The sequence below is a fragment of the Achromobacter animicus genome (assembly GCF_040775605.1).
GTDB lineage: Bacteria > Pseudomonadota > Gammaproteobacteria > Burkholderiales > Burkholderiaceae_B > Achromobacter > Achromobacter animicus.
Map to the genome: position 1 here is coordinate 965,211 of NZ_JAYGJK010000001.1, position 115,343 is coordinate 1,080,553.

General features: G+C 67.0%; 92 protein-coding genes and 1 tRNA gene (2 of these 93 cut by a window edge). 44 read left to right on the forward strand and 49 right to left on the reverse strand.

The annotated features are described in order from the left end of the window. Both AB3147_RS04350 and AB3147_RS04355 read right to left on the reverse strand, forming a co-directional pair. On the reverse strand, positions 1-105 hold the 5' portion of the coding sequence (locus AB3147_RS04350) for a PAAR domain-containing protein (RefSeq protein ID WP_105237403.1). The gene continues 165 nt to the left of window position 1, outside the view; only the first 105 of its 270 coding nucleotides appear in the window; its start codon is at positions 103-105; the stop codon falls past the left edge of the window. 20 nt (positions 106-125) lie between these two features. Beyond that, positions 126-380 (reverse strand): hypothetical protein, encoded by a 255-nt coding sequence (locus AB3147_RS04355; RefSeq protein WP_239215195.1) that lies wholly within the window; start codon positions 378-380, stop codon positions 126-128. 133 nt (positions 381-513) lie between these two features. Here AB3147_RS04355 and tssA point away from each other — a divergent pair, with 133 nt between their 5' ends. Further along, positions 514-1,641: a type VI secretion system protein TssA gene (tssA, locus tag AB3147_RS04360; protein ID WP_286939770.1), complete on the forward strand. Its 1,128-nt coding sequence runs from the start codon at positions 514-516 to the stop codon at positions 1,639-1,641. A gap of 21 nt (positions 1,642-1,662) precedes the next feature. Here the strand turns inward: tssA and AB3147_RS04365 are convergent, their stop codons facing one another. From AB3147_RS04365 to AB3147_RS04385, 5 genes are all read right to left on the reverse strand, one after another. Continuing rightward, positions 1,663-2,457 (reverse strand): OmpA family protein, encoded by a 795-nt coding sequence (locus AB3147_RS04365; protein ID WP_175125528.1) that lies wholly within the window; start codon positions 2,455-2,457, stop codon positions 1,663-1,665. Between the two features lie 3 nt (positions 2,458-2,460). Next, entirely contained in the window at positions 2,461-3,444 is a 984-nt protein-coding gene (gene tagF, locus AB3147_RS04370) for a type VI secretion system-associated protein TagF (RefSeq protein WP_218345002.1), read from the reverse strand. Next, complete coding sequence (gene tssM, locus AB3147_RS04375) at positions 3,441-7,205, reverse strand: type VI secretion system membrane subunit TssM (protein WP_255596227.1); 3,765 nt, start codon at positions 7,203-7,205, stop codon at positions 3,441-3,443. Before tssM ends, tagF begins: the two co-directional genes overlap by 4 nt. Before the next feature lie 63 nt (positions 7,206-7,268). Continuing rightward, the gene (locus tag AB3147_RS04380; RefSeq protein WP_367351453.1) at positions 7,269-8,630 is read right to left on the reverse strand and encodes a hypothetical protein; all 1,362 of its coding nucleotides are present in this window, start codon (positions 8,628-8,630) and stop codon (positions 7,269-7,271) included. Then, complete coding sequence (locus AB3147_RS04385) at positions 8,627-9,481, reverse strand: M15 family metallopeptidase (protein ID WP_105237410.1); 855 nt, start codon at positions 9,479-9,481, stop codon at positions 8,627-8,629. The genes AB3147_RS04380 and AB3147_RS04385 overlap by 4 nt, the downstream gene beginning before the upstream one ends. A 45-nt stretch (positions 9,482-9,526) precedes the next feature. On the opposite strand from AB3147_RS04385, the gene AB3147_RS04390 reads away from it, so the two are divergent. The 6 genes from AB3147_RS04390 to AB3147_RS04415 are packed head-to-tail and all read left to right on the forward strand — an operon-like array spanning position 9,527 to position 18,416. Then, complete coding sequence (locus AB3147_RS04390) at positions 9,527-10,624, forward strand: hypothetical protein (RefSeq protein WP_367351454.1); 1,098 nt, start codon at positions 9,527-9,529, stop codon at positions 10,622-10,624. 57 nt (positions 10,625-10,681) lie between these two features. Continuing rightward, positions 10,682-13,555: a type VI secretion system Vgr family protein gene (locus tag AB3147_RS04395; protein WP_367351455.1), complete on the forward strand. Its 2,874-nt coding sequence runs from the start codon at positions 10,682-10,684 to the stop codon at positions 13,553-13,555. After that, on the forward strand, positions 13,552-14,532 hold the full coding sequence (locus tag AB3147_RS04400) for a DUF4123 domain-containing protein (RefSeq protein ID WP_367351456.1): 981 nt from the start codon (positions 13,552-13,554) through the stop codon (positions 14,530-14,532). Before AB3147_RS04395 ends, AB3147_RS04400 begins: the two co-directional genes overlap by 4 nt. Further along, the gene (locus tag AB3147_RS04405; RefSeq protein ID WP_367351457.1) at positions 14,525-15,337 is read left to right on the forward strand and encodes a hypothetical protein; all 813 of its coding nucleotides are present in this window, start codon (positions 14,525-14,527) and stop codon (positions 15,335-15,337) included. Before AB3147_RS04400 ends, AB3147_RS04405 begins: the two co-directional genes overlap by 8 nt. Next, positions 15,338-16,120 carry a hypothetical protein gene (locus tag AB3147_RS04410; RefSeq protein WP_367351458.1) on the forward strand — a complete coding sequence of 261 codons (783 nt, stop codon included), beginning with the start codon at positions 15,338-15,340 and terminating at the stop codon, positions 16,118-16,120. Further along, positions 16,110-18,416, forward strand: a complete 2,307-nt coding sequence (locus AB3147_RS04415) for a DUF2235 domain-containing protein (protein ID WP_367351459.1) — start codon at positions 16,110-16,112, stop codon at positions 18,414-18,416. The genes AB3147_RS04410 and AB3147_RS04415 overlap by 11 nt, the downstream gene beginning before the upstream one ends. Before the next feature lie 11 nt (positions 18,417-18,427). Here AB3147_RS04415 and AB3147_RS04420 read toward each other — a convergent pair whose 3' ends face one another. From AB3147_RS04420 to tssJ, 5 genes are all read right to left on the reverse strand, one after another. Then, entirely contained in the window at positions 18,428-18,931 is a 504-nt protein-coding gene (locus tag AB3147_RS04420) for a hypothetical protein (RefSeq protein ID WP_175185955.1), read from the reverse strand. A gap of 44 nt (positions 18,932-18,975) precedes the next feature. Further along, the gene (gene tssI / locus AB3147_RS04425) at positions 18,976-27,582 is read right to left on the reverse strand and encodes a type VI secretion system tip protein TssI/VgrG (protein ID WP_367351460.1); all 8,607 of its coding nucleotides are present in this window, start codon (positions 27,580-27,582) and stop codon (positions 18,976-18,978) included. Between the two features lie 101 nt (positions 27,583-27,683). Further along, positions 27,684-28,463 (reverse strand): DotU family type IV/VI secretion system protein, encoded by a 780-nt coding sequence (locus AB3147_RS04430; protein ID WP_175123334.1) that lies wholly within the window; start codon positions 28,461-28,463, stop codon positions 27,684-27,686. 16 nt (positions 28,464-28,479) lie between these two features. Then, the gene (gene tssK, locus AB3147_RS04435; RefSeq protein WP_175123333.1) at positions 28,480-29,826 is read right to left on the reverse strand and encodes a type VI secretion system baseplate subunit TssK; all 1,347 of its coding nucleotides are present in this window, start codon (positions 29,824-29,826) and stop codon (positions 28,480-28,482) included. A gap of 84 nt (positions 29,827-29,910) precedes the next feature. Continuing rightward, positions 29,911-30,528 carry a type VI secretion system lipoprotein TssJ gene (gene tssJ, locus AB3147_RS04440; RefSeq protein WP_312998920.1) on the reverse strand — a complete coding sequence of 206 codons (618 nt, stop codon included), beginning with the start codon at positions 30,526-30,528 and terminating at the stop codon, positions 29,911-29,913. 156 nt (positions 30,529-30,684) lie between these two features. Between tssJ and AB3147_RS04445 the strand changes: the two genes are divergently transcribed. From AB3147_RS04445 to AB3147_RS04500, 12 genes are all read left to right on the forward strand, one after another. Beyond that, positions 30,685-31,401 carry a tetratricopeptide repeat protein gene (locus AB3147_RS04445; protein WP_367351461.1) on the forward strand — a complete coding sequence of 239 codons (717 nt, stop codon included), beginning with the start codon at positions 30,685-30,687 and terminating at the stop codon, positions 31,399-31,401. Between the two features lie 70 nt (positions 31,402-31,471). Further along, positions 31,472-31,987 (forward strand): type VI secretion system contractile sheath small subunit, encoded by a 516-nt coding sequence (gene tssB, locus AB3147_RS04450; RefSeq protein WP_008168611.1) that lies wholly within the window; start codon positions 31,472-31,474, stop codon positions 31,985-31,987. Next, complete coding sequence (gene tssC / locus AB3147_RS04455) at positions 31,980-33,473, forward strand: type VI secretion system contractile sheath large subunit (protein ID WP_175123331.1); 1,494 nt, start codon at positions 31,980-31,982, stop codon at positions 33,471-33,473. Before tssB ends, tssC begins: the two co-directional genes overlap by 8 nt. 48 nt (positions 33,474-33,521) lie before the next feature. Beyond that, complete coding sequence (locus AB3147_RS04460; RefSeq protein WP_105237422.1) at positions 33,522-34,025, forward strand: Hcp family type VI secretion system effector; 504 nt, start codon at positions 33,522-33,524, stop codon at positions 34,023-34,025. 64 nt (positions 34,026-34,089) lie between these two features. Further along, complete coding sequence (gene tssE, locus AB3147_RS04465) at positions 34,090-34,575, forward strand: type VI secretion system baseplate subunit TssE (RefSeq protein ID WP_105237423.1); 486 nt, start codon at positions 34,090-34,092, stop codon at positions 34,573-34,575. Positions 34,576-34,626: 51 nt separating this feature from the next. After that, positions 34,627-36,465 carry a type VI secretion system baseplate subunit TssF gene (tssF, locus tag AB3147_RS04470; protein WP_367351462.1) on the forward strand — a complete coding sequence of 613 codons (1,839 nt, stop codon included), beginning with the start codon at positions 34,627-34,629 and terminating at the stop codon, positions 36,463-36,465. Beyond that, on the forward strand, positions 36,429-37,520 hold the full coding sequence (gene tssG / locus AB3147_RS04475; RefSeq protein WP_367351463.1) for a type VI secretion system baseplate subunit TssG: 1,092 nt from the start codon (positions 36,429-36,431) through the stop codon (positions 37,518-37,520). The genes tssF and tssG overlap by 37 nt, the downstream gene beginning before the upstream one ends. Before the next feature lie 22 nt (positions 37,521-37,542). Beyond that, entirely contained in the window at positions 37,543-40,254 is a 2,712-nt protein-coding gene (gene tssH / locus AB3147_RS04480; RefSeq protein WP_279975744.1) for a type VI secretion system ATPase TssH, read from the forward strand. A 16-nt stretch (positions 40,255-40,270) separates the two neighbouring features. Then, the gene (locus tag AB3147_RS04485; RefSeq protein WP_367351464.1) at positions 40,271-42,985 is read left to right on the forward strand and encodes a type VI secretion system Vgr family protein; all 2,715 of its coding nucleotides are present in this window, start codon (positions 40,271-40,273) and stop codon (positions 42,983-42,985) included. Then, complete coding sequence (locus AB3147_RS04490) at positions 42,982-43,965, forward strand: hypothetical protein (protein WP_367351465.1); 984 nt, start codon at positions 42,982-42,984, stop codon at positions 43,963-43,965. Before AB3147_RS04485 ends, AB3147_RS04490 begins: the two co-directional genes overlap by 4 nt. Further along, on the forward strand, positions 43,962-47,105 hold the full coding sequence (locus tag AB3147_RS04495) for a T6SS effector BTH_I2691 family protein (protein WP_367351466.1): 3,144 nt from the start codon (positions 43,962-43,964) through the stop codon (positions 47,103-47,105). The genes AB3147_RS04490 and AB3147_RS04495 overlap by 4 nt, the downstream gene beginning before the upstream one ends. A 12-nt stretch (positions 47,106-47,117) precedes the next feature. Next, on the forward strand, positions 47,118-47,726 hold the full coding sequence (locus AB3147_RS04500; protein WP_367351467.1) for a hypothetical protein: 609 nt from the start codon (positions 47,118-47,120) through the stop codon (positions 47,724-47,726). 31 nt (positions 47,727-47,757) lie between these two features. Here AB3147_RS04500 and AB3147_RS04505 read toward each other — a convergent pair whose 3' ends face one another. Continuing rightward, positions 47,758-48,123 carry a hypothetical protein gene (locus tag AB3147_RS04505; RefSeq protein WP_367351468.1) on the reverse strand — a complete coding sequence of 122 codons (366 nt, stop codon included), beginning with the start codon at positions 48,121-48,123 and terminating at the stop codon, positions 47,758-47,760. Between the two features lie 133 nt (positions 48,124-48,256). On the opposite strand from AB3147_RS04505, the gene AB3147_RS04510 reads away from it, so the two are divergent. Both AB3147_RS04510 and AB3147_RS04515 read left to right on the forward strand, forming a co-directional pair. Further along, positions 48,257-48,904 (forward strand): OmpA family protein, encoded by a 648-nt coding sequence (locus AB3147_RS04510; protein ID WP_175138879.1) that lies wholly within the window; start codon positions 48,257-48,259, stop codon positions 48,902-48,904. A gap of 69 nt (positions 48,905-48,973) precedes the next feature. Further along, a complete protein-coding gene (locus tag AB3147_RS04515) occupies positions 48,974-49,300 on the forward strand; it encodes a 4a-hydroxytetrahydrobiopterin dehydratase (RefSeq protein WP_175123322.1) in 327 nt (108 codons plus the stop codon). Between the two features lie 18 nt (positions 49,301-49,318). Here the strand turns inward: AB3147_RS04515 and AB3147_RS04520 are convergent, their stop codons facing one another. The 6 genes from AB3147_RS04520 to AB3147_RS04545 form a co-directional block, all read right to left on the reverse strand. Further along, a complete protein-coding gene (locus AB3147_RS04520; protein ID WP_218344988.1) occupies positions 49,319-49,774 on the reverse strand; it encodes a MarR family winged helix-turn-helix transcriptional regulator in 456 nt (151 codons plus the stop codon). Then, the gene (locus AB3147_RS04525; RefSeq protein ID WP_175123320.1) at positions 49,771-50,013 is read right to left on the reverse strand and encodes a hypothetical protein; all 243 of its coding nucleotides are present in this window, start codon (positions 50,011-50,013) and stop codon (positions 49,771-49,773) included. Before AB3147_RS04525 ends, AB3147_RS04520 begins: the two co-directional genes overlap by 4 nt. Further along, positions 50,010-51,635 (reverse strand): FAD-dependent oxidoreductase, encoded by a 1,626-nt coding sequence (locus AB3147_RS04530; RefSeq protein ID WP_367351469.1) that lies wholly within the window; start codon positions 51,633-51,635, stop codon positions 50,010-50,012. The genes AB3147_RS04525 and AB3147_RS04530 overlap by 4 nt, the downstream gene beginning before the upstream one ends. 162 nt (positions 51,636-51,797) lie before the next feature. Further along, entirely contained in the window at positions 51,798-52,496 is a 699-nt protein-coding gene (locus AB3147_RS04535) for a DUF6776 family protein (protein WP_175123318.1), read from the reverse strand. A gap of 159 nt (positions 52,497-52,655) precedes the next feature. Beyond that, positions 52,656-53,342 (reverse strand): N-acetylmuramate alpha-1-phosphate uridylyltransferase MurU, encoded by a 687-nt coding sequence (murU, locus tag AB3147_RS04540; protein ID WP_367351470.1) that lies wholly within the window; start codon positions 53,340-53,342, stop codon positions 52,656-52,658. Continuing rightward, positions 53,342-54,382 carry an aminoglycoside phosphotransferase family protein gene (locus AB3147_RS04545; RefSeq protein WP_367351471.1) on the reverse strand — a complete coding sequence of 347 codons (1,041 nt, stop codon included), beginning with the start codon at positions 54,380-54,382 and terminating at the stop codon, positions 53,342-53,344. The genes murU and AB3147_RS04545 overlap by 1 nt, the downstream gene beginning before the upstream one ends. 168 nt (positions 54,383-54,550) lie before the next feature. Between AB3147_RS04545 and AB3147_RS04550 the strand changes: the two genes are divergently transcribed. The 3 genes from AB3147_RS04550 to rsmA are packed head-to-tail and all read left to right on the forward strand — an operon-like array spanning position 54,551 to position 59,331. Continuing rightward, complete coding sequence (locus AB3147_RS04550; RefSeq protein WP_367351472.1) at positions 54,551-56,932, forward strand: LPS-assembly protein LptD; 2,382 nt, start codon at positions 54,551-54,553, stop codon at positions 56,930-56,932. Then, positions 56,929-58,521: a peptidylprolyl isomerase gene (locus tag AB3147_RS04555; RefSeq protein WP_175123314.1), complete on the forward strand. Its 1,593-nt coding sequence runs from the start codon at positions 56,929-56,931 to the stop codon at positions 58,519-58,521. The genes AB3147_RS04550 and AB3147_RS04555 overlap by 4 nt, the downstream gene beginning before the upstream one ends. Positions 58,522-58,539: 18 nt before the next feature. Further along, a complete protein-coding gene (rsmA, locus tag AB3147_RS04560) occupies positions 58,540-59,331 on the forward strand; it encodes a 16S rRNA (adenine(1518)-N(6)/adenine(1519)-N(6))-dimethyltransferase RsmA (protein WP_175123313.1) in 792 nt (263 codons plus the stop codon). A gap of 118 nt (positions 59,332-59,449) precedes the next feature. On the opposite strand, the gene AB3147_RS04565 is transcribed toward rsmA, so the two are convergent. Continuing rightward, positions 59,450-60,592, reverse strand: coding sequence for a glycerate kinase (locus AB3147_RS04565; RefSeq protein ID WP_367351473.1), 1,143 nt, complete (start codon positions 60,590-60,592; stop codon positions 59,450-59,452). Positions 60,593-60,698: 106 nt separating this feature from the next. Here AB3147_RS04565 and pyk point away from each other — a divergent pair, with 106 nt between their 5' ends. Then, positions 60,699-62,141 (forward strand): pyruvate kinase, encoded by a 1,443-nt coding sequence (gene pyk, locus AB3147_RS04570; RefSeq protein WP_175123311.1) that lies wholly within the window; start codon positions 60,699-60,701, stop codon positions 62,139-62,141. Positions 62,142-62,196: 55 nt separating this feature from the next. Here pyk and AB3147_RS04575 read toward each other — a convergent pair whose 3' ends face one another. Beyond that, positions 62,197-63,426 carry a nucleoside recognition domain-containing protein gene (locus AB3147_RS04575; protein ID WP_175123310.1) on the reverse strand — a complete coding sequence of 410 codons (1,230 nt, stop codon included), beginning with the start codon at positions 63,424-63,426 and terminating at the stop codon, positions 62,197-62,199. 143 nt (positions 63,427-63,569) lie between these two features. On the opposite strand from AB3147_RS04575, the gene AB3147_RS04580 reads away from it, so the two are divergent. After that, a complete protein-coding gene (locus tag AB3147_RS04580; protein WP_367351474.1) occupies positions 63,570-66,035 on the forward strand; it encodes an acyl-CoA dehydrogenase in 2,466 nt (821 codons plus the stop codon). Here the strand turns inward: AB3147_RS04580 and def are convergent. Genes def through glyQ form a run of 8 tightly spaced genes read right to left on the reverse strand, consistent with a single transcriptional unit; the run spans position 66,032 to position 73,507 of the window. Next, positions 66,032-66,565, reverse strand: a complete 534-nt coding sequence (gene def, locus AB3147_RS04585; RefSeq protein WP_152383492.1) for a peptide deformylase — start codon at positions 66,563-66,565, stop codon at positions 66,032-66,034. The two genes, AB3147_RS04580 and def, sit on opposite strands and share 4 nt — an antisense overlap. 14 nt (positions 66,566-66,579) lie before the next feature. Continuing rightward, positions 66,580-66,975, reverse strand: coding sequence for a lactoylglutathione lyase (gene gloA / locus AB3147_RS04590; RefSeq protein WP_063955180.1), 396 nt, complete (start codon positions 66,973-66,975; stop codon positions 66,580-66,582). 11 nt (positions 66,976-66,986) lie between these two features. Further along, positions 66,987-68,129, reverse strand: a complete 1,143-nt coding sequence (locus AB3147_RS04595; protein WP_367351475.1) for a 2-aminoethylphosphonate--pyruvate transaminase — start codon at positions 68,127-68,129, stop codon at positions 66,987-66,989. 46 nt (positions 68,130-68,175) lie between these two features. Further along, the gene (locus AB3147_RS04600; RefSeq protein WP_367351476.1) at positions 68,176-69,201 is read right to left on the reverse strand and encodes a YgjP-like metallopeptidase domain-containing protein; all 1,026 of its coding nucleotides are present in this window, start codon (positions 69,199-69,201) and stop codon (positions 68,176-68,178) included. Beyond that, entirely contained in the window at positions 69,188-69,916 is a 729-nt protein-coding gene (locus AB3147_RS04605) for a lysophospholipid acyltransferase family protein (RefSeq protein WP_175138872.1), read from the reverse strand. The genes AB3147_RS04600 and AB3147_RS04605 overlap by 14 nt, the downstream gene beginning before the upstream one ends. 4 nt (positions 69,917-69,920) lie before the next feature. Next, positions 69,921-70,460: a D-glycero-beta-D-manno-heptose 1,7-bisphosphate 7-phosphatase gene (gene gmhB / locus AB3147_RS04610; RefSeq protein WP_175123306.1), complete on the reverse strand. Its 540-nt coding sequence runs from the start codon at positions 70,458-70,460 to the stop codon at positions 69,921-69,923. Then, positions 70,457-72,595 carry a glycine--tRNA ligase subunit beta gene (glyS, locus tag AB3147_RS04615; RefSeq protein WP_367351477.1) on the reverse strand — a complete coding sequence of 713 codons (2,139 nt, stop codon included), beginning with the start codon at positions 72,593-72,595 and terminating at the stop codon, positions 70,457-70,459. Before glyS ends, gmhB begins: the two co-directional genes overlap by 4 nt. Then, on the reverse strand, positions 72,596-73,507 hold the full coding sequence (gene glyQ / locus AB3147_RS04620; protein ID WP_062683440.1) for a glycine--tRNA ligase subunit alpha: 912 nt from the start codon (positions 73,505-73,507) through the stop codon (positions 72,596-72,598). Between the two features lie 268 nt (positions 73,508-73,775). On the opposite strand from glyQ, the gene AB3147_RS04625 reads away from it, so the two are divergent. From AB3147_RS04625 to AB3147_RS04640, 4 genes are all read left to right on the forward strand, one after another. Then, complete coding sequence (locus AB3147_RS04625) at positions 73,776-74,543, forward strand: crotonase/enoyl-CoA hydratase family protein (protein WP_056569111.1); 768 nt, start codon at positions 73,776-73,778, stop codon at positions 74,541-74,543. Positions 74,544-74,619: 76 nt separating this feature from the next. Then, entirely contained in the window at positions 74,620-76,143 is a 1,524-nt protein-coding gene (locus tag AB3147_RS04630; protein ID WP_175138870.1) for a fumarate hydratase, read from the forward strand. A 112-nt stretch (positions 76,144-76,255) separates the two neighbouring features. Continuing rightward, positions 76,256-76,327, forward strand: a tRNA-Trp gene (locus AB3147_RS04635). A 27-nt stretch (positions 76,328-76,354) separates the two neighbouring features. After that, complete coding sequence (locus AB3147_RS04640; protein WP_367351478.1) at positions 76,355-78,652, forward strand: hypothetical protein; 2,298 nt, start codon at positions 76,355-76,357, stop codon at positions 78,650-78,652. A 60-nt stretch (positions 78,653-78,712) separates the two neighbouring features. Here the strand turns inward: AB3147_RS04640 and AB3147_RS04645 are convergent, their stop codons facing one another. Genes AB3147_RS04645 through AB3147_RS04655 form a run of 3 tightly spaced genes read right to left on the reverse strand, consistent with a single transcriptional unit; the run spans position 78,713 to position 81,711 of the window. Continuing rightward, a complete protein-coding gene (locus AB3147_RS04645) occupies positions 78,713-79,930 on the reverse strand; it encodes a CaiB/BaiF CoA transferase family protein (RefSeq protein WP_367351479.1) in 1,218 nt (405 codons plus the stop codon). Continuing rightward, positions 79,927-80,787: a MaoC/PaaZ C-terminal domain-containing protein gene (locus AB3147_RS04650; protein WP_175123289.1), complete on the reverse strand. Its 861-nt coding sequence runs from the start codon at positions 80,785-80,787 to the stop codon at positions 79,927-79,929. The genes AB3147_RS04645 and AB3147_RS04650 overlap by 4 nt, the downstream gene beginning before the upstream one ends. 9 nt (positions 80,788-80,796) lie before the next feature. Further along, positions 80,797-81,711 (reverse strand): SDR family NAD(P)-dependent oxidoreductase, encoded by a 915-nt coding sequence (locus tag AB3147_RS04655; RefSeq protein WP_175138867.1) that lies wholly within the window; start codon positions 81,709-81,711, stop codon positions 80,797-80,799. 152 nt (positions 81,712-81,863) lie between these two features. On the opposite strand from AB3147_RS04655, the gene AB3147_RS04660 reads away from it, so the two are divergent. Next, positions 81,864-82,763 carry a LysR substrate-binding domain-containing protein gene (locus AB3147_RS04660; protein WP_056569094.1) on the forward strand — a complete coding sequence of 300 codons (900 nt, stop codon included), beginning with the start codon at positions 81,864-81,866 and terminating at the stop codon, positions 82,761-82,763. A 316-nt stretch (positions 82,764-83,079) separates the two neighbouring features. Next, positions 83,080-84,102, forward strand: coding sequence for a tripartite tricarboxylate transporter substrate-binding protein (locus AB3147_RS04665; RefSeq protein ID WP_438860964.1), 1,023 nt, complete (start codon positions 83,080-83,082; stop codon positions 84,100-84,102). Between the two features lie 119 nt (positions 84,103-84,221). Here AB3147_RS04665 and AB3147_RS04670 read toward each other — a convergent pair whose 3' ends face one another. The 6 genes from AB3147_RS04670 to AB3147_RS04695 all read right to left on the reverse strand — a co-directional run bounded on the left by AB3147_RS04670 (position 84,222) and on the right by AB3147_RS04695 (position 90,774). Next, entirely contained in the window at positions 84,222-84,893 is a 672-nt protein-coding gene (locus AB3147_RS04670; protein WP_367351481.1) for a lysozyme inhibitor LprI family protein, read from the reverse strand. Positions 84,894-85,648: 755 nt separating this feature from the next. Then, positions 85,649-86,614, reverse strand: a complete 966-nt coding sequence (locus AB3147_RS04675; protein WP_367351482.1) for an NAD(P)H-dependent flavin oxidoreductase — start codon at positions 86,612-86,614, stop codon at positions 85,649-85,651. Between the two features lie 19 nt (positions 86,615-86,633). After that, positions 86,634-87,608, reverse strand: a complete 975-nt coding sequence (locus AB3147_RS04680; protein WP_367351483.1) for a Bug family tripartite tricarboxylate transporter substrate binding protein — start codon at positions 87,606-87,608, stop codon at positions 86,634-86,636. Positions 87,609-87,665: 57 nt separating this feature from the next. Then, complete coding sequence (locus AB3147_RS04685) at positions 87,666-89,183, reverse strand: class I adenylate-forming enzyme family protein (protein WP_239215650.1); 1,518 nt, start codon at positions 89,181-89,183, stop codon at positions 87,666-87,668. 17 nt (positions 89,184-89,200) lie between these two features. Continuing rightward, complete coding sequence (locus tag AB3147_RS04690) at positions 89,201-90,373, reverse strand: thiolase (protein WP_175123282.1); 1,173 nt, start codon at positions 90,371-90,373, stop codon at positions 89,201-89,203. Continuing rightward, positions 90,370-90,774, reverse strand: coding sequence for a Zn-ribbon domain-containing OB-fold protein (locus tag AB3147_RS04695; RefSeq protein ID WP_239215648.1), 405 nt, complete (start codon positions 90,772-90,774; stop codon positions 90,370-90,372). Before AB3147_RS04695 ends, AB3147_RS04690 begins: the two co-directional genes overlap by 4 nt. Positions 90,775-90,989: 215 nt before the next feature. Here AB3147_RS04695 and AB3147_RS04700 point away from each other — a divergent pair, with 215 nt between their 5' ends. Genes AB3147_RS04700 through paaG form a run of 3 tightly spaced genes read left to right on the forward strand, consistent with a single transcriptional unit; the run spans position 90,990 to position 94,129 of the window. Next, on the forward strand, positions 90,990-92,180 hold the full coding sequence (locus tag AB3147_RS04700; protein WP_239215647.1) for an acyl-CoA dehydrogenase family protein: 1,191 nt from the start codon (positions 90,990-90,992) through the stop codon (positions 92,178-92,180). 33 nt (positions 92,181-92,213) lie between these two features. Beyond that, complete coding sequence (locus AB3147_RS04705; RefSeq protein WP_367351484.1) at positions 92,214-93,326, forward strand: acyl-CoA dehydrogenase family protein; 1,113 nt, start codon at positions 92,214-92,216, stop codon at positions 93,324-93,326. Then, entirely contained in the window at positions 93,323-94,129 is an 807-nt protein-coding gene (gene paaG / locus AB3147_RS04710; RefSeq protein WP_286900358.1) for a 2-(1,2-epoxy-1,2-dihydrophenyl)acetyl-CoA isomerase PaaG, read from the forward strand. The genes AB3147_RS04705 and paaG overlap by 4 nt, the downstream gene beginning before the upstream one ends. 12 nt (positions 94,130-94,141) lie before the next feature. On the opposite strand, the gene AB3147_RS04715 is transcribed toward paaG, so the two are convergent. Further along, a complete protein-coding gene (locus AB3147_RS04715) occupies positions 94,142-95,035 on the reverse strand; it encodes a LysR substrate-binding domain-containing protein (protein ID WP_367353516.1) in 894 nt (297 codons plus the stop codon). Positions 95,036-95,178: 143 nt separating this feature from the next. Between AB3147_RS04715 and AB3147_RS04720 the strand changes: the two genes are divergently transcribed. The 4 genes from AB3147_RS04720 (at position 95,179) to AB3147_RS04735 (ending at position 98,997) form a co-directional block, all read left to right on the forward strand. Beyond that, positions 95,179-96,009 (forward strand): FAS1-like dehydratase domain-containing protein, encoded by an 831-nt coding sequence (locus AB3147_RS04720; protein ID WP_367351485.1) that lies wholly within the window; start codon positions 95,179-95,181, stop codon positions 96,007-96,009. After that, positions 96,006-97,199: a CaiB/BaiF CoA transferase family protein gene (locus tag AB3147_RS04725; protein ID WP_343737119.1), complete on the forward strand. Its 1,194-nt coding sequence runs from the start codon at positions 96,006-96,008 to the stop codon at positions 97,197-97,199. Before AB3147_RS04720 ends, AB3147_RS04725 begins: the two co-directional genes overlap by 4 nt. Continuing rightward, positions 97,196-98,029, forward strand: a complete 834-nt coding sequence (locus AB3147_RS04730; RefSeq protein WP_367351486.1) for an HpcH/HpaI aldolase/citrate lyase family protein — start codon at positions 97,196-97,198, stop codon at positions 98,027-98,029. Before AB3147_RS04725 ends, AB3147_RS04730 begins: the two co-directional genes overlap by 4 nt. Before the next feature lie 71 nt (positions 98,030-98,100). Then, a complete protein-coding gene (locus tag AB3147_RS04735; RefSeq protein ID WP_367351487.1) occupies positions 98,101-98,997 on the forward strand; it encodes a sugar kinase in 897 nt (298 codons plus the stop codon). A gap of 145 nt (positions 98,998-99,142) precedes the next feature. On the opposite strand, the gene AB3147_RS04740 is transcribed toward AB3147_RS04735, so the two are convergent. The 4 genes from AB3147_RS04740 to hda are packed head-to-tail and all read right to left on the reverse strand — an operon-like array spanning position 99,143 to position 102,406. Beyond that, positions 99,143-99,631, reverse strand: coding sequence for a 2-amino-4-hydroxy-6-hydroxymethyldihydropteridine diphosphokinase (locus tag AB3147_RS04740; protein WP_367351488.1), 489 nt, complete (start codon positions 99,629-99,631; stop codon positions 99,143-99,145). Between the two features lie 4 nt (positions 99,632-99,635). Further along, on the reverse strand, positions 99,636-101,009 hold the full coding sequence (pcnB, locus tag AB3147_RS04745; protein ID WP_175138851.1) for a polynucleotide adenylyltransferase PcnB: 1,374 nt from the start codon (positions 101,007-101,009) through the stop codon (positions 99,636-99,638). Then, positions 101,010-101,708: an HAD family hydrolase gene (locus AB3147_RS04750; RefSeq protein ID WP_175123270.1), complete on the reverse strand. Its 699-nt coding sequence runs from the start codon at positions 101,706-101,708 to the stop codon at positions 101,010-101,012. It abuts the gene before it with no gap. Further along, positions 101,705-102,406 (reverse strand): DnaA regulatory inactivator Hda, encoded by a 702-nt coding sequence (hda, locus tag AB3147_RS04755; RefSeq protein WP_105237474.1) that lies wholly within the window; start codon positions 102,404-102,406, stop codon positions 101,705-101,707. The genes AB3147_RS04750 and hda overlap by 4 nt, the downstream gene beginning before the upstream one ends. 340 nt (positions 102,407-102,746) lie before the next feature. Here hda and purM point away from each other — a divergent pair, with 340 nt between their 5' ends. Further along, positions 102,747-103,796 carry a phosphoribosylformylglycinamidine cyclo-ligase gene (gene purM / locus AB3147_RS04760; RefSeq protein ID WP_056320991.1) on the forward strand — a complete coding sequence of 350 codons (1,050 nt, stop codon included), beginning with the start codon at positions 102,747-102,749 and terminating at the stop codon, positions 103,794-103,796. Positions 103,797-103,994: 198 nt separating this feature from the next. Here the strand turns inward: purM and miaA are convergent, their stop codons facing one another. Beyond that, the gene (gene miaA, locus AB3147_RS04765) at positions 103,995-104,954 is read right to left on the reverse strand and encodes a tRNA (adenosine(37)-N6)-dimethylallyltransferase MiaA (RefSeq protein ID WP_367351489.1); all 960 of its coding nucleotides are present in this window, start codon (positions 104,952-104,954) and stop codon (positions 103,995-103,997) included. Between the two features lies 1 nt (position 104,955). Beyond that, positions 104,956-106,998: a DNA mismatch repair endonuclease MutL gene (gene mutL / locus AB3147_RS04770; protein WP_367351490.1), complete on the reverse strand. Its 2,043-nt coding sequence runs from the start codon at positions 106,996-106,998 to the stop codon at positions 104,956-104,958. A 99-nt stretch (positions 106,999-107,097) separates the two neighbouring features. Here mutL and AB3147_RS04775 point away from each other — a divergent pair, with 99 nt between their 5' ends. Further along, positions 107,098-107,736: a VTT domain-containing protein gene (locus AB3147_RS04775; RefSeq protein ID WP_175123266.1), complete on the forward strand. Its 639-nt coding sequence runs from the start codon at positions 107,098-107,100 to the stop codon at positions 107,734-107,736. Positions 107,737-107,833: 97 nt separating this feature from the next. On the opposite strand, the gene AB3147_RS04780 is transcribed toward AB3147_RS04775, so the two are convergent. Beyond that, positions 107,834-109,216, reverse strand: coding sequence for an N-acetylmuramoyl-L-alanine amidase (locus AB3147_RS04780; RefSeq protein ID WP_175138848.1), 1,383 nt, complete (start codon positions 109,214-109,216; stop codon positions 107,834-107,836). After that, on the reverse strand, positions 109,144-109,683 hold the full coding sequence (gene tsaE / locus AB3147_RS04785) for a tRNA (adenosine(37)-N6)-threonylcarbamoyltransferase complex ATPase subunit type 1 TsaE (protein ID WP_175123264.1): 540 nt from the start codon (positions 109,681-109,683) through the stop codon (positions 109,144-109,146). The genes AB3147_RS04780 and tsaE overlap by 73 nt, the downstream gene beginning before the upstream one ends. A 162-nt stretch (positions 109,684-109,845) precedes the next feature. Here tsaE and fumC point away from each other — a divergent pair, with 162 nt between their 5' ends. Then, complete coding sequence (gene fumC / locus AB3147_RS04790; RefSeq protein ID WP_175123263.1) at positions 109,846-111,243, forward strand: class II fumarate hydratase; 1,398 nt, start codon at positions 109,846-109,848, stop codon at positions 111,241-111,243. Between the two features lie 79 nt (positions 111,244-111,322). On the opposite strand, the gene AB3147_RS04795 is transcribed toward fumC, so the two are convergent. Then, positions 111,323-112,219, reverse strand: coding sequence for an AEC family transporter (locus AB3147_RS04795; protein WP_313067424.1), 897 nt, complete (start codon positions 112,217-112,219; stop codon positions 111,323-111,325). Between the two features lie 242 nt (positions 112,220-112,461). Here AB3147_RS04795 and AB3147_RS04800 point away from each other — a divergent pair, with 242 nt between their 5' ends. Next, entirely contained in the window at positions 112,462-113,454 is a 993-nt protein-coding gene (locus tag AB3147_RS04800) for a tripartite tricarboxylate transporter substrate binding protein BugE (protein ID WP_218344954.1), read from the forward strand. 111 nt (positions 113,455-113,565) lie between these two features. On the opposite strand, the gene AB3147_RS04805 is transcribed toward AB3147_RS04800, so the two are convergent. After that, positions 113,566-114,486 (reverse strand): LysR family transcriptional regulator, encoded by a 921-nt coding sequence (locus AB3147_RS04805; protein WP_218344953.1) that lies wholly within the window; start codon positions 114,484-114,486, stop codon positions 113,566-113,568. A gap of 198 nt (positions 114,487-114,684) precedes the next feature. Between AB3147_RS04805 and ggt the strand changes: the two genes are divergently transcribed. Beyond that, positions 114,685-115,343: the 5' end (the start) of a gamma-glutamyltransferase gene (gene ggt / locus AB3147_RS04810; protein WP_367351491.1), read on the forward strand. It continues 1,105 nt past the right edge of the window; 659 of the gene's 1,764 nt are visible here — the first part of the coding sequence; it begins with the start codon at positions 114,685-114,687; its stop codon lies beyond the right edge, outside the window.

Consider the following 115,343-nt stretch of genomic DNA (forward strand, 5'->3'; position numbering starts at 1 on the left):
GCGGGCCATCGGCTGCCCGAAGATGACGACGGTTTCGTCGCCGGTCACGACGACGCCGCCGTGCGACGTTTTATCGCCCTTGCGGATGACGGAGCGTTGGGACATGTTGCGCGCCAGGTATGGGTTTACAGATACGTGCCGTCCGGCGCCAGCCGTGCCGGGCCCACCACGAAGGTGCCATCCGGCGCCATGCGCACGGGACCGCCGCCGCCTTTGTAGCTGCCGTCGGGGGCGCGTTGCGGCGTGCCGGCCACGTAGGTGCCGTCCGGGGCGCGGGTGATCGGACCTTCTCCACCGACGATGGTGCCGTCGGGCGCGCGGCGCGGGGTGCCGGCGATGAAGTGCCCGTCGGGCAACATGCGGATCGATTTCGTCGTCATGAGTGCTCCTTGATCGGAGCGCAAATCATAGCGAAGCATCGTGACGCGCTTTGTAATAGGACGTGTCATCTTTGAACGTCCTGCGTAAACGGTTGTGGGATGATTTGCGCCTACTTACATATGCTCTGCGCCCATGACCGACATCAACGCCCTGTTGCTTCCGATCCCCGGCGACGCGCCTTGCGGCGTCGACCTGGTGTTTTCGCCCGAGTTCGACGCGATCCGCGAGGCGCGCCGGCATGACGATCCCCAACTCGACCAAGGCGATTGGGTCATCGACCTGAAAGAGGCCGACTGGCCCGAGGTGGCGCGCATCTGCTCCACGGTGCTGCGCGAGCGCAGCAAGGACATCCGCATCGCGTCATGGCTGGCGGAAGCCTGGGCCAAGACGCGCGGGTTTGCGGGGCTGCGTGACGGCTATCTGCTCATCGACGGGCTGTGCCGCGATTATTGGGAAGGGCTGCATCCCGTGCCGGAAGACGGCGACGTGCAGCAGCGCGTGGGCAATCTGGCGTGGCTGCTGTCGCGATCGCAGCAGCTGATCGGCGAGATTCCGCTGACCCAGGCCGATGGCGCGCGCTACGGCGCGGTGCTGTGGGAGGCGGCGAGCCAACTCGCCAATGCCGTCAAGCGTACGCCGGACAACGCCAATGAATTGACGCGCGGCAAGCTGACGCTGGACCGCTTCGATGCCGCGCGGCGCGATACGCCGCCGTCGTTCTATTCCGAGCTGGACACGCAGCTCGAAGGTTGCTCGCAGGCGCTGGCGCAACTGGAGCGCACGCTGGACGAGCGGCTGGGCGACGAAAGCCCGGCGTTCTCCCGTGTGCGCGAGTCGCTGCGCAATGTCACGGAACTGGTGCACCGCTTTGCGCGCGACGCGGGCCTGCTGGTCCGTGCCGACCTGGCGGCCGCGCCGCCGCCCGCGGCGTCCACACCCGCCGTTCCCGTTCGAGTGGAGCCCACCTTGCCCCCCGCCGATCACTTTCCCGCAGTCGATACGCCCGCGCATGGCGCGCCGCCGGCCGCCGTGCGCGGTCCGATCCAGAGCCGCGAACAGGCGCTGGCGCAACTGCGCGAGGTGGCCGATTTCTTTCGCCGCACCGAGCCGCACAGTCCGGTCGCCTACCTGGCCGACAAGGCCGCAAGCTGGGGCGAGATGTCGTTGCACCTGTGGCTGCGCACGGTGGTCAAGAACGACGAGACCCTCTCGGGCCTGGAAGAACTGCTTGGCATCAAGAAGGCCGGCGAGGGCAGCTGAGGCGGCCCTCGGCGCGCGGCCTCAGCGCGCCGCGCGGAACTCAATACGGCGGTTCTTGGCGCGGCCTTCGGGCGTGGCGTTCGTGGCCACCGGCTGATCCGGGCCGGCGCCCATCGCCTCAAAGCGCGATGCCGGCAAACCCTTATCGACCAGATAGTCCCGCACCGCGTCCGCGCGCGCCTGGCTGAGCGCCAGGTTGGTGCTGCGGCTGCCTGAACTGTCGGTGTGACCGATGATCTGGATCTTGTCGGCACGCAGCTTCGGCACGGCATCGGCCACCCGGTCCAGCAGCTCTCGGCCGCGTGCGGTCAGGCGCGTGCTGCCCGTCTCGAACTCCACCACGCGATTGCTGAGCAGGTTGTCCAGCACGTCCTGCTCGTCCTTGTCCGCCGACACGCGCAGGCCGTTGACGATCTTGTAGGTGGGATTGAGCGAGGTGGCGAAGGTGCTGGCGATCTGCTGGCGCGAGGCTTCGTTGTCCACCTCGCCGCGGAGCCGGATCTGCGTGCCGTCGATTTCCAGCTGTCCGCGGTTGATCTGCTTGAGCGGACTGTCCAGCAGCTTGCCCACGTGTTGCGACCAGTTCGGCGGGGCGACGACGCCGCCTACGTCGATGCGGTCGATCACATTGCCCACGCCATACACCTTTTGCAGCCGTTGCAGCACGTCGGCCTTGGTGGCTTCGTCAGGCACCGCGCCGCTGGCGACCACCTGGCCGGGTTGGGGGATGACGTTGGCGGGAACGACCGTCGCCGCGTCCTGGGCATGCGCCGCCCAGGAGCAGGCCGCGGCCAGGACCAGAGTGAGTGTGCGCATGTCCTAGGCTCCGATGAAGACTTCGCGGTAGGTCTCCAGCGCCTGGCGCAGGGACAGCCGCTGTTGATCCAGATAGCTCGACAGCTTGGCCAGGCCGTGGCTGGCGCTGACGTGGTCGCGCACCCAGGGGGCGGCGTCCAGCATGATGTAGTGCTGCGACAGCGTCTGCGGCGTCGACAGCAGGGTGGCCAGCGTCTGCGGTGACGCGCCGCGAAACCCCACCACCAGCCGGTGCTTGCCCGCGATATGGCCGATGAACATGGCGATCTCGAAGTCGGCGCGGTTCAGGAAGGGCGCGATCAGCGTCATCCAGTACGTTGCCACCAGATTGATGTAGAGCGGGTCGTCGGGCAGCGGCAGCGCCAGTCCGGTGTCCAGCTGCGACGAGCCGCTGGACATGACCGGCGTGAGCAGGATGCCCAGCGCCAGCACGATGTCGTGCATGTTGGCGGCGTGGCCGTTGCTGCGCAGCATCGCTTCCACACGCTCGAGCGTCTGCAGGTCGATGAATGCGTCAAAGCCGTCGTCGGCTGCGGTGCGGATTTCGCCTTCCAGGCCGTTCAGGGTCTGCAACGCATCGGCGGGGTCGCCTTCCTGCATGAGCTGCGACGCGGCAGCCCCCATGCGGTTCCACATCCGGCTGAAGGCCAGCGGACTGCGCGCAATGAAGTCCAGCGGGCGCGATACCTCGACCGAGGTCGCGCTGATGAACGGGAAGCGCCGTCCGGACAGGTCGCGGCTGGGCTGCAGATGGCCCGCGATGGCCAGCTTGCCGCGCGAACCCAGCACCGCGAAGGGCACCGGCTGCGCCTCGTCGTACAGCGTCTTCCAGTGCGGATCCTGCGCCAGGATCTCCATGGTGTTGGCGACCCAGGCGTCCAGCGTCGCCATCAGCTGCGGGTGCGACGTGTTCTTGACGAAGTCGCCACGCGACGGAATCTTGCCGAAGTAGGCCGTGCGGAAAATGGGGGACTGCGGATTGCTCATTGCTGCACTCCGGCAGCCGTCGAGGCGACGGAAGGTTGAGGGGAGGAGCCCGCGACCGTGGCGGGCAGACGCAGGTTGCGCAGGCCCTGGCTGCCGGGCTCGGCGCCGCCTGCGCTGGCCGCCTGGGTATTGCTGATGATGCGCAGGCGGACTGGCACGGTGATGTTGGACTTGGTCCAGCTCATCTCGAAGCTGCCGTCCTGGTTGGGCTTGCGCTGGGCGCCCGAGATCAGGCGTTCCAGGCCGAAGCGGCCGGGCTCGTTCACGATCTCGACCACCGTGCCGTCAAAGGCGGTGGCGGTGATGCGCGCGCCGGGCGCGCCCTGCGCGTTGGGCCACACGAAGTTGACCCATTGCGGCGGCGTGTTGCGGTAGCGCAGTTGCTGGCCATCGATCTCGATCGTGTACTCGGTGACGCCGCCCGCGGGCTTGGGCTGGATCTGGAACAGCGTCTGCGGCTGGCTGGCCGCGCCTGATCCGGCCGCGCCGCCCGACAGCGGCGCCACCCATTGCGCGAAGTTCGCGGTGAACGACGGCTGCAGGTCGATGCCCATGTCGCCCCACGTGCGGGCCGTGAGGATGTCGCCGCGGCGCACGGTGAGCGGGCCCAAGGTCTCATTGACGTACTTGGCGATGCTGCCCTGCGGACCGAAGACCTGCGCGATCTCTTCGCTGCTGGCCTCGATGCCGGCCTTGGTCGAGAACGGATACTTGTCGGCCAGGTTCTGCGTGAAGCCCTGATAGACCTGCGCGTTCCAGACCTTGTTCAGCTCGGTCTGCGCGGGCTGCATGGCAACGGCGTAGCCCTGGATCAGCGGCCGCACCAGCAGCGGGCGCAGCGTCTCGCGCTGTGCCGGCGTCAGACCGGCAAGCATCTGCTCGTCCACCAGCTTGAGCGCGTCCGCCAGTTCGGAGTCCTTGCCTTCCAGCGTCTGGCGCATCAGCAGCAGGGCGCCCGGGCCGGGATCGCCCTGGTTGTTGATCAGGTTGAAGCGCGTCCGGATCTTGGACAGGGCGTTCATGTAATTGCCCAGCAGCGACTGGTTGTCGCGTTGGACCACCAGGCGCGCCACGTCGGAGAATTCGCGGCCCACCGGGCCCATCGGGATCTGTTCGCCGCCGGGCGCCGCCTCGGCCGGCTTGGGCTGGCCCTGGCGCAGGATCACGCGCTTGAACCAGGCGACGACGCCCGTCTGCGCCTGCGTGATGCCGGTGTTGATCAGCGACGGGTTGTCCCACGAGGTCTGTTCGTACGTGGTGTTGATGAGCTTGACCAGCGGCGAGTTCTGCGGATCGCCCAGGCGGTTCATGCCTTGCACCGCCTGATCGAAGCTGGTGAAGGGCTTGATGGTGACCCCGCGCAGCATCTTCTGCCATTCCTGCGCGTACTCGGTCTTGTACATCGTGGCCAGGCTCTTCTGGATCTGCTCGGGGCTGCCTTCCAGCGTGAGATCGTCGCGCGCGTTCACGCCCAGCACCCAGTCGCTGGTCTGCACCTCGCGGCGCGCGGCTTCGCCGATGGCCGGCTCGATGTATTGCTCCCAGGCCTCGCGCGTGAACGTGCCCGGCACGGCGTAGCTGCCCGCCACGACCGCGGCATCGGCCTCGCCCATGATGCGGGCGACGGTCATCGCGGGGAAGCGCGTGGCGGCGCGCGCCTTCAGCGTGGCATAGGCGCGCTCGCGCGCCGGCATGCCCTGCATCACGCTGCGCAGGTTGCCGCGCGTGCGTTCCACCATGGCCAGATTGGTTTCAATCTGCGGCCAGTCCGCATCGGCGGCTCGCGCCACGTAGAACGAGATCAGGCGCTCAGCGCTGCGGATCAACTGGTCGCGCGGCATCGCGCCCCGGTTGGTTTCCAGCCATCCGCGCCAGAATCGGGTGATCTGGTCGGACAGATGCGTGGGATCCACGTGTTCGCGGTTCGCCATCATCAGGTACGTCTTGAGCGCGTTGTAGGCGTCGTCGACGTTGGTGGGCGAGGCGTCCTGGAACAGCGTGTTGCCGGCATTGGCGCTCACCGGCTGAGCCTGCGGCGGCGCCGTACGCGGCGCGCCGCCCGCGGCCGCCTGCGACACGTCCACGCGGCCCAGATAGTCTTCCAGGCTGGCCTTGACCGGCACCAGCATGAACTGGCGCAGACCGTTGTAGTACTCGGCCAGCAGGCGCTGCTTGAGCACGTCGCCCTGGTACAGACCCAGCCCCAGCGACAGCGGCCGGCTTGTTGAATAGCGGTCCAGCTGCTCGATGCGATCCTGCAGGATCTCCATGGCTTCCAGGCGGCTCTGCAGATCGGTGCGTTCGCTTTGCAGGCGCACCACCTTGTCCAGATCCGCCTGCACATTGCTCGCCAGTTGCCGGTTGCCCAGATACGACCAGCTCCAGCCGCCCAGCACCAATCCCAGCGCCAGCACCAGGCCGAAGAAGGTCAGGTAGCGCATGCGGACCTTGTTGGGGCTGGCGTGCTGGCGCACCAGTTTCTTGTCGGCAAAGATGACGTTGGAGAACAGGTCGCGCAGGAAGAATCCGTTGTGCGACGTCACGCTGCGCGCCGCTTCGCGCGAGGCCGGCCGCAAGCCGAAGCGCGCCGCGAGCTTGTCGGTGGAGGTGCTGCGCGACGCGCCTTCCTGCAATGCGCTGGTGAAGTAGAAGCCGCGGAACACCGGCTTGTACTGGAACGGGTTCGTCTCGAACAGCGTGGACAGGAAGGTGCGCAGCGCCGGCTTGATGCCCGCGAATTCCAGCGGGAAGGTCAATAGCCCCGGCGGCAGGGCCGCATTGCGGCGCAGCGAGATCTGGGCCGTGCCCATTTCCTTCAGGCCTTCATACAGCTCATCGAAGCGCTCGTCGAACAGCGTCAGCACGTCGCGGCTTTCGTCCGCGCCGTACGGCAGCGTCGCGCCCCAGACGCGGTCGCGCTCGCGCGCGTCGGCATCGGCGAAGAATTCGGAAAAGCCCGCGATCAGGTCAGCCTTCGTGAAGATCACATAGACCGGCGCAAACACTTCCAGCCGGTCGGTCAGTTCCTGCACGCGCTGGCGCAGGTTCTTGGCCAGGTTGATGGCAAATTCGGGGCCCGCGTCCGTCAGCTCGCTGATGCTTGCCGCCACGATGATGCCGTTGATCGGCGCCTTGGGGCGATGGCGCTTGAGCAGGTCCAGAAAGCTCATCCACTCGTTGCGGTCTTCTTCGTGCACCGAGTAGCGGCCGGCGGTGTCCAGCAGGATGCCTTCGGTGGTGAAGAACCAGTCGCAGTTGCGGGTGCCGCCCACGCCGCGCACGGCGGCGCCGTTCTTGTCGGCAAACGGAAACTGCAGTCCCGAATTGATGACGGCGCTGCTCTTGCCCGCCGCGGGGTTGCCGATGACGATGTACCAGGGCAGTTCGTACAGCGCCTCGTTGCCGGAGGTCTGGCCGATCTTGGAGGTCTTGATGGTGCGGACCGCCTGCGTCAGCCGGGTGCGCAGCGCCTCGATTTCGCTGCGGTTGGCGGCAGGGCTGGCGGCCGCGCCCGTCTGCACCTGCTGTTCCAGCATGTCGCCCAACTGCTGGTTGGCCCGCCGCGTGCGGCGCCGGCGCCAGAGATAGACGCAGAGCCACAGAAGCAGCAGCACGCCCAGCGCCGCGCCGGCCCAGGTCATGGCGATCTGCATCGTGTCGGCGAACAGGAACAGGAAGACGATCAGCGCGATCAGGCCGATGAGCATGAAGGTGCGTGGGTTGGCGAATACGCGTCCACTCCAATAGCGCACGTCGCTCATGGCGCTGGAAAATCGAGAAAGCAATCCTGATGGGCTACGCATGGTTTTCGCTTTTGTTTTGGGTCAGGCGGTGGCGCTGGCGGCCGGTCGTGAGACCAGCGCGGCGGCGCGCAATGCGGGGTCTTGCAGGGTAAGGGTCAGCACGGGCTGGTCGAATTGCAGGCACGTTTCGCAGGCCACGGCCAGCGTCAGCAGCGACGCCGCCGCGCCCGTGTGGCCGCAAGTCATGCCGACGGCCTGGCAGTCCTTTGCGGCATCCAGATGGTCGAACACCTGCGATGCCACGTTCAGCGGCTCAAGCGGACGGGCGCCGCGGTGATCACCATCGCTGACGATGTGGCCGACGGCCCCGGGCTCCACGGCGGCGGCTTGCAGCAGGTCGCGCGCCAGGTCCGCCAGCGGCGCTTCGGCCAGGGCGCCGCGCGCGTCGGCTGATTTCTGCCGTTGCAGCATCGGCGACAGCGTGACGTGGAATTCGGCCTGCGCATCGGGCGGCGCCAGCAGCAGGCCGGCGGCGGCTTCGCCCGGGACACGGCCCTGCGGATTGGCGTGCGTCAGCAACGTGGCCAGGCCGTCCCAATGGGCGACCTGCTCGGCGTCGATATAACCATCCCCGGCCAGCACGATGCGCCATTGCGGTTCGGCGCGGGCACTAGCTGACTCGGCGGCAATCTGGCGCAGCAGGTGGTCGGTGGCCATGCCGTCGCGTGCGGGATGTTCGGTGGTGTGGATGCGCGCATCGGGCCAGGCCCCCGCAGCCGACCGCACTGCCGCGAGCGCGCGGTGGCGCGCCGCTTCGGACCACGCCGCCGGCACGACCACGTCGAGGTGCAGGCGGGGCCAGTCCGCTTCGCGCGCGGGAACGTCCAACTCGGTTGCGCGCGCGTGCGCCTCATGCGTCAGCACCTGTGCGACATCGGCCAGCATGGCCGTCACACGCAACGTGGCGGCGGCCAAGGCGTCAGCGGGCGCGCCCCGGTCCCGCGCGGCGGCATACAGCGCCATGTCGTCCATGCCGGCCACGCGCGCGGCGAAAATCGGATAGCCCTGCGGCGTCTTCAGTTCCGCATCGAGTTCGGGCCGCTTCTGCTCGGCCAGCGCTTCGGCGATCGCCGCGACATTCTCGCCTGGCGCGGCGCGCGCGGCGGCCGCGATCAGCCGTAGCGCAGCGGGCCGGGCCGGCGCGTCGGATTGCGCTTCCGTCTGCGCCTGTGCGGGCGCCGCCTTGGGCGCGCGGGCAGCACGCACCATGCGCGCCCCGATCCAGATCGCGGCCAGGATGACCAGCGGCAACGCAAACAGGTACAGCCCGATGTCGACGCCGGTGGGCAGCGTGCGCGACTCCTGCCACCAGATGATGACGGCCAGCCACACCACGGCGAACAGGGCCAGGACAAGCCCGCCTTTCTTCAGCACGCGAATCATTGTTTCGCGGCCTCCCGTGCGCGTTGCATGACGCCGGGGCGGCGCAGCTCCACGTGGCCGAAGTCCATCATCTTCCAGCGTCCGCCCCAGGTCAGGCCGACGAGCTCGGCTGTCTCGCCGAACAGCTCATAGCCGCGCATGGCCCAGGGGTCTTTTTCCGAAATCACGATCTTGCCGTCGCGATAGAACGCGCTGTCCGCGGCCAGACCGAACTGGTGATAGCTCTGGAAGGCGCCGGCGTTCGTCACGTGCGACCCCATGCCTGCCAGTTCATCCTGCCGCTCGGGACTGCGGTAGCCCTCGATCAGGGTCATTTCATAGCCGTGCTGTTCGCGCATGATGCGATAGGCCAGCAACAGCCGCTGGCGGAAATCGGCATCCAGCAGATCCCAGTTGCGGCTTGCGCCGCCCAGCTTCGGACGCACCTGTTCGACTTCGCGGGTGGTGAATGCTTCAGGGGGCAGGGCGGCGGGCGGAACCAGTCTTTCGCCCTCGAGCAATGCCTGGATTCGGCGGTCCGGACCGCTGGTTGAGGCGCTGTAAACGAATGTGTGATTGTGTCGCATCAAGAAAGCAAACAGTGACGGAAGCAATACAACTGTCAGCCCGATCGCGACCTGCCACCGATACCTTCCGACCCACTCGAACGAGGCGCCGAACCCTTTTCTTATCGCGCCGGCCGTGCCGCCCACGGCGCCGCCGGCCTGGTTCGCGCCACGCGTCGCGCCCCGTGCCACGCCCGCTACGCAGGCGCGCATCCCCCGCACGGCGCCTTGGCGCAGTGCGGGAAAAAACAGGAGAGCGGAGACGCCCACCGCCAGCAAGAAATACAGGGGCAGAAGCAGCAACAAGGCAGGTCCCTCATGTGAAGGCGTAATCTTTTGTTTTATCCGCGCATGAGGCAAGCGATCCGGCGTTGCAAACCGCGTCGGAGGCTTAGAAATCGTAACAAGAATCGGTGTCTGAAAGGGGGCGATCAGGTATTCTCGGCGGGCTTGGTTACAGGGGGGCTGCACACGCCTCCTGCTGACACGGGAACCCGCATGGCAGAAGAGAAAGAACAAGCTCGCCCTACGATGACCGCGCCGAGTCTGCTGATGACCTCGACTGCCGCGCGTGGCGAGGCCGACTCGCCGCGAATCCTGGCCGCATTGGAAGGACGCGCGCCGGAAGCCGAGGTCAAACACATGGCAACGCCGCGACGTTCGCGCGCGCGGCGCTGGACCACGCTGTTACTGGTGCTGTTGTTGTTGGCGGGCGGTATCGTCTGGGTGACACATGAGGACGACGCTGCGCCGATGATGGCGCGGGCACCGGCGCAGGCGCCTGCCGCCGCGCCTGCGCTTGCGAACGCGTCTGTAAACGCGCCGGTGCCCGCGCCAGCAACCCCGCAGCAAGCCGCACTGTCGCCGTCGCCGGATTCGGGCAGCAACCCGCTCGGCACTTTGGAAAAAACACCCGACGTCGCCACGATCATTGATGAGTCGCCGCCTGCGCGCGACGCAGACCTGGGCCGCGGCGAGCCGGAACCGCTTGGCGAGCCGGCCAATCCCTTGTCCATGCTGGCGATGACGCCATCATCGGCGCCCGCCGCCACGTCTTCGCTCGCAACCGCGGCGGCGCCGGGTCCCACGCGGCAGGCCGCGGAGCGGCTAGCGCAACGCGACGGTGCGTCGGGCGCTGCTGCGCCACGCGCGGAGAAGTCCGCGCCCGCCGCTCCGCGCAAAAGCGCCAAGACCGCCGATAAGGATGCCGCGCTGTTGTCGGCGCTGATGGACTACGGGTTGCCGCCTGCATCACCGCCCGGCACGCGTGTCTACAAGTCCGACGGCGTGTTCATCCGCGAGATGCCGGGTTCGCCGTTATCCGAGCGGTTGAAGGAATGCCGCCGTTTGAGCTTCATCGCAGGCGAACAATGCCGCCTGCGCGTATGCGCGGGTCAATGGGGTACCGCACCGGAATGCCCGACCCCGCAGGCCAATATCGAACCTTGAATTCTTGCCGGCTCGACGATGCCGGCGCCGCCCACGTTCCCATGAGGTTTTTCTTCCATGGCTGTCAACGCTAGCAACGGCAGTTTCAGCGCCGAGTCCCGTCTTTTCCGGCTTTATGGCGAGGGCGCGATGTCGTCCCTGCAGGTCGAAGGCTGGGTCGCGCGCGAAGGCCTGTCCACGCTGAGCGAAATGCGCGTGGTGGCCCTGGCCGAAGATGCCGCGCTGGATCTGAACGACATGGTGTCGCGGCCCGCCACGCTGTGGACCACGCGCGCCGACGGCACCGAGGCCGGCCGCAGCGGCGTGGTGCGCGCCGCCGAGATGCTGGGCGGCAATGCGGGCATGGCCCGGTATCGCCTGACGCTCGCACCCTGGCTGTGGCTTGCCACGCAGCGGCGCGACAGCCGCATCTACGAGAACCAGCCGGTGCTGGACATCGTGCGCCATGTGCTGGACAGCTACGAGGGCTACACCTACAAGGTGGCTTCCGATGTGGAAGATCACCTGGCCGGCCTGCCGGCGCGGCCCTACACCACGCAGTACCGTGAAACCGATTACGCCTTTCTGTCGCGCCTGCTCGCGGAAGCCGGCCTGGGTTGGACCACGGTCGAAGACGACAGCGCACCGTCGCGCCACGCGGTGCTGATCTTCGCCGACAGCCGCAGTCTGGCCGAAGACGCGGAGTCGGCGGGTGCGGGCGTGCGGTTCCAGCGCGCTCATGCGAGCGAATCGCGCGACGGCGTGCAGGCCATCGCGCGCCGCATGCGCCGCACCGTGGAGAAAGTGACGGTGCTGGCCTGGCATGAAAGCGGCAAGCACGCCATCACCGGGCAGGCCTTGGCCGGTCCCGCCGATGACGCCGGGGACGAACGGGCGCTGGAATGGTTCGAGCCGCTGGGACACGGCGGGTTGCTGAACCAGGCGCACGCCCAATTTCAAGCGAATCTGCTGATGCAGGCCGCGCAGGCCAGCGCAGAGACCTTTGTCGGCCGCGGCACGGTGCGCACCTTCCGCTCGGGCACGCGTTTCACGTTGCAGCAGATGTCGCCGCTGGGGCCTTCTGGCGAGGCCGGGTTTGAGCCGAACTTCGCACTGGATCGCGTGGAGCACGCGGGGGTGAACAATCTTCCTGGACAGAACGACGCCAGCCTGGCGGACAGGCTGGGTGCCCTGGACGATTTCCTGTGCTTTGAAGACGAGGCCGAGGACGACGGCCATGCGGTGCACGGCGATGCCGATATCGGCGTGGGGCGCCCCGAGGCGGCCGTGATGGCGCGCGCGCACGAGGTCGGCTACGCCAACCGGTTCTGCGCGGTGCGCTGCGACCGGCCGTGGCGCGCCTTGCCCGCTGCGGCGCGCGGCGCCAGGCTGGCGGGGGCGCCGTCCGCCGTCGGCGTCCATACGGCCATTGTCACCAGCGCCGACGGCGCGACCGAGGCCAGCGGTGAAGACGAAATCCATCGCAACGCGCGCGGCGACGTGCGTGTGCGCTTCCATTGGCAAACCGACGGCGAGGGCCTGGCGAAAAGCCGATGGGCACGCGTGGCGCAGCGCCAGGCAGGCGCGGGCATGGGCATGAGCTTCGTGCCGCGCATCGGGCAGGAAGTGCTGGTGCGATTCCTGGACGAAGACATCGATCAGCCTCTGGTCGTGGGCGCGCTCTACAACGGGCGCGGCGAGGGCGGCATTCCGTCCACGCCCGGCGGCAAGGCGGGCGAGCCGATGAACACCGAGGTGTACGCGGCGGCCATCGACGGCAAGCCCAGCGCGCAAGCCAACCTGGCCAGCGGCAACGCGCCGGCGTGGCACGGCGCGGCGGGCGGCGACAACCAGCACCGCAACGCAGCCGCGTTGAGCGGCTTCAAGAGCAAGGAATTCGGCGGCGACGGCTACAACCAGATCGTGTTCGATGACAGCGATGGCCAGTTGCGCATGCAGATCAAATCCTCGCTGGCGGCCAGCGAATTGAATCTTGGCCATCTGATCCACCAAAGCGGTAACTATCGCGGCAACGTGCGCGGCGTGGGCGCGGAACTGCGTACCGACGCGTTTGGCGCGGTGCGCGGCGGGAGCGGCGTGCTGCTGACCACCTACACCGCCGCCGGCAGCGAGCCCGCAGGCGACTCGGCGGGGCCGCTGGCGCTGGCCGGGCAGGCTGACATCATGGCGCAGTCGTTCGACGGCGTGATCGGCGCCCATCAGGGCGTGCGGCTGGCCTCGGCGCGCGGCACGGCCTCGGCGGGCGCGAGCCGGCTGGACGGCGAACGCGCGCCGCTGGCCGCCATGACGCACGCGGTGTCGGGCACCGTCGCGGGCGAGGCCGTGGGCGGCGCGGCCGGCGACGCGTCGGCCAAGCACACCGAAGTCGTCGACGGCAAGGTGCCGCACCTGACCGATCCGCTGGTGCTGATGGCGGGGCGCGCGGGGCTGACGCAGGCGGCGGGGCGCAACGTCCAGGTGGCGGCCGGCGAACTCGTGCATTGGTCGTCGGGACAGGACCACAACCTGGCCGTCATCGGTTCGCTGCGTGTGCATACCGGCCAGGCGCTGGGCATCGTGGCCGGCGTGCAGACAGGCGGCGCGGAATCCGGCCTGGACCTGATCGCGGGCACCGGCGAGGTCGATGTCATTTCTCAGCACGACACGCTGACGGTGCAGGCGCAACAGGACCTGCGCATGGTCAGCGCCAACGCGGGCATCGAGTACGCGTCGCCGCAGCGCATCCGCATCGCCAATGCGGCGGGCGCCAGCATCGTGATCGAAGGCGGCAACATCACCGTGACGGCGCCGGGGCGCATCGACGTCAAGACTGGCAACAAGCAGTTCGCCGGCCCGACGCAGATGCCGTATCCGTTCCCGCAATTCACCGTCTGCAAGACCTGCATTCTTGACGCTCAGGAAAGCGTGCAGTCCATCACCGACAAGGCATGACGGCGATGCAATATTCCTGGCAGGACGCGCTGCTGTCCACGTTCGCCGAATTGCCCCATCACCGCGGCCCGTATGGCGAGGCCGCGCGCGCCTATGTGATCGTCGACTTCCGCGGCCATCCGGACCTGCTGGCGCGGCTGACGGCCACCGAAGACCTGAGTTTCGGGTCGGTGTGGGCGCAGACCGGATTGGACATCTACGGCGACGTGGCGCCGCTGCTGATCGAAGTGGACGGCGCGTCGCAAGGCGTACTGCGCGGGCCGCGCCATGGGGACTTCAGCACCGTGCTGGTGCGCGTGCTGGAAGCCCTGCATGAACGTTCCGGCGGCCGCTACGCGATGATGAGCTTCGCGTCGGCCGTGCCGCTGGAGAAGCTGATCGCGCACTTCGGGCCGTTCTGCGACTACGCCTTGCCCGACGCCAGCGAGTTCTTCCTGCATTGGTACGACAGCCGCATCCTCGCGCGCGTGTTGCAGGTCTGGACGCCAGAGCAGCGCGCGCGATTCGCCGGGCCGTTCGTCACGCTGCGCTACGCGCTGCGCGATGGCACGCTGGCTGAATTGCCTGGCGCGGGCAGGCTGCCCGCCGCACGGCCGGAAGGTATCGAAAGATTCTCGCCTGAACAGCACCAGATGCTGTTCGACCTGGACTACCCCGACAAACTGGCGGTGCAGTTGCGCCGGCTTTATCCAGACATGCTGCCCGGCAATCCCGATCAGGACACGCTGGTGCCCCGCGTGCAGAAGCAGTTGGAACGTGCCCGCGCGCACGGCGTGGCGGGGGATAAGGACACATTCGACTACGTTGCCTGGGGCGTGGCGATCTCGCCGCGCTTCGATGAGCACCCCTTGATCGCCGATGGGCTGCGCGCCTATCGGCCTGGCGCAGAGGGCGGGCTGGCGAAAGCGCTGGAAGCGGTGCCGGATGCGGTGTGGGATGCGGTGCATCGGGCGGGGAGGGATCGCGGCGATGCGTAAAGCACTTGCCGGCATGCTGCTTTGGCTTGGCCTGTTGACTGGCTGCAACGCAGAGCCCACTTATCAAGGGGTGAGCTTCATTACGTATAACTACACACCGTGGAACCTGGAGCCCGTGCGCATCAGCGATGCATCGGGTCGCGCGGCAAGTTCCAGCACGCTCCCATCAGGCGGCGGCGAGGGAAGTGTGTCTTGCTGCTATACGTTTTCCGGTACGGAATTCAACGTGAAATGGAGCGGAGGCGATCCCGACCTGCTTCGCAAACACCTGTTTGATGACAAGTTCGACGATGTGCTCTTCAAGAAGGAAACGATGGTGCACTTCCCCGCCACGAAAGTGCCCGAAGGGGATGGAACGCTGATTCTGGAGTTGCACATCTATCCGGATGAACACATGGAACTTGCCTTGAGCCGCAAGTTGCGCGGGCAAGTCAGAATTCCAATCGTCGATACCGCTCGCTGGTTGTATGGGAAATACCGGGACGAGCTTGTGGGGTACGAGAGCGCAGATTATCTGGCCAACGACGTCGCCAGGGTCACCAGACAGGCGTGGATAAATTATCGGCTTGAAGACGCGCAGGACTTGCGCGCGTACATGTATCTCCATTTCATCGTGGCCTCGAACGTCGACAAGGACGCGCAGATTGCGGCCCTCTTGAAGGACGCGGCGCGAAAGCCTGGCGCATTTGGCGACGCGGTGATGTCTTTGCCGGCAGAGAAGATCGCGCAGTTGAAGGCGGGGGGGGCACCACGTGGAGATAAGAATGTCGGAAGTGGGTATGGCGGAACAACTCGGGAGCACTGAATGCGTAAGGGTTTGATTGGGGTATTGCTTTGGCTGGGCCTGTTGGCGGGGTGCAATGGCGAACCCGTGTACCAGGGCGTCAGCTTCATCGCGTACAACTACACGCCCTGGAATCTGGAGCCGGTTCGGCTCAGTGACAAGTCGGGCAATGTGGTCAGTTCCAGTACGTTGGTGCCGGGTGGCGGCGAGGGGCGGGTTTCCTGCTGCTACACGTTCAAAGGGACCGACTTTACGGTGAAGTGGCGCGGAGGAGACCCTGAGTTGCTTCGCAAACATCTGTTGGACGACAAGTTCGACGATCTGATGTTCAAGAAGGAAACACAGGTGCATTTTCCCGCCACCAAGGTGCCCGATGGCGACGGCACGCTTTATCTGGAATTGCACATCTATCCTGACGAGCACATGGAGCTCGCGCTGAGTCGCAATCTGACGGGACAAGTCAGGATTCCGATCGTGGAAACCACGCGTTGGTTGTACGGGAAGTACGGCGCCGATTTGGCCGGATACGAAAGCGCGACCCAGTTGAAGCATGTTCTTGCGAAGGTCACCAGGCAGGCCTGGACGAGGTATCGCATTGAAGACCCCGAGGACATGCGCGGCTACATGTATCTCTACTTCGTCGTGGCCTCGGATTTCGACAAGCATGCCGAGATCGAAAAACTCCTGAAAGATCCAAATCGCAAGCCGGGTGACTTCGGCCGCGCCGTGTTTTCCCTGCCGGGCGAAAAGATTGCGCAGATCAAGGCGTCCGGCACGCCTCCTGGAGAGAAGAATGTCCAGTGATCAGATTCCTGACGTCGACAGGACTCCCGCTTCAGTTCTGAAGGCCATGGCGGCCAATGAGGCTGCCTACCCCAAGGATTCCTGCACCGAATGCGGTCTCACGTTGCGTATGGGATTCTTCTTCGATGGCTTCGGGCGGAACAAGGATATCGATGAGGCGAATCCGACGTTCCTGTCGAACGTGAGCCGGCTTTGGATGGCCCACTTCAGCGAAGACGATGAGAGCAGGCCGAACAAGCAGCACTGGTTTCCGTTCTACTATTCCGGCCTTGGCGTCGAGCTTAACGAGAGCGCAAAGGCTGACGTCGTGGTTCGCGCGCTGACGATTGCAGGCGGGAAAGTGGCCGACAAGGCGATCTCCAGCGCGCAGGACGCGGCAAAGAACATCACGCGTCTTGATGAAGTGCCCGATGTGGATGCCGCGGGGCGCGCAAAGTCGGCTGTCAAGCAATCCATCAGGGATGGGTCCTTCCACCCCATGGTGAAGGCCTACAAGGACGTCGTCAAAGACGTCCAGTCGCTTCCTGAGAAGACGGTAAGAATCTGGAATGCCCTGGACCCAGAGCGAATCCGCAATCGCGCAAAGGCCACCGTTCGCGGCTTCTGGTCGGATTTCAAGAAAAACCCATTTAAGGTTGCCTGGACCGCAGGAAAGAACGCTGCGAAAGCCACGTTGCTGGAAGGCGTGCCGGTCGTTCGGGACAATGCCGCCGTCGCCGAACTGATGGGAACCGGTGTCGACACGCGCCTGGACGCGGCCAGGCGTCAGTTCGAGGAAGCCTATCAGAAGGCCAACGCGGGTACCGAAAAAGTCGTGCGTATCGAGATCTGCGTGTTTGGCGCGGATCGCGGCGGGGTCATTGCCAAGCAATTCGTCAACGATATCGTCAAGAAGTACAAGCGCCGCCATGACACGGACCTGGCCATCGTAGGAAAAGACGGTGCGCCGGACGCGAAGATCGTCATCCGATTCCTCGGGCTGTTCGACAGTGTCGCTTCCATCATGGAAGAAAACTGGTTCCTTGAGGTCATTCCGTTCACGGACCTGATCAAACAGACGCACAAGGACCGCACGCTGACCATACCCGCAGCCGTCGAGAAGGCCGTGCATTTTGCCGCGGCGCATGAACTGCGCCGCAATCAGCGGCTGGATTCCCTGGAAAAGACGCGTGGCCTGCAGTACCTCTATCCGGGGTCGAGCGGGGATGTGACGGGCGTGGCCCCCGAGGGCTCGCTGGGCACGCGCGCGTCGCTATCGCGGGTTCCTTTGCGCGAGATGATGAACCTGGCTCTCGCTAACGGCGCGGCGTTGTACAGCATGGAAAGCCTGGCGTCCCGGGATCCGGTGCTCTATCGGATGCTGAGCCTGGCCGGCTCGATCGAAGACGAAGGCCAGACCTATCACGTCCAGGAACTGGTCGACGCCTACCGGGAGATCGTCAAATACGAACCCGGCTGCGATTTCGCGCCGCACATGGAAGTTTTCCTGCGCTGGCTGGCAGTGCGTTATCAGGACCCCGTGTTTCGCGCCGGGATGTCGGACCCCGCGGAAGCGTGGATCAAGGACCGGGATTTCTTCACGCCGGAGCAGGAGCTCGCAGAAGAGCGCAGGCGTTTGAGCATGCTTTCGCGCGAGGAGCTTGCCAAGCCCGAGACCACGGCGCGTGCGCGGGAACTGGAAGCACTTGCCAACGAGCGCCGCGAGCGCGCCAATGCCAGCCGCGGCGAAGCGCCGCCGCAGCGCTTCCTGCCGCTGTGGGAACGCCTGGAAGAAGAGTACAAGGGCTTGGAAGAAGCCGAGCGCCAGGATGCGGCGACGGAGCAGCGGCGGCAGGACATGGAACGCAACTACCCCGAGCAGCTTCGCACCATGGAACGGTGGGAGCAGGATACGATCGCCATGGAAAACATGCGCCTCGGCAAAAAGCCGGGCGACGCCGATTATGTTCAGTCGCTGCCGGACCCGTTTGCCGACATGAAGGCCGATCGCGCGATGCAGCAGCGTCTGCTGACCGCCTGGCGCGATGCGCGCGACGGCAAGACGCAGTTGCCGCCCAAGGTCATGACGCTGTTCGACTGGCTGGTGCATGACGCGATGCTGAGCAGCTGGCCTGACCATCTGCTGGCCAGCACCCGGATGTATTTCCGAGTGCGCGACAAGGATGTGTTCGGCAAGACCGATGCGAAGGCCGAGATGGATCAGCGCGCCAAGGATATGCAGAACGCTGAAAAGGTGGAGGCGATGGCCGCGCGCAACGAGCAGAACATCCGGCAGATGACGCCTGCGCGGCCCTGAACGGGGGCCGTTCACTTCTTGCCGTCTTCGACCTCGATCGTCACCGTGTTCGACTTCACGTCCTCGGCCTCGATGTAGACCTCATACGTGGCCGGTGTGGCCGGCAGGTGCAGCACGCCGGCCATGTCGGTGGTGAAGCGCGTTTCCACGGTCATGCCCGGCGGCAGGGCCATCTTCGGGGGGCGCGGTCCGCCTTCCCGCGGGTCCACCGAGACGTTGGGCAGCTTGGGACGCACGTAGTTGAACGCGACGCCGCGGTAGACCTTGCCGGTTTGCGTATCCTTCGCCACGAAGCGGGGCAGCTGCGGATTGTCGATCACGGGCAGGATGCCGCGCGCGCAGATGGGAATCGTCAGGGTGTTGCCGTCGCGGATCTTCACGCGCGAGGGCGCGGCGATGCGCATCTGCGCGTCGTAGCCTTGCAGCGGCGGCATGCAGGCGTGCTCCTGCTGCGAGTGCGTGGGCACCGTGGCAAAGGAGGCGGGCTCGATCCAGTCGGTAGTCATGATGGGCATGTCGATGTCGTGTCAGAGAGCGAAGGGGATCAGGGGGGGCGTCGTCAGAATGAGGTCCAGCCTTCCGAGCAGTCCACCTTGCGCACGGCCTTGCTGCAACTGGGGCAGAAGTGGATGTTGGCGCAGGTGATGCCGTACATCACGCATTGCCCGATCTCACTGCTGTACTGGCCATTGCGGTTGGGCAGGCCAAAGTAGCAGTGTCCCCCCATGTTGTAGTAGAAGTGCTGCGGCGGATCCAGCTTGGAATCGTCGGCCGACGGGTCTTCGTCGCGCAGGCCGGGCCAATCGGGGCCGCTGGGCACCATGCCGAGCAGGTGGCCCATTTCGTGGGCCAGCGTTTCCGTCAGGTAGGCCTGCGAGTTGGGGACGTAGGGATCCAGCGTGGACACGAAGAGCAGGTTGGTGCCGGTGATGGCCAGACCCGCGTAGCTGGCGGCCACCGTGTTGAACTGGATGTTGAGCACGCCATTCAGGGGCGTGGACGAGATCTGGGTCAGGTCGACCCTTACGGAGAAGACGGCGCCCGAGCTTTCGCGCAGCGGCGTCATCAGGTGGCGCGGGATGGGAATGGACCTTTCCGCGCCCGACGCGTCCGTATAGATGTAGCGGGCGTGCACGAGCCAGTCGTCGCTGTCGTCGAACTCGTACCAGAGGCTGGCCAGCGTGCGGTCGTCGTTGACGATGGGCACCGTCATCACGCGGCCGCCCGGTCCGGCGGGCACGGGCAGGCGCATGTCGCCGCTGGTGCCGGGCGCCGCCAGCCTGTCCACGTGGCAGACCACCAGCGTGTAGGGCTCGCGCTGTTTGCCGGGCGAGGTGGCGTACACGCGGCGCACGGCATCCATGATGGCCTGCTGCGAGTCCACGTGGTCCGCCGCGTCCACCGCCGAGCGGCCACGGAATTGCAGGCGCGGCAGCTGGATCATGTCGATGCCGTGCAGCGCGAATTCCGCGGTGACGGGCGTCACGTCGGCCAGATGGTTGGCCGGCCGGGTGCTCATGCACATGACTTCCTGCACGTACAGCCGGCGGGCGGTCTCGACGCGTTCGGTCTTGATGAGCTGGCCGCGTTCGTCGCGCACTTCGAACAGATAGACGTTGCGACCGGCGGCGGGCAGGTCGATGTCATCGACGATGCGGGTGCCGTCGGCATCCGTGACGTAGCTGCGCGGGTTGGTGTGCGGTTCCTGGTAGCTGGCGCGGCGGCCGCGTTCGCGGCTGGAGTACGTGATGTTTCCGGTATCCGGCTTGACGGTGATGGTGAAGCGGTGCGCGCCCGGGCGGTTGAATTCCACGTGGATGCGGGGACGCCGGGTCTGCCGCTCGGTGGTGGTGAGCGCGTTGCCGTCGTTCCAGCGCTCGTCGGCGCGTTCCAGGTTCACGTATTGCAGGCGCGCGCCGTCCTGACGTCCGCGATAGGTGGATGCGCTGGGAACCACGCGGCCGGCGTCGCCCATCGGAGGCATGCCGCCAGGCAGGTTGGTGCCTTGCGTGCGTGCGACCGGCCCCAGGCCGATCGTGTCGAGTACATCGCGGGCGATCTGGGGCAGCGGCGATTCCGCCACGCCCGGGATCTTCATCAGCACCTCGGCCACCTTCGGCAGCGTTTCCGTGGCCAGCGTGGGCGATTGCAGGATGGCGCCGATCACGCCGGGCACCGACGAGGACGATAACCCCGGCATGCTGAGGATGGCGCCCGCGACGGCGGGGATGTTGGCCTGCTTGACGTCGGGCAGCGTGAACAGCGTGTCGACGGCGGACCCCAGCGCGGCGGCACGGTCGCCGGCCGCGTTCAACGCCTGCGTCATGACCGGCACGATGGCGGCGCCGACGCTGGCGCTGACGCCGCCGGACAGGAGCGTGGACGCGCCGGACATTGCCGTGGACGCGGCGCTGGCCTGCTGCGCAACGGCGGCAAGGCCGCCGCCCGCCGCCAGCGCGCCGAAGCCCGCCGCGCCTGAACCGCCGCCTCCCGCAGCGGCGGCTGCGCCCGTTGCCGCGCCCGCACTCGCCACCGCGTCTGCGCCGCCCGCGGCGGACAGATCGGTGGCGCTCGTGGCGGGCGCGCGGTCGGACATGCCCGCCGCCTGCGCCGTCGTGCTGCCGAGGACAGCGTCAGGGCTCCCGGCCGGGGTGACGGCGGTAGGCGGGGCGGTGGCGCCTGAGACGGTGGTGGTGGGCGACGCGGTCGGCGTGGCGGAGGGGTGGTTGATGGGGGGCGTGGCGCCCGGGGGGGAGGTGGGGGTGGCGGCTGCGCCGGTTCCGATGGTGGCGCCGGTGCTTGTGCCTGCGGTTGCGGTTGCCCCGGCGCCTGCGCCAGTACCAACGTCAGCACCTGCTGCGCCGCCCGCTTGAGGGTTTGTTCCAACGCCAGCATCCGCGCCCGCTCCCATGCCAACGTCCGCCCTTGCTCCGGCGTCAGCATTCGTCGCGGCAGGCGTGGATGCTGTGGCGCCCGTGTTCGCGCCCGGACCAGCATCCGTGCCCGATCCTATGTTGCCCGCATCGATACTTGCGTGGGTGCTGGGGCCTGGGGGCGCGCCAACGGCTGCATCAGCGCCCGCACCCGCTCCTGTCATCGTGCCGTCCGCGCCTGGCGCTCCCGTCATGCTTGCGGAGGAAGACCCGACGGTCGGTGACACTTCAGCGCCCGGCGCTGCCGTGGCTCCGGCGACGGAACCAACGGCCGGCGCCGTGCCTGCCGTCGCGTTGCCGCCGGAGGCCGCGCCGACGGCGGCGCTCGTCCCCGCGATGCCTGCCCCGGCCGACGGCTGCACATCGGGCAGCCCGGCGCTTTGCGGCAGTCCGGCTCCTTGCGGCAGCCCGGCGCCTTGCGGCAAGCCCGCTCCTTGCGGTAACCCGGCGCCTTGCGGCAATCCTGCCGTGCCGGCCTCCGGCACGAAGCCCGGCGTTTGCATCGAGGCTTGCGGCAGAGACGTCGCGGCGGCGGACGAAACATCGGTTGCCGGCAGCATTGTCGCTTCGCTCATGACGGCGTCAGGCGCGGAGGCGGGGGGCGCATGCTGCGCGAATGTGCCTGTTGAGGACATCGCGGCAGCGGCGTCGCCTTGTGCCGGCGCGGACACTGCCGCCGAATAGTCTCCGGTCATGGCGTCGCTGGCGGATACCCCGGATGCGGCGCTGCCGGAAGGCGAAGCCACGGAGGGAAGATCCGAGGCGCCGGACAGGCCGCCTTCCACCGTGGACGCGGAGGTCAGCGGGCCGGCATGGCCGGCTGCCGACGCCGTTGTGCCAAGCAGACTGCCCGCGCCCGCAGCCAATGAGGCGAGCAGGGCCGTATTCGGCAGCGCCGTGGTGTTCGCCGTGTTGTCGCGGTGAGAACCGGATTGCGCGTTGCCGGTCTTGGCATCGTGTGAAGCGTGCGGGAGCGTGGCCGAGCCGTCCGCTGCCTGTGCGCGCGCGGACGGCGCGGCGGTCGCGTTGGACTGTCCCGAACGGCCTGCGGCAAGCAGGGCCAGCGCGGACAGTGCGGCTGTTTTCGATTCGGAATGCCGATCGTGCGCGGCGGGCGTTGCCTCGCCCTGTGTCGGCGTTCCGTACTGTTCGGGGTTCTCAATGGAGGCAGCGGAGCCGGTCGCGGCGCTGCGCGGTGCATCGGCGGTGTGGGCCTCATCGGCACGGCGGCTGACGCCTTCGCTGTCGGCTTGCGACGACGCTTGTGCCGACATCGCGTGGGCCAATGTCGCCAGCATGCCAGCAGACGCGATCGGTGCGCTCGTTTGGCGGGCGCCGGGAGACGCGGCGTTGCCAAGGCCCGCGAGCAGGGACGGCGGGGCGTCGAGGGGAGAGACGGCATCCTCAGGCCGGACGGAGCGCTTCATGTCTGCCGGGTAAGCGGAGTCCGCCGGACTCGCCGAATTCCCTGCGGCCGTGGCGGCAAATGGAGCGGCCGTTTCCGAGCCCGGGGCGTCCGTGGCTGCACGCGCGCCACTTGCGCTCGGCTCGGGTTCGCGCGAGGCTTGGACCTTGCCGCCAACCGTGCCGGCGGCAACGCCTGCGGCCATCGTCGCGCCAGCCGCTGCGCCCATTGCATCCAGAACGGGCCTTGCTGTTGCGCTCGCACCCGCGGCGTCGCTCGCGAGACCCGCGCCCGCGAATGCTGCTGACGTTCCCGCTGGCGTAGTCGCTGCAATGCCTGCATCTGTCACGCCGGTCGGGAGACCTGCGCCGGCGATCGCTGCTGGCGAACGCGCGATGGTTTGCGTCGCGATGCTTGCATCGGTTGCGGGGTTCGCGAGCGCCTTGTCTGCAGATGCTCCGGACGATCCCGCTAGAGATGGTGCGGGACTGCCTGCGTCGGCGGCATGGTTTGCGAGACCCATGTCCGCGAATGCGCCAGACGTTCCCGCGACGGTGCCCGTCGCCATGTTTGCGCTGGTCGCGCTGTGGGCGACGCCTGCGCCCGCCGATGGGTCAACCGCAGCGAACGGCTGTTCTGCCGCCGAGCCCGCGCCTTGGATATCAAGCGCGGGACTCGCGAATTGCGCGCCGGCGTTCATTGCCGCCGCGGACGGATTCACGTCCGCCGGGCCAGCGGTCAGGCCTGCGACCGTGCCGGCGCCGACAGTGCTGGCAGCCAGCCCCGCGCCGGCCCCGGCCGGCAGGGCGTTGGCGGCTACGCCTGCCGCCGCGCCCGTGGCAGAAAGGGCGGAAGCGTTTGCCGCGGCAGTTGCGCTGCCTGCCGCCGCGCCGGAACTCGAGCCGGTGGCTGGTGTCGTCGCGGATTGCGTGGGCGTTGCGTTGGCGGACGCTGTCGGCGCTGCGGAGGGCGCGTCAGCGGCTGCCGACGTGACATTCGGCGCAGATGCTGCCGATTCAGCCGCTGATGGGGAAGTCGATGACGACGCCGATGCTGCTGTCTGTGCGGATGCGGATGCCGTTGCCGGAGCCGAATCCGATGCCAAAGCGGGACCCGATGCCGAAGCAGAGGCAGGCGCTGAAGCCTCGGCGGAAGCCTGTGCGGAGTTCGGCGCCGATGCAGGCGACGCAGCGGCGTCCGCCGTGGGGGCCGAGCTGTTGGTGGCGGGCGATGCCGCAGCGGGTTGCGACGCCTGCGCGGCAGTTGCGCTGCCTTGTGCGCCTTGCGTTCCGGCCGCTTTTGCCTCGCTGGGAGGTGTGGCGGACGCCGGGCTCGCCGATTCAGTCGGCGAGGTCAATGATGCTTGCTCGGCAGTTCCTGCGGTACTTGCGCCGCCTGCAGCGGCAGGTCCGCCAGACGTGGCGCCAGCGCCACCAGCAGCGCTTGTCGCGGCTGTTGAGCCTGCGCTTGTTTGCGCGCCATCTGCAACACCGGCTGGGGCAGCGGCTTCACCCCCCGAGCCAACAGCCGCACCAGCACTAGCACCCGAACCAGCACCAGCACCGGCACCAGCACCCGCACCAGCACCAGCACCCGATCCCCCCGCCACGCCAGCGCCCGCTCTGCCAGCGTCGCTTCCGATCCCCGCCAATCCCGCGGCGCTGCTGATCATCTTCGACGCGCCTTCGGGTGCGACGGAAGCCAGCATGTCGGTGGCGGCCGGCAGGGCGGACATGGGGTTCTTGACGAGTTCAGCCGCCTTGGAAACCGCGCCCGCAGCAGAAGCGGCGCCGTCGATCAGGCCGCCCGCGCCGGGCGCCACGCTACCCAGCAATCCCTTGGCTGCTGGTAGCGCCGACATGGGGTTGGCAACCATGGCCTGCGCCTGCGACACCATACCCATGGTGTTCTTCGCCGTATTCAGCAGGCCGCCGACGGCAGGGCTGGCGTTGCCCAGCAGCCCGGGGGCGGCCGACAGCGCGCTCATCGGATTCTTTGCCATGCCGGCCAGCGCATTGGCCTGGCCGGCCAGTTGCGACAGTTTGCCGGCTGCACCCGCAGCGGTCTTGCCCAGGTCGCTCAAGCCGCTCGGCATCATGTCGCCCAATCCGACCAGGCCACCGCCCGCGCCCGCAGCACCCGCCGCGCCGCCAAAGCCCGCCATCAGGCTCGTACCGGCCTTCTTGGCGGCGGTGGCGAACACGCCGTCCTTGTGCACCAGTTCCGCGCTGACGATGAGCGGATCATCCACCGTCGTGCTGGGCAGGGCCGGCAGGCTGGCGGCGTCGCTGCCGGGGCCGACGAAGTTGTGCGTGGCGCCCTTGACCGAGAACAGGCCGGGCCCCTTGAACACGATGTCCGCGCCATCGAGCGTGACGCTGCCGCCGGCGGCCTGCAACGTGACGCGCTGGTTGCCGAGGATCTCGATCCCTTCGGCCGACGAGGTCACGGTGATGTCCTGCCCGGCCAGCGCTTCCAGGATGTCGGTGTGGGCGTGCAGGGAGACGGGCGCCTGCGCCGAGATGGCGCGCAGCGGGCCCTGCTGCGCGAACACGCTGGCGGACTTGGCCGAGACGGCTGCATACGTCTGCGTGGCCGCGACATGGGCATCGGACTGCGCGGTGGCATGCAGGTGTTCGCCCGCATGCAGCACGGCGCTGGCCGGTGTGGCAAGGTTCAGCGAGTTCGGCGCGTCGACCAGCAGGTGCGGCCCGTCGATGCGTTCGATGTCGGCCTCGGCCATGCGTTGGCCGTTGATCGCCTTGCCGGCCGCCTGGCCATTGACCTGGCGGGCGTAGCGGCCGTCCTGCTCGGGATCCAGCGCCTTGATGAGATCGTCATAGCCCTCGGCGGCCGCCAGGGGCCGCGCCTGGTGCTGGCCCGCACTGTCGTTGAGCCGGCGCGAGGCGTCCTGCGCGCCGCGCAGCAACAGCAGCGCTTCGTTGATATCGGCCTGTGTCGACTTGCCCTGCTCGCGTGCCGTGGCCGACACCAGCAGGCCCTGGCCCGAGCGCAGCACGGCCCAGGCGTCCGTGCGCAGTTCGAAGCCCGTGCCGCGCCACTGGCCGCGGCTGGCGTCGTCCAGACCCTGTTCCACCAGATAGCCCAGGCCCAGTTGCGTGGCGGCGGTGGAACTTGCCAGGCGCGTGCGCAGCTTGCCCTTGGTGTCGTCGAAGACCCACTGGTTGCGGCCGGCGCCGTCCAGTCCCTGGCTATGCCAGCCGCTGAGCACGCCCGCGTGGTTGGCGTCGCCGTTCTCTCCCGCGGACCAGGGCGGCAGATCCGCGTCGTTGTATAGCTGGCCCGCCACGACAGGCTGATCGATATCGCCGTCGATGAACTCGACGATGACTTCGGTGCCGCCACGCGGTAGATGATGAGCGCCCCAGTTCGGCCCGGCCTGCGCGCTGGCCACGCGCAGCCAGGTGCCGGACCGGTCGTCGCCGGGCGCGTTGCCGCTGGCGTCGCCATGGGAGCGATGCGGCAGGCCGCCCGTCAACGGCTTCTCGCCGCGTTGCCACGGAAACTGCACCTTCACGCGCAGGTCGCGGTCGGACGTGATGGGCGCGTCGGCCGCGCTGACGACCACGGCGGCCAGGCTCTCGGGCGCCGTGGGGCGGGGGCGCCAGGCCGGCATGAGCGCTGCCGCCTCCGGCTGCGCGCGGAAGCGGTTGCGATAGGTGCCGCGCTCCATGTCCGGCGTGTTCAGGACCTGCGCGGCTTGCCCGCCCAGGTTGTTGGTCGCTTCGTGCGTGACGTCGAGCAGGACGTACCGGTTGCCGGCAAGCTCATCGATGGCTTCTCCGCCGCCGCCCTGCGCGTAGCGGTCATGCTGGCTCAGCGCGAACACCCGGCCCGGCGCAAGCGAGCGGGCCGTGCCGGCGCCCTCGAAGCGCACCAGCCGCGACTCGTGCGCGCGCATCGCACGCGCCGCGCTTTGTTCGGCGGCATCGTCGTCGGTGTACTGGCCGTGGCCCGCGTAGTCATAGTCTTCCAGCACGGGCAGCGCTTCGACGACCACCTGCGACTGCAACTGTGCGGCATGCGCGGTCAACGAGCGCTCGTTCCACGCCGCGCGCGCCACGCTGCCCGGACGCACGGATTGCGCGGCGGAAAAGCGCGTGATGCTGTCGCTGGTTTCCGTGGCGTCGCTGCGGTGAAAGCGCAGGGGTGACGCCGGGTCTTCCGGACGCGCCGCATCCGCATCGAAGATCACCACGCGGTGGCGTGCGCCGCCGCCGGCGCTTTCGCCATCGTCCTGCTGGTGCTCGAACCGGTAGCACAGGCCGGCCTGCGCCAGGATGCGCTCCACGAACGCCAGGTCCGATTCGCGGTACTGGGTGCAGATCGCACGGGGCGGCAGCGCTTCGGTGAGTTCGAAGGCGAACGCGGCCTGGGGATAATCCGAAAACACCTCGCTGACGATGTCCTGCACCGACAGGTCCTGATAGATGAAGCTGTCGCGGCGCAGCGCGAGCGCCGCCATCCACGGCGCGGCGTGCAGGCGGTAACGGGCCAGGCCGCCATCGGCGCCCAGCGCGTCGGCGCCTTCGACTACCGCGTGCCAGTGCCGCATCGTGCCATCGGCCTGCAGCAGGCTGACGGTGATCTCCTTGCCCAGCAAGGCCGCCACGTCCAGTTCCGCGCTGGCCGCCAGGCAGTCGAGCGTCATCGAGAACAGCCGCGAGACGCCCTCGGACAGGCTCATGTGCTCGATGACCAGTTCCACATCAAGCGCGGTGGTCAGGCGCAGCAAGCGGGCTTGTTGCGACAGGGTGGCGATGTTCAGCGTGGAATAGGCCGGGGCGTTGGAAGGCGAGGCGTTCATAGGGCTGGGCGGTATTCGTTTGGCGGAGCCAGAGGCGCGCGGGTGCGCCGGAAGGGACAGGCCCTCTCATGCGTGGCCCGCCCGGGTCTTGCGTGCCGCCGCTAGGGCAGCGAAATCGTCAGGTGCGCGGCACGCGGACCCAGCTTGACGATGTCGTGATAGGGCGCCATCGCGGTCTGCATTTCCGTGTTCAGGAAGTGGCCCATGCCCAGGAAGGCGAGCAGGCCCAGCAATGCGAACAACGCCATGATCGACCACAGCGGCACGTCGCGCTTGAGCGTGTGCGCCACCTTGTCGGGCAGCGGCCAGTGCGGCGCGAAGCCGGTGCGCTTGCCGCGCAACAGGGCGATCTCGTCGCCCAGGCGCGCCGTCAGATACCCCAGCTTTTCCTGGCCTTCGATCAGGTACTTGCCCTGGAAGCCCAGCAGCAGGCACATGTAATAGATCTCCAGCGATTGCAGGCGCGGGGCGCCCTGCGCGCGCAGATCTTCGAGCCGGGCGAAGAAGTTCTCGCCCGCCAGTTGCTCGCCAAAGAGCGCAAGCTGCAGCGGCTGAAGCATCCAGGCGTCGCGGATCGCGAAACCGGAATTGAGCACGGTCTCGTCCACGGCGGCACAGAACGCGTACTTGGTCGCGTACACGTCCTCGGCGGGAATATCCATTTTCTTGGCGGCGCGCTCGTAGTCCGCCAGGAACTGCTGCACGTGGGCGGAGAAGGCGGCCGCGTCGGCGGGCTCCTGGCCGCTCTTGAGCAAAAACAGCATCAGGAAGCCGTCGTACATCAGATCCAGCAACGACCTGGCGGGGCGGCTAGCGTGAAAGGCCGCCGCGTGCGGCGGCAGCGTTGCGCCAGGCATCAGGGAGGGGGCGTCAGCAGTCATGGCGGTGTCGTTCCTGTCAGCGAGTCACTGCGATCAGATCCAGCTTCAGTTCGGGAATCCCGGCGGGGGCATAGATGGCAATGCTTCGCGCCTGCAGCATGCGGTCATACAACGAACCGCGCGTCTGCAACGCGAAATAGACAGCGCCCGGCTTGACGGGCACGGCGGGCGGCACCTGCGGCGTATAGGAAAGCGGCACGCCCGGCATGGCGGACAGCACCAGCTTGTCCACGTCTTCCGGCGCGCCCACCTTGAAGCGCATGGGCACGCTCTCGGCCAGTTCGGCGGCGGGCATCGCGGCCTGCACCGCCAGATACAGCGAGGTGGTCTCGTCCAGCTTTTCGGAATCGAGGCGGCCCATGTGGAACGAGGGACGCAACTCTTCGAGCACGATCGAGAAGTACCGGGTCGAGATCACCGTTTCGAGCAGGTCGCGCAGGATCTCGTCCATGCGGGCGAACGCCGGTCCGGGCGCATCGTGGCGATACACGGGAAGATCCGCCAGCGTGTGCACCTTGGAAAAGGTCATCAACGCGCCCGCCAGCCGCGCCAGTTCCTGAAACAGGCGCTCGGGATGCAGTTGCGGGTGGTGGAACAGGTGCGAGAGCGTGGCGTAGGCCTCGTTTGCGGTGTGCAGCAGCCAGAACGAGGCGACGTCGCCGGAGCGGAACTCGATGATGTTCTTGCTGGGTTCGCGATGAAACCCATAGAGCGCGTTGACCTTGGCCTGCAAGGCGTCGAGCAGCCGCCGAAGCAGCTCGTGTAGGGCGCCGGAGGCGGTCAGCGACAGGCTGGGCGCAATGAAGGTCGTATCCAGTTCATAGCTGGCGTTGGCCGTGCGCCGCACACGCGCCACGGGAATCGCCAGCAGTTCGTCGCGCGGTTCGAATTCGGAGATCAGGCGCACGTCCTTGCGCAGGAACGCAAGTTCGGCGGAGGCGGCGCCGGTGTAGAGATCGGGGGCGGGGGTATTGCTGTGCGTGTAGCGGGAATCGAAGCTGCCCGACGTCTGGGCGTCGCGGTAGTTGCCGCCGATGGCCTTCAAGGGATGGATCGCCAGATAGAACACGGCTTCGGTCACGCCATCCAGCGCGGTCAACGCCACAGGCGGTGGAAGTTCATCGCCGTGTGGCGCGCTGTAGAGTTCGCCGTCCGGAAACACGGCGCTCATTTCGGTGGCGCGCAGCATGCCGTTGGCGAGCGCCGAGGCATCGAAACGCGCAGAGCGCAGACCCCATGCATAGGGGTGCAACACGCGGGCCATTTCGGCCAGCCGATCTTCGTGATACGCATCCTGCCGCTGGAAATGCTGCGGCCGGAGGAACAGACCTTCGCCCCAAAGGACTTTGGCGGAGTAACTCAAAATACGCGCTCCCTGTTTCGTCTTTCCTGGTTTCTCTATTGCTTTAAGAATTGAAGGATGTGAACGGCGGGCGGCTTTGATGCGTCAGCCCGGACACTGCACGCCGGACAGGCGTGACGGGTCGTAGGCGGGTACACCCGCAGGCAACGTGGGGCGGCCCTTGGCCACCGTCAGCGCGCAGGCATGCGCGCCCAGTACGATGCCGTCGTCTTCCACATCCTCGACTTTGAATACGTACTTCCAACGCATGGGCGCGGGTGCATAAAACAGCCCGGCGACAGCGATGTAATCGGCTTGCTTGGGGACTTTTTCGACGGTTTCGTAACGCTGTCCCGGCGTGAGCGTGAGCTCGCGCGAACCCAGCATTGATTCCCCCAGCGCTGCCTTTTCCCCGGCAGTGTCTATCAATTGCGTGAGCGGCGCACGCTGGAATGGCTCAGGATTCTTCAGGTAGTATATTTTTGTAACGACCGCCATCGACTGGCCGGCGCCGGCATTCAAATTTTCTCCGGCGTGAATCGCCAGGTTCACTTCCACAGGCGCGTTTTCGGGCTTTTTCAGGCCCGCCATCTCCATCGCATTGCCCGTCAAACCGGCCACCGCGCCGATGGCCGAAACGGCTGCACATCCAGTAAGGACGGTGCTCGCGAGCGCACACGACAACCCCGTGAACAAACGTGATAAACGGATATGTTTGGACATGGCTCTTTATACCGGAAGTGTGTGAAGCAATACAGATCACGGCACGATACGTGCAAATTCGACGCAAGTAACATGAAGAAACGTGCTGTAGCGCTGCACTAACAAAAGGTTGATGAAATACGGCCCCTGGTTACAACCTTGCTAGGTGCTTAAAAAATGCCCTTCTTCCGCCTCGTTGTCATCGCAGGTGTCGTTGCATTGATGACCGGCTGTGTGTCGGTCAAGCCGCAGTCCGAAGCCGAGTACAAGCAGTCCCTGGCCGACGCCGAAAAGACGTTGGCGCAGAAAGACGCTGACCAGGCGGTCGCGCAATTTGAAGAGATCGCGCAGCGCAATCCGTCGAAGGGCGAACCCTGGTCCTACATCGCAAAGATCCGCTTCGACCAGCAGAAGTACGGGCAGGCGATCGTGGCCGCCGACGAAACGTTGAGCCGCGATCCGGATGACTTCGTGGCCAAGACGGTGCGCGCCGTCGGTGGCCTGCGCGTGGCCATGCAGTCCCTGGCCGATGTGCGCGCCGACGCGCTGCTGGCCGGCAATGCCCGCCCGGACGCCGTTGCACTTGCCGAGGCAATGCGTGAAACGCTGGGTCAGGACGTCCTGTTCCCCGAGGGACGCCGTCCGCCGCCCCGGCCGCGCCAACCGCGCAAGGTGGATCCGGCACCTGCAGTCAAACCGGCAGCGGCGCTGCCCGCTGCGGGGTCGCCTGCAGCAGGATCGCCTGCCGCAGGATCGCCCGCCGCAGGGTCGCCTGCCGCAGGATCGCCTGCCGCATCCCCCGCCGCGTCCCCGTCTTCGCAACAACCCGCCAGCCCGCCTGCCCAGCAGCCCAATCGCGCGCCGAATCCGTTCGGCGACCTGCTGACCAAATGATTCGCCTTGGGGCGCCGCCATGGCGGCGTCTCCCCGACCGACAGACAAGATCCTTTGCACGGAGCCGTCCATGGCCAAGAAAGAAAGCGTTCAGAAACGATTGCAGAAAGTCCGTCCGCCGCGCGTTCAGCTCACGTATGACGTGGAGAAGGGCGACGCCATCGAACAGAAGGAGCTTCCCTTCGTGGTCGGCGTGGTGGGCGACTTCTCTGCGCAGTCCGAGGCCGAGCTGCCCCGTCTGAAGGACCGCAAGTTCGTCAACATCGACGTCGACAACTTCGACGACGTGATGCGGGGGCTGGAGCCCCGCGCGGCGTACCGCGTGAAGAACCGCCTGACTGATGAAGGCGGCACGTTCGGCGTCGACATGAAATTCCGCTCGATCGAGGATTTCCGTCCGGAAGCCGTCGTGCAGCAGGTGGATCCGCTGCGCGAGCTGCTGGACATCCGCACCAAGCTGGCCGATCTGCGCAACAAGCTTGCCGGCAACGACAAGCTGGAAGACCTGCTGGGCGAAGTGCTGACCAGCACCGAAAAGCTGCAACAGCTCACCAGCGAGACCGACAAGGGAGGCCGCAATGAGTAATTCCGCCGCCGCACAAAACACCGCCGCCACCGCCACCGAAGCGCAAAGCGGGCTGCTGGACCAGATCGTCGAGCAAAGCCGCGTCGCCAAATCCACCGCCGAGCACGACCGCGCCAAGGACATCATCGGCGAGCTGGTGCGTGAGGTGATGAAGGGCACCGTCGTCGTATCCGACAACCTGTCGGCCATGCTGGACGCGCGCGTCGCCGAGCTCGACCGCCTGATTTCGGCCCAGCTCAGCGAAGTGATGCACGCGCCCGAGTTCCAGAAGCTGGAGAGCACCTGGCGCGGTCTGCACTACCTGTGCCAGGAGACCGACACCAGCCCGATGCTGAAGATCAAGGTGCTGAACACGACCAAGCGCGACCTGGTTCGTGATTTCCAGACCGCGATCGACTTCGATCAAAGCCTGATGTTCAAGAAGGTGTACGAAGAGGAGTTCGGCACGTTCGGCGGTGCGCCGTTCGGGGCGCTGCTGGGCAATTTCGAGATCACGCGCCAGCCCGAGGACATGTATTTCATCGAGCAGATGTCGCACGTGGCGGCCGCGTCGCACGCGCCGTTCATCGCGTCGGCGTCGCCGGAGCTGCTGGGGTTGGACAGCTTTGCCGATCTGGGTCGCCCGCGCGATCTGGCCAAGGTGTTCGATACCGTCGAATACACCAAATGGCGCAGCTTCCGCGATTCGGAAGATTCGCGCTATGTCGGCCTGACCATGCCGCGCTTTCTGGGCCGCCTGCCGTACGACCCGGTGGAAGGCACCACGGTCGAAGGCTTCAATTTCGTCGAGGACGTGGACGGCACCGACCATTCCAAGTACCTCTGGTGCAACGCCGCGTGGGCCTTCGGCGCTCGCTTGACGGCGGCATTTGCGGACTTCGGCTGGTGCGCGGCGATCCGCGGCGTCGAAGGCGGCGGCCTGGTCGAGAACCTGCCCACGCATACGTTCAAGACGGACGACGGCGAAATCGCACTCAAGTGCCCGACCGAGATCGCCATCACTGACCGGCGCGAAAAGGAACTGAGCGATCAGGGCCTGATCCCGCTGGTGCATTGCAAGAACTCGGATTACGCCGCCTTCTTTGGCGCCCAATCGGTGCAGAAGGCCAAGAAGTACAACACGGACAGCGCCAACGCCAACGCGGTGTTGTCGGCGCAGCTGCAATACATCTTCTCGGTATCGCGCGTGGCGCACTACCTGAAGGCGATGATGCGCGACAAGATCGGCAGCTTCGCATCGGCGCAGTCCGTAGAGAGTTTCCTGAATCGCTGGGTATCGCAGTACGTGCTGCTGGACGACAACGCGACGCAGGAACAAAAGGCGCAGTTCCCGCTGCGCGAAGCATCGGTGCAAGTGGCCGAGGTGCCTGGCCGCCCTGGCGTCTTCCGTGCCGTGGCGTTCCTGCGGCCGCATTTCCAGCTTGACGAACTCTCGATCTCGTTGCGCCTGGTCGCCGAATTGCCGGCGCAGGCCCAGAAATCCTGAGCGTCATTGCACTGACAACTCATCCATCATCTGAAGAGGCTATCAACAATGAAGGACATCTACGTCAAGTTCGGCAATCCGGCGCTCAAGGGCGAGTCGCAGGACAAGGACCATCCGGACTGGATCGAAGTCAGTTCGTGGCGCCACGAGATCATCCAGCCGCGTTCGGCCACCGCATCGACCTCGGGCGGCCATACCGCCGAGCGCACCGAACACGGCGAAATGGTCTTCACCAAGGATCTGGACGTTGTCAGCCCGCTGCTGTATCAGCACGCGTCGGGCGGCACCACCTTTGACGAAGTGACCATCGACTTCCTGCGCGCTGACGGCGAGGGCAATCGCGTCAAGTACCTGGAGATCAAGCTCAAGTACGTGATCATTGCCCGCGTGGCGCCGGAAGTCGTGGCCGAAGGCCTGCCGCACGAAACGTTCTCGCTGAAGTACGCCGCCGTGCAGTGGAAGTACACGCAGCAGAAGGTGGGCGGCAATCAGGGCGGCAACGCCCAGGGCGCCTGGAGCCTGACCAAGAACGACAAGACCTACTCGGTCTGATCTCCGCCGGGCAGGCACGAAGACCGCGGCCCGAGAGGGTCGCCGTCCTTCTTTTGAGGCCCCGATGAAAGGATTCGAACCGAGTCTCTTCGACAAGCTGTTCGAAGCAGAGGGCCAGTCGCCCTATGCCTTGCGGCGCTTGTCGATCGAGGAGATGAAAGAGACGGTGGCGCGCGACATCGAGGCGCTGCTGAACACCCGCATGGTGTTCACCGAGGAGGACCTGCGGCGCTACCCGAACTGCCGGCGTTCCGTGCTGACGTACGGGCTGTCGGACTTTTCTGGGCTTAGCCTGGCCAGCCACTACGACCGCGAGTTCATCTGCCGTTCGCTCGAACAGGCGATTGCGCGCCACGAGCCCCGGCTGACGCACGTGCGGGTCATGCTGCAGGTCGACAGCCGGGCGACGTCGGTGCTGTATTTCGCGATCACGGCCATGCTGGATGTGGGGCCCGCCCACGAGCCCGTGACCTTCGACGCCACGCTGCAGCCCTCGACCTTGCAGTACTCCGTGACCAAGGGTTGGGCCAAAAGCCCGGCCACGGTCTAGCGCATCAACCCGCGGTGCAGGTGCCTTGGCGCGCCGGACAGGAAGACATCAATGGAAGAATTGCTGCCCTATTACGAGCGCGAACTTGGCTTCTTGCGCACCTCGTCGCGCGACTTTGCCGAGCGTTATCCGAAGATTGCCGCGCGGCTGGGGCTGTCGGGCGAGACCTGCGAGGATCCGCACGTCGAACGCATGATCGAGTCGTTCGCATTGCTGAGCGCGCGCATCAACAAGAAGCTGGACGACGATTACCCCGAATTCACCGAAGCGCTGTTCGAGGTGATGTATCCGCATTACCTGCGGCCGTTTCCTTCGTGCAGCGTGGCGCAGTTCGACTTGGGCGGCGCGGGCGCGCAATTGACCGCACCCGTGCGCATCGGGCGAGGCACCGAACTGAAATCCCATCCGGTACGCGGGGTGGCGTGTCGCTTTCGCACCGCCTATGACGTCACGCTGGCTCCCATCGAGGTCCGGCGCGCGGCGTTCGAGTCCAGCGCCAATGCGCCGGCCACGGCCAAGCTGCCGGCCGGCGTCACGGGCCGCTTCTCCATTACGCTGGGCTGCCTGGGCGAGAACCAGCACTTCGGCATGCCGGGCGTCGACCGCCTGCGTGTCTATCTGCACGGCGAACCGTCGTTCGTGGCGGCGCTGCGCGACGCCCTGTTCCTGCGCGCGGCTGCTGCCTATGTCGAGCTGCAGCCGGGACGGTGGGACCGCCTGGCCACGATTCCGCTGGCGCAGGTCGGGCTGGCCGAGGACGATGCGCTGATCGACTTTCCCGCCAGCTCGCACCCGGCGTACCGCCTGCTGGCCGAATACTTCGTGTTCGCGGAAAAATTCAATTTCGTCGATATCGACCTGGCCGCGCTGCGTCCCCATCTGGACGCCGTGCGGCAATTTACGCTGCACGTGCCGGTCAGCGGCGTGCGCGCCGATTCCAACACGGCGCGGCTGCTCGAATCGACATCGGCGGACAACCTGAGGCTGGGCTGCACGCCGGTGGTGAACCTGTTTGCGCAGCGCGCCGATCCGATCCGCGTGACGCACGCCGCGGCGTCGTATCCGGTGGTGGCCGATGCGCGTCGCGCGTACGGATACGAGGTCTATTCCATCGATCGCGTGCGTCAGGTGCGGCAGAACGCCCAGAACGATACGGTGGTGGACTTCCGGCCGTTCTACTCGCTGCATCACGGCGAATCGCCGGAGTCTGCCGGCCACTACTGGACCATGCGGCGCGATGCGTCGATGGCGCAACGCAGCCCGGGGTACGAGACCGAGATTTCCATCGTCGACATCGATTTCGATCCCTCGGTGCCGCAGACCGAAACCCTGAGCCTGGACCTGACGTGCACCAATCGCGACCTGCCGGCGAGCATCGCGGTGGGCCAGTCGGGCGGCGACCTGTTCCTGGAAGGCGGCACGGTGGCGCGCAGCATCCGGATGCTGCGCCGGCCGACGCATTCTCACCGTTTCCAGCAGGGGCGCGCCGCCCACTGGCGGTTGATTTCACATCTGGCGCTGAATCACCTGTCCCTCGTGCAGAGCGGCCTGCCCGCCTTGAAGGAAACGCTGCGCCTTTACGACCTGTCCGGGTCGGCGGTCGCCGCGCGTCAGATCGAAGGATTGATCGGTCTGGACTACAAACCGGCCACGCACTGGATGCCGGGCGAGCCTTTCGCCACATTCGTGCGCGGGATCGAGATCCGCCTGACCGTCAATGAAGATCACTTCGTGGGCACGAGCCTGCATACCTTCGTTGCCGTCATCAACCGCTTCTTTGGCCTGTACGTGCACGCCAACAGCTTTGTGCAATTGGTCGTGTTGTCGCGCCGCGGCGCAGAGGAATTACTACGATGCCCCCCATGCAACGGCGACGCCATCCTAGCGTGATGGACGCGCTGCTGGCAGAGCCGCAGCGCTTCAAGTTTTTCCAGGCCGTACGTCTGCTCGAGCAGTGCTTCGCGCGGCAGGAACGCGGCGCGACGCGCCATACGGTTCCCGTGCACCTGCGCTTTCCCAATGCCCCCGGGCTGGCGTTCCCGCCCAGCGAAGTCGTCGATGCGGTGGCGTATGACAAGGACGGCGAGGCGTTGGCCGACGAGGCGGCGCGCCAGGCTGCCATTGCCGAGGGACGGTTGGGCCGTGTGGAAGTGACGCCGGCATTCTTTGGTCTGCTGGGCGGGCAGGGCGCGCTGCCGCTGCATTATTCCGAGATGCTGGCAAACCGGGAGAGCCTGCGGCGCGACCGCGGCGCGCGCGCCTTTTTCGATATTTTCTCGAACCGGGCGGCGGCGCTGTTCTACGCCGCGTGGAAGAAGTACCGCATGCCGCTGCGGCACGAAACCGAACAGGACCATCACTTTCTGCCGCTGTTGCTGGCGCTGGGCGGGATCGGTCACCCGGCGCTACGCGACCGGTTGCACAGCGGCGCGGGCAAAGTGTTCGACGAGTCCGTGGCGCATTACGCGGCGGCCGCGCGCCAGCGGCCTGTTTCGGCGCCGATGCTGCAGCGCGTGTTGCAGGACTACTTCGGCGTGCCTCTGCGCGTGGAGCAGTTCGTGGGGCGCTGGTATGACGTGCCGCCGCAGAACCGTACCCGATTGGGACAGCCGGGCGCGGTACTCGGCGTGTCCGCCCTGGCGGGCGATCGCATCTGGCAGCGCGACCTGCGCATCCGGTTGTGGATCGGACCGCTGCCGCGCCAGGCCTTCGCTGATTTCCTGCCGGGTGGCGAGCGCGCGCAGGCGCTGGAAAAGCTGTTGACGATGTTCGGCGGCATGACCTTCGAGTACGAGGTGCGGCTGGTGCTGGCGCGCGAGAGTGTCATGCCTTGCCAGCTCGGCGAGGGCTGCGACTTGCGCCTGGGCTGGAATTCTTTTCTGTGCACCGGGCCGGCCGCTGAGGACCGCGACGACGCCAGTTATGAACTGCACACCATCCATTGAACCGAAGACAAGCTAAAGACTCATGGCCACTCCGCTGAAGACGTTGATCGGGAAGTTGAATCAGACCTGCCGCCAGGCCGCCGAGCGCGCGGCCAGCCTGTGCATGGCACAAGGCCACTATGAGGTGGATCTCGAGCATCTGTTCCTGGCGCTGCTGGAAAAGCCGGCCAGCGACGTGAGCATCATTGCGCGGCGTTGCCACATCCAGGCCGATGCGCTGGAAGCCGATCTGAAGGCGGAGATCGACCGGTTCAAGAATGGGAATACGCGTACGCCCGTGTTTTCGGCGCATCTGCCGAAGCTGTTCGAACACGCGTGGCTGATCGCGTCGCTGGACACGCAGACCACGCGGATCCGTTCCGGGCATCTGCTGCTGGCGTTGCTGACGGAGCCGGACCTGGCGCAACTGGCGCGCCGGGGCTCGCCGCTGTTCGAATCGTTCCGGCTGGACGAACTGAAACACGATTTCGCCGCCCTGACGCAAGGGTCGGAGGAGACGGGGCAGGCGGTGGGCTTGGCCGATGACGCGGGTGGGCAAGAAGCGCCCGGGCAGCCCGCGCCGGGCTTGTCGCAGACGCCCGCGCTGGATCAGTACACGACCAATCTCACCGAGCGTGCGCGGGAAGGCAAGATCGATCCGGTCATTGGGCGGGATGCCGAGATCCGCCAGATGATCGACATCCTGACGCGCCGGCGGCAGAACAATCCCATCCTGACCGGCGAGGCGGGCGTGGGCAAGACTGCGGTGGTCGAGGGGCTGGCGCTGCGCATTGTCGCGGACGACGTGCCGCCCGCCTTGGCCGGCGTCACGTTGCGCGTGCTGGACATGGGCCTGCTGCAAGCCGGGGCCAGCGTCAAGGGCGAGTTCGAAAACCGCCTGAAGAACGTGATCGACGAGGTCAAGAAGAGCCCGTCGCCCATCATTCTTTTCATTGATGAGGCGCACACGATGATCGGCGCGGGCGGGCAGGCGGGGCAGAACGATGCCGCCAATCTGCTCAAGCCCGCCCTGGCGCGGGGCGAGCTGCGCACCATCGCCGCCACGACCTGGAGCGAATACAAGAAGTACTTCGAGAAGGACGCCGCGCTGGCGCGGCGCTTCCAGGTCGTCAAGGTCGAGGAGCCGGACGAAGCGCTGGCGGCGTCGATGCTGCGTGGCATGGCGCCGCTGATGGAACGCCACTTTGGTGTGCGCGTCCTGGACGAGGCCATTGTTGCGGCCGCGCGGCTGTCGCATCGCTACATCACGGGCCGTCAGTTGCCGGACAAGGCCGTCAGCGTGCTCGACACCGCCTGCGCGCGCGTGGCGCTGGGCCGCAGCGCCACGCCGGCGCTGATCGACGATGCGCGTCATCGCCTGACGCGGCTGCGCACCGAACGGGAGGCCCTGCGCCGCGAGGCCGCCACGGGGGCGCCGCAGGCGCGGCTGGCGGAACTGGACGCGGAGATCGCCAGCGTGGAAGCGGCGCTGGCCGACGCGGAAGGGCGTCACGTGGCCGAGATGGCGCTGGTCGACAGGATCCAGGCCTTGCGCGCCGAACTGGAAGCCCAGGGGCAGGAGGGGACGAGCGGGGATGCGGCTGCTGCGCCATCCGCCGCGCCGGCCGCCGGACGCCGCAAGCCGGCGCCCGCGCCGCTTACGCCCGAGCAGCAGCGCCTGGCCGGGCTGATGGACGAGCTGCGCGCCTTGCAGGGCGAGCAGCCGCTGGTGCCCGCCTGCGTGGACGCCCAGATCGTGGCGGAGATTATTTCCGCCTGGACCGGCATTCCGCTGGGCCGCATGGTGAACGACGAGATCCGCACCGTGCTGCAATTGCAGCCCATGCTGGCCGAGCGCGTCATCGGCCAGGACCACGCGCTGCATGCCATCGCGCAGCGTGTACGCACGGCTCGCGCCGGGCTTGAAGATCCGGACAAGCCCAAGGGCGTGTTCCTGTTCGTGGGCCCGTCGGGCGTGGGCAAGACCGAGACGGCGCTGGCGCTGGCCGACATTCTTTACGGCGGCGAGCGCAAGCTGGTCACGATCAACATGAGCGAGTACCAGGAGGCCCACAGCATTTCCGGACTGAAGGGCTCGCCGCCCGGATATGTCGGCTACGGCGAGGGCGGCGTGCTGACCGAGGCGGTGCGGCGCCAGCCCTACAGCGTGGTGCTGCTGGACGAGATAGAAAAGGCCCATCCCGATGTGCTGGAACTGTTCTTCCAGGTGTTCGACAAGGGTGTGATGGACGATGCGGAAGGGCGCGAGATCGACTTTCGCAACACGCTCATCATCCTGACGTCCAACGTGGGGTCCAGCACCATCATGCAGGCCTGCCTGAACAAGCCGGCCAGTGAACGCCCGTCGCCGGAGCAGTTGGCGGAACTGCTGGCGCCGCAGTTGTACAAGGCGTTCAAGCCGGCGTTCCTGGGCCGCATGAAGACGATTCCGTACTACCCGGTGGACGACGACGCGCTGGCGCACATCATTGGCCTGAAGCTCGGCCGCATCGCGCGCCGCGTCCAGGCCACGCACCGCGCGGCGTTCGACTGGGACGACGGATTGGTGGAAGCCGTGCTGGCCCGCTGCACCGAGGTCGACACGGGCGCGCGCAATGTGGACCACATTTTGAATGGCGCGCTGCTGCCGGAGATCGCCGAGCAGGTGCTTGGCCGCATGTCGCAGGGTGAGGCCATCGCCAAGATCCGCGTGACCGCGGGCAAGAACGGCGAGTTCCGGTTCCGGATGAGCTGACGAGGGAGACGCAGACATGGCCCTTGAATCCGCTGCCGCCGGCCCGCTGGGCGCAGGCTTTACGCAGGCCGATCGCCTGTTGGACCTGACCACGCCGCTGGGTCCGGACACCTTGCTGGCCGAGCGGCTGCAGGGCCGGGAGCAGTTGAGCGGCGGCGGCTTCGTGCTGGACGTGGATGCGCTGTCCGGTGATGCCCACATCCCGCTGAAGTCGCTGATCGGCCAATCCGCGCAGGTCAAGCTGCAGACCGCCTTGGGCCGGGACGAACACCGCGTGTGGTGCGGCGTGGTGACCGAGGCGCGCTTCGAGGGCGCCAATGGCGGCTTTGCGCGCTACCGCCTGCGCATCGAGCCATGGCTGGCGCTGCTGCGCCAGCGGCGCGACAGTTTTGCGTTTCAGGATCTGTCGGTGATCGACATCGTCGACAGCGTGTTTGGCGATTACAAGGGCCAGGGTGCGCTTGCGCCCCAATGGCGCTGGGAAGTGAAGGATCGCGATGCTTACGCCAAGCGCAGCCTGACGATTCAGTATCGCGAAACCGACTTCGCTTTCGTGGAGCGTCTGCTGGCGGAAGAGGGGCTGTTCTATTGGGTCGAACATGAAGGCGGCGACGGGGAACCCGGTACGCATACGATCGTGATCGCCGATCACAACGGCGCATTCGAGACCGGCCCGCAGGACAGCGTTCCCTTCCAGCGCGCCGATGCGACCGAGGAACAGGACTCCATCCAGGCTTGGCGCCAGCACCGCGCATGGCGCACCAATGCCGTGCGGCTGGCCACCTGGGACTATCGCGCCATGCAGGCGCGCAAGGTCAGCGCTCAGGTCGAAGACAAGTTCGCCAATGCGCTGGAACTGGCCGACTCGGATTACCCCGGGCAGTATCTGTACGAAGACAGCGCGCAGGGCGAGCGGCTGGCGCACAACGCGCTGGCCGCGCAGCGCGTTCGCCAGTCGTTGTTCGAGGGCGAAGGCACCGTGCGCACCCTGGCGCCGGGTCAGCGCTTCACGTTGACCGGCCATTGGGAGCCCTCGCAAGGCGCAGGGGCGGACTTCGTGGTCATCGGCATCCGCCACGAAGCGCGCAACAACTTCGACGAAAGCCTCGGGCAGGCCGTGGCGCAGGCGCTGGGCGCGGCGGGCGGCGGGGCTGTGGAGAAGGCGGATGGCGAGGCGGCGGACTTCTATCGCAATCGCTTCGAGGCCATTGCCGCTACGCTGGAGTACCGGCCCAGCACACGCGACGGCCACGGCGCGCGCCTGCATCCGCGCCCCACCGTGCACGGCGCGCAGACTGCGCTGGTGGTGGGCGCCGGCGATTCGGTGCACACCGACCGCGATCATCGCATCAAGATCCAGTTCCACTGGCAGCGCGGCAGCGCGTCCAGCAGCCGGCAGGACCATCCGGCCGGCGACGACAATGCGCCCGCCAGCGAGGCGCTGGGCACCTGGGTGCGTGTGGCCGAGCCCGTCGCCGGATCGGATTGGGGCGGGCATTTCGTTCCCCGGCTGGGGCAGGAGGTGTTGGTGCAGTTCCTGCATGGCGATATCGATCGGCCTGTCGTCGTGGGCGCGCTGTACAACGGCGCGGGCACGGAAAACGCCGCGAACAACCAGGTGCAGGGCGGCGCGGCCAAGGCGACCGGCAATGCGCCCGCCTGGTTCGCGGGCAGCGAGGCGGGGCACGCGCACAACGTGGTGATGTCGGGCTTCAAGACCCAGGCGCTGGCGTCCAGCGGACAGGGCATGGGCGGTTACAACCAGCTCGTGCAGGACGACACGCCGGGCCAGTCGCGGTTGACGGCCTCGACCACGCAAGCCGAATCGCGATTGAACCTGGGGCACCTGAAGCAGCAGCGCGACAACGAGCGGCTGTCGGACCTGGGCCATGGCGCCGAGCTGGCGACGGCCGAGGCGCTGGCGCTGCGGGCGGGGGAAGGCCTGCTCATCAGCGCCCACAAGCGCGAGGACGCAACGGGCGGCCTGCTGGACAGCGAAGAGGCCATCCAGCAAATGGAAAAGTCCATCGAGCAGGCCGCCGAGCTGTCCGCAACGGCCGGCCGCCAGGAGGCCCTGTTGCCCGGCGACAACGACAAGCCGCGGGCGCTGAACGAGCTGAATGCAGTGCGCGAGATCATCGAAGGCACCAAGTCCGACGCAGAACACAATGTGCCGGCCTACACCCAGCCGCACATCCAGGTCAGCGCGCCCAGCGGAATCGGGCAATACACGCCGCATAACGCGTACACGGTGGCCGGCGCCACGCTGTGCCAGATTGCCCCGGACGTGAACTGGGCGGCGGGCGCGAATCTGGCGATGTGCGTGGCGCAGGGCGTCGCGCTCTTTACCAAGGGACTGGGCGGCAGCGGAAGGGCGGTGCAGGAGCAAGGCATCCGCCTGCACGCCGCCGGTGGAAAGCTGCGGCTCCAGAGCCAGAAGGCGCGCATGCGGCTGGCGGCGGAAAAGGCGGTGACGCTGGCGTCCGCGCAGGGCGCGGTGGACGTCAATGCGTCCAAGAAGGTGCTGGCGACGGCCGCGGGCGCGTACATGCGGATCGAGGGTGGCGGCATCCAGCTGCATGCGCCCGGCAAGGTGGAACTGAAGGCCGGTGTGCACAACTGGGTGGGACCGCAAAGCGGCGCCGGACCCGCGCAGCCGCCGCAGGGCGACATGGAAGGCTGCGCCGCGGCGCTCGAAGACGCGGCCGGCAGCGGCGCGCTGGCGGCATGACGAAGGATGTGACGTTGGACATGACGTTGGACATGACGTTGGACATGACGACCCGCCAGCGCGAGTATTGGACGCCCGCCGCCGAGGCCCGCGTCGAGCACGCCATTGCGGGCCTGCGCGCGGTGCTGGACGCGCGCGCCGACCGCCGGGTGCTGCTGTTGTGCGATTCGACGCTGGCCGATCCGCTGGGCGAGAACATCGCATCGGCCGGTCTGCGGCGCTGCGAGGTCGACCTGATTTCACAAGGGGCAAGCGCGCCGCCCTTGTATCTGGCCGAGGTGCCGGATGAAGTGCGGCACGAACGTCTGATCAACCGCAGCCTGCGGCTGGCTGTGGACGAGGCCGTGCGTCCGGCGCCGGCGGCCAAACGGCCGCGCTCGATGTCGGCATGGCTGGCCACCGATCTGCCGCTGGCCGAGGTCGCGCAGCGCCTGGTGCTGCGCGCGCGCCTGCGCGATGCGCAGGGGCGCGTGCGCATCCTGCGGTTCTGGGACCCGCGCACCACGCAGTTCCAGAGCGAGCTGTACGCGGGCACGGCGCCGGCCTCCTGGATCGAGGGCGTCACGTGGATGAGCGTGGACGGGTTCGGCCAGTGGCAGACGCTGCCGGACGCGCGCGGCCCGATGCAGACCGTCACGCCCGATTGGCCGCGTCTGGCGCGGCTGGGCCGCGTCAACGCCGTCCTGCAACGGCTGAACGCGCAAGGGCTGCGTTATGAGACGCCGGCGCTGGAGGCGGTACGGCGCGCGCTGGATGCCGCCGCGGCGTGCGGCATCGCCGATGACGAGGACGCGGCGCTGTTCGCGGCCTGGCGCGTGCGACTGGACGCGCCGCTGGAATGCGCGCCCTCGTTCCTGGCGTTGCTGCGCGAAGTGCGCGAGGAAGGCGGCCGCCTGTATCGCGCCGCCGAGGACATGGACGACGAGGATTGGCAGGCGTTTGCGCACGAGGCGCAGGCGCGGGAGGATCTGCAAGCATGACGACTGACTACGACGCGCTGCCCTGCAAGGGCAAGTTCTGCGGCCGGCCGGGCCTGCCCATCCTGCCCATGCGGATCGCCTACGTGCCGGGCGGCAAGAACGACCTGCCCGACGGCGTGTACATGGATCCGGAGCTGTACTACGAGACCATGCGCCAGGGCGCCTACATGCTGCGCGCCATCACCGCCGGCTACGTCTACATCTGGGATCCGCGCCGCAGCTACGGCTGGCGCGCATTCGCGGCGACGGCGACGGGCCAGATGAAGGAAGTGCCGGTCGACGACGACAACCGTCCGTCCGAACAGCCCACGTTCACGTGCACGCGCGAGGGTCACGGCCTGGAATCCACGCTGATCAATGTGGAGGCGCCGGCCAACGCGTCTCGCACGGTGTGGGTGGGGTATTCGCGCGTATGGTGGACGCGCGACATCCGCCGCGATCTGACCCGCGACGAACGCTGGCGCAAGAAGATCATGGTGGAGCTGGACGCCAAGGCGGTGTGGGGCGGCGGGTATCCCAAGCCCGAGACCGGCTACCGCGTGGCCGAGGACGGCGCCAATCTGGCCAAGCACTCGATCGAGTTCCGCGACGCGGCGGGCGCCGCCACGCTGTTCAGCAATACGCTGTCCCCGGCCGTGAACGTGTTCGGCGGGCAGGGCGCAGCCGTTGCGGCCAAGATGCGGCAGATGACGCCCAAGGGCGGCATCGTGCTGGCGCTGCGCGACCCCGTCGGCATCCTGGCCGACGTGGCGACGTGGCGCAACAAATGCATGGGCGAGCTGGCCGAACACCATCTGGACCCCACGCGCATGCGCGAAGTGGGCGTCGCGCAGATCATCGACGGCCTGCAGAAGCAGATGGGCAACACGGGCGACGAGATCCGGCGCCTGCGCGAACGCGTCGATACCGGCAAGGTCGCCAAGACGCTCAGCGACAACAAGGTCGCGATCGACCGCATGCGCGAGAAGATCGAAGGGGCGGGCAAGGACTGGGCGTGGTGGTATGGCCGCGAGGCGTTCTGGCTGGCGCTCAAGGCCTATTCGCCCAAGGACGCCGCGGCCGGCGAGCGGCTGGAAGAGGACATGGCGCTGTGCGTGGATGGCGCGGGCGCGATCGAAAGCGAACACAAGGCCATCGACGATTCGCTCAAGGACGAGGACAGCGACAGCACCTATGCGGCGATCTGGCGCGCGCTGGCGGCGAACGACGGCGAGCTGCTGGGTTTCCTGGACCGCGAGGCCAAGGGCAAGGTGATCTCCAAGCAGGTCTCCAATGTCCGCAGGATGATCAAGAGCTACAACGACTGGATCAAGGCGCGGGCGGCCAAAGGCCAGTTGCCGCCGATGCGGGCGGCTGGCGCGGCGATCGGCCGGTTCATGGCGACGCAGCTGCTGCGGCTGACTCTGGCGGGCGACCCCATCGCCGAACGTGTCGCGGCGCGGGTCACGCTGACGATGTCGGCGCGGATGAACATCGTGATGGCCGTGCGCACGCATACGACCACCTTGCCGCGGATGATCGCGGACATGCACCAGATTGTCTGGGAACCGAACCCGGCGACGGTGACGGTGGGCGCGGGCAGCAGCGAGGGCCTCGGTGCGAGCAAGCAGATGCAGTCCGGCTGGATGGGCACGCAGGCCGAACGCTCCACGCCGGTCACACTCAACTACATCATTCCCCAGGAAGTGGATGCGCAGTTGAACGCCGCGGCCGCGGCGCCGCCCCGTCCCGGCGGCGGCCCATCGCCGGCGCTTGCGCTACCGGCGCCCGCGCCCGTGCTGGCGCTGCCCGCACCGACCATGTCGCCGCTGGCGGGCCTGGTCAAGTGGGCAAAGTCCAAGGACGGCGCGAATGCGGGGGCGACTGGCGTGCTGACGCTGGTGGCGCTGTATGCGTCGGTCTCGGACTTGCGCAACGCGCAGGTCGTGCAGGACGCCAAGGCCGCGCGCAAGGCATGGTTCGGCATCACGTCGGGGGTGTTGGGCGTGGGCAGCGTCGCGATCGAAGTGACCGCGGGCGCGATCGGTGCACGCGTGGGCGCCAACACCGCCTTCACGATGAACCTGAAATTGAACATGCGCCTGACTGCGGTGCGGACGGCCGGCGCCGTGTTTGCGGCAGCGGCCACGTTCGTCGACGGCGCCAACAACGCGCTGAATGCGATCGACCAGTACGATGTGAAGAACTACGAGGCGGGTAACGCCTATGCCACCTCATCCGTGTTCCTGCTGTTGTCCGGGTTGACCGGCGTGGCCACCGCCCTGGTTTCGTTGGGCGGCGCATTCAGCACGGCCGGGGTGGTGGCGGGCGCGGGGGGCTTTGGCAGCGCGATGGTCGGCCTTACCAGCGGCGGCACGGTGCTGCTGGGCATTCCCGTGTGGGGATGGATTGCGCTGGGCCTGTGCCTTCTGGCTGCCGGGTTGTACTTCAAATTCTGGGGCGACAGCGCCAAGGAAAGCGAACTGGAAGTCTGGTTCACGCGTTGCTGCATGCGCTCCGCGCAGTTCTCGGACGTGAAGGATCGCGAACTCTATTCGACCCGGGAAGAGGAACTTGAGGATTTCAACTGGGCCGTGTTCGGCGTGCGCGTGATGCTGGAGTGGAAGGGCTTTAAGCAGGGGGAAATCTTTGGCCGCGATCGTCTGGTGCTGGACGTGGTGATGCCGGGCTATACCGAACACAGCGATTACGCATACATCCTGAAGCTCGTCGGACCGGGCATCAGCGTCATCGTGGCAAGCAAGGGATCCCCGCGCGCGACGGACCCGGATCTGCTGCCGCGTGGACCATCCGATATGCAATGGGTGCAGGGGCGCCCGCGTGAGGAGACCTGGGCCGACCGTGTGGACAACTACGTCGACAATATGACCTCCCGCCCCGGGTGGGCGGATGCCTGGCGCTGGATACGCAAGGATCGCAGCCAATCCATCGAGTTCACCGCCAAGCCTTGGGACGAGTCGGTTCAGTTCAATGTGAGCAGCGGCCGCGGGGTGCTGCGCACGGAGGTGCTGGTCGATGACGATATTTTCAATGAAGCGATCCTGAAGGTCGAATACTGGCCCGACCCGGACCGCATGCCCGACATCCGCTCGGTGCCCATGGGCCCCGGCGGTTCAAATCTTGTAAGAGCGACTAACTGACAAGGCGCACGCATGAACAGCAACGAACGGATCCCGGTGTCGGTCTATACGCGATGGCACCAGTTGTCGGTGCCCCTGGCGTTCGCGCTGGCGGCAGGCAGCTTTATGCTCGTGGTCTTCAACCGCGGGCCGATCGGGCTGGCTGCCGTGCTTGCCGTGTTGGGCCTGCTCGTGCCGCCGCTGGTGGCGTTCAGGGGATTTCCCACGCGCAATGACGTGAAGGTGACCGCCGAAGGGCTGGAGTTCTCGCGCCGCAAACCCGTTGCCTTCAAAGATCTGGTTAGTTGGGGCACGGACGATTATCTGAAACTGGTCCGCCCCGGTCTGCCGACCCTGCTGGTCAGCGCGGCGGACTTGCCCAGGCGCGAGCGCCTGCTGCGCGAATTCGAACAGGCATTGACGGCGTGGCAGAAGCGCCAGCCTGCAGGCACGCAGGCGGCGCGCCGCACGCATTTCTATGGGTCCACGGCGGGGCGTCTGGTCGGCTTGGCAATCACCGCCCTGGGCGCGGGATCGGCCATCATGGCGCTGAACCTGCGCGAGCCATCGGTGTCGCTGGCCATCGTGGGCGGGCTGGGGGCGTTGTTCGGGCTGGCGATGGTGTTTGGCCGGCGCGGGTGATCGCACCGCTGATGGCCCGCGACGGCGTGGCCTACCGGATCGTCGGCACACGGGCCGAATCCGAGAACACGACGCTGATCGACGTGTTCGACGTCAGGCGCAAGCTCACGTCAGCTTGAGGATGAACCGCGGAGCCCACCGTCTTGGCGGAGGTCCAGATCAGCCCAAGCAATGGCACGGCTGCCGATACCAGATCGCCGATTCCGGGCGCGGGATTGAGCGGGGCACGCACCACCGCGCTGCTCATGCCGGCGTCGCGGCACAAGGCCTGGAGGCGGGTGACGGCGAGTTTCAGGTCGTCGACGTTTTCAAGGAAGAAATCCGCTTTTGCGCCGCACAAGCGGGCGAGTTCGTCGCCGGCCATCCTGTTGAAAAAGTAGGTGCGCGCCACGGACATGGGTTTCTCCATCGGAAGCGCCATCTTAGCGTTGGCCGCGTACAAAATGTTGCCCGGCGCCCCATTTCCCCTTGCTAGCATGATCCACGCCGGAATGATCCGGCATCTGGATGGATGGACAGTGGAGGTTGCCATGAATTCAAGAAGAACACTCAACCGTATCGCCGTGATTGTGGCGGCGGGTGCCTTGATGGCCGGTTGCGCGACGCAACAGCAAACGAATACCGCTGTCGGTACGGGCGCGGGCGCGGCGTTGGGCGCGGGCATCGGCGCGCTGATCGGGCACGGCAAGGGCGCTGCGATCGGGGCCGGCATCGGCGCGGTGGCGGGCGGCCTGGTGGGCTACAACTGGAAGGTCGTGAAGGATGACGTGCAGAAGTCCGGCGCGTCATCGCTCGGCATCGACGTCGTCGAAATGCCCGACGGCAGCCTGAAGGTCAACATCCCGAGCGGCGTGTCGTTCGATACGGACAAGACGCAGCTCAAGCCGGCGTTGCTGCCGGTGCTGGACAGCGTGGCGCGTTCGCTGAATCAGCATCCTGAACTGCGGGCCAAGGTGGTCGGCCATACCGACAGCACCGGTGCGCTGGCGCATAACCAGACGCTATCGGTGAACCGCGCCAGGAGCGTGACGGATTATCTGGCCAAGCAGGGCGTGGCCGGCACGCGTCTGACGGTGGAAGGCCGCGGTCCGAACGACCCGATCGGCGACAATGCGACCGCCGAAGGGCGCGCGCTGAACCGGCGCGTGGAGATCTACCTGTACGCGGTCCAGCAATAAACGCGGGCGCGTCATTTGCTGACAGGCGGCTGGCGCGATGCGCCGCCGCCTTTCTTTACGGAGTCTGTCATGAGCGATTTTCCCCCCGCCCGCATCGGCACCGATATCGCGATCGCCGCGCTCACTGGCTGGCAGGCCGTGGCCGGGCGCGATGCCATCGAAAAGCGCTACCGCTTTCCCAACTTCAATGCCGCGTTCGGTTTCATGGCGCGGGTGGCGATGTTCGCGGAAAAGCTGAACCATCACCCCGAGTGGACCAACGTCTACAATCGCGTGGACGTCACGCTGACCACGCATGACGCCGGCGGCGTGACCGAGCTGGACGTGCGGATGGCGCAGTTCATGGACGAAGCCGCCGAGCACGCGGGCGCGACGGCGCCGAAAGCACAGCCCTGAACGACGCTGCCGCCGCGCTCAGTCCGCGGCGTCGCCGGCCTCGGCTTGCAGATGGCCGATCAGGCGGTCCAGCATATCGCCGAACTGCCGCTGTTCGTCGGCGGTCAGGCAGCCGAAGATCTCTTCGTTGCGGTGCGCGATGAGGTCGATGATGCGCCGGTAGTGCGTCAGGCCCTCCGCGGTCGGCGCCAGCACGACGCCGCGTCCATCTGACGCCGACACCGTTTTTTCCACCAGCCCGCGATCCACCAGTGCCTGCGCGGAGCGGCTGGCCTGGCCCTTGTTCAGGTTGGCGGCGCGCGCCAGGTCATTGACCGAGAGCGGCGCAAACCGGCCGATGGCGGCCAGGCACCGCGCCTCGCCCAGAGGAATGTCGCAATCCTTCAAGTAAGCCCGATTCGTGTCCCGGTCCGTGATCTTGTTGAGCACGTGCAGGCGGTAAGTCAGGAATCGTTCCAGCGGGGGCGTTTTCACGTCGGGCGGGCGGGATCTGCGCCCGCGGAAGATGAGGCCGGATAGTTTGCCATAGCGCCGTCCTCGAGGCTGGCGGCTTCGGCCTGCGCCAGCAGGGCCAGCGCGTCCTGCGTGGAAGGCAGGCGGCTCAGCAACGACAAGCCGAGTATCGACAGAAAGAGCGGCGCGCGCGATTCGCCGACGCGCGTCAGCGCCTGCGCCATGCTGGTGTAGACCTGATCCAGAGATTCGTTGTTCATGCTTGGCCTTTCGGGGTGGCGTTCACGTGCAGCGAGGGGTAGTAGGGCGCCAGCGCGGCGCGCAGTTCAGCGGCGGCGGGCGCGATCCAACGGCCCAGCACGTAACCGTCCGGACGGAGCAGGTAGACCGCGCCTGCCTGATTGCCGTAACGCGCGGCAAGCTGGCCGTGCGGGTCGGCCAGTCCGCCTTCGCCTGCCCGCAGCACCCGCAGTGGCTGGGGCGCGTCTTGCGTGTCGGCGGCCAGTGTGTTCAACGCCGCCGACAGCGCCGTATCGGGCGCAATGGCCAGCGCGACGAAGCCCGCGCCAAAGCTGGCGGTCAGGTACTGCGGGGATTCGCCGTCTTGCAGCAGCACGTCGGGCGCGGGCTGTCCGGGCGCGGCGGCGGGGCCCGCTTCAGGCGCACGGTCCTCGCGATTCAAGGGAGAGGTGTCGTAGGAGATAGGTGCAGACTGGCGCGGATTGATGAGCGACCGCACGCCGTCGTCCACCAGGGCCAGGCGCAGCGCGGCGTCGCGCATGAGCCGGAAGCCGAAATCCGGCGGCGCCATGAATTCCGTGCTTTTGGCGCCATAGGCCAGGTTCTGCCGCGTGGCATGAACGCGCTCGATGCTGTAGCTGTCCAGCAGGGTGTCGGGCGACTGGCCCTTCAGCACCCACGCCAGCTTCCAGGCCAGGTTGCCGGCGTCGTCCAGCCCGGAATTCAGGCCGCGCACGCCGAAGATCGGCACGAGGTGGCACGCGTCGCCCGCGAACAGCACGCGGCCGTGGCGGTAGCGGTCCAGCGTCAGGCACTTGGCGTTGTAGATAGAGATCCAGAGCGGCTTCCAGGGCGCAGTCTCGCCAATCATGTCCAGATGGCTTTGCACGCGCGGCAGCACGTTTTCCGGCTTGACGGCCTCGTCGGGGTCTTCGTCGTCGCGGATCTGGTAATCGACGCGCCAGATGTTGCCGGGCTGGCGGTGCATCAGCAGCGTGGAGCCGGGATTGGATGGGGGATCGAACCAGGCCAGGCGTTCGACGGGCCGTTGCGATTCCTGTTGGATATCGACGATGACGTAGCGGCCTTCGTACTGCATGCCTTCGAGCTTCAGGCCCATGGATTCGCGGACGGTGCTGCGGCCGCCGTCGCAGGCGACGAGCCAGTCGGCGCGCACCGTGTGACGGGCGCCGCCCGCCTCCACCTCGACCGATACGCCGTCGGGACCGGGCTGCACGGCAGTGACGCGTGCTGACCAGGCGAGGGTGGCGAGGCCGGGATGGCGCTGCATGGCCTGGTGCGCGAATTCCTCCACGTAGTACTGCTGGATGTTCACCATCGGGGCATACCGCTGCAGGGGATCGTGCGGCATCTGGAAGTGCAGAACTTCGCGGTCGCGGTAATAGCTGCGACCGCCTGTCCAGGCCAGACCGGTGTCGATCAGCGGCCGGTCGGCGCCGATCCAGCCCAGGATTTCCTGCGACCGGCGCGACATGCAGATGGCGCGGCTGCCGCTGCAGTAGCCTTCATCGGCCTCGATGATGAGCGAGGCAATGCCGTACTCGGCGAGAAGGGCGGCCAGGGTCAGACCGACCGGACCGCCGCCGGCGATCAGCACGGGAACATGCGAAGGGAGCGTCATGCCGTCTCCATAATTTGGTTGTTTGCGCAACTATATTCCCGGTATGTTGCGCACGCAACCAAATTTTGAAGACGATAAAAAACCCGCCGAGGGGCGGGTTTTGGGGGCCAGGTCAGGCGGGTAGGGGGCCTTCAGTGGCACATGCTTTTAGTTGCGCACGCTTCAGTTGCGTACGTTGTAGATGCGCATCGCCTGCTGTTTCTGGTTGGGGTCCAGCACGCGCAGCACCACGACCCGTGCGGTGAAGCCGTCGGGCAGCTTGAGCTGGCCCAGCGCGTAGTCGTAGCGGTCGACCGTGAGCGCGGGGCCTTCCGGGGTCACGGTGGCGGCGCGGCCGTTGGGGTAGGAGCCTTCGATGGCGAAGGTCAGCGTGCCCTTGAAGGGTGCGCCCGTGCGGTCTTCGCGCATCACCAGCACCTGATAGTCCAGCAGGCCGGGGGCGCGCTTGAAGCTAGCCGATCGGATGCCGATGTTGCCGCCGCGAGGATCGGGCGGCATGGCGTCCTGGAACAGCACCAGTTCCTTGTTCAGCGTTTCGATCTTGGCGCGGGATTCCGCCAGGTCGGTGGTCAGCTTTTCGTGGCCGGCCTTGTTGGCGTCGCGCTGCTGGGTGGCTTCTTCAAGCTGGGTCTGCAGGCGCTGGCGCTCCATGTTGGAGGCGCTGAGCTCGCTGTGCAGCTGTTCGGATTGTTCGACGGTCAGGCGCTGCGGGCCGTAATTGGTTTGCAGGAAGAGCACACCGCCCGCGCCAAGCGCAATGCCAACCATCAGCAGGACGAGCCAGCGCGGCATGCGGCGCGTGCGTTGCCCCGGCTGGTATACGGAGGGCTTGAACGTGGCCCGTTGCGATCTTCCAAACATCCCCATTCCTAGAAAACTTCCTGTGTTTATGCCTGTGGGCAAGCGGCGCGCGCATGCCAAAGCGTCAGAGAATACCCCGTTAGCCGGGGGCGATGGTGCGCAGACAAGCCTCGTTGCGCACCTTGATATTGTGAAATATGTGGGTTTCAGCCAGCCCTGTCAGGCAGCCCTGTCAGCCAGTTCCGCGTCCAGGTCGGCAAGCCGCTGCGGGGTGCCGACATCCGTCCATCGGCCCGCATGCCGGGCGCCGTGCACCTGGTCCTGGCCCATCGCCTGCCTGAGCAGCGGCGCCAGCGGCGCTGCTTCGCCGCGCGGGACGTCCGCGAACAACGAAGGATGGTAGACGCCCACGCCGGCAAAGGTCAAACGCGGCTCGCCGTGGGCCAGCACACGCCCATCAGCCGTCAGGACGAAGTCGCCGGCAGGATGGTGCGCGGGGTTGTCCACCAAAAGCAGCCAGGCGCCGCCCCGCGCCACAAGGCGCGCGGCGTCTTGCGCGGCGGCCGGATCCCAGTCGCACCAGATGTCGCCGTTGATGACGAGGAACGGGTCGTCGCCCAACAGGGGGAGCGCCTGCGCAATGCCGCCGGCGGTTTCCAGCGCGGTGGCTTCGGCCGAATAGCGGATGCGCACGCCCTGCGCGGCGCCATCGCCCAGCCCGCGTTCGATCTCGTGGCCAAGCCAGGCATGGTTGATGACGATGTCGCGGATACCGGCCGCGGCCAGGCGTTCCAGGTGCCAGACGATCAGCGGCTTGCCGCCCACCGGCAGCATGGGCTTGGGCAGGCGGTCGGTCAGCGGGCGCATGCGTTCGCCGCGGCCCGCGGCGAGGATCATGGCGCGCATCAGAACGTGTATCCGACGCTGACCTGGCGGTCGTCCAGGCGATCCAGCAGGCGCAGGAGCGGCGTGAAGACGCCGTAGCGCTGCGCCACCTGGCGGACGTAGCCGTTCACGCGCGGCATGTGCGCCAGGTAGTGCGCCTTGCCGTCGCGGTGGTTCAGGCGCGCGAAGACACCCAGGATCCGCAGGTTGCGCTGCAGGCCCATCCATTCATAGGCGCGGTGGAATTCGGCGAAATCGGCGTCGACGGGCAGGCCGGCCGCGCGCGCCATCTCCCAGTAGCGGATTGCCCAGTCGAGCTGTTGCGGTTCTTCCCAGGTGGTCCGGGCGTCGGTCACCAGCGACGCCAGGTCGTAGGTGATGGGGCCGGCCAGCGCATCCTGGAAGTCGATGACCCCCGGGTTGGGGCCGTACTGCGGCTGGTCGCAGACCATCAGGTTGGGCGAATGGAAATCGCGGTGCACCAGCACGTGGGGCTGCCCGCCGTTGCTGGCCGACAGCAGGGCGAAGATCTTTTCCAGGGCATTGGCGGTCTTGTCGTCCAGCGTGACGCCGTGGTGCTTGTGCACGTACCACTCGGGGAACAGTTTCAGCTCGTCGGCCAGGCGCGCGCTGTCGTAGGTGCCCAGGCCGTCGGTCGAGGCCTTTTGCAGCTTGACCAGGGCGGCCAGCGCCTCGCGGTACAGCGTCTGCAACTGGGCGTCGTCCAGACCGTCCTGGATGCGCTGATAGTAGGTTTGTTCGCCCAGGTCGGACAGCAGGAGCAGGCCCTGGTCCAGGTCCTGCGCCAGCACCGCCGGCACGTTCAGGCCGGCGTCCGCCAGCAGCTTGTCCACGTGCAGGAAGGGGCGGCAGTCCTCGTGCTGGGGCGGGGCGTCCATGACAATCAGGGTGCGCGATCCGGCGTCCAGCCTGAAGTACCGGCGAAAGCTTGCGTCAGCCGACGCGGGGCGCAGCGTCTCCACGGCCAGGTTCAGGGCAGGGGGCAGGCCTTGCAGCCAGTTGCGCACCTGCGCCAAGCGGGGGTCGTGATCGTTTTTCAAGGAAGATCCGTGTCAGAAGGGCAAAATTGCGGAAATTTCGATTTGGCGAACATAAGGCTGGGCGTTGTTCGCGGCTTCTCTATAATACCGGCTCATTTCCGTCAGCATTGGCCCCCCGTGGGCGCCTTTGTCCGGCTCTCCCGTGGTCTAAAAGGGCTGTTTTCATTCGTGCGCAAGGTTCCGTGGTTGATCCTCTCTGTTGTCAGCGTCGCCGCCGGAGCCGCCCAGGCTCAAGGTAGCCCGGGCACCGCTGCTTCCGCGCCGTCGGTCACGTCAACCCCCCAGCTGCGCACGTCTCCGGGTCTGCGCATGCACCGGTTGCCCGACGAGAGCATTCCCGCTTTCATGGAAGCGGACACCATTTCGGGCGACCCCGACTACGAGCTCACGCTGTCCGGCAACGCGCAGGTGCGCCGCATCGACGGCGTGATCAAGGGCGACGAGATCAATTACCGCAAGGACACCGGCAAGGTGGACGTGCGCGGCAACGCCCGCATGATGCGCGACGGCACGCTGGTGACCGGTCCGAACGCCACGTTCAACGTGGACCGGTATTCCGGCGAAGTCGAAAAACCCAACTTCTGGCTGGGCGCCACGGGCGGCTTTGCCGTCGCCGACCACGCGGACATCTTCAGCAAGTCGCAGATGCGGCTGCACACGGTGACGTACAGCGGGTGCCCGTGCGAAAACCCGTCCTGGTACATCAAGGCCAATTCGGTCGATATCGACTTCGACGAAAACGAAGGCGTGGCCCGCGGCGGCGTGCTGTATTTCAAGGACGTGCCCATCCTCGCATCGCCTTACATGACCTTCCCGGTCAAGCGCGAACGCAAGTCGGGCTTCCTGATTCCGACCTACGGCACGACCAGCCAGGGCGGCTTCGACATTTCGATCCCGTACTACTTCAACCTGGCGCCCAATTACGACCTGACGGTGCAGCCGCGCTACTTTTCCAAACGCGGCACCCAGTTGGGCGGCGAGTTCCGCTATCTGGGGTCGAGCTATGCGGGTACCATCGATGGCACCTACTTGCCCGATGACCATGTCACCGGCGAAGATCGCTGGATGTACTGGTGGCGTCACCAACAGACGTTCTCGCATGGTTTTTATACCGACTGGGACGTGGCCAGGGTCTCGGACGACAATTACTACCGCGATATTTCGCAGCTGGGCCTGAACCAGGCCTCGACCACCTATCTGCCGCAACGTGGCCGGGTAGGCTGGGCATCCCGCTATTGGAGCACCTATGCCCAGGTCTATAAGTATCAGACGCTGCAGGATCCGGATGCGCCGCTAGTTCCGCCGTACAACAAGGAACCCGAGTTGTACCTGCGAGGTGCCCGGTACGACTGGGGCGGCTTCGATGTCGATTGGACCTCGACGGCCGTGCGTTTCAAAATGCCGGAGTTCGGCGCCGTAAGCCGGTATCCCGACGGGGACCGTCTTCAGACCTATCTGTCGGCGTCCTATCCGATCGTGCGTCCCGGCTGGTTCATCATCCCGAAGGCCGGCGTCAACTACACCGATTACCAGACCAAATGGTATGGCGTGGATACGCTCGGCTTGAACGGCGGCAACGCAGCCGGCCTGCCGCGTTCGCAGTCGCGCACACTGCCCATCATGTCCGTCGATGCCGGCCTGATCTTCGAGCGTGACACGACGCTTTTCGGCAAGTCCTCCACACAGACCCTCGAACCCCGCCTGTATTACCTGCGCGTGCCGTATCGTGACCAATCCAAGCTGCCCGTGTTCGACACGTCGCTGGCCGATTTCAGCTTCTCGCAGGCCTTCGAGGAAAACATCTACACCGGCGGCTGGGACCGAATCGCCAACGCCAACCAGCTCACCGCGGCGCTGACCACGCGTTGGCTGGATGCCGACACCGGCTTCGAGCGCATGTCGCTGGGCGTCGCCCAACGTCTGTACTTCGAGGACCAGGAAGTCACGCTGCCCGGCGAAACGCCGCGCGAGAACGTGCGCTCCGACTTCCTGGTGGGCGCCAGCGCGGCCCTGACCGATACGCTGTCCACCGACCTTGCGGCGCAATACAACCCCTACGACAACAACTGGTCGCGCGGGCTCGTGAGCGCGCGCTGGTCGCCGCAGCGTCTCACCACCGTTGCCCTGGCGTACCGTTACCAGCGCGATCCGCAGCAAGGCGTGCTCTACCAGCCCCAAGGCCAGAACCAGGTCAGCCTGGCGGTCCAGTGGCCGTTCAGCAAGCGCTGGTACGGCGTGGGCCGGGTGGACTACTCTTTGCGTTCAGGTCCGTCCAGCACGGTGGCCAACACGACGGAATCTCCCCGCGTGACGCAGGCCATTGCCGGCCTGGAGTACAAGGGCGACTGCTGCTGGGTGGGCCGCATGGTCTACCAGCGCTACGCCGTATCGGCGGCGGACACCAACTCCGCGCTGTTCTTCCAGCTTGAGCTCACGGGCCTGGGTTCCCTCGGAACCGACCCGATGAACCTGCTGAACAGAAGTATCCCCGGTTACACGCGCGTCACGCCGCCCGCGCAGGCCGGGACCACATTTGAAAGGTATGAATGATGCGTAGGTTGCACTCTTTGCGCCGCCTCTCCGGCAATGCGCTGCTGCTGGCCTTGTGCGCCGGCTTGCCCGCCGCTCATGCGGCCGAGCAGACCGCCCGCGGCGCGAACAGCGCCAAGGCCGCTCCGGCTGCGCAGAACAAGGAAGCGCCCGCGCCCAAGGGCGAGCAGTTCGTGGACGGCATTGCCGCGATCGTCGACAAGGATGTGATCACGCTGCGCGAACTGCGCGACGCTTCCCAGCGCATCGCAGGCGAACTCAAATCGCGTGGCATCCAGGTGCCGGACGACCAGACGCTGCAACACCAGGTGCTGCAGCGTCTCATCATGGAGCGCGTGCAGCGCCACGAAGCCGACCGCCTCGGCATCCGCGTGGATGACGCCCAGATCGACACGGCCATCCAGGCCATCGCCGCGCGCAACAAGATCACCGTGGCGCAACTGCGCCAGGAGCTCGAGAAGGCCGGCACGTCCTGGGACGGTTACCGCAAGTCGCTGCGTGACGAGATACGCTCGGATCGCCTGCGTCAGCGCGCGGTCGATTCGACCATCGTCATCTCCGACGCTGAAGTCGACGCCTTCCTGAAGGACCAACGCCGCAACCCGGCTTTCGGCGCGGCTCCCCCGCAGGCCCAGCAACCGCAACCCCAGGCGCAACCGCAGCCCGCGCCCGAGCAGGCCGCCGCGCCCGCCGGTCCCATGCTGTACGCGCTGGCGCAGATTCTGGTGCGCGTGCCCGAAGGCTCGTCGCCGGAACAATTGGCGCTGCTGCGCAAGAAGGCCGAAGGCCTGCTGGCGCAAGCCAAGCGCGGCGACGACTTCGCCAGCCTTGCCGCGGCGGCGTCCGACGGTCCCGAGGCGCTGCAGGGCGGCGTCATGGGCGTGCGTCCGCTGGACGGCTGGCCCGACCTCTTCGTCAAGGCCATCAGCAACCTGCAGAAGGGCCAGGTCAGCCAGCTCATCCAGAGCGGCAACGGTTTCCACATCATCAAGGTGATGGACCGCGGCACCGCCCAGCCCGCGCCCAGCCGCACGGCTCGCGCGCCGGCGCCCCAAGCCGCTCCGCAACCGGCTCCGCAGCCGGCCGCGCGCGCGCAGGCGCCGCAGGGTCCCACGCAGGTCGTTCAAACGCGCGCGCGCCACATCCTGATCAAGACGTCGACCGTCATGAGCGATGAACTGGCCCGCCAGCGCCTGGAGCAGGTTCGCCAGCGTCTGGTGAACGGCAGCGCCAAGTTCGAGGAAATGGCGCGCCAGTATTCGCAGGACGCCACCGCGCCGCAAGGCGGCGAACTCGGCTGGCTGAACCCGGGTGAAACCGTGCCGACGTTCGAGGCCGCGATGAACGCGCTGCAACCTGGCGAAATCAGCCAACCCGTGCAGACGCCGTTCGGTTGGCACCTGATCGAGGTCGAAGAACGCCGCGATCACGATGCGACCGACGATCTGGCCCGCATGCGCGCCCGCCAGACGCTGTTCGAGCGCCGTGCCCAACCGGCCTTTGAAGACTGGCTCGAGCAACTGCGTGCGCAGGCGTACGTCGACAACCGCCTCGAAAAGCAGCAGAAGATCCAGCAGAACAACCGCTAAACGCATTACGGGCTTTTCATGTCTCAACACCAGGCGCGCAAGCGCTTCGGCCAGAACTTCCTGACCGACGACAGCGTCGTCGAGTCCATCGTCCGGGCGGTTGCGCCCGCCCGCGACGATGCCGTGGTCGAAATCGGCCCAGGCCTGTCCGCGCTGACGCGGCCGCTGCTCGAGCGCCTGGACCATCTCACCGCCGTCGAAATCGACCGCGATCTGGCCGCCCGCCTGCGCAAGCAGTTCGAGGCTTCGCGCCTGACGGTCGTCGAGGCCGACGCGTTGACGGTGGATTTCTCGCAGTTCGGCGGCGCGCTGCGCGTTGTCGGCAACCTGCCCTACAACATCTCCAGCCCGTTGCTGTTCCACCTGATGACGTGGGCCGATCACATCCGCGACCAGCATTTCATGCTGCAGCGCGAAGTGATCGACCGCATGGTGGCCAAGCCCGGCTCCGGCGATTTCAGCCGCTTGTCCGTGATGCTGCAGTCGCGCTATCGCATGCACAAGCTGTTCGACGTGCCGCCCGAGGCCTTTGATCCGCCGCCCAAGGTGGTGTCGGCCATCGTGCGCATGGTGCCTTTACCGGCGGACCGCCTGCGGCCCATCAGCGAGCGTGCGTTCGAAACCGTCGTGGCGCGCGCCTTTTCGCAGCGCCGCAAGATGCTGCGTCGGGTGCTGGCCGACTGGGCGCCGCAGGTGCCCTGGGAAGCGCTTGAAATTGCGCCCACCGCGCGCGCCGAGGATATTTCGGTGGACCGCTACATCCGCCTGTCGGATGCGCTGGTCGAAGCCGGGGTGTTGGCGCGCGATTGACGTCCTTTCGGTATGGCAAGGCAATGCAAAAAGGCCCCTCGGGGCCTTTTTGCTTTTCCGCGCTAAGGCGGGGCGGCAACGTCGCCGGCATGCACGGTGAGGGTGGCCGGCTGACGGATCACAACATGCGTTTCTGCGCCGCCATCCAGAGCTGCATCACGTCCCGCGCCCGGTCGGTCAGCAGGCGCTCGGCGTCCACCAGAGCCTGCTGCAACGTGATGGGGCCTGGGGCCAGACTGAATGCGGCGCTGATGCCGCAGGTGTGCAGGGCCTCGTAGCCTTCTCCCAGCGAACCGGCCAGCGCCACGACGGGTACGCCCGCGCGCTGCGCAATCCTGGCGACGCCGGCGGGCGTCTTGCCCCGCAGGGTCTGTGCGTCCATCCGGCCTTCGCCGGTGAAAACCAGCGTTGCGCCTTCCATCGCGTCGGCCAGGCCACCCAGTTCCGCGACGATTTCCACCCCGGGGCGGAAGTGCGCATTGAGAAACGCCTTGGCGGCAAAACCAAGGCCGCCCGCAGCGCCGGCGCCGGGCGCATCGCGGTGATCCGCGTTCAGATGCCGGGCGCAGACGTCGGCAAAGTGGGCCAGCATCGTGTCCAGCTTCTGCACCTGTTCCGGCGTCGCGCCTTTCTGCGGACCGAAGACATGCGAGGCGCCCTGCGGACCGCACAAGGGGTTGTCGACGTCGGAGGCGATGTCGATGCGGACGTGCGCCAGCCGCGGGTCCAGGCCGCGAGTGTCGATCGAGGCAAGCTGCCCCAGCGCGCCGCCGCCCGGCGGCAGGCTGTTGCCGCCCGCGTCCAGCAGGCGCAGGCCCAGCGCCGTCAGCATGCCGGCGCCCGCGTCGTTGGTGGCCGATCCGCCAAGGCCGAGGATGATGCGCGTGGCGCCCGCGTCCAGTGCCGCGCGCATCAGTTCGCCCACGCCGTGGCTGCTGGCGCGCATCGGGTCGCGCTTTGCCGGTGCAATCAATTCAAGCCCCGCCGCAGCGGCCATCTCGATGATGGCGGTGCCGTCTTCCAGCAGTCCCCAGACGGCATCGACCTTGTGTCCGAGCGCGTCGTTGACCGCGATCTGCTGTTCCTTGCCCCCGGTGGCCGCGAGGACGGCTTCGACGGTGCCTTCGCCGCCGTCGGCCATTGGGACGCAAACCGTATGCGCGCCGGGAAAGGCTGCCTTGACGCCGCGCGCAATGGCGGCGGCCGCATCCGGCGCGGAAACGCTTTCTTTGAACGAGTCGGGAGCGATGACGATTTTCACGGGTGTCGTTGGGCGCGTTGAGGGTCGGAAATGTCACCCATGATACCCGTGGCAACGCGGCCGGCGTACCATAGCGCTTTCGTTGTTTTTGCGAGAGTGGACCGCCATGCCTGTATTGCGCCGCACCAAAATTGTCGCCACCCTGGGACCCTCGACCTCGTCGCCCGAACGCATCGACGCGATGATTCGCGCCGGGCTGGACGTGGCGCGGCTGAACTTCTCGCACGGCAGCGCGGACGATCACCGCGAACGTGCGCGCATGGTGCGCGAGATCGCCGCCAAGCAAGGCCGCTACGTCGCCATCATGGGCGACCTGCAGGGTCCCAAGATCCGCATCGCACGCTTTGTCGACAAGCTGGTGCATCTGCAGGTGGGCCAGCCGTTCACGCTGTCGCGCGTGCATCCCAAGGACGCGGGCACCGCCAGCATCGTGGGCATCGATTACCCCGAACTCGTCACCGACTGCCGCGTGGGCGACGAGCTGCTGCTCGATGACGGCCGCGTCGTGCTGGTCGTCGACCGCGTCGAAGGCGACGAGGTCCACACCACCGTCACGGTGGGCGGCCCGTTGTCCAACAACAAGGGCATCAACCGCCGCGGCGGCGGCCTGTCGGCGCCCAGCCTCACTGACAAGGACCGCGTCGATATCAAGCTGGCCGCTGAAATGGAACTGGACTACGTGGCCGTTTCGTTCCCGCGCTATGGCAGCGACATCGACGAGGCCCGCACCCTGCTTGCCGCCGCCGGCAGTCAGGCGTGGATCATCGCCAAGATCGAACGCGCGGAAGCCGTGGCCGACGACGAAGCCCTGGACGCGCTGATCCGCGCCAGCGACGGCGTCATGGTGGCGCGCGGCGACCTGGGCGTGGAAGTGGGCGACGCCGAACTCGTGGGCATCCAGAAGCGCATCATCCAGCACGCGCGCACGCTGAACAAGGTCGTCATCACCGCCACGCAGATGATGGAGTCGATGATCTCCAGCCCCATGCCGACCCGTGCCGAAGTCTCCGACGTGGCGAACGCAGTGCTGGACTACACCGATGCCGTCATGCTGTCGGCCGAAAGCGCGTCGGGCCAGTACCCGGTGGAAACCGTGCAGGCCATGGCCCGAGTGTGTCTCGGCGCCGAAAAGCACCCCACCTCGACCAAATCGCACCATCGCGTGGGCGAAACCTTCACGCGCTGCGACGAGACCATCGCGCTGGCGGCCATGTATGCGGCCAACCATTTCCCCGGCGTGAAAGCCGTCATCGCGTTGACCGAAAGCGGCCATACGCCGCTCATCATGTCGCGCATCCGCTCAGGCGTGCCTATCTACTGCTACAGCCCGCACAGCGTGACGCAGAACCGCGTAACCATGTTCCGCGGCGTGTACACGATTCCGTTCTCGCCGTCGGACTACGATCCCGCGGACCTTTCCAACGCCGCCATCGACGAACTACGCAAGCGCAATCTGGTGCAGACGGGCGACTGGGTCATCCTGACCAAGGGCGATTTCTACCGCGACAGCGGTGGCACCAACGGGATGAAGATTCTGCTGGTGGATTGAAGCGGACGCGTTGCGGCGCGGCGCGGGCGTGAATGCCGGCCGCCGCGCCCTGCGGTCAACCAAAGAACCAGTAGCAGACGCCGATCGCGGCCAGCACGCCGGCCAGGTCGGCGATCAGCGCGCAGCCCACTGCATGGCGGGCGCGCAGGATCCCCACCGATCCGAAATACACCGCCAGCACGTAGAACGTGGTCTCGGTGCTGCCTTGCACCACCGCAGCCAGCAGCGCCGGGAAACTGTCGACGCCAAAATGCGTCATGGTTTCCAGCATCATGGCGCGCGCCGCGCTGCCCGAGAACGGTTTGACCAGTGCAGTGGGCAACGCGTCCACAAACCGCGTGTCCCAGTTGGCCTGCGCGGCCACCCAGCGGATGCCGTCCAACAGGAAGTCCAGCGCGCCCGACGCGCGCAGCACGCCCACGGCGCAAAGCATTGCCACCAGATAGGGCAGCAGGCTCTTGGCGATGTCGAATCCTTCCTTCGCGCCCTCGATGAAGGCCTCGTACACGGGCACCTTTTTCCAGGCGCCCACGATCAGAAACGCCAGCAGGATGCCGAACAGCGTCAGGTTGCCCATCAGCGAGGACAGCGAGGAAATCGCGGCCGCCGACATGCTGGCCAGCAGCGCCATGAACCCGCCCAGCACCAACGCGGCGCCGCCCAGCCACAGCATGATGACGGGATCGGCCAGGCGCAGGCGCTGGCACAGCGCCACCGCCAGAAAACCGGCCAGCGTGGACGCGCTGGTGGCCAGCAGGATGGGCAGAAACACCAGCGTGGGATCGGGCGCGCCCTGTTGCGCGCGGAACATGAACAGCGTGACGGGCAAGAGTGTCAGCGACGACGCATTGAGCACCAGGAACAGGATCTGCGCATTGGTGGCGGTGTCGGGCTTGGGGTTGAGCGATTGCAGCTCGCGCATGGCGCGCAGGCCGATGGGCGTGGCGGCGTTGTCCAGCCCGAGGCCATTGGCCGCAAAGTTCAGCGTGATGAGGCCGATGGCTGGATGATTGCGCGGCACCTCGGGCATCAGACGCGCGAACAGCGGTCCCAGCAACCGCGCCAGCTTTTCGACGAGGCCCGCGCCTTCGGCGATGCGCAGGAAACCGAGCCACAGCGTCAGCGTGCCAAACAGCAGCACCATCACTTCCACGGACACGCGCGCCATGTCGAACAGGCTGGCGACCATCTGGCGAAAGACCTCGGGATCTCCGATGACCAGCCAGCGGTACAGCGCGGCCGCGGCAGCGGTGAGGAAGAAGCCAAGCCAGAGTTTGTTCAGCATGCGGACGTGCCCGGACAGCGGTTGATTGCGCATCAGCGCGGCGACGCTCATTGTCGCAGAGTCGGTAAGCCGCAGCTTGGCCGCACGGCGCCAATTCTGGTACTTTGCCCCGATACGTCTTGTAGCGAACCACAGGGGGACCCATGGATTTCAACGCCTGGCGCCGGCGCCGCATTTCGGAACCCGCATACCGCTGGGCCCGCAATGCATTGCCGGCCATGTCGGCCACCGAACGCGAAGCCATCGAAGCCGGCGACAGCTGGTGGGACGCCGACCTGTTCACGGGCAACCCCGACTGGCGCAAGCTCCTCGCCGTGCCGCCCGCGACGTTGACGTCCGATGAGCAACGATTCATCGACGGCCCCGTGCGGCAGCTTTGCGGCATGCTGGACGAATGGGACATCTCGTGGAACCGCCGCGATCTGCCGCCGCGGGTCTGGGAATTCCTGAAGGCGCAGCGCTTCTTCGGCATGATCATTCCGCGGCGCCATGGCGGCCTGGGCTTTTCGCCGTACGCGCACTCCGAGGTCGTGCGCCGCATTTCCGCCTATTCCATCACCGCCGGCGTCACGGTCATGGTGCCGAATTCGCTGGGACCCGGTGAACTGCTCATGCAGTTCGGCACGCAGGCGCAGCGCGATTACTGGCTGCCTCGGCTGGCCGATGGCCGTGAAGTCCCGTGCTTCGGCCTGACCAGTCCCGAAGCCGGATCGGACGCGGCTTCGATGGTCGATACCGGCGTCGTGTGCCGCCAGGTCGTGGACGGCCGAGAGATCATCGGCATCCGCCTCAACTGGCACAAGCGCTACATCACGCTGGGGCCGGTGGCCACCGTGCTGGGGCTGGCGTTCAAGATGTCGGACCCCGACGGCATCCTGGGCGGCGCCAAGGACATCGGCATTTCCGTGGCGCTGGTCCCCACGGATGCGCCCGGCGTCGACATCGGCCGCCGCCACCTGCCTGCCATGCAGGTCTTCCAGAACGGGCCCAACTCGGGGCGCGACGTCTTCGTGCCGCTGGATGCGCTGATCGGCGGCGTGGAGCGCGCCGGGCAGGGCTGGCAGATGCTGATGAGCGCGCTGGCCGCCGGACGCGGCATTTCGCTGCCGTCGCTGTCGGCGGCCGCCGCGGCGATGTGCGCGCACACCACCGGCATGTACGCCCGCGTGCGCGAGCAGTTCGGCATACCGATCGGCAAATTTGAAGGCGTGCAGGAGCGGCTGGCCAGCCTGGCCGGCAACGCCTATCTGGTCGAGGCTGCGCGCCGCCTGACCTGCGCCGCGCTCAACCAGGGCGTCAAGCCCGCGGTCGTGTCCGGCATCATGAAATACCACGCCACCGAGCGCATGCGCACGTCGGTGAACGACGCGATGGACGTGCACGCGGGCCGCGCCGTCATGGACGGGCCCAGCAATTACCTCGGCTCGCTGTACCGCGCCGTGCCCATCGCGATCACGGTCGAGGGCGCCAACATCCTCACGCGTAATCTGATCATCTTCGGGCAAGGCGCCATCCGCGCCCATCCCTACCTGATGCCGGAGATCCTGGCGCTGGGCAATCCCGACGAGGAACGCGGCATCGAGGTCTTTCACGATGTCTTCTGGCGCCATCTGCGCCACGCGGGCATGAACACGTTGCGCGCGATTGGCCGCGCCTGGACGGGCGGCATGCTGGCGCCCGCGCCGGCCTCGGGGCCGGTGGCAGGCCATTACCGGAGGCTGGGCCGGTATGCGTCGGGCTTTGCGCTGCTGGCGGACGCTACGCTGGCGCAATTGGGCGGCGGCCTGAAGCGCCGCGAAATGATCTCAGCCCGGCTGGGCGACATCCTGTCCGAACTCTATCTGCTGTCCGCCGTGCTCAAACGCTGGGAAGACGAAGGCCGCAAGCACGATGACCTGCCGCTGGTGCGGTGGTGCATGGCGCAAGGCTACGCCAGCATCGAGAAAAGCATGGATCAGGTGCTGCGCAACTTGCCGGTCAAGGCGCTGTCGTGGGGCCTTCGGGCGGCCATTCTGCCCTTGCGGCTGGCCAGGGGCCCGGACGACGCGCTCACGCGCGAATGCGCCGAGCTGCTGCTCAAGCCGTCGCCCACGCATGTGCGGCTGGCGGCCGACCTGCAGCGCGAGCCCGGCGATGATCCGTTGGGCCTGTTGACCCGCGCCTTCGCGCTGGCCGACGCGGTGCAACCGATCCGCGACCGTCTGCGGCAGTCCAACGTGCGCGACTGGCGCGAGGCCCATCGGCGCGGGGCGATCACGGACGCGCAGGCGGCGCAGCTCGAAGCCGCGGAAGCGACCGTGCTGAAGGTATTGCAGGTGGATGATTTTGCGCCGGAGGCGCTGACGCCGCAGGGCGAAGGGGCGCCGGTTCGCGCGCAGGAGCAGGAACAGTCGGAACCTCAGCAGCGGGAACGGCAGCAGCCGGAACCGCAACAACACGATCCGCAGCAGCCGGAACCGCAGCAGCCGGAACCGCAGCAGCCGGAACCGCAGCAGCCGGAACCGCAGCAACCGACACCGCAGCAACCGGAACCGCCGCGGCAATCACCGCAACCGCCGCAACAGGAGAACGAGCCCCCCGCTGCGGCAAGGCCCGCCGATAACGCCTAGTCGTCCTGGTTCGGGTCCATGCCCGGAAACAGGATTTCAGTGAAGCCGAACTTCGTGAAATCCTGGATCCGGGACGGATACAGGCGCCCGATCAGGTGATCGCACTCGTGTTGCACGACGCGCGCATGAAAGCCCTCGGCTTCCCGTTCGATCAGCTGGCCGTACGGATCGCGGCCGCTGTAGCGGATGTGGCGGTAGCGGGGCACCAGGCCGCGCAGGCCGGGCACCGACAGGCAGCCTTCCCAGCCGTCTTCCATCTCGTCCGACAGCGGCGTGATGACCGGATTGCACAGGATCGTCTGCGGCACCGGCGGCGCGTCGGGATAGCGGTCATTGCGGTCGAAACCGAAGATCACCAGTTGCAGGTCCACGCCGATCTGCGGCGCGGCCAGGCCCACGCCCTGCGCGGCCGCCATGGTCTCGAACATGTCGTCGATCAGGGCGTGCAGCTCAGGGGTGTCAAAACGATCCACGGGCGGCGCCACGCGCAGCAGCCGCGGGTCGCCCATTTTCAGGATGGGATGGATCATGGCCGGCGTCCGGGTCAGTCCTGGCGGTCTTTCTTCTGGATGAACTCGATCTTGTAGCCGTCGGGATCTTCCACGAAGGCGATGACCGTCTTGCCGTGCTTCATGGGGCCGGCTTCGCGGGTGACCTTGCCGCCGCGTTCCTTGACCTTGTCACAGGCTTCGTAGGCGTTGTCGACTTCCAGGGCGATGTGGCCGTAGCCGTTGCCCAGGTCGTACTTGTCGGTGTCCCAATTGTGGGTCAGTTCGATGACGGCGCCATCGACTTCATCCTGGTAGCCCACAAAGGCCAGCGTGAACTTGCCGTCCGGGTAGTCGTTGCGGCGCAGAAGGCGCATGCCGAGCACGTTGGTGTAGAAGTCGATGGACTTGTCGAGGTTGCCGACGCGCAGCATGGTGTGGAGCAGACGCATGGGAAGTGTCCTTAAGCGGTGAGGGGTTGGGGGAAAAGCCGGGCATTTCCGGCGCGTTCCCGGGTGATTCCGATGTCGCGCAGCGCGCCGCCCATGGCGTCGACCGCCTGCCGCATCTGACTGGCGCCAAAGGCGCCGATGCAGCCGACCCGGAACGTGGGTTCTTCGGTGTTGGTGAAGTTGCTGATCACATAGCCGCGCTGCTTGAGCGCGTCCACGAAGAGCTGCAGGTGCCAGGTCGGGGCGTCCGGCGCGCGGACGTTGACGACGATGGGGCCTTGCAGCTCGGGCGGCAGGTATGGGGTCAGGCCAAGATCGATCACGCCATCATAGAGCGTGTGCATGTTGGCGGTGTAGCGCGCCAGCCGGGCCTCGCGGCCTTCCTGGCGGAACAGTTCCAGCGCCACGGCCAGCGCCGCCAGCGTGGGCGCCGCGGGCGTGAAGCGGGGCCCGGCGTTGGGCGCGAGCGTGTGCTGATAGATGTCCGCCAGGTCGAGCGACCAGCTTCCGGCGTTGCCGCGCGCGGCATCCAGGCTGTCGCGGCGCGCGACGACGAAGGCGGCGCCGGGCAGGCCTTCCAGGCATTTGTTCGCGGTCAGCACCACGGCGTCGACCGCGGGCAGGGCCCGCAGTTCGAGCGGCAGGGCCCCAAAGGCGGACACCGCGTCCACGATCACGCGGCGTCCCAGCGCATGGGCGATGCGCGCCAGATGAGGCACGTCGTGGCAGATGCCGCTGCCGGTTTCGCTGTAGACCAGCGCCAGGTGCGTGAGCGTCGGGTCGCGTTCCAGCGCGTCGGCAACCGCTTGCGGATCCACGCGCTCGGTCGTGCCCACCGCAAGCGGCACGGCGACGCGGCCGGCCTCGCCGGCCAGCTTCTGCAGACGGGCCGCATAGGCGCCGGTGGACGGCGCCAGCACGCGGCCGCCGGGCGGCACAAAGGTGCGGAGGGCGGCTTCGACCGCGAAATGGCCGCAGCCGGGTAGCGCCAGCGCCACGTGTTCGTCCGCGCCGGCTTGGGCAATGGCGAGCACGCCGTCGCAGACCTGCCGGTACAGGGTTCGGAAATCGTTGTCCCACGGCGCGTAGTCCTGCGCCATGGCGGCCTTCACCCGCGCATCGGTCGTGACCGGGCCCGGAATCAGCAGCAACATTTCGATTCTCCTTGGAGCGCGATAGACGCTGGTGTGCCCCGGCGCCTCAGAACTGAGGCAGCGAGGCGGGATCGTGACGCCGCAGGATGTTCTTGGCGTCTTCGAAGTCGGGCAGGATCTGGCCCACTTCGCGCCAGAAGTCCTGACTGTGGTTCATCTCGCGCAAATGGGCAAGCTCGTGCGCGATGACGTAATCGATGATGGCGGGCGCGAAATGGATCAGTCGCCAGTTCAGCATGATGTTGCCGTCGCTGGTGCAGGAGCCCCAGCGGGTGGCGGCCGACGACAGGCGCCAGCGGCGGATCTTCAGCCCGCTGATCTGCAGGAAGTGCGCCAGCCGGGTGCCGAACCAGGCGCCCGCGCGCTGTTGCAGCCAGGCTTGCGCTGCATCGCGGATGCGGCCCTGGTCGGCATTGGATGGCAGCGCCAGCCACAGCGTGTCGCCATCCTGCGGCGCGTCGGCATCGCCGGACAGATTGGCTTGGCGGCTGTCGCCGCCCACGCCGATGATGATGCGACGGCCCAGATACGGAAGTTCGCCGCCTGCCTGCCAGCGCGTGTGCGCCATCGCAAGCTGCTGCTTGCGGGCATGCCATTCACGCAGCTTGGTCAGGATCCAGCGGGATTTCTCGCGCACCGCATCGTCGATCTGCGTCAGCGTCACCCAGTTGGGCGCGGTGACGCGCAGGCCGTCGTCGGTGATGACGAAGCCGATGCTGCGCCGCCGCGAGCGCAGCAGCACGAAACCGATGGGTTGCTGTTCGGTGGGCACCTCGCGCCAGCGCGCGCCGGGCGGCAGCGGGTCGGGGCAGGGCGTGGGCACGCGTGAGGCGGCGTTGGGCGAGAGCGTCAGCAGCGGCTCGCCGGTGGCTGCGGGCGCCTTGGCGGCATCGGGAAACAGGTTGGCGGGCGTGACGGGCCGGGGAGTGTCTGGACGGTGAGCCTGGGGCCCGGCGGACGACGCCCGGGGGGCGGCCGTCGGCGTCGGCACGGCGATCAACGGCGGCGCGCCCGCGGGCGCGTCGTCTTCCTGCGTACCAAACAGGAGTTCTAGCTGATCAGTGCTGGGCATACCTTTCGGGGTTGAGACGCCGCATTTCCCCTTCGATCCAGTCCTGAACCTTCTGGTTCAGTTCTTCGGGGGTAAGACCCTTGGATTCTATCGCGGGACCGATCGACAGGGTGACCATGCCGGGATACTTGACGAAAGCGTTGCGGCGCCAGCATTCGCCGGCGTTGTGCGCCACGGGAATGACCACGGCGCCGGTGCGCGATGCGAGCAGCGCACCGCCCATCTTGAAACGTCCGGCCTGGCCCGGCGGCACGCGCGTGCCTTCGGGAAACAGCAGCGGCCAGCGGCCTTCGTTCAAACGGGTCTGGCCTTGCTTGACCACCTGTTCGAAGGCGTCGCGGCCCTTGGCGCGGTCAATGGCGATCATGCGCAAGAGCGCCAGGCCCCAGCCGAAGAACGGCACCATGTGCAGCTCTTTCTTATAGACGAAGCAAACCTCGCGCGGCATGTAGGCCGGGAAGAACAGGGTTTCCCAGGCCGACTGGTGCTTGGACAGCAGCACCGCGGGGCCGTCGGGCAGGTTTTCCCAGCCCTTGACCTGCCAGCGGATGCCGCAGAAGACCTTGGCGCCCCAGATGGCCAGGCGAGGCCAGCCCACCGTGAGCTTGTAGCGCCAGTGCAGCGGCAGCGGCGCCCACAGGATGCAGGCGAAGGCGTACGGGATGACCGTGACGGCCAGGAACACGAAATACAGGAAGGAACGAAGCCGGGCCATCGGGTCACGCGTCCTGCAGCAAGGCGTCGGCCACGGCCGACAGGTCGTTGCAGACGCGCGTGTTGTCCGGCAGTCCACCCTTGGCTTGCGTCTTGGCGCCGTTGCCCGTCAGCACCAGCCACGGCGAGCACCCGGCGGCCGACGAGGCCTGCAGATCGCGCAGCGAATCGCCCACGGCCGGGACACCGGCCAGATCGATGTCGTAGCGGTGACCAATCTGCTCGAACATGCCGGGACGCGGCTTGCGGCAGGTGCAGTCGTCGTCGGGGCCGTGCGGGCACATGAAGATGGCATCGACGCTGCCGCCTACCGCGGCGAGCTCGCGTCGCATCTTGGTGTGGATGGCCGTCAGCGTGTCCATGTCGAACAGGCCGCGCGCCAAGCCCGATTGGTTGGTGGCAACCACCACCTTCCAGCCGGCCTGCGTGAGGCGCGCGATGGCCTGCAGGCTGCCCGGCAGCGCGATCCATTCGTCGGGCGTCTTGACGAAGGCGTCGCTGTCCTGATTGATGACGCCGTCGCGGTCGAGGATGATGAGCTTCACTGGGCGAGCCTGGAAATGTCGGCGACCTGGTTCATCAGGCCATGCAGTTGGGCCAGGAGGGCGAGCCGGTTGGCGCGGACGGCCGGGTCTTCGGCCATGACCATGACGTCGGCAAAGAACGCGTCGACCGGTTCGCGGGCCTGGGCCAGCGTGGACAGGCTGCCGGCGAAGTCGCCGTCGGCAAGCTGCGCCTCGGCCTTGGGACGCAAGGCGGCCACGGCGGTGGCCAGGGCCTTTTCGGCCGGCTCCACCAGCGCGGCGTCGTTCACCGCGCCGATCTCGCCTTCGGCCTTCTTGAGCAGGTTGCCGATGCGCTTGTTGGCGGCGGCCAGGCTGGCGGCCTCGGGCAGCTGCGCAAACGCGGCGGCGGCGCGCACGCGCTCGGCCACCTGGTGCAGCGGCGGGGTCAGCGCGATCACGGCCTCGACGGCGTTGCGGTCGAAGTCGTTGATGAGCTGATTGCGATAGCGCTCATAAATGAAGGTGCGGACCTCGGCCAGCGTGTCGCCCGGAATCTTGTCCGCCGGGAATGTGCCGGCGGCCAGCTGCAGCAGGCCGTCCAGCGTCAGCGGACCGTTCTGGCTGATCTTCAGCCAGCCGCCCGCGGCCAGTTGTTCGAAGGCGCTGATCAGGCCCAACGCGGCGCGGCGCAGGCCGAAGGGGTCGCGTTCGCCGGTGGGGGCCAGGCCGATGGCCCAGATGCCGACCAGCGTTTCGACGCGTTCGGCGATGAACAGCGTGGCGGCGGTCAGGGTGTCCTGCGTGACCGGCGCGTCGTAGCGGTTGCGGTATTGGGTGCGCAGGGCCTCGACGACGCTGGCGGGCTCGCCGTCGCCGGCGGCGTAGTACGCGCCCATGATGCCTTGCAGTTCGGGGAATTCACCGACCATGTTCGAACCGAGGTCGGCCTTGGCCAGCATGGCGGCGCGGTCGGCGGCGGACACGTCGCCGCCCAGTTCGCCGGCGATGCCGCGGGCGATGGCGCGCACGCGCTCGACGCGCTCGAGCTGGGTGCCCAGCTTGTTGTGATAGACGATGGAGCCCAACTGCTCGACACGCGCGGCCAGCGGCGTCTTGCGGTCGGTCTCAAAGAAGAACTGCGCGTCGGCCAGACGGGGGCGTACCACGCGCTGGTTGCCTTCGACGATGTTCACCGGGTTGTCCGTGCGCATGTTGCTCACGATCAGGAAACGGTGAGTGAGACGGCCGGTTGCCGGGTCGAACAGCGGGAAGTATTTCTGGTTCAGCCGCATGGTCAGGATCAGGCATTCCTGCGGCACCTGCAGGAACTGTTCCTCGAACTGGCCCACATAGACGGTGGGGTGTTCGACCAGTGCGGTCACTTCATCCAGCAGCGCGGCCACTTCGGGGTCGTCGCCCAGCGTGGCGGACAGGCGGGCCGCTTCTTCTTGCAACTGGCGCTGGATCTCGGCGCGGCGCGTCTCGAACGACGCCACGACATGGCCCTTTTCCGCCACCGTGGCAACGTAGGCGTCGGCATCGGCGATGGCAACGGCGCCTTCGCTCATGAAGCGGTGGCCCAGGGTTTCGCGGCCGGCGGCCAGGCCCAGTGCCGACACCGGCACCACGTCCGCGCCGAACAGGGCGATCAGGCCGTGCGCCGGGCGCACGAACTTGACGGTGGAGACGCCGTCAGCCAATTGGTAACGCATCACCTTGGGGATGGGCAGGCCGTCGATGGCGGCTTCGATGCCTTCCTGCAGGCCGGCGGCCAGTTGCGCACCCGCGGCCGTGCCGCGCGCCACCAGGTAGTCCTGCTTGCCGTCGGATTCACGGTCCAGCGTGGCGAGGTCGATGTTTTCAAGGCCCTTGGCGGCCAGCTTCTTTTGCAGTGCAGGCGTGGCCTTGCCGTCTTCGGTCAGGCCGATCTTCACGGGCATCAACTTTTCGGCATAGGCCTGGTCGGGCGCCTGCGCCAGCACGGCGGACAGGTGGACGGCCAGGCGGCGCGGCGTCGAATAGGGCGTCACGGCGCAGCCTTCGGCCAGCAGGCCGTGGCGGTCCAGCGTGGCGCGCACGCCTTCGGCAAAGGCCTGGCCCAGCTTCTGCAGGGCCTTGGGCGGGAGTTCTTCGGTCAGCAGTTCGACCAGCAGCGGGCGGATGTTCGTCGTCATTTATGCAGCCTCCCCGGCGGCCTTGTCGCGGCCCAGCATGGGAAAGCCCAGTCGTTCGCGGGAATCGTAGTAGGCCTGCGCGACGGCGCGCGACAGGTTGCGGATGCGGCCGATGTAGGCGGCGCGCTCGGTCACGCTGATCGCGCCGCGCGCGTCCAGCATGTTGAAGGTGTGCGCGGCTTTCAGCGCGGCCTCGTAGGCCGGCAGCGCCAGCGGCACGTCCATCAGGCGCTTGGCCTCGGCTTCGTAGTCGTTGAAATGCGCAAACAGCATCTCGGCCGACGAGTGTTCGAAGTTGTAGGTGGATTGCTCGACTTCGTTCTGGTGGAACACGTCGCGGTACAGCACGCGGTTGCCGTTGGCGCCTTCCGTCCAGACCAGGTCGTACACGCTTTGCACGTCCTGCAAATACATGGCCAGGCGTTCCAGGCCGTAGGTGATTTCACCGGTGGTGGGCGTGCAGTCCAGGCCGCCGACCTGCTGGAAATACGTGAACTGCGTCACTTCCATGCCGTTCAGCCAGACTTCCCAGCCCAGACCCCAGGCGCCGAGCGTGGGGTTTTCCCAGTCGTCCTCGACGAAGCGGATGTCGTGCTGCGTGGGATCGATGCCCAGCGCCTTCAGCGAACCGATATACAGATCCAGGATTTCCGGGGGCGCGGGCTTGAGCACGACCTGGTACTGGTAGTAGTGCTGCAGGCGGTTGGGGTTCTCGCCGTAGCGGCCATCCTTCGGGCGGCGCGAGGGCTGGACATAGGCGGCGCGCCAGGGCTCCGGGCCGATCGCGCGCAGGAACGTGGCCGTGTGCGAGGTGCCGGCGCCGACTTCCATGTCGTAGGGCTGCAGCAGGGCGCAACCCTGTTTGTCCCAGTATTCCTGGAGCGTAAGGATGATTTGCTGAAAGGTGAGCATAGGATTCTTGGAATTCGGCCGCCGGGCAAAAACTGCCCTGCGCGTGGGAAACCCGGCATTTTAACTGGCCTGCGGCCGCAGCGGTCCCCGGTGGGGCCGTACCCGTTACATCTGAGGCTGAGGGCGTCCCCGAATGTGCCCCTGGTGGACACGCGCCGGCCTTTGCCTGCGCCCGCAAACCAATGGTCGTATGATTCCGGGTTGAGCCTGAGTCTTATATAAAACCCGGAACCCGATTCCGAGAAATTCGCGAAAAAGGAGCAGTCCCATGTCTGACCTGATCACGGTGGAAGTCACCGACGGCATCCAGATCATCACGATCAACCGTCCCGAGGCCAAGAACGCCATCAACCTGGAAACCGCCGTGGCCATGGCCGCCGCGCTGGACCAGCTGGACAGCCGTGACGACGTGCGCATCGGCATCCTGACGGGTGGCGGCGGCACGTTCTCGTCGGGCATGGACCTGAAGGCATTCGCCGCGTCCGGCCAGCGTCCTTACGTCGAAGGCCGCGGTTTTGCCGGCCTGAACGAACGCCCGCCCAAGAAGCCGCTGATCGCCGCCGTCGAGGGCTACGCCCTGGCGGGCGGTTGCGAAATGGCGCTGGCTTCCGACCTGATCGTGGCCGCCAGCAACGCCAAGTTCGGCCTGCCCGAGGTCAAGCGCGGTCTGGTGGCCGGCGCCGGCGGCCTCCTGCGCCTGCCGCGCCGCCTGCCGTACCACATCGCCATGGAAGTCATCCTGACCGGCGAAATGCTGAGCGCCGAACGCGCCCACGCCTTTGGCCTGGTCAACCGCCTGACCGAGCCGGGCGGCGCCCTGGCCGGCGCGCTGGAACTGGCCCGCGCCATCGTCGAGAACGGCCCGCTGGCCGTCCAGACGGCCAAGAGCATCGTCGCGCAAGGCGGCGACTGGGACCAGGAAGGCATGTTCGACCGCCAGCGCCCGCTGATCGCGCACATCTTCACTTCCGCTGACGCCAAGGAAGGCGCCACCGCCTTCGCCGAAAAGCGCAAGCCCGTGTGGCAAGGCAAATAGGGCGTCCAATACTTTTACCTCGCAGCCGCTAGCCGGCCGCGTTTCACGTTTTCCCCCTCCAGACCTGCAAATCGCCATGTCCGTCATCATTAAAGAAGAAGACTTGATCCAGTCGATAGCCGATGGCATCCAGTTCATCAGCTATTACCACCCCGTCGATTACATCCGCCACCTGGCGCGCGCCTACGAGCGCGAGGAAAGCCCGGCCGCGCGCGATGCGATGGCGCAGATCCTGACCAACTCGCGCATGTGCGCCGAGGGCAAGCGTCCGCTGTGCCAGGACACCGGCATCGTCAACGTCTTCCTGAAGATCGGCATGAGCGTGCGCTTTGACACCAAGCGCACCCTGCAGGAGCTCTGTGACGAAGGCGTGCGCCGCGGCTATCTGAATCCGGACAATCCGCTGCGCGCCTCCGTGCTGGACGACCCGCTCTTCGCGCGCAAGAACACGCGCGACAACACGCCCTGTATCCTGCACGTCGAGCTTGTCCAGGGCGACAAGGTCGACGTGCAGATCGCCTCGAAGGGTGGCGGTTCCGAGAACAAGACCAAGTTCGCCATGCTGAACCCCAGCGATTCGCTGGTGGACTGGGTCCTCAAGACCGTTCCGTCGATGGGCGCCGGCTGGTGCCCGCCCGGCATGCTGGGCATCGGCGTTGGCGGCACGGCCGAAAAGGCCATGCTGATGGCCAAGCAGTCGCTGATGGAAGACATCGACATGTATGAACTGCTGGCCCGCGGCCCGCAGAGCAAGCTGGAAGAGCTGCGCATCGAGCTCTACGAAAAGGTCAACGCGCTGGGCATCGGCGCCCAGGGCCTGGGCGGCCTGACCACCGTGCTGGACGTCAAGATCAGCACCTTCCCGACCCACGCGGCCTCCAAGCCCGTCGCCATGATCCCGAACTGTGCAGCCACGCGCCACGCGCACTTCGAGCTGGACGGCTCGGGTCCCGCGCGCCTGGATCCGCCGTCGCTGTCCGAATGGCCCGAAGTGCACTGGGCGCCGGACTACAACAAGTCCAAGCAGGTCGACCTGAACACGCTGACCAAGGAAGAAGTCGCCAGCTGGAAGCCGGGCCAGACCCTGCTGCTGTCGGGCAAGATGCTCACCGGCCGCGACGCCGCGCACAAGCGCATCCAGGACATGCTGGCCAAGGGCGAACCGCTGCCCGTGGACTTCACCAACCGCGTCATCTACTACGTGGGTCCGGTGGATCCGGTGGGCGATGAAGTGGTCGGCCCGGCAGGCCCCACCACCGCCACGCGCATGGACAAGTTCACGGACATGATGCTCGAGAAGACGGGCCTGATCTCGATGATCGGCAAGTCCGAGCGCGGCCCCGTCGCGATCGAAGCCATCAAGAAGCACGGCTCGGCCTACCTGATGGCCGTCGGCGGCGCTGCCTACCTGGTGTCCAAGGCGATCCGCGGCGCCAAGGTGCTGGGCTTTGCGGACCTGGGCATGGAAGCCATCTATGAGTTCGACGTGAAGGACATGCCGGTGACGGTGGCGGTCGACGCCCAGGGCACCTCGGTCCACACGACCGGCCCGAAGGAATGGCAGGCCAAGATCGGCAAGATCCCGGTTGCCGTTGCCTGATCGCATTGACTGCATGAAGCCTGAATTGGCCGCTGACATCAGCGGCCAATTTTTTTGACGGGTGTTTTTGACGGGTGCGCGGCGCACGCGATGTATATACTCCGTCCGTCGTTCCGGGATAGTTCAGCGGCAGAACATTCGGCTCCAGTCCGGATAGGCGCTGGTTCGAATCCAGCTCCCGGATCCCTTCCTCTTTTCCAAGCGACGCAGCATGGATGACGCGCCGGATGCGCACGGGGCGGGTGGCGGCTATGCCGCGGCCATGCTCGCCAAAGCCTTCCTGACCCTCGAGACCCACCCGGACCCCGCCGTGCGCGAGCGCGCGGCCGTGCGCGTCGAACGCTGGCGCCAGGTGCTGGCGCATGCGCTGGACGGTTCGGCCAGCTATGGTTCCGCCACGCCGCTGCCCGGGATTCCCGACTGGGTGACGCTGGACGTCGCCACCGGCGGCTTTGCCACGGGCGATCTGCTAGCCGGCGGACCCCTGACGCCCTACGAGCGCGAATTGGCGGCGACGCTTTCCGGCATCACGCCGGGCAGCGAACGGCGGGATCTAAACGCCTGGTTTCTCAGCGAGGCCGGTGTCGCGCAGCTGCAAGACCGCCTGGCGCGTGGCGACTATCGCATCGAGGTGCCGGAAGAAGCTGCGCTGGCCGTGGTGGCGTGGCTGTTGGGTCAAGGGCTTGGCGACGCCGCGCGGGAACTGGTCGCGGTGGTGGCGCCGTTCTTCGACCGGCTGCGATTCTTCCCCGAGCCCGGCTCGGCCGATGACGCGTCGGCCGCCGACATTCATGTCAGCACCGCGGGCGACGTTGCCGCGCGATTGTCCGGCTTGCCTGCGCAGCCGCGCATCGCGGCGCAGCGCGCGGCCGTTCAGAACCTGCTGCCCGTTTACGACCGCGCCGTCGCGCTGTTCCTTGAAACGGTCGAAGACGATTGGCCGTGCCGGCGTTATCCGCAGGATTGGCGTCAACGCGCGCAGGCGCTGACGAACGAGATCAATGCCGCCCAGGACAGCGGCCAGTTGCCGATCGGCACGTCGCGCAGACATCGCCACAAGCGCGAGCTCTTCGGCCTGCTGGCGCAATGCGCGCAGGACGCTGCCAGCCTGACCGGCAAGCAGGTCGGCCGCATACGCCGCATCGTTCGCGATTTCGTGGCCGCGCATGGCGAGCCCGGGTCCGCGGAGCACGAGGCCCTGCGCCAACGTCAGCGCGAGGATGTTTCAGCAGTGGGATTCCATGAGATCGCGCGCGTGGTGGCCGCTCGCTTGCGGAATCATCCGCCGACGGCCGGCGTGCGCGATCTGGCCCCGGTGCTGGCGCCGATGAGTGCGACCGAAGCCGCAACGCTCCAATTGCCGCCGGGCGTGCAGGTGCCGGCGCCCATCGCGCGGCGCGCGCAGCGCTGCCAGAGCGGCACGCTGGCCGACCTGGTGACGCGGGAACTGATCACCTCGTCGGACTTCCTGGCGACGCTGACGCCGCAGATCACGTCGGGCCTGCAAAGCGGCGGCTTCGACGATGCGGCATTGCGCACGCTCTACAGCGCTTGTTATCGCGCGTTCCGCCGGCGCCGATCGCTACTCCTGGTCAATCTTGAACGGCAGGCCTCGTTCGACCGGTTGCCCTGGATCGCTGCCCTGGAGAATCTGCGGCATCCCGCGCGGCAGGATGCCGACGCGGCGCGCGCCGCGCTGACGGAAATCGCGGAACTCGCGCTGGCGTCATTTCCGCATGCGCCTGTGCCGAACAAGCTGCTGCAGGAACTGCATGCGCTTGCCGAGCGCGCGCAATGGTCGCTGCCGCTGGTGGATGAGGTGGCGGCGGACATCTTCATGGGGCGATTCGGACGCAAGTTCCAGGAGGCGGCGCAATGCGCGGCGGCGCTGCTCGGCGACTGTCTGTACACCCGCTATTTCGACATCGACGCCCGCCAGGTGCTGGCGTTGCCGTTGCCGCGCAAATCACGCGGCGACGACGCAGAGGCCGACGCGTTCGGCCGCCTGTGCATCACGCGCGCCGGCGTGCAGCCTGGCTTCGGCCAGGTGGGCGCCAACGGCATGGTGATCGAGCAGCAGCAGATCCTGACGACGCAGAATCTTGCTGTGCTGGTGAAGGGCGCAGGGCTGGATGAGAGGCTGCGTGACCAGTACGGCCGCATGGCGATGGCCGGTTTCGAATGGATCTGCGCGCGCCATCAGAGGAAGATCCACGATTGGCATGCGTGTGTGCGGATGACCCGCAACACCGCCTACGCCTGGCGGCAGGTGCTGTTCTTTCTGTCGATGATGCCGCAGGCGGAGCAGGCAGCAACCATCGCCACCATGGATGCGCATTTCCGGGCGCAGAGCAGGGCGTTTCGCGATCGCTTCGAACCCGTGATTCGCGGCCTGCACGTGGCGGCAGGCGGCCAGCGGCTGCCGCAGCATGACGCCGGCCCGCAAGGCGCGCGCGTGTTTCGAGGCTGGTTCAACACGCGCCACTGGCTGCTCGACGGCATGCACTGAGCCGCGCGGCGATGCCCGGGGTGACGCTGCAGCGTGCTGCCGCGCCTTCCCCCCCCCGGCTTACTTCCGAAACGCCGCAATCGCCTCCGCCGACTTGCCCAGCACGTCGCGCAGCACTTCCTCGGTATGCTCGCCCAGCATCGGCGGCGCGCGGCGGTACACGACGGGAGAGTCCGACAACCGCAGCGGACTTGCAGTCACGGGCGCCACGCCGCCCGCCGGATGCGGCATGTCGCGACGCAGCTGCCGCGCCTGCGCCTGCGGGTGCGCAAACGCCTGCGCGATGTCATTGATCGGCCCACACGGCACGCCCACCGCCTCCAGCTTGGCAATCCAGTCATCACGCCGGCCTTCGCGCATGATGTCCGTCAGGATGCCGATCAGCTCCACGCGGTTGGTGACGCGCAGCCGGTTCGTGGCAAAGCGCGGATCGTCGCCCAGCTCCGGCACACCGATGGCGCGGCAGTAGGCGCGGTACTGAGTTTCGTTGCCCGTGGCGACGATCAGGTGGCCGTCGCTGGCCGCAAACACCTGATAGGGCACCACATTCTGATGCGCGTTGCCGGCGCGCGTGGGCGCCACGCCCGAGTTGAAGTAGTTGGAGTTCTGGTTCGCCAGCAGGGCCACGTGGCTATCCAGCAGCGCAATGTCCAGATGCTGGCCCTGACCGCTGCGATGACGCTCCTGCAGGGCCGCCAGCACCGCTACGGTGGCGTACATGCCGGTCACGATGTCGGTGACCGCCACGCCCGCCTTCTGCGGCCCGCCGCCCGGCAGGTCGTCGCGCTCGCCCGTGATGCTCATCAGCCCGCCCATGCCCTGGATCATGAAGTCGTAGCCGGGCCGCTGCGCAAACGGACCATCCTGGCCGAAGCCGGTGACCGAGCAATAGATGAGGCGCGGGTTGATGGCTTTCAGGCTTTCATAATCCAGCCCGTACTTGGCCAGTCCGCCCACCTTGAAGTTCTCGACCAGAATGTCGCTGACCGCCGCCAGTTCGCGAATCAGCGCCGCGCCTTCGGGCGTGGCCATGTCGGCTTCGACCGAGCGCTTGTTGCGGTTGGCGCTGAGGTAATACGCCGATTCGTTGGTGTCCTGGCCATCCCCGTCCTTCAAAAAGGGCGGTCCCCACGCGCGGGTGTCGTCGCCGACGCGCGGGCGTTCGATCTTGATGACGTCGGCGCCCAGGTCGGCCAGGTTTTGCGTGCACCACGGGCCGGCCAGGATGCGCGACAGGTCCAGCACGCGGATGCCGTCAAGCGGAGGCGGGCGCGTCATGATTGCACCGTCGCGGTGCCGTGGCTCATGACCACGATGCCGCGCTCTTTCGCGCGGGCAATGAAGCGGATCTGCCCATCCGGCATGCGCCACATGTCGCACTGCAGCGTCTCGCCCGGATAGACGGGCGCCGAGAACCGCGTATTCAGGCTGGTGAGCCGCGCCGCGTCGTAGTCGCAGAAGGTCTTGACGATGGCGTGCGCGGCCACGCCGTACGAGCACAAACCGTGCAGGATGGGCCGGGGATAACCCGCCTGGCGCGCGACCTCCGGGTCTGCGTGCAGCGGATTGCGGTCGGCGTTCAGGCGATACAGCAGCGCCGCGCTGGACGGAATGCGCAGCTCGCAGCGCAATTCCGGGTCGCCATCGGGCGCGGCGGGCAGGGCTTCGGGGCTGGCATCGCCGTCGCCGAATCCGCCATCCCCGCGGCAGAACGTGCTGGAGCGCAGCGTGGCCAGGCATTGCCCGTCTTCGTCGTGCAGCGTGCGTTCGCTGACGATGATGGCGCCCTTGTCCGCACCCTTGTCGATCACGTGCGTGTTGCGCGTTTTGCCGGTGACGACGCCCGACACCGGCAGCGGCGCGTGCAACGTCAGCCGCTGCTCGCCATGCACCACTTTCACCCAGTCCACCGTCGAGCGCGGATCGCTCACCCAGAAGCCCGGGTAGCCGAGGATCACGCTCATCGTCGGGAACGCGCGCAGGTCCTTTTCGTACACGTAGCGCAACTGTCCCGCGTCTTCCGGATCCTGTCCCAGACCGATGCCCAGCGCATACAGCATCGTGTCCTTCTGTTCATAACGCTGACGCACATCGTCAAAGCGCCAGTCCTTCACGGTTGCATAGTCCAACGGCATGTGGCGGCCTCAGATGGGATCCCAATCGATCACGTCGGGCGAACGCTCCAACGCGTAGAAGTGCTTGCGCATCGCGGGCGCGGCGATCTCGGCGATGCGCTCCGGCGTCCAGCCTTCGCTGTGATGCACCGTGCGCAGCGGGCGGGGCTGGCTCATCAGCATGATCTCGTTCGCGCGCACGGCAAAGATCTGCGCCGTGATCTCGCTGGCCGCGTCGCTGGCCAGAAACACGGCCATCGGCGCCACCTTGCCGGCCTCCATCTTTTTCAGCTTCTCGACGCGCGCCTTTTCTTCGTCGGTCTCCGCCGGAATGGAGCTCGTCATGCGGCTCCAGGCGAACGGCGCGATGCAGTTGGACCGCACGTTGTAGCGCGCCATGTCCAGCGCAATCGACTTGGACAACGCGACGATGCCCAGTTTGGCGGCCGCATAGTTGGCCTGTCCAAAATTGCCGATCAGCCCCGAGGTGGACGTCATGTGCACGAAGGCGCCAGACTCCTGTTCACGAAAGTAGGGCGCCGCCGCGCGGCTCATGTAGAACGAGCCGTTCAGGTGCACGTCGATCACCTGCCGCCATTCCTCTTCGCTCATCTTGTGGAAAACCCGGTCGCGCAGGTTGCCCGCGTTGTTGATCACGGCGTCCACCCGGCCGAATGCATCGATCGCCGTCTGCACGACGCGGCTGGCGCTGTCGTACGCGGCCACGCTGTCGGTGTTGGCGACGGCTTGGCCACCCGCCTCCACGATTTCCTTCACGACCGCCTGCGCGGGGCCGTCCGCGCCGCCTTCGCCCGTGAGCGACACGCCGATGTCGTTCACCACGACCTTCGCGCCCGCCTCGGCCATTGCCAGCGCCACGCTGCGGCCGATGCCGCCGCCCGCGCCCGTCACGATCACCACCTTTCCGGATACCAAGCCGCTCATTGCTTCTGACTCCTGTGCTGCGGCGCGCACGCCGTCTGTGGAAAACAGTTCCGCATCAACCCGTCTGGTTCATGGGCATGGCCTCATGGTAGATTCGACCCGGCATTCGAAGAATTCAAAATTAGAAATGCCCCCCTTCTGCGTGGTGGAACATGAGACATGATCTGACGGACCTGCGTTTGTTCTTGAACGTGGGCGAAACACTCAATCTGACCCGTGCTGCGGAACGCACTTTCCTGTCCTTGCCCGCGGCAAGCGCGCGGGTCAAGCACATGGAAGAGGCATTCAAGGCCCGTCTGCTGGTGCGCATGGCCACAGGCGTCGCGCTCACGCCGGCAGGCGAGGTGCTGCTCAAGCACGCCAATGCCGTCTTCCGCCAGCTTGAATGCCTGAACGCCGATCTGCAGCCCTACGCCAGCGGCCTGAAAGGCCGTCTGCGCCTGCTGGCCAACACCACCGCCACCAACTCCTTCCTGGCCGATGCGCTGTCCACGTTCCTTGCGGAGAACCCCGACGTCGACGTCGAGCTCGAGGAAAAAATCTCCGGCGACATCGTCATCGCGATCCGCGCGGGCGCCGGCGACCTGGGCCTCGTCGCCGGCAACATCGACGTCGAGGGCCTGGACGTCACGCCGCTGTTCCGCGATGAACTCACCGTAGTCACATCGCTGGACCATCCGCTGGCCGCACAGAAGACCGCGCATTTCGCCGACCTTGTGGACGCCTACCAGTTCGTCGGCATCCACCCGGACAGCGCGATCCAGACCTTCCTCGAAGACATCGCCAGCGGCCTGGGCAAGCGCATCTGCCAACGCGTCCACGTAGGCAGCTTTGAGGCCGTGTGCCGCATGGTCGAGGCCGGCGCAGGCATCGCCGTCGTGCCGCGCGCGTGCGCGGCGCGCTACAGCCGCCCTGATTTCCTGCACGTGTTGAAACTGGATGACCCCTGGGCGCTGCGAGATCGCCTGCTGTGCCGCCAGCGCGGCCGCGACCTGCCCAGTTTTGCCGAGTGCTTCATCGGCCACGTGCAACGCGCCGCACGCGGGCAGTAGGGGGCTGCGACAGACAGGACGCCTGCAGCCAATCGCGCCTGCAACAGATAAGGCGTCCCCCACCCATGGCAGCCCGCGTCGTCGTCGTGCGCTTGCGACGCTGAAACGCCCGCGGTCGATCACCTGAATGCACCGGGTCGGGGTTTGCCCTGATCAGAATGTCCTAGCCCGTGTGCCGTAGCCCGGCCGCACCGCGAGATCGCCGGGCGTGCAGTCCGTCCTTCCGGCAGCGCGAAAGAGGGGCTTTTGCAAATACGTAGCGGCGTCGATCCGCATTCGGCAAATAATAAAAAACAGCGGCGGGCGGCAGCACGCGATGTCCAGCCGTGACCAGAACAAAACTCAGGAGACTGCCGTGATTCATCAAGACCGCCGCCGCGTCCTCGCGGGGCTGGGCGCAGCCTGCGCCGCCGCCATGCTTCCATCCTGGGCCCGCGCCGCCACCTGGCCGGGCCACGCCGTCACCTTCATCGTTCCCTTTCCCGCCGGCGGCCCCGTCGACACCACCGCACGCTTCACCACGCAGCCCCTTGGCCAACTCTGGTCCGTGCCCACCGTCGTCGACAACAAGTCAGGCGCCGGCGGCATCGTCGGCGCCCAGTTCGCCGCGAAAGCAGAGCCCGACGGCTACAACTTCTTCTTCGCCTCCATCCACCACGCAGTCCTTCCCAGCCTGCGCAACAACCTCAGCTACGACATCACCACCGACTTCGTGCCAGTAGGCATGGCCGCGGTATTCCCCATCGTCCTCGTCGTCAACGCATCGCTGCCCGTCAACACCGTCAGCGAACTCATCGCCTACGCCAAACAGAACCCCGGCAAACTGTCCTTCAGTTCCTCCGGCACCGGCGGCGGCACGCACCTGGCCGGCGAACTCTTCAACGCCATGGCCGGCGTGCGCATCCAGCACGTCCCATACCGCGGCAGCGCACCCGCCATGCAAGACCTGCTCGGCGGCCAGGTGCAAGTCATGTTCGCCGACGGCCCCTCCGCCGTCCCCCACCTCAAAGGCGGCAAGATCCGCGCGCTGGGCGTCGGCAACCCCACACGATCCAGCATGGTCCCCGACATCCCCACCATCGCCGAATCGGGTCTGCCCGGCTACGAAGCCTACTCGTGGAGCGGCGTCATGGCGCCCAAAGGCATCCCGCCCGACATCGTCAAGCGCATCAACGCGGACATGGTGAAGGTCCTGTCGAACGACAGCACCGCAAAGGCAATGATCGCCGCCGGCGCGGAACCCAAGCCGGGCTCGCCCGAGGAATTCGGCAAATTCGTGCGCGACGAAATCGCAAAGTGGCGCGACCTGATTAAGACCGCGAACATCAAGCTGGAGTGATCCGGTCGGAATCGTGAAAATCAGCATGAACCGGGCTGGTCGGCACTGCCGACATCACCCGAGGAGTGACCTGATGCGCGCGATTGCGCATCAGGTCACTCGCGCAACCGCGGTGGTGATCAGCGCACTGCGAACCAGTTGCCAGACAAACTGCCGTTCATGCCACAAAACGGCGGCCCAAAGCCCTCATTCTTCACACCGGCAGCCGGCGTCTCAACCGTCACCAGCACTGCACCGCGGCGCTTGAGCGTCAGCGACCACGGCGGTCCATCCTGATAGATCACCGTCAGCGTGTCGCCCGACACAATGCCCCGGCCGCTCAAATCGCAAACCCAGTTCCCGCTATACGGCCGCGCCGAATTCGCCGCCACCAGAAACTCGCCACGCGAATTCTTCGTCACCTCGATCTCGCCTTCGATGTTCCTCCACTTGCCGACAAATCCGTCGGCCGGCTTGGGATTGATCGCTTTCAGAAACTCCAAGCGATATCGCATGGTGTCGGTAAGCGCCTGGAAAGGCGTGCTCTGCACGTAGGGCTCTGCATACGCTCTGTCGCGCACGCCCAGAAAGTACTTCTGATCGGCAACCAACGCCTTGGCCGCCTCGGCATCCAGTTGATCGCGCACGGCTTTGTATTGCTGCGCAATGGCAGCGTCCTGATCCCCCAACCGCGAATTGCCGCAGAGAGACTTCTCAACCGGCGTGGAAGCCTTGGCGCAATTGAACGAGGGCGCGGCCACAACACTGCCAGCCATCGCCAGCGAAGCCGAAAGGACCAGATATCGAATCATGGTGTGAAGCTCTCCAGAGGATGTACAAGTCCGGCCGCCAACCGGCGCCGCATGACCGCGCAGTTTACCGGTGTTGCCGTCATCTTGGAGAGGGTGTCTGACACCCTGCGACACCCTGCGAAGACTGTCGTGATGCCGGGGGTGTGCCTCAAGGGTGTCAGACACCTGCTACACCAGCGCACATCGCGAGCAAAAACACATCCAGAGTACGAACCCGCCACCACAAGCGCGAAGCGCCATCCCCGAACGCAAGACACCGCGTAAGCGCCCGGAGGCCGCCCGCGCGGCCAACCGGCCGCGGGCCCCGCAAGACGCTCCAAACCCGCGCAAGCGCAGCCAAGAACCTCAAGAACTCAACCCGCCAAAGCGCCCGCCAAGCTGAAACCACCCGAGCCCGGTGCGGCGGCGGCCTGGGGCGCGCGGGGCGTGTAGATGCGCCCGAGGGAATCGGAAGGCAGTCGCCGAAGGCGACAACGACGATGACGACGGGGCAGTCCGGAGCGAAGGCTCCGGACCGCAATCGTAGCCCCGCGCGCCCCAGGCCGACGCCGTGCCGGGCGCCAAAAGAACCATCTCAGGCCGACGCCGTGCCGGGCGCCAAAAGAACCACCTCAGGCCGACGCCGTGCCGGGCGCCAAAAGAACCATCTCAGGCCGACGCCGTGCCGGGCGCCAAAAGAACCATCTCAGGCCGACGCCGTGCCGGGCGCCAAAAGAACCATCTCAGGCCGACGAAGCGCCGGACGTCAAAAGAACTCAAACCCTTCGCGACACAGCACCAATAGCCCCCAGATACTCCCCCTCCAACTGCGCCACCAGCTCTGCAACAGCCAACACCTCCTGCACAGCCCCCACCCCCTGCCCAGCACTCCAAACATCCTTCCAAGCCTTAGGCCGCGAACTCTTATCCATATTCGGAGGCGGCGTCACCCCATTGCTGCCCAACACAACAGGATCCAACCCCGCAGCCAAAATACTGGCTGACAAATAATTCGCCGGCACCCCAGAAAAGTAAGCCGTATAAGTCACATCCCCCGCCTGCGCAGCCAGCACCATCTCCCGGTAAGCGTCCCCCGCCAGCGACTCCCGGGTAGCAATAAACCGAGTCCCCATATATGCAAAATCGCACCCAAGCACCTGCGCAGCCAAGATATCCTTCCCATGGCTGATGCACCCCGACAAAGCCAACGGCCCGTCATAAAAGGACCGTATCTCATTCACCAGCGCAATCGGATTCATCTGCCCCGCATGTCCGCCGGCCCCTGCGGCAACCAGGATCAACCCGTCAACCCCCGCATCCAGCGCCCGCTTCGCATGCCGCACGTTCGTCACATCGTGATAGACCACCCCCCCATAGGCATGCGCCGCCTTCACGACAGCCTCCGGCGCGTGCAGAGAAGTAATCAGCAACGGCACCCGCCGTTCCGCACAAATCGCCAAGTCGCCTTGCCAACGCGGATTGCTCGGATGCACGATCAGGTTCACCCCATAAGGCGCCACCTTCTGCGATGGCGCCGCGAGACGCCGCGCCGCCAGTCCATCTTCGATCCGCGTGATCCACTCGTGCAACTGCTCCTGCGGCCGCGCGTTCAGCGACGGAAACGTCCCGATGATCCCCGCCGCGCACTGCGCGACCACCAATTGCGGCCCCGACACCAGAAACATCGGGGCGCCGATCACAGGCAGGCGGATCTGGTCTCGCAAAGCGGACGGGGAATTCATCGTGATGCTCCGGGGAAAATCAATTGGCCTGAATATTCGCGGTCTGGATCACGTCCGACCACAACGCGTACTCGCGGTCGATCCGCGCCTGCAGCGCCTTCGAATCGCCCGCGTTGATCGTGTACCCGCCTTCCGTCATCGCCTGGCGGAAAGCCGGATCCTTCGACACCTCCGACAGCGCCTGTGTCAGCCGCGCCGTCACTGCATCACGCAGCTTCTTCGGCCCCACCAGCGCATACCAGCCCACCACCTCGTAATCCTTCATCCCGGCCTCCATCATCGTCGGCACGTCCGGCAGCTCCGGATTGCGCGTCTTCGACGTCACCGCCAGCGCCCGCGCCTTGCCGCTTTTCACGAATGGAATCGCCGTGCTCGTGATGTCGAACATGAACGTCACCTTCCCGCTCACCACGTCCATCATCGCCGGTGAATTCCCCCGATACGGCACGTGCAGCATCGACGCCTGGCTCTGCTTCTTCAGCAATTCAGCTGAAAGATGATTCGACGCCCCGATCCCCGCTGACCCGAACGACACCGCCTCCGGATGCTCCCGCGCATAGGTGACGAGTTCGCCCACATTCTTTGCTGGAATCTGCGGCCCGATCAGCAGCACGTTCGCGTAATCCACCACCAGGCCGATCAGCGAAAAGTCCTTACGGGGGTCAAACAGCGTGCTGCGCTGGACCAGCGGCGACATCGTCAGCGTCGGGCTGGCGGCAAAGCCCAGCATGTAGCCGTCAGGCGTCGCCTTGGCGGTCGCGTCCGACGCGATCATGCCGCTCGCGCCCGCCCGGTTCTCCACCACCACGGTCTGTCCCAGCTTGTCGCCGAGATACTTCGCAAAGACACGCGCCGTCGTGTCCACCGGGCCGCCCGGCGCGTAGCCCACCAACAGGCGGATGGGACGGTCGGGATACGTCTGCGCGGCCGCGGTTTGCGCGCCAGCCAACGCGGCCACGGCCGAGGCCGCGGCGATCAGGGTCTTGATGTTCACGCTCTTGTCTCCTTGTGCATAGGTGGCCGGTCGTCAGAGCGGAACAGCTGTCCGCGCCTACGCCAGCCTTTCTTTCAGCGGCTGCTTCAGGATCTTGCCGCTGACGGTGGTGGGAATCGTCTCGATGGGAATGATCCGCGCCGGCCGCTTGTACGGCGCAAGCTGGGCGCGCAGGTGCAGCATCAGCAGATTCGTGTCGATCGTCGCGCCCGGCAGCGGCTCGACGAAAGCGATGACCTCTTCGTTGTGATCTTCGGTGCCGCGTCCCACCACGGCCGACAGCCGCACGCCGGGAAACGCGTTGATGACCGACTCGACCTCGATCGGGTAAACGTTGAAGCCCGACCGGATGATCAGGTCCTTCGACCGCCCCGAGATGAACAGCGCGCCGCTGGCGTCGACAAAGCCGATGTCGCCCGTGTTGAGCCAGCCGCCCGGCAGCAGCGCCTGCGCTGTCTGTTCCGGATTGCGGTAATAGCCCAGCATCACGCCCGGACCGCGGATCAGCAGGTCGCCGCGCGTGCCCGGCGCAGTCGCCGCGTCCGGGCTGCCGATACGCAGTTCCACGCCGTCCACCGCATGCCCCGCCGAGCAATCGTCCCGCGGCGAATCGATGTCCGTTATGAACATGGAGCCCGCGTACTCCGTGATGCCGTAGCCGTGGTGCATCGGCACGCCGAAGTAGCGTTCAGCGTCGCGCTTCTGCGTCGGATCCAGCGCCGCGCCGCCCGTGTACAGGTAGCGCAAGGCCGGCGCGCGCAGTTCCGCGCGGGGCGGCGCCACCGCCATCAGGCGGCTGAACATCGTCGGCACGCCCTGCAGGATGCTGACGCCGGGATGCGCCAGCGCCTTGAACACGTCTTCCGGATCGAAGCGGCTGCGCAACACCAGGCTGGCCCCCGCGTGCAGCGTGGCCATCAACACGGTCGCGATGCCGAAGATGTGCGACATCGGCAGCGCCGCGTAACCGATATCGTGCGGCGTCAGCCGGCGTGACGCCGCCGACACCCGCGCAAAGTGGATCAGCCCGCGATGCGGCACCATCACGCCCTTGGGCGCGCCAGTGGTGCCTGACGTGTAGATCACCGTGGCGACCTCGCCGGCCAGCTCGCCGGTTTCAGCGTGCGTCGGCTCGGCCGCGCGCGCGGCAGCGACGCCCGGTCCCCAGACGGCCGCGTCCGCGTCGACCGCGCCCGCCGCGGCGGCATGCGCGGCAGCCGCCGCCGACACGCCGCTCGTGAACAGCACCAGCTCGGGCTGCGCGTGCTGGCGGATGTTGTCGATCTCGCGGCCGGACAGGCGCGCGTTCACGCCCACGGGCCAAGCGCCTGCCACGCCGCACCCGAACAGCGCCGCCAGCATCGCCGTGCAGTTCTCGCCCACCATCATCACGCGATGGCCGGGCTGCACGCCCTGGCCGCGCAGCCATTGCGCCGTGTCCTGCACCCGCTGCCACAACTGGGCGTAGGTCACCGTGCCGCCGCCTTCCTCGTACAGGCAGATGGCGTCGGGCTGCCGGCGCGCCTGCAGCGCCAGGATGTCGTGGATGCGGGGGATGGGTTCTGCGTGAGACATGGGTTGATACGTCAGGATCAAAGAGTTGCCTGGGTGCCCAGGATGGCGGTCGATTGGCTGGACAGGGTACCGCCATTGCCATGCACCAGCGCAAGCTGTGCGTCCGAAACCTGCCGTTCGCCGCATTCGCCGCGAAGCTGGCGCACCGCCTCGATCATGATGAAGACACCATACATGCCGGGATGCACGCAGCACAGCCCGCCGCCGTTGGTGTTGACCGGCAGCCGGCCCCCGGGCGCAATGGCGCCGTCCGCGATGAACTCCTTGCTTTCGCCCTTGGCGCAGAAGCCCAGGTCTTCCAGGAACAGCAACGTGTTGATGGTGAACGCGTCGTAGAGCTCGACGACGTCGATGTCCTTGGGGGCAAGGCCCGCCATCGCGAAAGCCCGGCGGCCGGACTCGGACGCGGCGGTGACCGTCAGGTCTTCCATCGAAGAGATCTGCCGGTTCCACACCGCCGTCGCATTGCCCAGCACATAGACGGGCGGACGCGGCAGATCGCGCGCGCGGTCGGCGCGCACCAGCACGTAGGCGCCCGCGCCGTCGGTGACCAGGCAGCAATCGCGCACGCTCAAGGGGTCGGACACCATGCGTGCCGACAGAATCTGATCCAGCGTGGCCGGCTCGCGCAATTGCGCTTCCGGATTGAGCTGCGCCCACTGGTTGGCCGCCAGCGCCACCCGCGCCAGATCTTCGCGGCGGGTGCCGTACTGATGCATGTGCCGGGCGGCTGCCAGCGCGTACGAGGACAGCGGGTTGAGCGGATCGTAGGGGGACTCGTAGGGTTGCGGATCAAACTGCTTGCGCACGCGTCCGACCTCGGCGCGGCTGAGCGTGGACGTGCGCTGCGTGCTGCCGTAGCAGACCAGCACGGCATTGCACTGGCCGGAGGCCAGCGCGTGCAGCGCCGGCATCAGATGCGCCACGAAGCTCGAGCCGCCCAGCATGGTGCTGTCGATGAACGTCGGGCGGATGCCCAGGTGTTCGATCACCGGCATGGCCCACATCGGCGCGGCCACGCTGGCCGTGCAGATGCCGTCGATGTCGCGCATCGTCAGGCCCGCGTCCGCCACGGCGCGCTGCGCCGCCTGCACCAGGATTTCCATTTCGGTAAAGCCCGTGGCCTGTCCGAGACCCGCGTGGCCCACGCCGGCCACCGCCACAGCGCCGCGCAATTCGTTCAGCGTCATGCCGCCTCCTTGTTGGGAACAAAGACGACCAGCCCGCGGCCGTCCTGCTGGATCACCTGCGCGCGCACGCTCATGCCGATACGCACGGCGTCCGGCGCCACACCGTCGACGCGGCTCATCAGCCGCACGCCTTCCTGCAGGTCGATCAGCGCGACGTTGTAGTCGCCACCCGCCTCGGGCTTGCGCCGCACGACAGTCGTGGAATACACGGTGCCGCGGCCGTCGGGCGCCGTGAAGGAAAGCTTGTCCGCGCCGCAGTGCGGGCAGATCATGCGGGGATAGAACACGGCGCGGTCGCAGCCGCCGCAGCGCTGGATGAGGAAGCGGCCGTCGTCGAGCGCCTGGCGGTATTGCGCCTCGACGCCTTGCGAGACGCCATCCGTCTGATCGGGAGCAGTCATGGTGCGATGGGATTCCAGTGATTGAAGCGTGAAGCTGAACAGCGCCTAGTGTCCGCACTGCCAACGGCTTCGGCCATTCTTCATTGCTGAAGCAGGACTTTTGCCAATCCGTAGTGGACCGCACGCCCTACACGCAACGCGAAGCCCGTCTTCGGGAGAGGCAGATTGTCCGGCCGTACGCGCCGTGGCTAGATACCGGGCAAAGGAGGTGGACCATGAACTTGACCTGGACGCCAGAAGAGCGCCAATTCCGCAAAGCCGTGCGCGCCTTCGCCGCCGAGAAGCTGCCGGAAGACATACGCGCCAAGGTGCTGCGGCACCAGCGGCTGGAACGCGACGACTACGTGCGGTGGCACAACATCCTGGCCGACCAGGGTTGGGGCGCGCCCAACTGGCCGGTCGAACATGGCGGCACGGGGTGGAACGCCTTGCAGCGCCTGATCTTCGAAGTGGAATGCTTCAAGGCGGGCGCGCCGCGGCTGCTGCCGTTCGGCCTGTCCATGATCGGCCCCGTGCTGATGAAATACGGCAGCGCCGAGCAGAAGGCCCGGTTGCTGCCGCGCATGATCCGTGTGGAGGACTGGTGGTGCCAGGGGTATTCCGAGCCGGGCTCCGGTTCCGACCTGGCGTCGCTGAAGACCCGTGCCGTGCGCGATGGCGACGACTACGTGGTCAACGGCCAGAAGACCTGGACCACGCTGGCGCAGTATGCGGACTGGATGTTCTGCCTGGTGCGCACCGATCCCGATGCGCGCGCGCAGCGCGGCATCTCGATGCTGCTGCTGGACATGCGCTCGCCGGGCGTCACGGTGCGGCCCATCCGCACGCTGGACGGCGGCCATGACGTCAACGAAGTCTGGCTGGAAGACGTGCGCGTGCCGGTCGCCAATCTTGTCGGCGAGGAAAACCAGGGCTGGACCTACGCCAAGTACCTGCTCGGCCACGAGCGCACCGGCATTGCGGGCCTGGGCCATTGCCACCGCGAGCTGGGCATCCTGAAAGACATGGCGGCGCGTGCGCAGTCGCGCGGCAGGCCGCTGCTGCAGGACAGCCGGATGCGCGACCGCATCTCGCGTATCGAGGTCGACATCATGGCGCTGGAAATGCTGCTGCTGCGCGTGGCCGCCAGCAACGATGGCACGCCCGGGCCGGAGGCCTCGGTGCTGAAGATCCGCGGGTCCGAGATCCAGCAGGATCTGGCCATGCTGCAGATGGAAGTCGCGGGCCCGGACGCTTGGCCTTATGACCCCGACTGGCTGGTGGCCGGCAACGATTTTCACGGCCCCGGCCCCGAGATGGCTGCCGCCGCCGGCGCCGGCTATGCCGATATGCGCAAGACCTCGATCTATGGCGGCACGACCGAAGTGCAGAAGGGCATCATCGCCCGCCTCGTGCTGGGCGTGTAGGCCCGCCGCGCAACCCCGACAGGAACACGACGCATGGATTTCATCTACACGGAAGAACAGCGCATGCTGGCCGACAGCCTGCGCCGCCTGGTGGACCAGGCATGGACCTTTCCCCAGCGGCGCGCCCGCCAGGCCGCGGGCACGCTGGACCGGCAGGCCTGGAATGCGCTGGCAGAACTGGGCGTGCTGGGCCTGACCATTTCGCAGGACCACGGCGGCTTTGGCGAGGTGCCGGCCAGCCTGCTGCCGGTGCATGTCGAGCTGGGGCGCGGGCTGGTGTCCGAGCCGGTCATCCCGAGCGCGGTGATGGGCGCGGCGTTGGCGGACGGCTGCGGCGAGGCGGCACGCGGCCGCTGGCTGCCGGCCATTGCCTCGGGCGAGGCCATCGCCAGCGTGGCGTGGCAGGAGCCCGGCCGGCGATATGCGGCTGATCCGCAGGACTGCCGTGCTGCGCAGACCGCCGAAGGCTGGCGGCTGGACGGCGCCAAACACCTGGTCTGGCACGGCGCGGCCGCCGATGCGTGGTTCGTCAGCGCGCGCGGTGGTGACGGTCAGACCGTCCTGTTGGCGGTGCCGGCCGATGCGGCCGGCGTGCGCGTGACGGACACGCCCACGCTGGATGGCGCGCGCTGCGCGCGGCTGGACTTCGATGCGGTGACGCTGCCCGCGGAGGCGCTGCTCGCAGAAGGCGCTGCGGCCGACGATGCGCTGGCGCAGGCGTTGCAATGGGGCACGGCCGCGCTGTGCGCGCACGCGGCCGGCGCCATGGAGCGGCTGCTGCAAATCACGGTGGAATACCTGAAGACCCGCAAGCAGTTCGGCCAGCCGCTGGCGTCGTTCCAGGCGCTGCAGCACCGGATGGCCGAGATGCTGGTGGCCAAGGAGCTCGCGCTGTCCATGGCCTATGTGGCGGTGGCGGCGTTGACCGAATCCGACGCGGCGCAGCGGCGCCGCATGATCGCGTCGGCCAAGCTGGAAGCCGCGCGCGCCGGCCGTCTGGTCGCGCAGCTGGCCGTGCAGTTGCACGGCGGTATGGGCATGACGGACGAACTGGAGGTCGGCGATTATTTCAAGCGCCTGACCGTCGTGGATCAATTGATGGGCGATACGGCCGAGCAGCTGGCCGTGCTGGAGGAGTTGGCATGAGCGCGCACGTACCGGCTTTTACTCAGATCCAGTTCACGCTGGACCGCGGTGTGGGCGTCATTACGCTGAACCGTCCCGAGCGCATGAACAGCTTCACCGAGGTCATGCACGGCGAGCTTTCTCGCGCGCTGGACCTGCTGGAAGGGCATGAAAACCTGCGCGGCCTCGTGATCACCGGCGCGGGCCGCGGATTTTGCGCCGGCCAGGACCTGGGCGAACGCAAGCCTGCCGAAGACGGCTCGCGCCGCGATCTGAGCCTGATGCTGGAAAAGTGCTATCGCCCGCTCATCAACCGCCTGCGCGCGTTGCCGGTGCCGGTGGTGTGCATCATGAACGGCGTGGCGGCAGGCGCGGGCGCCAGTCTGGTGCTGGCGTGTGACGTGGTGTTTGCGGTGGAGTCGGCGCGCTTCGTGCAGGCGTTCAGCAAGATCGGCCTGTTGCCCGATGCGGGCGGAACGTGGTTCCTGCCGCGCCTGGTCGGGTCGGCGCGCGCGATGGGCGCGGCGCTGTTCGGGGAATCGGTGTCGGCCGCGCAGGCGGAGGCCTGGGGTCTGATCTGGCGGGTGGTGCCCGACGCGGCGCTGGCGGAAACGATCCAGCAGGTGACGGACACGCTGGCCGCCGGCCCCACGCGCGCCTATGGGGCCACCAAGGCGGCCTTGCAGGCGTCCAGCGGCAACACGCTGGCGCAGCAGTTCGATCTGGAATGCCGCCTGCAGCGCGAGCTGGGCTACACCGACGATTACCTGGAGGGCATGCGCGCCTTCGCGGAAAAGCGGCCGCCGGCGTTCACCGGCAAATGACGCGGCGCAACGTCAGGGCGCTTGCGGCGTCTGGATCTGGTCGATGAGTTCGCGCGCGCAGCCGGGCAGGGCGTCGATGTCGCGCACCAGCAGCTTGCGCTCGCGCACCACCCACGGCTCGTCCAGCTCGACAACTTGCAGCTTGGTGTCTGCCCCGTAGCGGCGCGCGGCCGAGTCGGGAATGACGCCGACGCCCACGCCCGCCTGCACCATGCGGCAGATCGAGTCGAAGCTGTAGAGCTGGATGCGCTGCGGCAGGCGCTGGCCGACGCGTTCCAGCTGGTCGCGCAGGAAGGCCACGAGCGTGGAGCCTTCGTGCATGGTGATGAACGGATAGCGCACGGCGTCCACCAGCTTGACCTTGTCCTGGTCCTGCAACGGATGGCCGTTGGGCACCACCAGCACCAGGCGGTCGGTGCTGAAGTGGATGGTCTGCAATTCGGGTGCATCCACCGGACCCGCGACGATGCCCAGGTCGGTGGTGCCATCCAGCACGCCGCGCACGATGTCGCGCGTCAGGCGTTCCTGCAGATCGACCGTGACGCCCGGATGGCCCGACAGGAATTGCGCCAGGATGTCCGGCATGAATTCCGTGACGGCCGTGGTGTTGGCAAAGATGCGGATGTGGCCGGCGTCGCCGTCGGCCTGTTCCTGGAAGTCGTGTTTCAGGTGATCCACCTGCCGCATGATGACGCGCGCATGCTGCAGCAGTTTCTGCCCGGCAGGCGTGATTTCCACGCCGCGGCTGTCGCGGTAGAGCAGGCGGGAATTGAGCTGGTTCTCCAGCGCCTTGATTCGCACGCTGACCGCGGCCAGGGACAGATGCGCCCGCTTGGCTGCCTGCGTCAGGCTGGGGGATTCGGCGATGTGGATGAACAGTCGGAGGTCGGCAAGGTCGAAGTGCATGGGCCATATATTACGGCGGCCGCCGCCGGCGCGGATGGCCGATTCAGGCGCAGCAAACCCCGCCTTGAGGAAAAACGAATTCACACGCCCGTCGGCTTGCGGGCATGCTTCAGGCTGTAAAAACACCACCAGAGGAACTCGGCATGACATCTACAGATCCGGCCGCGTGGATCGGCAGCGGCGAACGCAAGGCGGACGCCATGGATCCCGGCCACGCCGCGCGTATCGCCGCCACCCTGGGCGGTCCGGTGCCGGCCGAGGGCGACGACCTGCCGCCGCTGTGGCAATGGGCATTCTTCATCTCCACCGTAGGCATGGACGGGTTGGGGACGGATGGCCACCCGTCGCGCGGCGGTTTCCTGCCGCCCGCGCAGGACCGCAACCGCATGTGGGCGGGCGGCCGGGTGGAATTCCGCCAGCCGCTCAAGGTCGGCGTGCCGGCCGAGCGCGTGTCCACCGTGGCCGAGGTCAAGGAAAAGACCGGCCGCACCGGCTCCCTGCTGTTCGTGACCGTGCAGCATGAATACCGGCAGTCGGGCGAAGTGGCCATCCTGGAAGAGCAGGACATCGTGTACCGCCAGCCCACGCCGCCCAAGCTCACCGGCAGCGAGCCGGCGCCGCAGGCGCAATGGCGCGACACGGTCAATCCCACGTCGGTGCTGCTGTTCCGCTATTCGGCCGTCACCTTCAACGGCCATCGCATCCACTACGACCATCCCTATGTCACCGGCGTCGAAGGCTATCCCGGCCTGGTGGTCCACGGCCCGCTCATCGCCACCGAGATGGTTGCCGCCTTTGCGCGGGCGCATCCCAAGGCCCGCCTCACGCATCTCGCCTACCGCGGCCTGCGTCCGCTGATTTCCCCCGCGCCTTTCCAGGTTGCCGGCCGCCTGTCCGAGCCGGGCGTCGCCCAGCTCTGGGCCGAGCAGGACGGCACGCTGGCCCATCAAGCCGAATTGAGGTTCACCGAATGAACATGCAGGCCTCCCGCCCGCTGGACGGCATCACCGTCGTCAGCCTGGAACACGCCATCGCCGCGCCTTTCTGCACCCGCCAACTGGCGGACATGGGCGCGCGCGTCATCAAGATCGAACGCCCCGGGACCGGCGACTTCGCCCGCGGCTACGACGAGCGCGTGCGAGGCCTGTCCTCGCACTTCGTCTGGACCAACCGCTCCAAGGAAAGCCTGACGCTGGACCTCAAGCGCGACGAAGCCGGCGGCATCATGGACCGTCTGCTGGAATCGGCCGACGTGCTGGTGCAGAACCTGGCGCCAGGCGCCGCGGCCCGCCTGGGCCTGTCGTTCGAGGCGCTGCACCAGAAATACCCGCGCCTCATCGTCTGCGACATTTCGGGCTACGGCGAGGGCGGCCCCTACCAGGACAAGAAGGCCTACGACCTCCTCATCCAGAGCGAAAGCGGCTTCCTGTCGGTCACCGGCACGAAGGACGATCCGGTCAAGGCAGGGTGTTCCATCGCGGACATCGCCGCGGGCATGTACGCCTATTCGGCCATCCTGAACGCGCTGCTGCTGCGCCAGCGCACGGGCCTGGGCAGCCGCCTGGACGTGTCCATGCTGGAGAGCATGGTCGAGTGGATGGGTTTCCCCATGTACTACGCCTTTGATGGCGCCGCGCCGCCCGTGCGCGCGGGCGCGGCGCATGCCTCCATCTATCCGTACGGGCCGTTCCCGGTGGGCGGCGGATCCACCATCATGCTGGGCCTGCAGAACGAACGCGAATGGCGCGTCTTCTGCGCCCAGGTGCTGCGCCAGGCCGAGCTGGCCGAAGACCCGCGCTTCATCTCCAATTCGCTGCGCACCGCCAACCGCGACGCGCTGCGCGCGCTGATCGTTGCCGCGTTTGCCGACCTGTCCATCGAGCAGGTGACGCAACGCCTGGAAGACGCGCAGATCGCCAATGCGCGCGTCAACGACATGGCCGGCGTGTGGGCGCATCCGCAATTGCAGGCGCGCCAGCGCTGGAGCGAGGTCGATAGCCCCGCCGGCATGCTGCCGGCACTGCTGCCGCCCGCCACCAGCAACGCGTTCACGGCGCACATGGGGCCTGTGCCCGCGGTGGGCCAAAACACCGATGCGGTGCTAGCATCTCTGGGATACGCGCCGGATCAGGTGGCGCAGTTCCATGCCTCGGAGGTTGTGTGACGCATCCCGTCGTTCGTAGCGCCCTGTTTGTGCCGGCCTCGCGGCCCGAACGCATCCCCAAAGCGCTGGCTGCGGGCGCGGACGCCGTCATCGTGGACCTGGAAGACGCCGTGGAGCACTTGGCCAAGGCGTCGGCCCGAGAAGCCCTGTGCGATTTCCTGGGCTTGAATCGCGAGGCCCGGCTCTGGGTGCGCATCAACGACGCCTCCACGTCCTGGCACGACGACGATCTCAAGGCCTGCCGCGGCAGGGCCGGCGTGGCAGGCATCCTGCTGCCCAAGGCCGAAAGCATGATGCAGGTGCGGCACGCAGCCCAGACCGGCTGTCCCGTGATTCCCATTCTTGAAACCGCGCAGGGCATTCTCAATGCCGGCGAGATCGCCGCCACCCCTGGTGTCGCGCGGCTGGCGTTCGGCAGTCTGGATTACAGCCTGGACCTGGGCCTGACGCCCGACACGCCGGGCGCCGAAACCGTGCTGGACCACGCCCGGGTGCAGGTGCTGCTGCATACCCGTGCCGCGGGCCTGGCGCCTGCGTTGGACGGCGTCTTTCCCGGCGTGCAGGATCAGGCCGGGCTGGCCGCGGCAGCCGGCCGTGCGCAGCAGATGGGCTTTGGCGGCATGCTGTGCATCCATCCCACGCAAGTCCCCGTCATCCACGCCGCCTTCGTGCCGGACCAGCAGGAACTCGACTGGGCGCGGCGGGTCATCGCCGCGCATCGCGACACGGCCGCGGGCACGTTCATGCTGGATGGCAAGATGGTCGACGCACCTGTCATCGCACGGGCGCGGCTGGTGCTGGCGCAGGCGGGCGAATCCGCGCGCGGCTGAATCCCGCGCCGGCGCCTCGTCCAGACCCTGCGCCGAGGCGCCCCGCGCATACAACCTGACAAGGCGGGCCCATGGGCGAGGCGCTTTTCATCGGACATACCTACATCGACGTCACCGTGCTGGCCGACGAATGGCCCACGGGCGACCAGAAAAGCGTGGCGCGCGACTACGCGGTCTCGTTCGGCGGCAATGCGGTGACGGCGGCGTTTGCCTGCGCGCGGCTGGGGGTGCCGCCCGATCTGATCTGCTCGCTGGCGCCCGACTGGCTGGGCCACATGTACTCGGACATGGCGGCCGCGCATGGCGTCACGCTGCACGCGCGCCAAGTGCGGCGCTCCTCGCTGTCGTTCATCATGCCCAACCACGGCAAGCGCGCCATCGTCCGCGCGCGCGACGCGGGCTACCTGAACGACTTCCCCCGGCTGGACATCGGTGGCTATCGCGCCCTGCATCTGGACGGCCATCAGCCCGACGCCGCGCTGCATTACGCGCGCGCCTGCCGCCAGGCCGGCGTGCTGACTTCGCTGGACGGGGGCGGCATGCGCGAGAACACCGACGAACTGCTGCGCCATATCGACGTGGCCGTGTGCGCCGAGCGCATGTGCGAGCAGCTAGGTCTGTCTCCGGAACGGCTGCTGGATCTGCTGAAGGCGCGCGGCTGCCGCATCGGCGCGGTGACGCTCGGCGAGCGCGGCATGCTGTGGTACGACGAGACGGGGCGCGTCGACACGCTGCCGTCGCTTGACGTGCCGGCTGCGCGCATCATCGACACGTCGGGCGCGGGCGACGTGTTTCACGGCGCGTATGTGTGGTCCTATCTGACGCGGCCGGATCAGCCTTGGATCGAGCACTTCACGTTTGCGCGGGCGGCGTCCGCGCACAAGATCCAGCATCTGGGGAACGAGGCGGGGCTGCCGGGGGTGGAAGACGTCGAGCGGGCGATGATGGCGTTTACGCCGAAGGCGTGAGGGCTGGCACGCGGCGCGCCATGTGTCGCGCTATGTGTCGTGCTATGTGTCGCGTCATGTGCTGCGCAATGTGCCGCGCAATGTGCCGCGCAATGTGCCGCGCGAATCCGCAGGCGCGCATTGCGCCGCGCTGCTGATCCTGCGCTCAGGGTGCGATTCGTTCGATCGGCTGATCGTGGATCGCGTCGATCCATGCGTCAAGCGGCTGTCCTTGCACGGCCAAGCCGGGCGCAAGATCGCGCAGCGGCAGCAGCACGAAGGCGCGCAGATGCAGGCGGGGATGCGGCAGGATCAGCCGCGCGTCATCCAGTCGCGTATCGCCGTGCAGCAGCAGATCCAGATCGAGGGTGCGGGGGGCATTGCGGTAGGGGCGCAGGCGGCCGTGTTCGTTTTCAAGCGCCTGCAGGACGTCCAGCAATGCCAGCGGCGCGAGGACGGTGTCCACAGCCGCCACGGCGTTGATGAAGTCGGGGCCGGTGGCGTCCACCGGCGCGCTGCGGTAGAACGGTGAGGCCGTTACCGCGGTGACGCCCGGGGTGGCCTGCAACTGCGCCAGGACCTGGCGCAGGGTGGCCGCGCTGTCGCCCAGGTTGGCGCCCAGGCCGACATAGGCGCGCACGGACGGCTGCGGCATGGGGTTACTCGCCGGCGGGCGCGCTGCGCGGTCCGCTGCGGCGCGGACGGCGGCGCCGGCGCGCGGGAGAGGCCGTGCCCGTGGCCGCATCGGAGGCTTCGCGCGGCTGGCGCGAGATTTCCTCGATCATCTCGGCGCGGGTGTCGTCGTCGGCATTGGCCAGATCCATCCACCATTGCGCCAGCACGCTGTCGAACTCGCCGGCGGCGGCGCGCAGCTGCAGGAAGTCGCAGGCGGCGCGGAAGCGCGGCTGCTCGATCATGCGGTAGATGGTCTTGCCCATGCGGCGCTCGAACCGCGGCTGCATGAACCAGATTTCGCGCATGTCGGACGAGAAGCGGCGCTGGATGGCGAGCTTCTCGGTCTGTTCGTCCAGCACCGAGTCCGCCGCCGTCGACAGCGCGGGGATGGTGTGCTCGCCCTGGGCGCGCAGCTGCTTCCAGCGCACGTCCACCTGCTGCCACAACAGCGCGGCAAAGAGGAAGCTGGGGCTGATGGTCTTGCCAGCGCGCACGCGCGCATCGGTGCGTTCCAGCGCCAGTTCCACGAAGTGTTCGCCGCCGGGTTGCTCAAGCACGACGTCCAGGAGCGGCAAGAGGCCGTTGTGCAGGCCGTCGGCGCGCAACTGGCGCAGGCAGTCCATGGCATGGCCGCAGGTCAGCAGCTTGAGCATCTCGTCGAACAGGCGCGAGGCCGGCACGTTTTCGATGAGGTCGGCCATCGTGCTGATGGGCTGGCGCGTGGCCGGGTCGATCGTGCCGTTCAGCTTGGCGGCAAAGCGCACCGCGCGCAGCATGCGGACCGGGTCTTCGCGGTAGCGCTTGACGGGGTCGCCGATGATGCGGATCTGGCGCTTCTTCAGGTCGGCCACGCCGTCGTGGTAGTCGATGACTTCCTCGTTGTGCGGGTCGTAGTACAGCGCGTTCATGGTGAAGTCGCGGCGCTTGGCGTCTTCTTCCTGCGAACCGAAGACGTTGTCGCGCAGGATGCGGCCGTGCTCGTCGGTCTCCTGGTCTTCCGAGGCGGGCGCGCGGAAGGTGGAGGTCTCGATGATTTCCTGGCCGAACACGACGTGCACCAGCTGGAAGCGGCGGCCGATGATGCGCGCGCGGCGGAACAGCGGGCGGATCTGTTCGGGCGTGGCGTTGGTGGCTACGTCGAAGTCCTTGGGCTCCAGTCCGACGATCAGGTCGCGCACCGCGCCGCCCACGATATAGGCTTCGTAGCCGTGCTGGCGCAGCACCTCGCACACCTTGATGGCGTGGCGCGACACGTTGCGGCGATCGATGCCGTGCTTGTCGCGCGCGATGCGCAACGGCCCCTTGGGTGTCGGCGCGAAGAGCCGGCCGACGAATTTTCTTATGGTTTCAGTGATCATTTAGGACTTCGAATCTTCCATGTGGTCGAACAGGTCGATCACTTGCCAGCCGCGTTCCTGTGCGATGGCGCGCAGGGTGGGGCTGGGGTTGGCGGCAATTGGACGGGTCACTTTTTCGAGCAGCGGCACATCATTGACCGAATCGCTATAGAAAAACGATTCGGAGAAATCCGCAACCCCCAGGCCCATGCCGGCGAGCCAGTCGTTGACGCGCACGACCTTGCCTTCCTTGAAGCTGGGCGTGCCCAGGATGCGGCCGGTGTAGCGGCCGCGCAGGTACTCGGCGTCGGTCGCGACCAGGTGGGGCACGCCGAAGGCGCGGGCGATCGGGGCGGTGACGAAGCTGTTGGTGGCCGTGACGATGGCGCAGAGGTCGCCGGCTTCGAGGTGGCTGTCGACGAGGTCGCGGGCAGCCGGTGTGATGGACGGGCGGATGACTTCGCCCATGAAGGTTTCGTGCCAGGCGGCCAGGTCGTACGGCGAATGCGCAGCCAGCAGGCCCAGCATGAATTCGGCGGCCTGTTCGGCCGTGAGTTCGCCGCGGTTGTAGCGGTCCATCAGATCGTCATTCAGGCGGCGGGCTTCGACGGGATCGCCCGCGCGGCCTGTGCGCGCCAGATAGTCGGCCCATTGGTAGTCGCTGTCGAGCGGCAGCAAGGTGTGATCCAGGTCGAACAGGGCGAGACGTCGGGTGGTCATGTGCGTTGTGAATCAGGATCTGCGAGCATGGCGCGCAGCAGGGGGAGGGTGATGGGGCGGCCGGTGGCCAATGAATAACGGTCCAGCGCGTCGAGCAACGCGGCAAGCTTGCGGATGTCGCGTTCGTGGTGCGTGAGCATCCAGTTGATGATTTCGGGCGCCAGATGCAGCCCGCGTTCGGCGGCCTGCGCGGACAGCGCGGCCAGCTTGTCGGCGTCGGACAGCGGATCCAGGCGGAACACCAGATCCCAGCCCAGTCGCGTGCGCAGGTCTTCGCGCAGCGGCATCGACAGCGGCGCGCGGTCGCCGGCCAGCGCCAGCGCAAAGGCGCGCTGCGTGGCGGCGGATTCGCGCCACCGGTTGTACAGCGCAAACAGGGCAGCCTGGCGGCTGTCGTCCATGCGGTGCACGTCGTCGACCGCCACGAACTTGGGCATGGGCGATTTGGAATCAGCCTCGGCCAGGCGGCGCAGCATGTTTTCGCCGTTGGCGGGGTCTACGTAGACGGCATCGGGCCGGGCGGTAAGCGCGCGCAAGAGGTGGGTGCGGCCGCAGCCGGCGGCGCCCCAGATGTACAGGGCCCGTCCGGGCTTGAGCGCACGCACGGCCGCCACCGCTTCTCCGTTGGGGCCGGCGATGTAGTTGTTCAGCGATGGCGCTGGCGCGGGGAGAACGTCAAGCAGCAGCTGGCGGTTCATGAGAGTTAGCAATCGGGCTTTTCAGGGGCGCTGGAATAGCCATGTTCAGGGGCGCCGGAAGAGCCATTTTCAAAGGCGCCGGAATAGCCAATTCGGGGCGCCACAAAAAGCCAGGAAAAAAAGCCAAGAAAAATCGGTGATGCAAGGGCCATGTAGAAACTGGCAAAATCAATACCGGCCAACCCTACACTTTAAACCACCTGGGGCGCTGATGTCGCGTCGGAACGCTCGGCCTGGCGTGGGTTTGCGCCTTACGCGCCTGTCCGTGCCCGCGTCATCGTAAAATGCAGGGCGTTCCACCAAAATCCCAGCAATTGTTACATACCCCACGGCATTTCTCATGACGAACCAACCTAAAGCCCCCCTGACCTACCGCGACGCCGGTGTCGACATCGACGCAGGCGACGCCCTGGTCGACCGAATCAAACCCCTTGCCGCGCGCACCATGCGTCCCGGGGTGCTGGCCGGTATCGGCGGCTTTGGCGGCCTGTTCGAAGTGCCCAAGACCTACAAGGAGCCGGTGCTGGTTTCCGGCACCGACGGCGTGGGCACCAAGCTGCGTCTCGCGTTCGACTGGAACCGCCACGACACGGTCGGCATCGACCTGGTCGCCATGAGCGTCAACGACATCCTGGTGCAGGGCGCCGAGCCGCTGTTCTTCCTGGACTACTTCGGCTGCGGCAAGCTGTCGGTGGACACGGCGGCGGCGGTGGTGGGCGGCATTGCCAAGGGCTGCGAACTGTCGGGCTGCGCCCTGATCGGCGGCGAAACCGCCGAAATGCCGGGCATGTACCCGGACGGCGAATACGATCTGGCCGGCTTCGCGGTGGGCGCGGTGGAAAAGTCCAAGATCATCGACGGCAAGTCCATCAAGGCGGGTGACGTGGTCCTGGGCCTGGCGTCCAGCGGCGCGCACTCCAACGGCTACTCGCTGCTGCGCAAGATCCTGGAACGCGCCGGCGCCAAGCCGGACGACGATTTCCACGGCCAGAAGATGGTGGACGTGGTCATGGCCCCGACCCGCATCTACGTGAAGCAGGTGCTGGCCGCGCTGGCCAAGCACGGCACCGACATCAAGGGTCTGGCCCACATCACGGGCGGCGGCCTGCTGGACAACGTGCCGCGCATCCTGCAGGACGGTCTTGCCGCCAAGCTGCACCGCGACGCCTGGGAAATGCCCAAGCTGTTCCAGTGGCTGCAGGAGCAGGGCGGCGTCGAAGACACCGAGATGTACCGCGTCTTCAACTGCGGCATCGGCATGGTGCTGGTGGTGGACCCGGCCCAGGCCGACGCCATCGCCGCCACGCTGCGCGAGCAGGGCGAGACGGTCAGCAAGCTGGGCGAGATCGTTCCCCAGGAAGCCGGCATGGCGCAGACCTTCGTGGTGTGATGCCGCGGCGATAGCGCTGAAATGAAATGACCGCCGTGATGGCGGTCATTTTTTTTTGTGTCGCGAGCGGTCGCCCGGGCACCACGCTCTCGAAGGTGTCTGACACCCCAACGAGACCGACTTCATCCTGCGGTGCTGTCTCAGGGGGTGTCAGACACCATCGAGAGACACCCTCGAATCAGGAAGTGTTGCCGCCCGTCAATCCGCCAGCGCCACTGCCACGGCGTCGATCGTCTGCGCGACGGCGTCGGCGGCCAGGCAGTCCACGATCAGGCGCTCAGGCTGGGCGCGCAGCCAGGTGATCTGGCGCTTGGCCAGTTGCCGCGTCGCCGCGATGCCCTGTTCGCGGGCGGTATCCAGGTCGATCGCGCCGTCCAGGTGCGCCCACATCTGCCGGTAGCCCACGCACCGCACCGACGGCAGGCCGGGATGCAGGTCGGCGCGGGCGTGCAGGCCGCGCACCTCGTCAAGCAGGCCTTGCCGCAGCATGGCGTCAAAGCGCTGTTCGATGCGCGCGTGCAGCGCGGCGCGGTCCGAGGGTTCCAGGCTGATGGTCAGATACCGGTTGGCGCCGTCGTCCGGCTTGCGCTCGGCCCGCTGCAGCAGCGCCGACATCGGCTGGCCGGACAACTGGCAGATTTCCAGAGCGCGCTGGATGCGCTGGCTGTCGTTGGGCGCGAGGCGCGCGGCGGTGATGGGGTCCAGCACCGCCAGCTCGGCATGCAGGGCGGGCCAGCCCAGGCGGGCGGCGCGCGCTTCCAGTTCGGCGCGCAGGGCAGGATCGGCCTGCGGCAGATCGTCCAGGCCGTCGCGCAGCGCCTTGTAGTACATCATCGTGCCGCCCGCCAATAGCGGAATGCGGCCGCGCGCGCGAATCTCCCCGATCAGGCGCAGCGCATCGGCGCGGAATTCCGCGGCCGAATACGACTGGGCAGGATCCAGGATGTCCAGCAGGTGCTGCGGCACGCGGGCCTGCTCTTCTGCAGACGGCTTGGCCGTGCCGATGTCCATGCCGCGGTAGATCGTGGCCGAATCCACGTTGACGATTTCGAGCGGCCAGCGTTCGGCGAGCGCCAGCGTGGACGCGCTCTTGCCGGCCGCGGTGGGGCCGGCAAGGCAGATGACCGGGAGCGATGCGGGAGATTGGGAAGACGACAAGCTATTGTCCGCGCAGAAAGAGCTTGTCCAGGTCCGACATGGACCACTGCACCCAGGTGGGCCGCCCGTGATTGCACTGGTCGGCCCGTTCCGTGGTTTCCATCTGGCGCAGCAAGCCGTTCATCTCTTCAAGCGTGAGCTTGCGGTTGGCGCGCACGGACCCGTGGCAGGCCATGGTCGAGAGCAGTTCGTTGCGCTGTTCGGTGAGCAGTCGCGACACGCCGACGGCGCCCAGGTCGCGCAGCACGGCGCGGGCCAGGGTTTCGATGTCGCCGCGCGCCAGGATGGCCGGCACCGACCGCACGGCGATGGACGTGGGGCCTGACGGGCGCATCTCGAAACCCAGGTCGTTCAACTGTTCTTCGAACTCCTCGACCAGCGCCACATCCTTTTCCTGCGCGTGAAACACTACGGGCACCAGCAGGTCCTGGCGCGGCAGGCTGCGCGCGTCCAGGGCCTGCTTGAGCTGCTCGTAGACCACGCGCTCGTGCGCGGCGTGCATGTCCACCAGCACCATGCCGCGGCGGTTCTGCGCCAGGATGTAGACGCCGTGCAGCTGCGCCACCGCCATGCCCAGCGGGTGTTCTTCGTCGGCCGGTAACGCGGCGGACGCGGGCGCCGGTTCGCGCAGGGGCGCGGTGCGGGCCGTGGTGTCGTCGGTCAGCGGGCGATAGAGCGATTGCCAGTCGGCGGCCGGGATCCCGGCCGGTTCGGCGTGCAGGCGGAAGGGGACCTGGGTGTGCGGGCGCTGGGGGGCGGGAGAGGGGCGCAGGCCGTAGGCGGCGCCGTTGCCCGGGCCGCCGCTTGCGCCAGGGTAAGCGCCGGCATTCGAGCCGCCAGCCGCGGCGCCGTTCAAGCCGCCATTGCCGCCAATCGTGCTGCCGTAGCCGCCATTCACGCCGCCGTAGCCCGGGCGCGGAGATTCCGTCGTGGACGGCGAGGCCGGCCGGTAAGCCGGTGCGGCGGAGTCGGTCGAGGTCGCGTCGCCCGCCGGGCGCGCCACGGTTTCAAATTCGGCGTCTTCAGCGTGCCCCGCAGGCGCCACGGCCGACGAGCCGCCCATCTGGGCCAGCGTCTGGCTGACCGCGTGCGAGACAAAGCGGTGCACGGCGCCGCTGTCGCGGAAACGGACCTCGTGCTTGGCCGGGTGGACGTTCACGTCCACGGCGGCGGGGTCGATGTCCAGGAACAGCACGTACGCGGGCTGACGGTCGCCGTGCAGCACGTCGGCATAGGCCGAGCGCAGCGCGTGGCTGACGGTGCGGTCCCGCACGTAGCGGCCGTTCACGTAGAGGTATTGGCGGTCGGCGCGGGCGCGGGCGGCGGTCGGCCGGGTAATCATGCCGGCCAGGCTGACCGTGCCGACCGAATGCGACAGCAGCAGGCCGTGCTCGGCGAATTCGGCGCCCAGCACGTCGCGGATGCGCTGCGGCGGGTCGGCCGGCAGCCATTGGCGCTGCGCGCGGTCGTGGTGGAACAGGCGGAAGGCGATCTGCGGATGCGCCAGCGCGATGCGCTCCATGGCGTCGACGCAATGGCCGAACTCGGTGGCTTCGGAACGCAGGAATTTGCGGCGGGCCGGCACGGCGTCGAACAGCTGGCGCACGTCGACCGTGGTGCCGGGCGGGCCGGACGCGGGGCCGACCTGCATGCTGCCCGCGTCGATCTGCCAGGCGTGATCGCCGTCGCGGGTGCGGGAGATGATGGACACCTGGGCGACCGACGCAATGGACGCCAGCGCTTCGCCGCGGAACCCCATGGAAGCGACCGATTCCAGCTCGTTCAGCGAACGGATCTTGCTGGTGGCGTGGCGGGCCAGCGCCAGGGGCAGTTCCTCGGGCGGAATGCCGCCGCCATCGTCCGTGACGGCGATACGCCGGATGCCGCCGCCTTCGAGGCGGACCTCGATGGCGCGCCCGCCCGCGTCGATGGCGTTTTCAAGGATTTCCTTGAGCACGGACGCGGGGCGCTCGATGACCTCGCCAGCGGCGATCTGGCTGATCAGCAGGTCGGGAAGCGCAAGGATGGAACGACGTTCGGTCATGAGGCCCAGATCTTATGTAGCAGTGCGGACGATTTTAGCGTCATGCCCCGGTCGGCTATAGTCGCTGACAAATTCCACTCGGATATCAGGGCCGCTTCAATGCTTGAGTTTTTCAATATGGTGCTTCACATCGACCAGACGCTTGGCCTTTGGGTCGAGCAGTACGGCGTGTGGGTGTACCTGGTGCTGTTTCTCATCGTCTTTGCGGAGACGGGGCTGGTCGTGCTGCCCTTCCTGCCGGGCGACTCGCTGCTGTTCATCGCCGGGGCCTTTGGCGCGACAGGGCATATCGACCCCGTTTTGATGTCGGTGTTGCTCATCGTCGCCGCCGTGACCGGCAACTCGCTGAACTACGCCATCGGCCGTTACATCGGGCCGCGGGTGTTCTCGATGAACCTGCGCTTTCTGGACCGCGGTGCGCTGATGCGCACGCACGCGTTCTACGAAAAGCACGGCGGCAAGACGATCGTGATGTCGCGCTTCATTCCGGTGGTGCGCACATTCGCGCCCTTCGTGGCGGGCGTGGCCGAGATGTCGATGGCGCGCTTCCAGCTGTTCAACATCATGGGCGCGCTGTTGTGGGTGATCAGCCTGGTGGCGGCGGGTTACTTCTTTGGCAATATCCCGATCATCCGCGATCACCTGAACACCATCGTGTTGGTGGGCCTGGCGGCGGCGGTCGTGCCGGTAGTGGGGGCCGGTGTCCTCAAGCTGGTGCGCGCGCGCCGCACGCAATAGCGACCGCGCAGCGCAAACAAAAAGGCTATGCGCCGGAAGGTGCATAGCCTTTTTTTGTGGACCCTGAAATGGGTCCAAGCGCGGGGCCGAATCCCGGCTAGCTCAGATCGCCCAAACGAGCCAGCGGCGGATTGGCCGTGAAGTAGCGCTGGATGCCGGTCATCATGGCCTGCGCCAGCTTGTCTTGGTGCGAGGAGCTGCGCAGCAGCGCTTCTTCTTGCGGATTGCTGATGAAGGCGGTTTCGACCAGCACCGACGGGATGTCCGGCGCCTTCAGCACGGCAAAGCCGGCCTGCTCGACGCTGTTCTTGTGCAGGCGGTTGATCTTCTTGATCTCGTCCAGGAAGGCGTTGCCAACCTTGAGCGAGTCATTGATCTGGGCCGTGGTGGACAGGTCCAGCAGCACTTTCGCGACCTGGCGATCGTGGCTGCCCAGGTTGACGCCGCCGATCAGGTCGGCCGCGTTTTCCTTGTCGGCCATCCAACGGGCCTGCGCGCTGGTGGCGCCGCGCTGGGACAGCGCAAACACCGACGAGCCGTTGGCCGAGGGCTTGACCCAGGCGTCCGCGTGGATCGAGATGAACAGGTCTGCATGCACGCGGCGCGCCTTTTGCACGCGCACATGCAGGGGCACGAAGTAATCGTCGTCGCGCGTCAGGTAGGCGCGCATGTAGGGCTGGCTGTCTATCAGCGCCTTCAGGCGCCGCGCGATGCGCAGGACCACGTCTTTTTCGCGCAGCCCGGATTTGCCGATGGCGCCCGGGTCTTCGCCGCCGTGGCCGGGGTCCAGCGCGATGGTCAGCATGCGCGGCTTGCCGCGGCTGGCGGTGGCGGGGGGCTTGGGCGGGGTGGGTAGTGCGGGCGCGGGCTGCTGGCCGCGCACGCGCGGCGGCTCGGGCGGATCCGCGCGGGTCACCGGATTGCGCTGGATGTCTTCGAGGATGCGCGCCAGCGGATCGTCCACGTCGGGACCGCTGGATTTGTTCAGGATCGCGATCAGCGGATCCTGCGCGATCTTGGGATACAGGTCGAGCACCAGGCGGTACTGGTAATCGGCCACCGGCTTGAGCGTGAACACCTGCGGCGCCACGGGCTGCTTCAGGTCGAACACCAGCCGCACCACGTTCGGACGGTTCTGCGCCACGCGCAGGCTCTGGATGTAGGGATCGTCGGGCCGGACCTTCGAAACCAGGTCGTTTAGTGCCGCGCTGAGGGTCAGTCCCTCGATATCGACCACCAGGCGGTGGGGATTTTCAAGGGTGAATTGTTCGGCCTTGAGTTCGCTGTCGAGTTCCAGCGTGACCCGGGTGTATTCGTCTGCCGGCCAGGTCCGGACAGCCAGGATCGTTGCAGCCTGCGCCAGCCTTGGCACGACCGGCAGGACGAGCAGGGTGGCGGCGACGCTGATCAGGCGTCGGCGGGTGGCGCCTGCCGAGGGGAGGGCGCCGTCAGGGGCGGGGGGACAATCGCGTTCAACCATGTTTGTCCTCGAGCGGTGTACGCGGTCAGGCTGGCGTCACGTCCGTCGCCTGCATAGTCCAGGCAGATCAGCAGGTCGGGCGGGGGCAAAAGACCCTCCGCCCGCTCCGGCCATTCGATCAAAACGACTGCTTCGTCACGCAGTAGATCCCGGAATCCTGCGTCCAACCATTCGCGCGAATCACTAAATCTATAAAAATCAAGGTGATAGAAGTATAAGTTAGAAACTTTATAGGATTCAAGCAGCGCGTAGCTTGGACTCTTGATTCGGCCTGTGATGCCGCTTTCCCGCAACAATGCCCTGGAGAAGGCCGTCTTTCCTGCCCCGAGGTCCCCCCGAAGATGAATACATGCGCCTGGCAGGCCGGTTTTGGCGCCGGTGACCATCGGGGCAAGCTGGCGCGCCAGCGCCTCGGTGGCGGCTTCGTCGGGCAGGTGCAGGGTCAGGGTGGCAAGGGGGGCGGACATGGCGCGGGAGCAGTGGTAAAAAACGAGGATCGGAGCACAGATGGGAGCAATTATAGGAACGCGGGTTTCTGCTAACCTATAACGATTGCTATTCTCAATAATGTCGCGACTTTGCGGCTTTTCGCCGCACGCGACTGACGCCGCCACGGAGTTGTACGCGCCATGAAGACCCGCATCGAAAAAGACACCTTTGGCCCCATCGAGGTGCCGGAAGACCACCTGTGGGGGGCGCAGACGCAGCGCTCCCTGCATTTCTTCGCGATTTCCACCGAGAAGATGCCGGAGCCGCTGGTCAATGCGATGGCAAGGCTCAAGCGCGCGGCGGCCAAGGTCAATGCCGACCTGGGCGAGCTGGACCCCAAGATCGCCGACGCGATCATGCGCGCCGCTGATGAAGTCGTCGCGGGCAAGTGGCCCAACGAGTTTCCGCTGTCCGTCTGGCAGACCGGATCGGGCACGCAAAGCAACATGAACATGAACGAGGTGCTGGCCAACCGCGCCTCGGAATTGCTGGGCGGCGTGCGCGGCGAAGAGCGCAAGGTGCACCCGAACGACCACGTCAACCGCGGACAATCGTCGAACGACACCTTCCCGACCGCGATGCACGTGGCGGCCGCCGTGGAAGTCGAACACCGCCTGCTGCCGTCGCTGAAGGCCCTGCGCGCCACGCTGGCGGCCAAGAGCGCCAAGTTCTACGACATCGTCAAGATCGGCCGCACCCACCTGCAGGACGCCACGCCGCTGACGCTGGGCCAGGAACTGTCCGGCTACGTGGCGCAGCTGGATCTGGCCGAACAGCAGATCCGCGCCACGCTGCCCGGGCTGCACCAACTGGCCATCGGCGGCACGGCAGTGGGCACCGGCCTGAACGCCCATCCGCAATTCAGCCCCAAGGTGTCGGCCGAACTGGCCCACGCTACCGGCACGGCGTTTGTCTCGGCGCCCAACAAGTTCCAGGCGCTGGCGTCGCACGAAGCGCTGCTGTTCGCGCACGGCGCGCTGAAGTCGCTGGCGGCGGGCCTCATGAAGATCGCCAACGACGTGCGCTGGCTGTCGAGCGGTCCACGTTCGGGCCTGGGCGAGATCAGCATCCCCGAGAACGAGCCGGGCAGCTCGATCATGCCGGGCAAGGTCAACCCGACGCAGTGCGAAGCCATCACGATGCTGGCCGCACAGGTCATGGGCAACGACGTGGCCATCAACATCGGCGGCGCCAGCGGCAACTTCGAGCTGAACGTCTACAAGCCGCTGGTGATCCACAACTTCCTGCAATCGGTGCGTCTGCTCACGGACGGCATGGCCAGCTTCGACCAGCATTGCGCCGCGGGCATCGAGCCCAACCACGAGCGCATCGCGGAACTGGTGGACCGTTCGCTGATGCTGGTGACCGCGCTGAATCCGCACATCGGCTACGACAAGGCCGCGCAGATCGCCAAGAAGGCGCACAAGGAAGGCCTGTCGCTGAAGGAATCGGCGCTGGCGCTGGGCTTTGTGACCGAAGCGCAGTTTGCCGAATGGGTCGTGCCGGGCTCGATGACGAACGCGCACAAGCCGTCGTAAACGTCACACGCCGGCCCGCGCCGCCGGTCCCATGAATATGGCCGCCCCGCAAAGGGCGGCCATTTTTCTTGTGAGCGGGCTAGCCGCCCGCCACGAGCAGCCACATCGGGATCGTGACCGCTGAAAACAACGTGCCCAGCGAGATCAGCACGGCGACCATGCGGCCGTCGCCGCCCATGCGCATCGCCAGCACATACGCCGCGGATGCCGTGGGCAGCGCCGCGAACAGCAGCAACATGCGCGCTTCGAGCGGGGGCAGGTCGAGCAGGTGCGCCACCAGCAGCGCCACCGCGGGCAGCGCGACAAGCTTGACCGTCAGCATCCACGCGATCAGAGACCCATAACCCTTGCCGCCTTCCCAGGCCAGGCTGGCGCCCACGCAGATGATGCCCAGCGCAAGCGCCGCCGCGCCCAAGCGCGCGAACACCGTGTCGACGGGGCCGGGAAGCTGCAGTCCCGCCAGATTGCAGGCCAGGCCGAGCAGCGTGGAAATCACCAGCGGATTGCGCGCGAGTTCGCGCAGCAGGTTGCCGCCGCTGTGACGCGCCAGGCCATAGACGGCGGCGACGTTGGCCATCGGCACTGCGAAGCCGACGATCAGCGCCATGACGGTCTGGCCCGGCGCGCCGGCCAGGCTGGCCGACAGCGCCAGGCCAATGTAGGTGTTGAAGCGGTACCCGCATTGCGCGGAGGAGGCGAGACCCAGCGACGAGGGCCGCAGCGCCAGGCCCGCCAGCCACGCCATCGCGACGCCGGCGGCAATGACCGACGCGGTGGCCTGCAGCAGTAGCGCCGCGTTGCCCGCCGTGATGGGCGTGCGCAGGATCGATTGAAACAGCAGCGCGGGGAACAACACGAAGTAGACGAGACGTTCCGTGCCGGCGAAGAACTCGCGTGAGAAACCCAGTTTGTGACGTAGCGCCCAACCCAGCGCGACCAGCATGAAATCGGGGAGAACCAGGAGTGCAACAGACATGAGGGAGTGGTTTTTCGTCTGGCGCCGGGCGGCGTCGGGCGCGCTATGCGGGTGTAAGCATTTGCTGCTATTCTCCGTCATTCTGGCGGGCGCGTGTGCCACAAGCAACCTATAAATGCGGCGTAGACACGCTGCGCACAAGCAATGCGCCCGCACCGTTATCTGCTGGTCCGTCTACAGGCGGGCACAACACACAACGGTCCGTCTACACACGGGCTCGCAATCTTGGAGGAAACACAACTATGAATAAGGTCCGCTCCCTGGCAGTGGCCATCGCCCTTGCTACCGGTGCTGCCGGCACGTTGGGCGTTTCGGTCGCGCACGCCGCAGACAAGTACCCCAGCAAGGCCATCCGCGTGATCGTTCCGTTCGCGCCTGGCGGTTCCACGGACATCATTGCGCGCCTCGTGACGCAGCGCATGAGCCAGGAACTCGGCCAGCCGATGGTCGTTGAAAACAAGGGCGGCGCCGGCGGCGCCATCGGTGCGGCCGAAGCCGCGCGCGCACCGGCCGACGGCTACACGCTGTCCATCGCCACCGTCTCCACGATGGCCGTGAACCCCGCCTGCCGTCCGAAGGACCTGCCGTACGATCCGATCAAGGACTTCCAGCCGGTCACCAACTTCGCCAACACCGCCAATGTCGTGGCGGTGAACCCCAAGTTCCCCGCCAAGGACTTCAAGGGCTTCATCGAAGAGCTGAAGAAGAACCCGGGCAAGTATTCGTACGGCAGCTCGGGCACCTGCGGCGTGCTGCACCTGATGGGCGAATCGTTCAAGATGGCCACCGGCACCGACATCGTGCACGTGCCCTACAAGGGTTCGGGCCCGGCGCTGGCTGACGCCGTCGGCGGCCAGATCGAAATCCTGTTCGACAACCTGCCGTCCTCGATGCCGCAGATCCAGGCCGGCAAGCTGAACGCCATGGCCATCGCCTGGCCCGAGCAGATCGGCACGATGAAGGGCGTGCCGACCTTCAAGGACGCCGGCTTCCCGGTGCTGAACCAGCCCGTCTGGTATGGCCTGCTGGCGCCCAAGGGCACGCCGATGGAAGTCGTGAACAAGCTGCGTGACGCCGCCGTCGTGGCCCTGAAGGACCCGAAGGTCATCAAGGCGCTGGACGAGCAAGGCTCGGCGCCGTCGGGCAACACGCCGGAAGAGTTCGCCAAGGAAATCCAGGAACAGTTCAACTGGGCCCAGGACGTCGTGAAGAAGCAGAACATCAAGCTGGACTGATGCTGCGCGGGGCGGCCTGGGTTGCCCCAATCGACACCGCAACGGGCGCCTTCGGGCGCCCGTTGTGCGTTTTGCTTTGTGCGTTGTGCTTTGCCGGCCGCGCGCGGTTGGTCAGACGGGCGCGTCTAGCCCTTCGAGCAGCGCGGCGCACGCCGTGCGCAGACGTTCGATCAGGTCTCGGTGCAACGCCGACAGCGGATCCTGGTTGCGCGTCATGATGCTGATCGGCACGCGCAGCGCCGGTTCCAGACGGCGCAGGGTCATGCCGGGACGCAGCATGGCGCGCGCGGTGATGGCGTCGACAATGGCGTCGCCGCAGCCTGCATCGACCAGCGCGCAGGCCACGTAATGGGTCTGCACCTGGATGGCGACCTGCGGCGCCAGGCCCTGCGCGTCCAGCGCCAGTTGGAGCAGGGCGCCCGATGCGTCGCCCGCGTCCAGCACGATGAGCGTGTCGCCGGATGCTGTGGCGTCCGCGGTTTCAGACAATTCCGACAGTCTTAGCGGCCCATTCCCGGGCTTGCGGCTCAGGTGCACGAGTTCCGTGTGCCCCAGCCCCATGCGCGTCAGGCCGGGATAATCGTTCGTGTCGAACGTGATCGCCAGATCGAGCTCCCGCGTCAGCAGCCCTTGCACGAGTTCGGCGCTATGGTGCGTGTGGATATCGAAGGTGATGCCGGGCTGCGCGTTGCGGCTGTCGCGCACCACGCCGGGCAACAGGCCAAGTCCAAGCGCGGGCGCGCAGCCCAGGCGTAGATGGCCGTGAGGCCGGTCGCGCAGGTTGGTCGCCAGCCTGCGCACGCTGTTCAGGTCCTGGCTCAGACGCGCGATCTCGGGGGTGAGGATCTCGGCCTCGCGCGTGGCGACCAGCCGGCCCTTTACGCGGTCAAACAGCTTGAAGCCCAGCTGGCTTTCGGCATGCGCCAGCAGCTTGCTGGCGGCGGGCTGGGAAATATGCAGCGCGGCGGCGGCTTCGGTCAGGGATCCGGTGCGGCGGATCGCTTCGAATATCTCGATGTGGCGCAGACGCATGGCGCGGAAATGGGGGGGGGTGATCCGAAACCGCGATTCTAAGCCGGATGGCGCGCCGCGCGCCGCCACAGGGGCGGCACCGCTACCGCCGTGAAAATGCCACCGCCGCGAAACCGCTGCAGTTGAACCGCGACAGCGGCGCCGCCCTTTGACTATCATGGACGCCAGCCGGATGTCCGGCGACCACCGGAGCCATCCATGCGTCTACGCCGCCACGCCGCCCTGCTGCTCGCCGCCGCGATAACCGGCCTGCCATTTGTTTCCGCCAGCTGGGCGCGCACGCCGCCCGCAGCCGAGGACATCAATCCCGAAGCCGCCAGCGGCGTCCAGGCGCGCCAGCTGGTGCGCGCGCCGCATTTCATGATGGTGTCGGCCAACCCGCTGGCCAGCCGCGCGGGCGAAGCGATGCTGCGGCGCGGCGGCAGCGTGGTGGACGCCGCCATTGCCACGCAGCTTGTGCTGAATCTGGTCGAGCCGCAATCGTCGGGCATCGGCGGGGGCGCGTTCATGGTGCTGTACTCCGCGGCGGACGGCCAGATCCGCACCATCGACAGCCGCGAGACCGCGCCCGCGGCCGCGCGGCCTGATCGCTTCCTGGATGCCGAGGGCAAACCGCTGCCTTTTGCGCAGGCCGTCAACAACGGCATGTCGGTGGCGGTGCCCGGCCTGTTGCGCGGTCTGGAACTGGCGCACAAGACGCACGGCAAGCTGCCCTGGGCCGACCTGTTCCAGCCGGCTATTGAATTGGCGGAAGCGGGCTTTGCGGTGTCGCCGCGCCTGCATTCGCTGCTGGCCGGCAACAAGGCGCTGCCGCAGCAGGCCGCGGCGGCCGCGTATTTCTATGCGCCGGACGGGAC

Excerpts from the sequence above, each read along its gene's own strand:
- AB3147_RS04355 (WP_239215195.1), bottom strand. The coding sequence starts at position 380 with ATGACGACGAAATCGATCCGCATGTTGCCCGACGGGCACTTCATCGCC.
- tssA (WP_286939770.1), top strand. The coding sequence starts at position 514 with ATGACCGACATCAACGCCCTGTTGCTTCCGATCCCCGGCGACGCGCCT.
- AB3147_RS04365 (WP_175125528.1), bottom strand. The coding sequence starts at position 2,457 with ATGCGCACACTCACTCTGGTCCTGGCCGCGGCCTGCTCCTGGGCGGCG.
- tagF (WP_218345002.1), bottom strand. The coding sequence starts at position 3,444 with ATGAGCAATCCGCAGTCCCCCATTTTCCGCACGGCCTACTTCGGCAAG.
- tssM (WP_255596227.1), bottom strand. The coding sequence starts at position 7,205 with ATGAGCGACGTGCGCTATTGGAGTGGACGCGTATTCGCCAACCCACGC.
- AB3147_RS04380 (WP_367351453.1), bottom strand. The coding sequence starts at position 8,630 with ATGATTCGCGTGCTGAAGAAAGGCGGGCTTGTCCTGGCCCTGTTCGCC.
- AB3147_RS04390 (WP_367351454.1), top strand. The coding sequence starts at position 9,527 with ATGAGGCAAGCGATCCGGCGTTGCAAACCGCGTCGGAGGCTTAGAAAT.
- AB3147_RS04395 (WP_367351455.1), top strand. The coding sequence starts at position 10,682 with ATGGCTGTCAACGCTAGCAACGGCAGTTTCAGCGCCGAGTCCCGTCTT.
- AB3147_RS04400 (WP_367351456.1), top strand. The coding sequence starts at position 13,552 with ATGACGGCGATGCAATATTCCTGGCAGGACGCGCTGCTGTCCACGTTC.
- AB3147_RS04405 (WP_367351457.1), top strand. The coding sequence starts at position 14,525 with ATGCGTAAAGCACTTGCCGGCATGCTGCTTTGGCTTGGCCTGTTGACT.
- AB3147_RS04410 (WP_367351458.1), top strand. The coding sequence starts at position 15,338 with ATGCGTAAGGGTTTGATTGGGGTATTGCTTTGGCTGGGCCTGTTGGCG.
- AB3147_RS04415 (WP_367351459.1), top strand. The coding sequence starts at position 16,110 with ATGTCCAGTGATCAGATTCCTGACGTCGACAGGACTCCCGCTTCAGTT.
- AB3147_RS04420 (WP_175185955.1), bottom strand. The coding sequence starts at position 18,931 with ATGCCCATCATGACTACCGACTGGATCGAGCCCGCCTCCTTTGCCACG.
- tssI (WP_367351460.1), bottom strand. The coding sequence starts at position 27,582 with ATGAACGCCTCGCCTTCCAACGCCCCGGCCTATTCCACGCTGAACATC.
- AB3147_RS04430 (WP_175123334.1), bottom strand. The coding sequence starts at position 28,463 with ATGACTGCTGACGCCCCCTCCCTGATGCCTGGCGCAACGCTGCCGCCG.
- tssJ (WP_312998920.1), bottom strand. The coding sequence starts at position 30,528 with ATGTCCAAACATATCCGTTTATCACGTTTGTTCACGGGGTTGTCGTGT.
- AB3147_RS04445 (WP_367351461.1), top strand. The coding sequence starts at position 30,685 with ATGCCCTTCTTCCGCCTCGTTGTCATCGCAGGTGTCGTTGCATTGATG.
- tssB (WP_008168611.1), top strand. The coding sequence starts at position 31,472 with ATGGCCAAGAAAGAAAGCGTTCAGAAACGATTGCAGAAAGTCCGTCCG.
- tssC (WP_175123331.1), top strand. The coding sequence starts at position 31,980 with ATGAGTAATTCCGCCGCCGCACAAAACACCGCCGCCACCGCCACCGAA.
- AB3147_RS04460 (WP_105237422.1), top strand. The coding sequence starts at position 33,522 with ATGAAGGACATCTACGTCAAGTTCGGCAATCCGGCGCTCAAGGGCGAG.
- tssE (WP_105237423.1), top strand. The coding sequence starts at position 34,090 with ATGAAAGGATTCGAACCGAGTCTCTTCGACAAGCTGTTCGAAGCAGAG.
- tssF (WP_367351462.1), top strand. The coding sequence starts at position 34,627 with ATGGAAGAATTGCTGCCCTATTACGAGCGCGAACTTGGCTTCTTGCGC.
- tssG (WP_367351463.1), top strand. The coding sequence starts at position 36,429 with ATGCCCCCCATGCAACGGCGACGCCATCCTAGCGTGATGGACGCGCTG.
- tssH (WP_279975744.1), top strand. The coding sequence starts at position 37,543 with ATGGCCACTCCGCTGAAGACGTTGATCGGGAAGTTGAATCAGACCTGC.
- AB3147_RS04485 (WP_367351464.1), top strand. The coding sequence starts at position 40,271 with ATGGCCCTTGAATCCGCTGCCGCCGGCCCGCTGGGCGCAGGCTTTACG.
- AB3147_RS04490 (WP_367351465.1), top strand. The coding sequence starts at position 42,982 with ATGACGAAGGATGTGACGTTGGACATGACGTTGGACATGACGTTGGAC.
- AB3147_RS04495 (WP_367351466.1), top strand. The coding sequence starts at position 43,962 with ATGACGACTGACTACGACGCGCTGCCCTGCAAGGGCAAGTTCTGCGGC.
- AB3147_RS04500 (WP_367351467.1), top strand. The coding sequence starts at position 47,118 with ATGAACAGCAACGAACGGATCCCGGTGTCGGTCTATACGCGATGGCAC.
- AB3147_RS04505 (WP_367351468.1), bottom strand. The coding sequence starts at position 48,123 with ATGTCCGTGGCGCGCACCTACTTTTTCAACAGGATGGCCGGCGACGAA.
- AB3147_RS04510 (WP_175138879.1), top strand. The coding sequence starts at position 48,257 with ATGAATTCAAGAAGAACACTCAACCGTATCGCCGTGATTGTGGCGGCG.
- AB3147_RS04515 (WP_175123322.1), top strand. The coding sequence starts at position 48,974 with ATGAGCGATTTTCCCCCCGCCCGCATCGGCACCGATATCGCGATCGCC.
- AB3147_RS04525 (WP_175123320.1), bottom strand. The coding sequence starts at position 50,013 with ATGAACAACGAATCTCTGGATCAGGTCTACACCAGCATGGCGCAGGCG.
- AB3147_RS04530 (WP_367351469.1), bottom strand. The coding sequence starts at position 51,635 with ATGACGCTCCCTTCGCATGTTCCCGTGCTGATCGCCGGCGGCGGTCCG.
- AB3147_RS04535 (WP_175123318.1), bottom strand. The coding sequence starts at position 52,496 with ATGTTTGGAAGATCGCAACGGGCCACGTTCAAGCCCTCCGTATACCAG.
- murU (WP_367351470.1), bottom strand. The coding sequence starts at position 53,342 with ATGCGCGCCATGATCCTCGCCGCGGGCCGCGGCGAACGCATGCGCCCG.
- AB3147_RS04555 (WP_175123314.1), top strand. The coding sequence starts at position 56,929 with ATGATGCGTAGGTTGCACTCTTTGCGCCGCCTCTCCGGCAATGCGCTG.
- rsmA (WP_175123313.1), top strand. The coding sequence starts at position 58,540 with ATGTCTCAACACCAGGCGCGCAAGCGCTTCGGCCAGAACTTCCTGACC.
- pyk (WP_175123311.1), top strand. The coding sequence starts at position 60,699 with ATGCCTGTATTGCGCCGCACCAAAATTGTCGCCACCCTGGGACCCTCG.
- AB3147_RS04575 (WP_175123310.1), bottom strand. The coding sequence starts at position 63,426 with ATGCTGAACAAACTCTGGCTTGGCTTCTTCCTCACCGCTGCCGCGGCC.
- AB3147_RS04580 (WP_367351474.1), top strand. The coding sequence starts at position 63,570 with ATGGATTTCAACGCCTGGCGCCGGCGCCGCATTTCGGAACCCGCATAC.
- def (WP_152383492.1), bottom strand. The coding sequence starts at position 66,565 with ATGATCCATCCCATCCTGAAAATGGGCGACCCGCGGCTGCTGCGCGTG.
- gloA (WP_063955180.1), bottom strand. The coding sequence starts at position 66,975 with ATGCGTCTGCTCCACACCATGCTGCGCGTCGGCAACCTCGACAAGTCC.
- AB3147_RS04595 (WP_367351475.1), bottom strand. The coding sequence starts at position 68,129 with ATGTTGCTGCTGATTCCGGGCCCGGTCACGACCGATGCGCGGGTGAAG.
- AB3147_RS04600 (WP_367351476.1), bottom strand. The coding sequence starts at position 69,201 with ATGCCCAGCACTGATCAGCTAGAACTCCTGTTTGGTACGCAGGAAGAC.
- AB3147_RS04605 (WP_175138872.1), bottom strand. The coding sequence starts at position 69,916 with ATGGCCCGGCTTCGTTCCTTCCTGTATTTCGTGTTCCTGGCCGTCACG.
- glyS (WP_367351477.1), bottom strand. The coding sequence starts at position 72,595 with ATGACGACGAACATCCGCCCGCTGCTGGTCGAACTGCTGACCGAAGAA.
- glyQ (WP_062683440.1), bottom strand. The coding sequence starts at position 73,507 with ATGCTCACCTTTCAGCAAATCATCCTTACGCTCCAGGAATACTGGGAC.
- AB3147_RS04625 (WP_056569111.1), top strand. The coding sequence starts at position 73,776 with ATGTCTGACCTGATCACGGTGGAAGTCACCGACGGCATCCAGATCATC.
- AB3147_RS04630 (WP_175138870.1), top strand. The coding sequence starts at position 74,620 with ATGTCCGTCATCATTAAAGAAGAAGACTTGATCCAGTCGATAGCCGAT.
- AB3147_RS04640 (WP_367351478.1), top strand. The coding sequence starts at position 76,355 with ATGGATGACGCGCCGGATGCGCACGGGGCGGGTGGCGGCTATGCCGCG.
- AB3147_RS04645 (WP_367351479.1), bottom strand. The coding sequence starts at position 79,930 with ATGACGCGCCCGCCTCCGCTTGACGGCATCCGCGTGCTGGACCTGTCG.
- AB3147_RS04650 (WP_175123289.1), bottom strand. The coding sequence starts at position 80,787 with ATGCCGTTGGACTATGCAACCGTGAAGGACTGGCGCTTTGACGATGTG.
- AB3147_RS04655 (WP_175138867.1), bottom strand. The coding sequence starts at position 81,711 with ATGAGCGGCTTGGTATCCGGAAAGGTGGTGATCGTGACGGGCGCGGGC.
- AB3147_RS04660 (WP_056569094.1), top strand. The coding sequence starts at position 81,864 with ATGAGACATGATCTGACGGACCTGCGTTTGTTCTTGAACGTGGGCGAA.
- AB3147_RS04665 (WP_438860964.1), top strand. The coding sequence starts at position 83,080 with ATGTCCAGCCGTGACCAGAACAAAACTCAGGAGACTGCCGTGATTCAT.
- AB3147_RS04670 (WP_367351481.1), bottom strand. The coding sequence starts at position 84,893 with ATGATTCGATATCTGGTCCTTTCGGCTTCGCTGGCGATGGCTGGCAGT.
- AB3147_RS04675 (WP_367351482.1), bottom strand. The coding sequence starts at position 86,614 with ATGAATTCCCCGTCCGCTTTGCGAGACCAGATCCGCCTGCCTGTGATC.
- AB3147_RS04685 (WP_239215650.1), bottom strand. The coding sequence starts at position 89,183 with ATGTCTCACGCAGAACCCATCCCCCGCATCCACGACATCCTGGCGCTG.
- AB3147_RS04690 (WP_175123282.1), bottom strand. The coding sequence starts at position 90,373 with ATGACGCTGAACGAATTGCGCGGCGCTGTGGCGGTGGCCGGCGTGGGC.
- AB3147_RS04695 (WP_239215648.1), bottom strand. The coding sequence starts at position 90,774 with ATGACTGCTCCCGATCAGACGGATGGCGTCTCGCAAGGCGTCGAGGCG.
- AB3147_RS04700 (WP_239215647.1), top strand. The coding sequence starts at position 90,990 with ATGAACTTGACCTGGACGCCAGAAGAGCGCCAATTCCGCAAAGCCGTG.
- AB3147_RS04705 (WP_367351484.1), top strand. The coding sequence starts at position 92,214 with ATGGATTTCATCTACACGGAAGAACAGCGCATGCTGGCCGACAGCCTG.
- paaG (WP_286900358.1), top strand. The coding sequence starts at position 93,323 with ATGAGCGCGCACGTACCGGCTTTTACTCAGATCCAGTTCACGCTGGAC.
- AB3147_RS04715 (WP_367353516.1), bottom strand. The coding sequence starts at position 95,035 with ATGCACTTCGACCTTGCCGACCTCCGACTGTTCATCCACATCGCCGAA.
- AB3147_RS04720 (WP_367351485.1), top strand. The coding sequence starts at position 95,179 with ATGACATCTACAGATCCGGCCGCGTGGATCGGCAGCGGCGAACGCAAG.
- AB3147_RS04725 (WP_343737119.1), top strand. The coding sequence starts at position 96,006 with ATGAACATGCAGGCCTCCCGCCCGCTGGACGGCATCACCGTCGTCAGC.
- AB3147_RS04735 (WP_367351487.1), top strand. The coding sequence starts at position 98,101 with ATGGGCGAGGCGCTTTTCATCGGACATACCTACATCGACGTCACCGTG.
- AB3147_RS04740 (WP_367351488.1), bottom strand. The coding sequence starts at position 99,631 with ATGCCGCAGCCGTCCGTGCGCGCCTATGTCGGCCTGGGCGCCAACCTG.
- pcnB (WP_175138851.1), bottom strand. The coding sequence starts at position 101,009 with ATGATCACTGAAACCATAAGAAAATTCGTCGGCCGGCTCTTCGCGCCG.
- AB3147_RS04750 (WP_175123270.1), bottom strand. The coding sequence starts at position 101,708 with ATGACCACCCGACGTCTCGCCCTGTTCGACCTGGATCACACCTTGCTG.
- hda (WP_105237474.1), bottom strand. The coding sequence starts at position 102,406 with ATGAACCGCCAGCTGCTGCTTGACGTTCTCCCCGCGCCAGCGCCATCG.
- purM (WP_056320991.1), top strand. The coding sequence starts at position 102,747 with ATGACGAACCAACCTAAAGCCCCCCTGACCTACCGCGACGCCGGTGTC.
- mutL (WP_367351490.1), bottom strand. The coding sequence starts at position 106,998 with ATGACCGAACGTCGTTCCATCCTTGCGCTTCCCGACCTGCTGATCAGC.
- AB3147_RS04775 (WP_175123266.1), top strand. The coding sequence starts at position 107,098 with ATGCTTGAGTTTTTCAATATGGTGCTTCACATCGACCAGACGCTTGGC.
- AB3147_RS04780 (WP_175138848.1), bottom strand. The coding sequence starts at position 109,216 with ATGGTTGAACGCGATTGTCCCCCCGCCCCTGACGGCGCCCTCCCCTCG.
- tsaE (WP_175123264.1), bottom strand. The coding sequence starts at position 109,683 with ATGTCCGCCCCCCTTGCCACCCTGACCCTGCACCTGCCCGACGAAGCC.
- fumC (WP_175123263.1), top strand. The coding sequence starts at position 109,846 with ATGAAGACCCGCATCGAAAAAGACACCTTTGGCCCCATCGAGGTGCCG.
- AB3147_RS04795 (WP_313067424.1), bottom strand. The coding sequence starts at position 112,219 with ATGTCTGTTGCACTCCTGGTTCTCCCCGATTTCATGCTGGTCGCGCTG.
- AB3147_RS04800 (WP_218344954.1), top strand. The coding sequence starts at position 112,462 with ATGAATAAGGTCCGCTCCCTGGCAGTGGCCATCGCCCTTGCTACCGGT.
- AB3147_RS04805 (WP_218344953.1), bottom strand. The coding sequence starts at position 114,486 with ATGCGTCTGCGCCACATCGAGATATTCGAAGCGATCCGCCGCACCGGA.